Origin of the sequence: Streptomyces sp. LaBMicrA B280, assembly GCF_049222185.1 — a bacterium.
GTDB classification, from domain to species: Bacteria; Actinomycetota; Actinomycetes; order Streptomycetales; family Streptomycetaceae; genus Streptomyces; species Streptomyces murinus.
This window is the reverse complement of record NZ_JBMJCT010000016.1, coordinates 1-112,305: the sequence shown is the minus strand read 5'-3', so window position 1 is coordinate 112,305 and position 112,305 is coordinate 1. Positions and strand designations below refer to the sequence as shown.

Below are 112,305 nucleotides of genomic sequence, written 5' to 3'. Positions count from 1 at the left end.
ACACCGGTCACACCATCGGACGCACCCCACCCCACGCTCCGGTGGCGGCGCCCATGACCCGGTGTGAGCCTGGCGCCATGACGATTCAGCCAGCCAAACTCAGCGATCCGGCCGTCCGGGCCTTCGTCAACGCCGTCAACGCCCATGATCGCGAGGGCTTCCTGGCGCTGCTCGCGCCCGACGCGACCATGTCCGACGACGGTTCCGACCGCGATCTCGCCGACTGGATCGACCGGGAGATCTTCTCGTCCCACGGTCATATGGACGTCGACAACGAGTCCCGCGGCGGTCGCGCCCTGGTCGCCCGCTACAGCAACGACACGTGGGGCGAGATGAACACCAGATGGAGCTTCACCGTCGACGAGGACGGACGGATCTCGCGCTTCGAGACCGGTCAGGCGTGAGGCTGCTCACGTCGGCCGCGTCACGTTATCCGGTCAGATTTTCATAACGTGGCAAATTCCCTGGCCGTCACCACCCTTCGGTGCCGAATCCGCTGCTCGGCGCGGTGTACCGTCCCGGGGTGCGCGAATCCACCCGGCTCAGCCGGCGTGCCGTCCTCGGGCTGACGGCCGCCGCCCTTCCCACGTCCGCCGTCCTCCCCCTGGCCGCGGCCGCCCCTGCCCTCGCCGCGCCCCCGGCCACCGCCATCGGCGGCGAACGGCTGGCCCGCGGCGGGCTCCAGGTGGACGGCGCGGCCGCGGTGCCCACCAAGCTGCTCACCGCCCGCGCCTGGCTGGTCGCCGACGCTACGACCGGTGAGGTGCTCGCCTCCTTCAACGCCCACCAGCGCCTCGCGCCCGCGTCCACGCTGAAGATGCTGTTCGCGGACACCGTGCTGAAGAAGTTCGACCGCACCGAGAAGTACACGGTCAAGGACTCCGACATCTCCGACGTCCCGGCCGGCTCCAGCCTCGTCGGGATCAAGGCGGGCATCACCTACACCGTCGAGCAGCTGTGGCAGGGCGTGTTCCTGCGCTCCGGCAACGACGCCGTGCACGTCCTCGCGCACATGAACGGCGGTATCGCGAAGACCGTCGCCGAGATGCAGGCCAGGGCGCAGGACCTGCAGGCCCTCGACACCCATGTGGTCAGCCCCGACGGCTTCGACCACCCCGGCCAGCTGTCCTCGGCGTACGACCTCACGCTCTTCGCCCGGCACGGCCTGGCGGACCCCGACTTCCGGGGCTACTGCGGCACCCGTACCGCGAACTTCCCGGCGGGCGGCAAGAAGACCTTCCAGATCCAGAACACCGACCGTCTGCTCACCGGGGCGTGGGGCCTGAAGACGTACGACGGCCTGATCGGTGTGAAGAACGGTTACACCAGCCACGCCGGCAACACCTTCACCGGCGCCGCCACCCGCGACGGCCGCACCCTGCTGGTCACGGTCATGCACCCGGCCACCGGCAGCAACGCCGTCTACGAGCAGACCGCCGCCCTCCTCGACTGGGGCTTCACCCGCGGCCGTACGGCCCGGCCGGTGGGCGCGCTGGTCAAGCCGCTCAGCGAGGGCGGCGCGGCCGCGTCCCCGGCGCCCGCGCACGCGGGCGCGCAGGGGGGCGGCCGGCGGCTTTCTGCTGCGGCGCCGCCGCCGGGCCGTCGAGGCCCGGGAGGCGGTCGGTGGCCACCGGCCCCCCGCGCCCCGTGCGGCGGAGCCGGATCCCCAGGAGCCCCCCGCCTCAACGGATCAGTCGGGCGGCGGCCGGCACCGGCGCTGACGTCGTACGGCGGTCGTCCCGCCGCCGGTGAGATGGCCGGTGCGGTGGGACGACCGCCGTATCCCCCCTCGCGATGGTCTCGGAATACGTGTGCCCAAGTGTGAAGCTCTTGTGGAGAAGAGTTGACCACGGGGGATCAACCGGCCGCAATACCCGGGGTGTTGGAATTCCAACGGAACGTATGTGCGTACGGGCGGCGGGAGTTGGGGATCAGCCGCGCCCGATGTACGGCATCGCGGTCGCCAGCACCGTCGCGAACTGCACGTTCGCCTCCAGCGGCAGCTCCGCCATGTGCCGTACGGTGCGCGCCACTTCGGCCACGTCCATCATCGGCTCGGGCGCCGTCTCGCCGTTCGCCTGGAGCACGCCGGTGCTCATCCGCCGCGTCATCTCCGTCGCCGCGTTGCCGATGTCGATCTGCCCGACCGCGATCCGGTACGGACGCCCGTCCAGGGAGAGGGACTTGGTGAGGCCGGTCAGCGCGTGCTTGGTCGCGGTGTAGGCGGCCGAGTGCGGGCGGGGCGCGTGCGCGGAGATCGAGCCGTTGTTGATGATCCGGCCGCCCCGCGGGGTCTGCTCCTTCATCGTCCGGTACGCCGCCTGCGCGCACAGGAACGCCCCGTTGAGGTTGGTGTCCACCACGTGCCGCCAGGCGTCGTAGGGGAGTTCCTCGACCGGGACCCCGCCGGGCCCGAAGGTGCCCGCGTTGTTGAACAGCAGGTCCAGCCGACCGAACCGGTCCACGGTCGCCCCGAACAGCGCCGCCACCTCCTCGGGCCGCGCCACGTCGGTGCGTACGGCGATCGAGGGCGCCCCGGGCGCGAGTGCCGCCGTCTCCTCCAGCGTCTCGACGTGCCGTCCGGCCAGCGCCACCGACCAGCCGGTGCGCAGCAGCTCCACGGCGACCGCCCGGCCGATCCCGGAACCGGCGCCGGTCACCACCGCGATCTTCGATTGCGTGTCAGTCATGGCACGGAGCGTAGGCGGCCTGATCGTCGCTCGTATGTTCCTCGGCAGTTTGTCTGAGCTGGGAACATGGGAGTCGCGTTTCAGTGGAAGTTTCAAGCAAGGCGTCCCGGCCAGGGGCGCCTCGACCCAGGAGGGGACCCATGCCCGAGCACGCGGCGGCACCGACACCGCGGACGGACCAGGACGACGACCGTGACGACCGTGACGACCGTACGGAGAACACCACCGCGTCCCCGGCCGCCCGCCGCACCGGCCTCCTCGTCACCCTCGTCCTCGGCGGCCTCACCGCGACGCCCCCGCTCGCCATGGACATGTACCTCCCGTCCCTGCCGGAGGTCACCCGGTCCCTGCACGCGCCCGCCGCCACCGTCCAGCTCACCCTCACCGCGTGCCTGCTGGGCATGGCCCTCGGGCAGCTGGTCGTCGGACCGATGAGCGACCGCTGGGGCCGGCGCCGCCCGCTGCTGATCGGCCTCGCCGTGAACCTCGTCGCGACCGCCCTGTGCGCCCTCGCCCCGAACGTCGAGACGCTGGTCGCCTTCCGGCTGGTCCAGGGCCTCGCGGGCGCGGCCGGCATCGTCATCGCGCGAGCCGTCGTACGCGACCTCTACGACGGTGTCGCCATGGCCCGCTTCTTCTCCACCCTGATGCTGATCTCCGGGGTCGCGCCGGTCGTGGCGCCGCTGATCGGCGGGCAGATCCTGCGGGTGACCGACTGGCGCGGGGTGTTCCTGGTGCTCACCGTGATCGGGGCGCTGCTCGGCGCGCTGGTCTTTCTGCGGCTGCCCGAGACGCTGCCGCCGACGGACCGGCACGGCGGGGGAGTGGGGCACGCCCTGCGCTCCATGCGCGCGCTCCTCGCCGACCTCCCCTTCACCGGCTACATGCTGGCCGGCGGCTTCGCCTTCGCCGCGCTGTTCGCCTACATATCCGCCTCCCCCTTCGTCATCCAGGAGATCTACGGCGCCTCCCCGCAGACCTTCAGCCTGCTGTTCGGGCTCAACTCGGTCGGTCTGGTGATCGCCGGGCAGATCAACGGCAAGGTGCTGGTCGGCCGGGTCAGCCTGGACAAGGTGCTGGGCGCCGGGCTCGCGGTGATCACGCTCGCCGCGACCGCGCTGCTGCTGATGTCCACCGGCGTCTTCGGCGAGGTGGGGCTCGCGCCCATCGCCGCCGCGCTGTTCGTCCTGATGTCCGCGATGGGCCTGGCCATGCCCAACGCCCAGACCCTCGCCCTGCTGCGCACCAAGCACGCCGCCGGGTCCGCGTCCGCGCTGCTCGGCACCTCCTCCTTCCTCGTCGGCGCGGTCGCCTCGCCGCTCGTCGGGATCGCCGGTGAGCACACCGCCGTCCCGATGGCCGTCGTCCAACTGGCGGCCGCACTGGTCGCGGGTGCCTGCTTCGTGGGAATGTGCCGTCCCTGGAACACGCGGGAGAACGCCCGTGCGGGGTCGGAAGGAGACGAGAGCTGAGCGCACCGAGACTGCGCGCCGACACACCGGAGCGGGCCGGGCTGGCCCCCGACGCGCTCGGACACCTGGTCGCCGGGGTGCACGCCCTCACCGCCGGGCCGCGCCCCTGGGCGTCCGGCGCGGTCGCGGTGGCCGGGCGCGGGCCCGTGATCGCCGTGGCCGAGGCGGCGGGCTGGGCCGTCCGCTACTCCTCCTACGACCCCCGCACCGACACCGGCGTCGAGCTGCCGCCCGGGGACCGGGTGCCGGTCGCCGTCGACACCCCCTTCGACCTGGCGTCCCTGACCAAGCTGTTCACCTCGGTCGCGGCCGTGCAGCAGATCGAGCGCGGCACGCTGGACATGGACACCCAAGTGGGCCACTGTCTGCCGGAGTTCCGGACCCTGTCCGAACACCGGGTCACGGTACGGCAGTTGCTCACCCACACCTCCGGGCTGCGCCCCGAACTCCCGTTGTACGACTGCCCGGACCGCGCCGCCAGGCTGACGATGCTGCGCGCCGAGGCGCCGTCGGGTCCGCCCGGCACCTACCGCTACTCGGACCTGAATATGCTGCTCCTCCAGTTCGTCCTGGAGCGCGTCACCGGCCGGACCCTCGACGTCCTCGTGCGCAACGGCATCACCCGGCCGCTCGGCATGACCGCGACGGGGTTCGGGCCCTGCCCGGGGGCGGCGGCCACCGAGGACCAGTGGCGGCCCTGGGCCAAGGCCGACCGGGGGATGCTGCGGGGCGTCGTGCACGACGAGAACGCCTGGGCGCTCGGCGGTATCGCGGGGCACGCGGGCCTCTTCTCCACCGCCCGCGACCTCGCCGTCTTCTGCCGCACCCTGCTCACCGGCGGCTCGTACGGCCCCGCCCGCATCCTCGCCCCCGACTTCACCGACCTCCTCCTCACCCCGCCCGGCCTCGGCTTCGCCCTCGACCAGCCCTGGTTCATGGGCGCCCTCTGCGGCCGCGGCGCCGCCGGGCACACCGGCTTCACGGGCACGTCCCTGGTCCTCGACCGGGCGACGGACACGTTCCTGGTCCTCCTGGCCAACACGGTCCACCCCCGCCGCCGCCCGCCGGACAGCACCCCGAGGGCGACGATCGCGACGTGGCTGGCGCGGGCGGTGGTGTGAGGGGACGGGTGACGCCGGTCCGGGAGCGGGGCGGTACAGGTTCGGGTGCCGGGTGCCGGGTGGCAGTGGTCGGGGGTCCGGGAGGCGAGAGATGCCGGTCTGGGTGCCGGGCGGTACAGGTCCGGGTGCCGGGCGGCGGCGGTCCAGACGCCCGGTGACAGCGGTCTGGCCGCCGGGCGATACCGGTCCGGGTGCTGGGCGGCGGCGGTCCAAGCGCCGGGTGGCAGCGGTCTGGGCGCCCGGTCCGGCTGCCGGGTGGCAGCGGTCCCGATGCCGGGTGATGCCGGTCTGGGACCGAGCGATACCGGTCCAGGCGCCGAGTGACAGTGGTCGGGGTGCCGGGCGGCGGCGGTCCAGACGCCCGGTGACAGCGGTCTGGCCGCCGGACGGTACCGGTCCGGAAGCCGGGCGGTACCGGTTCGGGCGCCGGGTGACAGCGGTCCGGGTGCCGGGCGGCGGCGGTCCAGACGCCCGGTGGCAGCGGTCTGGCCGCCGGGCGACACCGGTCCGAAGCCGGGCGATACCGGTCCAGGCGCCGAGTGACAGTGGTCGGGGTGCCGGGCGGCGGTGGTCCGGGGGCCCGGGGGTGGCCGGTCCGGCGGGGGCCGTCGTGCGCCATAGAATCTCCAGGTGACCGCCCCCGTACCACCGGCCGAAGTACTTCGCCGGAGCCTCGCCGAGATGCTCGACGGGCTGCCGCCCAGTCAGGCCGTCGGCGCCGTCGAGCGGCTCATCGCCGCCTATCGCGGCGACACCCCGACCCACGCGCCGATCCTCCGTGATCGCGCCGATGTCGCCGCGTACGCCGCCTACCGGATGCCGGCCACCTTCGAGGCCGTGCGCTCGGCTCTCGGGGCGTTCGCCGATGCCGTGCCCGGATGGGTCCCCGGCAGCCATGTGGACGTCGGTGGCGGCACCGGCGCCGCGACCTGGGCGGTCACCGACACCTGGGCCGGTACCCGCCCGGTGACCGTTCTCGACTGGGCCGAGCCCGCGCTCGCCCTCGGCCGGGAGCTGGCCGCCGCCAACCCCGCCCTGGCCGGCGCCCGCTGGCAGCGGGCCCGCATCGGCTCCGGGCTCGACCTGGCACCCACCGACCTGCTCACGGTGTCGTACGTCCTCAACGAGCTGGCCGAGCCCGACCGCACCGCGCTCGTCGACGCCGCCGCGGCCGCCGCGCGGTCCGTGGTGATCGTGGAGGCAGGCACGCCCGCCGGGTACGCCCGGGTCATCGAGGCCCGCGACCGGCTGATCCGCGCCGGGTTCGAGATCGCCGCGCCCTGCCCGCACAGCGCCGCCTGCCCGATCGCCCCCGGCACCGACTGGTGCCACTTCTCCGCCCGCGTCCCCCGCTCCTCCCTGCACCGCAGGGTCAAGGGCGGCTCCCTGGCCTACGAGGACGAGAAGTTCTCCTACGTCGCCGCCACCCGCCTGCCCGTCCGGCCCGCCCCCGCCCGCGTCGTCCGCCGCCCCCAGATCCGCAAGGGCCAGGTCCTGCTCGACCTGTGCGAGGCGGACGAGGAGCTGCGCCGTACGACGGTCACCAAGCGCCACGGCGACCTGTACAAGGCGGCCCGCGACACGGACTGGGGCTCCGCCTGGCCCCCGGAACCGGCGCTGTGAGCTACGTCTCGCCCGATTCCCCCCGTATCCACCCGCCGCCCCCCGAAGCGCACGAGGGTGGGACCATGAGGCATGCTGTCCGCACACCAGCGAGGCGAGGGGATTGATGAGCGGCACGTTCGGCGGCCAAAGCGGCCGACAGGGCAAACTCTCCCAGTGGCTGCGTGGACGCCGCCCGAAGGAAGCCGCCGCCGACGACGGACGTGAGGCTCTGCTGCTCGCCGCCGCCGAGGCCGGGCTTCCGCTCGCGCCGGCCGCCTACCCCGCGCCCGGTTACCGATGTTCCTGCGACCGCGTGGGCTGTCCCACCCCGGCCCGGCACCCCGTGTCGTTCGCCTGGCAGACGCAGTCCACGATCGACCGCCCCCAGATCGAGCGCTGGGCCCGGCACCAGCCGGAGGCCAACTTCATCACCGCGACCGGCATGGTCCATGACGTCCTGGACGTGCCCGCGCAGGCCGGCCGGGAGGCGCTGGACCGGCTGCTCGCGCAGGGCGTCGAGGTGGGGCCGGTCGCCGAGAGCGACGACGGCCGGATGCTGTTCTTCACCCTCACCCGGGGCACCCCCGAGGACGAGGACGAATGGTGGCCCTGCGAGCTGGACTGCCACCCCGAGACGATGGCCGAGCACCCCGGTCTGCGCTGGCACTGCCGGGGCTCCTACGTCCTCGTACCCCCGGCCCGGCTGCCCGGCGACGACGACCGGCAGGTCCGCTGGCTGCGCGGCCCGGAGCATCCGCTGCCCGAGCCCCTGACCCTGCTGGAATCCCTCACCGACGCCTGCGCCCGGCACGCCGCCAAAGACTCCGCCCCCGACCTGGGACGGCCCTGGCCGTTGCACAACTGAGGTCCCGGGGCCAAGGCCCTACTCGCCCTTCGCCCCCGTCACCCCGGTCACCTTCGCCACGATCGACACCGCCCCCTTGCCCGCCGGGTCGAGCGCGGCCTGCCCGGCCACCGACTCCAGCGTGAGGGACTGGTGGATCTCGCCCGTCGTGAGGGCCTCTACGGCCTTGCTGGGCGTCGGCACCGAGGTGTTCGCGGCGGCCGTCTCCTTCTCGTAGTGGTGCGTGGTGAAGAAGACCAGCGCGCCGCCGTCCGCCGTGCGCAGCGCCAGCGGGGCGTAGTCGCCACGGGTCAGCGGCTGGTCGATGTACTGGCGCACCAGCCCCGGCTTACGGGTCTGGCCCTGGCGGTAGGCGCGCAACTGGCTGGTGTTCGGCCCGTCGGCGAACGCCTTGCCGCCCTTTTTCAGGTAGTTGACGTACGAGCGGCTCAAGTCGTCCGGTGCCACGGCCAGTTGAGCCGAGGAAGCAGGCACCGCCTCGCCCCACCCGTCCTTGTCCTTCTTGAACCGCGGCACGGCGCCCGGCGCCGCCAGCGTCAGATACGCCACCCGCCACCGCTCACCCAGATCCGCCCGGGTGAACACCAGCAACCAGCGGTAGTTCCCGGCCTTGTTGCCCCGCGCGTCCGCGAGGAACCAGCGGGGCCAGCCCGCCTTCTTCGGGATCGTGATCCGCACGTCCGACAGCTTCAGCGGTACGTGACTCGCGTTGCCGGACGGGCTGTTGACGTGCCCCGCCTTCAGCCGGGCGGCGTCGATGTCGGCGAGCGGCCCGGTCACATAGGGCGCGTCGAGCGAACTGTCGTACGCCTGGTCGGCCTTGTTGTACGCGTCGGTGAAAGCGGCCACCGCCTTCGTGGCCTCCGCCCGGGTGGCGCCGGGCAGCACCGTACGCTCCCCGTGCACCACCACGCATCCGCTCGCCGTGCAGGACAAGGCGGTCAGTGCGGCCGCTATCAGTGCGTTCCGGTCACGCCGGCGAAGCCGTCGAGGGCTGCGTTCCCTGGTCATCGGGTTCCTTCACCTTCCCCTTCCCGGAGGCGAACCCTACCGGGGCGAGGAACACCGTGAGCACCGGGACCAAGTACAGGGCCCAGACCGTGACCTGGACGACCGTCGGGTCCGGCTGGAAGTTGAACACGCCCTTCAGGAGCGTGCCGTACCAGCTGTCCGGCTCGACGGTGTCGCTGATGTCGAAGGCCAGGTGGGTGAGGCCGGGGACCCAGTCGGCCTCCTGGAGATCGTGGAAGCCGTACGCCAGCACGCCCGCCGCGACCACGACCAGCATGCCGCCGGTCCAGGTGAAGAACTTCGCCAGGTTGATGCGCAGCGCGCCCCGGTAGAACAGCCAGCCCAGCACCACCGCCGTGGCGAGGCCGAGGGCGACGCCGATCAGCGGGCGCGGGGTGCCGTCCCCGGCCGCGTGCACCGAGGCCCACACGAACAGCGCGGTCTCCAGGCCCTCCCGGCCGACCGCGAGGAACGCCGTGGCGACCAGCGCGCCGGTGCCCATCGCGAGCGCCGCGTCCAGCTTGCCGTGCAGCTCGGACTTCAGATGCCGGGCGGTGCGCCGCATCCAGAACACCATCCAGGTCACCAGGCCCACCGCGAGGATCGACAGCGAGCCGCCGAGCGCCTCCTGCGCCTGGAACGTCATCTCCTGGGAGCCGAATTCGAGCGCGCAGCCGAAGCCGAGCGCCAGCGCGATGGCGACGGCGATGCCGGTCCAGATGGGCCGCAGGGCGTCCCGGCGGCCGGTCTTGACCAGATACGCGATCAGGATGCAGACGACGAGCGACGCCTCAAGACCTTCCCGCAGGCCGATCAGGTAGTTGGAGAACACGGGCTACGCCTCCTTCGAGAACAGTGAACGGCCCCACCAGTCAGCGGCGTCCCGGACACCCGGCGGGACGGCGAAGACCGCGGAACCCACGTGCTGGATGTACTCGTTGAGCGCGTCGTGCGCGGACAGCTTGCGCTGGAGCGGGATGAAGCCGCGGCGCACATCGCGCTGGTAGGCCAGGAAGAACAGGCCCGCGTCCAGCCGGCCGAGGCCGTCGGTGCCGTCGGTGAAGGAGTAGCCGCGGCGCAGGATGGTGATCCCGGAGTTGGCGTCCGGGTGCGCGAGCCGTACGTGCGCGGTGGGCTTCATCGCCTTCAGGAACGGCGCGTCGTGCTCACCCGCCCTGCCGACCGGGGCGCCCTCGCGCTTGTCCCGCCCGAACACGTCCTCCTGCTCCTGGAGCGAGGTACGGTCCCAGGTCTCGATGTTCATCCGGATGCGCCGGGCGACCAGGTACGAGCCGCCGCTCATCCAGTGCGGGCCGTCCCCGTCGCCGACCCACACATGCTTCTTCAGCCGGTCCGTCTCGGTGCCCGCGATGTTGCGGGTGCCGTCCTTGAAGCCGAACAGATTGCGCGGGGTCTGCGCGTCGGGGGTGGTCGAGGAGGTCTTGCCGAAGCCGAGCTGGGACCAGCGCACGGCGACCTTGCCGAAGCCGATGCGGGCGAGGTTGCGGATCGCGTGCACGGCGACCTGGGGGTCGTCCGCGCACGCCTGGACGCACAGATCGCCGCCGGTGCGGTTCTTCTCCAGGTTGTCGCCGGGGAACTCGGGCAGGTCGACGAGGGCTTCGGGCCGCTGCTCGCGCAGCCCGAACCGGTCGAACAGGGAGGGGCCGAAGCCGATGGTCAGGGTCAGCCGGCAGGGGGTGAGGCCCAGCGCCTCGCCGGTGTCGTCCGGCGGGGCCTCGGGAAGCCCGCCGTAGGCGCCCTCGCCGACCGGCTTGCCCCCGGTCATCCGGCGGGCCGCGGCCGTCCAGTCCTTCAGCAGCTGGACGAACTCCTCGCGGTCGTCGGTCTTCACATCGAACGCGGCGAAGTGCAGCCGGTCCTGCACGGGCGTCGCGATGCCCGCCTGGTGGGCGCCGTGGAACTCCACCGCGCCCCCGGCCGCGTCCGCCGTGTCGGACCCCGCGTCGGCCAGCGCCACCGCGCCCCCGGCCGCCACGGCCCCGAGCGCGATCCCGGCCCCGCCCCAGCCGATCAGCGCCCGGCGCGAGGGGCGGCGGCTCTCCTCAACCTCGGTCATCTGCCCGGCCCTTGCTTACTTCACGACCGCGGCGGCGAGCTTCGACAGCGGCTCGGCGAGCGCGTTCACCGCGTCCGACAGCTCCTTGCGCTGGGTCTCGGTGACCTTGTCGTAGGAGACGAAGTCGTACGACGCCTTGTCCGAGCGGTAGCCGTCCAGCACCTTGTCCAGCGCGGCGAACTGCTTGTCCAGCTCCTTGGTGAGCGCCGGGTCGTTCTTGACGGCGACCGGCTTGAGCAGCTCGTACGACTTCTGCGCGCCCTCGACGTTGCCCTTGAAGTCGGCCAGGTCGGTGTGCGAGTAGCGGTCCTCCTCGCCGGTGACCTTGCCGGTGGCGACCTCGTCCAGCAGCTCCTTGGCGCCGTTGGCCATGGACGTCGGGGTGATCTCGGCCTGGCCGACCCGGTGCTGCCAGTCCTTGAGGTCGCTCACCAGCTGCAGGGCGAGGGTCTTCTCCTCGGCGCCGATCTTCTTGTCGGCCCACAGCGCCTTCTCCAGGCGGTGCCAGCCGGTCCACTTCTGGCCCTTCTCCAGGCCGTCGGCGCGGGTGTCGGTCTTCGGGTCGATGTCACCGAAGGACTCCGCGACCGGCTCGGTGCGCTCCCAGCCCAGACGGGAGGGGGCGTAGGCCTTCTTGGCGGCGTCGAGGTCGCCCGCCTTGATCGCGTCGGCGAACTTCTGGGCGAGCGGCACGGTGGCGTCGGCCTGGTCCTGTGCGTACTGCCGGTACTCGGCGACCGCCTGGTCCAGCTTCGGGTCCCGCTTCGCCGCCGCCGAGCCACCGGTGACGGTGAGCTTCTGCCGGACGCCGTGGCCCTTCATGCCGGGGCGGCAGGCTATCTCGTACGACCCCGCCTTCACCTCGGCGGTCAGCGTGTACTTGGTGCCCGGGCCGATGTTCTCCTTCTCGGAGACGATCCGGTCGTCCGGGAACAGGATCTCCACCTCGGTGGCCTTGGCGCCCTTGTTCTCTATCTTCAGGGTGACCTGGCCGGCCGGGACCGACGTGGCGGAGGTGTCGCACGTCGAGTCCGCGGCGGTGACCTGGATGGCGTCGCCGTCCTTGGCCTCGCTCTTGGCGGTGCAGGCCGAAAGGGCGGTCAGTGCGGCCGCGGTGACGGCGGCGATGACGGTCGGACGGACGGCACGCATGCGGACTCCCTGACGATCCAGTGTGGTGAGGCTGCCCTAACTTACCTGAGGCTTACCCTCCTCATACCCTCGGGTGGCGTGATCCGGCTCTCAGGGCGTGCGCCTCGGGCCCACGACGACGCCCGTGCCACGGGGATGCTCGTACACCTCCACCGGGTGCTCGTACACCTCGGACAGCAGCGGCTCGGTGAACACCTCGGCCGGTGGCCCCGCCGCCGCGACCCGGCCGCCGCGCAGCACGACCACCCGGTGCGCGTAGGCCGCCGCGAGCGCCAGATCGTGCAGCACGACCACCACCGCGTCACCGGCCCGCGCCCGCTCCCGGCACAGCCGCAGCACCGCCTCCTGATGCTTGAGGTCGAGCGCGGCGGTCGGCTCGTCGAGCAGCAGCAGCGGGGCGCGCTGGGCCAGCACCCGGGCCAGCGACTCGCTGGGCCAGCAACCGGGCCAGCGCGACCGGGCCCGCTCGCCGCCGCTGAGCGCGCCGAACGGCCGCCCGGCCAGGCCGGTGACCTCGGTCGCCGCCATCGCCTCCGCGACGGCGAGGTCGTCCTCGGCGGGCGAGGCCGCGTGCGGCGCCCGGCCCATCCGCACGACCTCCGCCACGCTGAACGGGAAGGCCAGCGCCGCCGACTGCGGCAACACCGCCCGGCGCAGCGCGAGTTCGGCCGCCGTCCACGCGTCGACGGGGCGGCCGTGCAGTCGTACGACACCCCCGGCGGCCGGGACGTCCCCCGCGAGCGCGCCCAACAGGGTCGACTTTCCGGCCCCGTTGGGCCCGACCAGCGCCAGCACCTCACCGGCCCGGGCGTCCACGTCGACCCCCTTGAGTACCGGCCCCGCGCCCAGCCGTACCTGAAGGCCCTCGGTCTCGGCGAGCACCTCACCGGGGGCGGCGGGAGCGGGCGGGGCGGGAAGGCGGCGCAGCCGGATCCGGGCCCGGTCGAACAGCGCGCTCATGCCCAACCCCCCTGCCTGCGCCGGGTCCTGCGCAGCAGCAGGAAGAAGAACGGGCTGCCGATCAGGGCGGTCAGCACACCGAGGGGCAGTTCGGCCGGGGCGGCGGCGGTGCGCGCGACCAGATCGGCGCCGAGCAGCACCAGCGCGCCGAGCAGGGCGCTGCCCGGCACCAGGAAGCGATGGCCGGGACCCGCCATCATCCGCAGCAGATGCGGGACGACCAGGCCGACGAAGCCGATGATCCCCGCGACACTGACCGCCGCCGCCGTCAACAGCGCGATCACCAGGACCAGGACCAGGCGCAGCCGCTCCACGTCCACGCCCAGGTGCCGGGCCGGGCGTTCGCCGAGCGCCAGCAGGTCCAGCCGGCGCGCGTACAGCGGCGCGACGCCGAGGCCGAGCAGCGCGCAGGGCAGCACCGCGAGCACCTTCGGCCAGGTCGCCTGGGACAGCGAGCCGAGCTGCCAGAAGGTGATCTGGTTCACGGCGGCGGTGTCCGCGAAGAACAGGAAAAGACCGATCAGCGCGCCCCCGAAGGCGTTCACCGCGATCCCGGTGAGGATCAGCGTCACCACCTCGGTACGGCCGCCGGAGCGGGACATGGCGTAGACGAGCAGCACCGTGCCGAGACCGGAGCCGAACGCGAGGACCGGCACGGTCCACATCCCGAGGAAGTCCAGGCCGAACGCGATCGCGGCGACCGCGCCCACCGCCGCGCCCGAGGAGACGCCGATGACGCCCGGTTCGGCGAGCGGATTGCCGAACACACCCTGCATCAGCGCCCCCGCGCAGCCCAGCGAGGCGCCGACCAGCAGCGCCAGCACGATCCGCGGGAACCGCACGTTCCACAGCACCGACTCGGCGACCTGGTCCAGTGCCGTCCCGCCCAGGTGCGCCCGGTGCAGCACCGAGCCGATTACGTCGGCGACCGGGATCGGGTAGGCGCCGAGGCCCGCGGCCAGCGGCACCAGGACCAGCAGGGCGAGGACCAGGGCGGCGGTCAGCAGCCAGGCGGTGCCGCGCCGGGCGGGGGCCGGGGCGGGCGCCGTACGCCCGGCCGGTTTGTCGAGCACGGTCACTTGTCCCCGCCCCCGTAGAGCTGGCGCACCACGGAGGACAGCACCTGGTCGGTGCGCGGCCCGTAGTTCAGCAGCACCCCGTCCTCGACGGAGACGACCCTGCGGTGCATTCCGGCCGGCGTCTCGGCGACTCCCGGGATCTTCACCAGTCCGTCGACACCGCCCACGGACTGAAGTCCCTTGGTCATCACCAGGATCGCGTCCGGCGCGGCCTTGGCCAGCGCCTCGGCGGTGATGGCGGTGAAGTCCTTGGTCAGCCCGGACGCGGCCCCGGCGTCCACCGCTCCGGCGGCTTCCAGCAGCGAGGTCGCGCCCGAGTTCCTGCCGCCGATGAGATAGACGGAGGCCGAGCCGCGCAGATAGAGGAACGCGACCCGGGGCTTGTCCTTGTGCGCCGGAACCTCCTTGCGCACGGCGGCGATCCGCGCCTGCGAACGCCGGGCCAGCTCCTTGCCCGCGCCCGGGACGCCCAGCGCGCGGGCCACCGTCTCGATGCGCGGGCCCACATCGGACAGGCCCTTGGCCGGGGCGACGACGAGCACCGGGACCCCGGCCGCGCGGATCTGGTCGACGGCCTCGGCGGGGCCGGACGTCGTCTCGGCGATGACCAGATCGGGCTTGAGGGAGAGCACGCTCTCGGCGGAGACGTCGTGGTTGCGGGTGACGACCGGGAGCTTCGCCGCCTGCTGGAAGGTGGCGGTGATGTCCCGCGCCACGACCCGCCCGCCCAGCCCGAGGGTGAACACGATCTCGCTGAGGCTGCCGGACAGCGGTACGATCCGGCGCGCCTCGCGCACGGTCACCTGCCGCCCGTCGGCCGAGTCGACCGTGACCGGCAGCCGTGGCACCGGAGTGTCCTTCAGCGGCTCCACCCGGTCGGCCGCGGCGGCCGCCGGGGCCCGCGCGGCGGCCTTCGGGGAGCCTCCGCATCCGGTGGCGCCCGCGAGGAGTACGGCCAAGGACACCAGTGTCCCCGCCAGTTGTGTGCGGAACCGTCTCACGGCCTCGTCCCGTTCCCTTCGGTCGGCTTCTTGATCCCCCCAGGGGAGTTTAGGTTAGCCTTACCTTAGTTCGCTACCGGCCGTCGTTTCCGGAGGATTCCCATGCCCGCGCGCCTTCGTGCCCTGGTCACCGTGGTGTGCACGGCCGTCCTGGGAGCCCTGCTGCTCCCGGCCGGTGCCGCGCACGCCACGAGCCGTACCGTGCAAGGGGGACGGCTCGACTGGGGAGTGAAATCCTCCTTCCAGAGCTATGTCACCGGGCCCATCGCGCACGGCGGTTACTCCCTCACCGGGGGCGCCGGCACCGTGGGCAGCAGCCAGTTCCGCTTCCCCTCGGCGACCGGCACCTACGACGGCGACACCGGGAGACTCGGCACCTCCTTCGCCGGCGGGGTCCGCTTCGTCGGCCACCGGGCGAGCGACGGCGGCTACCAGCTCGACCTCACCCTCGCCCGCCCCACCGTCCGGATCTCCGGTGCCACCGGCACGCTCTACCTGGACGTCACCGGCAAGGCGAAGGGCACCGGGGCGGTCACGACGTCCCATCAGGTGCCGTTCGCCTCCCTCTCCCTGCGCGGCGTCGACATGCGCGGCGCGGGCGGCCAGGTCGTCCTGAACAACGTGCCCGCCACCCTCACCGCCCAGGGCGCCACGTCCTTCGCCGGGTACTACACCGCCGGGACCGCGCTGGACCCGGTGAGCCTCGCGGTCGACGTCGAGCCCGCCGCCTCACCCTCGCCCACCCCGTCCAAGACCGCCGGGCACAAGAAGCCCGCCGCGCCCGGCGCCCTCGTGGACGGCGCCGTCGACTGGGGCGTGCGCCGCACCTTCCGCGAGTACGTCACCGGCGACATCGCCCAGGGCGCGTGGAAGCTCACCGACGGCGCCCGCGACGGCGGTGCCCTCTTCCGCTTCACCGGTGGTCAAGGCACCTACGCCAAGGGAGAGTTGACGGCCCGCTTCCGGGGCGCGCTCCGCTTCACCGGCAAGCACGGTCTCGACCTCCGCTTCAGCGCGGTCCAGGTCGCCGTCCACGACGCCAAGGGCACCCTCTACGCCGATGTCACCACGGCGGACGCCACCCGCAAGAAGGTCCCGCTCGTGACCTTCACCGCCAAGGACCTCACCCCGGTGAAGGGCCTCGCCGAGCTGACGGAGGCCCCGGCGAAGCTCACCGCCGAGGGCGCCGAGGCCTTCGGCGGGATGTACCGGCCCGGCACCGCGATGGACCCCGTGTCCCTCGCCGTCGTCCTCGACGCCAAGGCCGAACTGCCCGCCCTGCCCGACCCGGGCCACATCACCGCCGCCCCGTCCTCGCCCGCGCCCGCCGCCGCGGCCCCGGCCCGTACGAAGGCCGCCACCGCGGACGACGGCACCCCCGTCCTGCCCCTCACCCTCGGCGCCGCGGCCGGTGCGCTGCTGCTCGCCGCGGCCGGTGTCTACGCCCTGCGCAGGCACCGCGCCCGCCGCGCCGCCGACGACAACTGACCCCCGCCCACCCCCCTTCCAAGGAGACGGAAACCAGCCATGCCCGCCATCACCCCCAGACGACTCGCCCTCACCGCCGCCGTCGCCGTCACCCTCGGCTGCGGCACCCTCACCGCGACCGCCGCCTCGGCCGCTGACGTCCCCCTGACCGGCTACCAGCTGACCTGGGGCATCAAGCAGTCGTACCGCTCCTACGTCACCGGCTTCGCCCAGGGCACCTTCACCGCCACCGACGGCGCCTCCCAGGCCGCGGACAACGGCGTCTTCACCTTCACCGACGGCAAGGGGACCTACGACAGCGCCAAGCACACCGTGCACCTGGCCTTCCAGGGCACCCTCACCATCAAGTCCACGCTGCACGGCTTCACCCGGGAGATCTCCGACGTCCAGTACGACAGCGCCACCGGCGCCCTCACCGCCGACCTGGTCTCCGACGGCGGCGCCAAGCAGCAGGACGTACCGCTCGCCCAGGTCGCGGCGCCGACCGGCCCGGACATGAGCGGCCTCGCGACGACGCTCACCACCGAGGCGGGCGGCTTCCTCGGCAGCTCCTCCTACGCGGGCGCGGCCGGCGACCCGCTGACGGTGGCCGCGCCGAAGCAGACCCCGGAGCCGGAACCGACGAAGACCACGAGCCCGTCCCCGGAGCCCACGAAGACCACGAGCCCGTCCCCGCAGCCGACGAGGACCACGACCCCGAAGCCCACCGGATCCCCCTCCAAGAGTCCGAGCCCGTCCGCCTCGACGGCTCCCGCCAAGGGCGCCATAGCCGACGGCACGCTCGGCTGGGGCGTCAAGGAGACCTTCCGCACCTACGTCGTCAGCGGCCCGGCCCAGGGGAAGATCACCACCTCGGGCGGCGCCGAGCAGGCGTCCGGCAACGGCGCGTTCACCTTCCCGGGCGCCACCGGCAGCTACGACACCAAGGCCGGCACCCTCTCCGCCGCCTTCAAGGGCGCGGTGAACTTCAAGGGCCATGAGAGCGACGGCACATACGGCCTCGACCTCACCCTCAGCGATCTGCACGCCAGGCTGAACCACGGCACCGGCACGCTGACCGCCGATGTCACCAGCCTCGGCAAGAAGTCCGAGGACGTGGTGCTGGCCGACCTGAAGGCCAAGTCCACCGGGCTCACCGCGAAGAACGACGTCATCACCGTGAACGGCGTCACCGCCACCCTCACCGACGCGGGCGCCAAGGCGTTCAGCGGCTACTACACCAAGGGCACCGCGCTCGACCCGGTCGCCCTGTCCGTGGCCCTGACCGACGACGCCGACCTGCCCTCCGGCGACGGCGCCACGGGCACGGCCGGGGGCACCGGCGGCTCCGGTACGGCGGGCGGCGCGGGCACGGCGGGCGGCTCCGGCACCTGGGCGCGGCGGCCGCGGTCGCCGTCGCGGCGGGCGCGGGCGTGGTGATCGCGGTCCGCAGGCGGCGCCCGGCGAGCGCCGAGGCGTAAGAACCGAGGCGTAAGAACCGAGGCGTAAGAACCTCAGTACAAGAGCCGAGGCACAAGACCGACGGCCCGGTCCTGGACGCTCAGGACCGGGCCGTCTCGTACCCTCGGGACATCTCAGCGAAGCGCGCAGGGAACCGCTGGGGCCGGGGCGCCTGGTGCGCGAGTGGCCCGGCGGGAGCCTCGGCCTGTACTGCGGCGGAGGCCGGCACGGCGTCGTACCGCTGCGGCGGCAGACCATGGAGCAGGGGTACGGCGACCTCCGCGCTCGCGGCGCGCGCGGTGTTTCAATTCCCCGGTGACTGACTACGACGTACTGCGCGTCTTCTGCGCACCGCACGGCGGCTACGGCAATGAGCTGGGCGTCGTCCGCGACGGCTCCACGCTGCCCGAGCCCGCCGACCGGCAGGCGCTCGCCGCCAAACTCGGCTTCAGCGAGACCGTGTTCGTGGACGACCCCGAGCGCGGCGTCATCGACATCTACACGCCCTCCACGCGGCTGCGGTTCGCCGGATACCCGTGCGTCGGCGCCGCCTGGCTGCTGGACGTGCCCGAACTCGTGGTCCCGGCCGGGACGGTGGGCGCCCGCCAGGACGGCGAGTTCTGCTGGATCGAGGCCCGCCCGGAGTGGGCCGCGCCGCGCACCCTGCGCCGGTACGCCACCCCCGCCGAGGTCGACGCGCTCCCCGTGCCCCCGCCGGGCGAGTGGCGGTACGCCTGGGCCTGGGAGGACGAGGCCGCGGGCCGGATCCGCGCCCGGGGCTTCCCCGGCCGCGGCGACGGCATCGAGGAGGACGAGGCCACCGGCGCCGCCGCGCTCCAGCTCACCGGCCGCCTCGACCGCGCCCTCAACATCACCCAGGGCAAGGGCTCCCAGCTCCTCACCGCGCCGCAGCCGGCGGGCTGGGTGGAGCTGGGCGGCCGGGTGTTCCTGGAGCGCTGACGTCCGGCCCGGTCCCCGGACCACGGTGAGCGTTCCGCCGCAGGGCGGTGGCGCCACCCCGTACGTCGGTTCGAGAAGATGTCCGCATGGCAGAAATCAATCTTGCAGCCCAGGCGGAACAGCGTCTTGCGGCAGGCGATCCGGCCGCGGCCCTCTCCCTCTACCTCCAGGTGTGGAACCGTCCGGACGACGAGGTCGCGGACCGGATCGACGACCTCGTCCTCGCATGGGGCGACACCGGCACCGCGCTGGAGATCATGGAGGCCGCGGCCACCGCGGGCAACGCCGGGGCCTACGAGGCCATGTCCGCCCTGCTCGTCGAACTCGACCGGCCCGAGGAGGCGTTGACCGCCCTCCAGAAGGCGGCGGACCGCGGCCGCGACGTCACCCTGCGGATCGCCTCGGTCCTGGCCGACGAACTCGGCGACCGGGAACGCGCCGAGACGTACTACCGGCAGGCGCTGACCGACGACGACCCCCAGGCGCTCAACGACTACGGCGCCTTCCTCAGCGAGGACGACGACCGCCTCGACGAGGCCGCCGACCTGCTGCGCCGGGCGATCGGCCAGGGCGACGACATGGCGGCCGGCAACCTCGGCCGGCTCCTGGTCGACGAGGAGAAGTACGAGGAGGCCCTGCCCTGGCTGCGGCGGGCGCTGGAGCACGGGTACCGCTCGGTGCTGCCCGTCCTCGGCGAGGCCGAACACGCCCTCGGCGAGACCGAGGCGGCCGGCGCCCACCTGCGGGCGGCCGTCGGCGAGCGGATCCCCGAGTCCCACTTCCCCTACGCGCTGTACCTGGCCGAAACCGGCTCCCCCCGGGAGGCCATCGCCCACTACGAGGCCGCCGCCGAGGAGGACGGGGAGATCAACGCCTATCTGAACCTCGCCCTCCTGCACGAGGAGCTGGAGCAGTGGGAAGCGGCCGACCGCCGCTACCGGGACGCGATGGAGCACCGGGACGAGGTCGCCTTCGTCTCCTACGCGCAGTACCTCGCGGAGCGGGGCCGGTCCGGCGAGATCGCCGCGCTGCTCGCCCCGGCGGCCGAACTGGGCCTGGACGCCGAGGACATGACGGAGCTGCGGGAACTCGCCGCGGGGAACGGACCGGGCGGCCACTGACCGCCGGGCGGCCGGGCGCTCACGCCGAGAGCGGGAACTCCTCGCCCAGGGCCCGGAAGACGTCCGTGTTCAGGGCGAACGCCCGCTTGCACTCGGCCGTGACGCGCTGCTTCTCCAGATCGTCCGCCCGTATCCCGTCCAGCAGTTCCCGGTACTCGCGCTTGAAGGCGGCCGGGTTGGAGATCTCCTCGAAGACGTAGAAGCGCACCCCGGCGCCCTTCCTGGCGAAGCCCCAGGTCTTCTCCGCCCGGTCGCGGATGATCTGACCGCCCGACAGGTCGCCCAGGTAGCGGGTGTAGTGGTGGGCGACGTAGCCGCCGGGCCACTCCTCGGCGCACTCGCGCACCCGGTCGGCGTACGCCCGGGTCGCGGGCAGGGCGTCCAGGCCCGCCCGCCAGTCGGGACCCCGCAGATGCGCCAGGTCCTGCTCCAGGGCGGCCAGCCGCAGCAGTTCCGGCCGGATGAAGGGACCGGCCACCGGGTCACCGGCCAGCCGCTCGGCCGCGCTCTCCAGTGCCTCGTAGACGAACCACAGCTGTTCGGTGTAGCGGGCGTAGGCGTCCACGCCGAGCCGGCCGCCGAGCAGATCGCTCATGAAGGTCGAGGTCTCCGCCTCCGTGTGCTGTTCGTGGGACGCGGTGCGGATGAGGCACGAGAAAGAGTCCATGACACACATCCTCTAAGGTAAGCCTTACCTAAGTCAATGGCCTTACCGACCTTATGTCGGTAACTTTCCCGACAGGGTGTCGGTAAAATCGTACAAGAGAAAACCCGCCCTCGCAGGGGCGGGTTCTCCTCGAAGCGGGCGGTGGTCAGGGCAGGGTCAGGATGTCCGCGCCGTCGTCCGTGACCACCAGCGTGTGCTCGAACTGCGCGGTGCGCCTGCGGTCCTTCGTCACGACCGTCCAGCCGTCTTCCCACATGTCGTACTCGTGGGTGCCCAGGGTCAGCATCGGCTCGATGGTGAAGGTCATGCCCGGCTGCATCACCGTGGTCGCGTGCGGGCTGTCGTAGTGCGGGATGATCAGCCCGGAGTGGAACGACGAGTTGATGCCGTGCCCGGTGAAGTCCCGCACCACGCCGTAGCCGAACCGCTTGGCGTACGACTCGATGACCCGGCCGATGATGTTGATCTGGCGGCCCGGCTTGACCGCCTTGATCGCCCGGCCGAGGGCCTCCCGGGTGCGCTCCACCAGCAGCCGCGACTCCTCGTCCACGTCCCCGACCAGGTACGTGGCGTTGTTGTCGCCGTGCACCCCGCCGATGTACGCGGTCACGTCCAGGTTGACGATGTCGCCGTCCTGGAGGACCGTCGAGTCCGGGATGCCGTGGCAGATGACCTCGTTGACCGAGGTGCACAGGGACTTGGGGAAGCCGCGGTAGCCGAGCGTGGACGGGTAGGCGCCGTGGTCGCACATGTACTCATGGGCCACCTTGTCCAACTGGTCCGTGGTGACCCCGGGCGCGATGATCTTCGCGGCCTCCTCCATCGCCTGGGCGGCGATCCGCCCGGCGACCCGCATCGCCTCGACGGTCTCCGGGGTCTGCACCTCGGGCCCGGTGTACGGCGTCGGCGCGGGCTTGCCGACGTACTCGGGGCGACGGATGTTCCCCGGGACGGAGCGAATGGGGGACTGTTCCCCTGGTACGAGCAGCGACTGGCCAGACATGCCGGCGAGTCTATCCAGCGGACATGAGGGAACATGTCGTTGGTCGGTGAGAGGAGCAGTCCATGGCCCTGTTCAAGAAGCGAACCGTGGGCAAGCCGGGTGAGTGGTACTACTGCCTGGAGCACAAGAAGGTCGAGGAGGGGCCGGACTGTCCGGGCAAGGACCGGTTCGGGCCGTACGCCTCCCCGCAAGAGGCCCAGCACGCGATGGAGTTGGCGGCCGAGCGGAATCTGGAGTGGGAGAACGATCCGCGGTGGCACGACGCCTCCAAGGCGGACTCCCCGGACGCCGACGAGGACTGATCACGCCTTCGCGGGGGCGGCCTCGGCGCGGCGCTCCCGCATCCGTACCGCGTGCGCGTTCGTCCGCGCGTCGTACGTCATGAGGCCGGGCAGGCACAGCGCGAGCAGGCCCACCGCGCCCGCGCAGGCCAGCCCGCCGCAGGCGATGGACGTGCGCAGGCCCGTCCACGCGGCGAGGCCGCCCGCGCGGACCTGGCCCAGCTGGGGGCCCACCGAATAGGACAGCAGTTCGATCCCGGCGAGCCGGCCGCGCAGCTCGTCGGGGATCGTCTGGTTCCACATGGCGGACCGGAAGATGCCGCTGACCATGTCGAACCCGCCGCCGACGGTGAGCAGGAGCAGCACCAGCCAGACCTGCCGGGTCAGCCCCGCCGCCGCGATCGACAGGCCCCAGCCGGCCGCCGCCAGCACCACCATCAGGCCGTGCCGGTGCACCCGTGAGGCCCAGCCGCTGGTCAGGCTCACCAGCAGGGCCCCCGCCGGGATGCTCGCGTACATCAGCCCGAGCGCCCAGTCGGCGTCCAGTGCGTCGGCGAGGAACGGCAGCACCGCGAGCGGCATCGCCAGGGCCATCGCCGCGAGGTCCACGACATACGTGCCGAGGAGTTCCTTGCGGCTCCACGCGTACCGGGCGCCCTCCGCGATCGCCCGCAGCGAGGGCCTCGCGGCCTCGTGGGCGGCGGGGGAGGCCGCGATCCGCACGATGTACGCCAGCGAGACGGCGAAGGTCAGCACATCGACGGCGTACGCCCAGCCCAGGCCCGCGTACGCCACCACCACACCGGCGAGCGCCGGGCCCGCGACGCCGCCCACGGTCCAGCGCAGCGAGTTCAGGGACGCGGCGGCGGGCATGTCGTCATGCGCGACGATCCTCGGCCACAGCGAGTCCAGGGCCGGGCGCTGCACCGCGCCGAGCGCGGAGGAGAGCGCGGCGACGGCGTACAGGGGCCAGACGGCGGGGCCCGGGAGCAGGGCGTTGAGCAGCAGCAGCGCGCTGAGCAGCCCCTGCCCGGCCTCCGTCCACAGAATCAGGCGCCGCTTGTCCAGCGCGTCGGCCAGCGCGCCGCCGTACAGCCCGCACACGATCAGCGGCAGCAGCTCCACCGCGCCGATCGCCCCGACGGCCGCCGTGGACTCCGTCAGGTCCTTCAACTGCACGGGCAGCGCGACCAGGGTCAGAAAACTGCCGAAGTTGCTGATCAGTCCCGACTTCCACAGCCGCCGGAAGTCGACGGAGGCCCGCCAGGGAGCGAGATCGGGAAGCAGCGCGGAAGTCACCTGGGCATGCTCGGCCGAGGGGGGCGCGGGGGCAACTGCTTTTCCGGCGACTGCTTTTCCTGCGAGCATGGGCACCGCACGGAAGGCAGGGAAGCATGCGCGAAGTACCCACCAAGGAGATCCCGGCTCTGCTGCTGCGCATGATCCCGGAATCCGCCGAGCCCATCGCCGAGCTGTACGACCGGCCCGCCGAAAGAGCCGTGGCGATGGAGGACGCGTGGACGCGGTTGTACCGGCTGCTGGCCGACTGCTTCACCACACCCGTGCTGATGCCGCAGCTGGAGAGCGGGCGCCCGGACGCGGAGCTGCTGACCCGGTGCTGGGACTTCGTGGAACGCGTCGTGGACCACTCCTCGGAACTCGTTCGCGGCGCCGTCCACTTCGAGGTGCTCGAACAGCTCCTGAACGCCGAGGGGCTGGTGGAGGCCGCCTGGCCCCGCATGAAGGACAGCACACGGGCCCGCACCCTGGAAATGCTGGACTGCTACGGCGTCCGCCTGCGGGGCGTCAACCGTCGCTAGGCCCGGGACCCGGTCTTGCACGATGTCCGCCTGGTCGTCGGCCGTCCGGACGTAGAGTCGCCCCATGACCTCTACCGACAGCGCACAGAAGGCCCCCGCCAAGGATCCCTGGGACCTGCCCGATGTCTCCGGGTACGTCGTCGGCGTGCTCGGCGGCACCGGACCGCAGGGCAAGGGACTCGCCTACCGGCTCGCCAGGGCCGGGCAGAAGGTGATCATCGGGTCCCGGTCCGCCGACCGCGCACAGGCCGCCGCGGACGAACTCGGCCATGGCGTCGAGGGCGCCGACAACGCCGAGGCCGCGCGCCGCAGCGACATCGTGATCGTCGCCGTACCGTGGGACGGGCACGGCGACACGCTGAAGTCGCTCGCCGCCGACCTGGCGGGCAAGCTCGTCGTGGACTGCGTCAACCCGCTCGGCTTCGACAAGAAGGGCGCCTACGCGCTCACGCCCGAGGAGGGCAGCGCCGCCGAGCAGGCCGCCGCGCTGCTGCCGGACTCCCGGGTCGCCGCCGCCTTCCACCATCTGTCGGCCGTCCTGCTCCAGGACCCGGAGATCGAGCGGATCGACACCGACGTCATGGTGCTCGGCGAGGAGCGCGCCGACGTGGAGATCGTGCAGGCGCTCGCCGGGCGCATCCCCGGCATGCGCGGCGTCTTCGCGGGCCGGCTGCGCAACGCCCACCAGGTCGAGTCGCTGGTCGCCAACCTGATCTCGGTCAACCGCCGCTACAAGGCGCACGCGGGACTCCGGCTCACCGACGTGTGAGCCGTCCCTCGGCGAGCCGGGGCCGACCTTCCTCTGAGCCGGCCATGGCCATGGGGGACACTGTTCGCCGTAGCAGTGTCCCCCGACAGGAGCCACCCGTCATGCCCCGCATCGCCCTCTACACCCTCGTCGTCTGCGTCCTCTCGCTGGCCGCGGCCGTGGTCTCCTTCGTACAGGGCAGCTGGCTGGGGATCGTCTGGGTGCTGCTGGCGGGCCTGTCGTCCAACATGACCTGGTACTACGTCAGGCGCGCCCGCGCCGCCGCACAGGAGGAGCCGGTCACGAACTGACCGTGCACACCTCCGGCGTCCCGTTCCAGAAGCGGTAGAGCCAGTACCCGCAGTCCGAGTAGGCCGAGTCCACCCCGAGCCCGCGCAGGATGTCGTGGATCAGGCCGAAGAAGGCGATGTTCAGCGACGGGATCCACAGCAGCGCGAACACGATCAGCAGCCCGAACATCGGGAACGCCTCCACCTGCCGCTTCACGCCGTGCGGCAGCCACGGCTCCAGCACGCCGTATCCGTCCAGGCCCGGCACCGGCAGCAGGTTCAGCAGCGCCGCCGTCACCTGGAGCAGCGCGAGGAACGCCAGCGCGAAGCGGAACTCCATCGGCACCCCGTCGAGCGCGTGCAGCCAGAACGGCGCCGTGCACACCACCGCGAACAGCGCGTTCGTCAGCGGGCCGGCCGCCGAGATCAGGCTCAGCCGCCCCCGGCCCCGGATCCGGCCCCGCTCGATGAACACCGCGCCGCCCGGCAGGCCGATCCCGCCCATGATCACGAACAGCACGGGCAGCACGATGCTCAGCAGCGCGTGCGTGTACTTCAGCGGATTCAGCGTGAGATAGCCCTTCGCGCCGATCGTGATGTCGCCGCTGTGCAGGGCGGTGCGCGCGTGCGCGTACTCGTGCAGGCACAGGGAGACGACCCAGGCGGCGGTCACGAACAGGAACACCGCGATGCCCGGCCGCTCCGCGTACCCGGTCCAGGTGGCCCAGCCGGCCACCGCGGCGACGGCCAGGATCCCGATGAACACCGGGCTGATCCTCCGGTCGCCGGGACGTCGGGTGGTGGCGGTGGTCATGAGCGGCTCCTGTGCTGGGCGGAGGAACTGGGCGGAGGAACTGGGCGGACGGGCGGGCCGGACGGGCGGATCGGCGCGCGGGACGCCCCCGGCCGACACGCGGAAAACGTCTCGCACGGGCCTTCCGGTTCCTGGAGAGTGGGTGAATGCCACGGAAGAGTGTGCGCTACGGGGACCGGCGGCGGGGGTGTCGCGGGGCGCCGTCCGCGGGGGCCGCAGGGCCGGAGACAGGGCCCGCGCCGGGCCTCGTCCCGCGTCCGCCGGGGCGCCGCCTCGAACCGCTCGCCGGGTCCGTGACAATGGAGTCCGACCGCGGTCGCCCGAGGCGGTTCGAGGAGACCGGCCCCGGCGCCGCGGACGGCCCGCGCCGGATCCGTCGTACCGTGGGCGTCCTCGTCACCCTGGACCTCACCGGGAGCGCCCGCCGCCTCCGGTGACCACCCCCTGACCGCTTCCCGAGCCTCCGGAGACAATGGACCCCGTGCGCTATCGCCTTCTCGGCCCCACTCAGGCGCTCCGCCCCGACGGTACGGCCGTCCCGGTCGGCGGAGCGCGGCTGCGCGCGCTGCTCAGCGTGCTGGCGCTGCGGGCCGGACGGACCGTGCCCGTGGGCGTGCTGGTGGACGAGGTGTGGGGCGCGGAGCCGCCCGCCGACGCCGCCCTGACCTTCTACTGGCCGGTGCTGGGCCGCCAGGTGCGGGTGCGCGGGCCGGTCGCGGTGGCGCCCGAGGAGGAGAGCCAGGCGGATCTGCACGCCCGCTCCACGGGTGCCCTCGCGGTGCGCTCCAGGCGCTCGTGGGCCGGCTGCGGCGCGCGCTCGGCGCGGACGCCGTGGCCTCCGCCGACGGCGGGTACCGGCTCGCCGCCTCCGCCGACGACCTCGACCTCACCCGCTTCGACCGGCTGACCGGCGACGGCCTCACCGCCCTCGCCGAGGGCGATCCCGCCAAGGCCGCCGGTCTGCTGGACGACGCCCTCGCGCTGTGGCACGGCCGGCCCCTCGCCGACCTGCCCGACCGCACCGCCGAGGCCGCCCGCTGGGAGACCCGGCGCCTGGACGCGCAGCGCGCCCGGCACACCGCCGCGCTCGCCCTCGGTCAGGCCGAGGGCGCCCTGCCCGAACTGACCGCCCTGTGCGACGCCCACCCGCTGGACGAACCCCTCCAGGCGCTGCGGCTGCGCGCCCTGCGCGACCTCGGCCGCCCGGCCCAGGCACTCGCCGGGTACGAGGACGTACGACGGCTCCTCGCCGACCGGCTGGGCTCCGACCCCGGCGCCGAACTGCGGGCGCTGCACGCGGAGTTGCTGGGCGCGGACGGCGGGTCCGGGCGTGATTCCGGGGCGGCGCGGGGCCGTTGGGGCCGGGGTGCCGGACCCGGCGACGGTGATGGTGACGGTGCGCGGGGCGGCGTGGGCGGCATGGCCGGTGGCCGGGGCGGCGATGTCGTCCAGGGTCTCCACCCCGACCGACGTACCCCCGACGCCCGGCCCCACACGTCCCACGGACCCCACAGCTCCCACGGCTCCCACGGCTCCCACGGCTCCCACGGCTCCCACAGCTCCCACAGCTCCCACGGCCCCCACAGCCCCCACGGGTCCGACCGGCCCCACGCCTCCGACCGGCCCGCCCAGGGCAACCTCCCCGCCCGCCTCACCTCCTTCGTCGGCCGTGAAGCCGACCTCGCCGCCCTGGGCGCCGACCTGGAGACCGCCCGCCTCGTCACCCTGCTCGGGCCCGGCGGCGCGGGCAAGACCCGGCTCTCCCAGGAGGCCGCCGAGGCGGTACGGCACTGGGCGCGCGACGGCGTGTGGCTCGCCGAACTCGCGCCCGTGGACGACCCCGAGGCCGTACCCCAGGCCGTGCTCACCGCGATCGGCGCCCGCGAGACCGTGCTGCACGGCGCCGGCGCCGAGAGCATCCGCGCGGTGGTCGACGGGCACGACCCGCTGGACCGGCTGGTGGAGCACTGCGCCCGGCGCCGGATGCTGATCGTCCTCGACAACTGCGAGCACGTCATCGAGGCCGCCGCCCACCTCGCCGAACGGCTGCTGGCCCGCTGCCCCGAGCTGACCGTCCTCGCCACCAGCCGCGAACCCCTCGGCGTACCGGGGGAGTTGGTGCGCCCGGTGGAGCCGCTGCCCGAACCCGTCGCGCTGCGGCTGTTCGCCGAGCGCGGCGCGGCGGCACGGCCCGGGTTCCGGGTCGCGGACGACCCGGAGGCGTGCGCCGAGATCTGCCGCCGCCTCGACGGACTGCCCCTCGCCATCGAACTGGCCGCGGCCCGGCTGCGGATGCTCACCCCCCGGCAGATCGCGGACCGCCTCGACGACCGGTTCCGGCTGCTCACCTCCGGCAGCCGCACCGTGCTGCCCCGCCAGCAGACCCTGCGCGCCGTCGTGGACTGGTCCTGGGACCTGCTGGACGCCGACGAACGCGAGGTGCTCGCCCGGCTGTCCGTCTTCGCGGGCGGCTGCGATCTGGCCGCCGCCGAGGCCGTGTGCGGTTCCGTCGCCCTGGACGCCCTCGGCTCCCTGGTCGACAAGTCCCTGGTGGTGGCCGCCCCTTCGGCCGACGGCACCATGCGCTACCGGCTCCTTGAGACCGTCGCCGAGTACGCCGCCGAGCGGCTCGCGGAGACCGGCCACCGCACCGAGGCCGAGCGCGCCCATCTGACGTACTACCGCGAACTCGCCCGCACCACCGACGCGTTGCTGCGCGGCCCCGGCCAGCGCGCCGCCATCGAACGCTTCCAGGCGGAGTACGAGAACGTGCGCACCGCCCTCCGGCACGCCGTCGCCGCCCGCGACGAGCAGGAGGGGCTGTGCCTGGTGCTGTCCCTGGTGTGGTTCTGGCAGATGCGGGACCAGCGTCTGGAGACCCGCACCTGGTGCCGTGAGGTCATGGCGCTCGGCCCGGACCCCTTCGCCGAACCGCCGCGCCGCGCCGAACCGGTGTGGCAGCGCTGCAACGACAACCCGCCGCCCTACACCGGCGAGGTCCTCCTGGAGGCCCGGCGCGGCATCCACCTCGCCCATCTCGCCTGCATGGACACCGAGTTGGATGCCTGGCAGACCCCCGCGGCGCAGGCCAAGCTGCGCGCCGTGGCCCAGGTCTACGAGGAGGGCATGCCGCAGACCTGCCGCTCGCCCGGCATGGTGTGGTTCTTCGCGGTGATGCTCACGGGCGGGGCGGAGCGGATACGGACCATCGCCGACGCCAACGTGGAGACCTGCCGCACCACCCCCGGCTTCGAGTGGGAGCTGGCCGGCTCCCTCCAGATGCGCGCCAACTTCCTCGCCAACCGCACCGCCTGGGCCGGTGACGCCACCCGCGACGCCGACGAGGCGCTCGCCATCTACCGCCGCCTCGGCGACGACTGGGGCACCGCCGAGGCGCTGTCCGCCCGCGGCGAGTCCCATGAGCGCAAGGGCCTGTACACCGAGGCCGCCGCCGACTACCGCGCCGCCATCGAGCACGCCGAACGCCTCGGCGCCCGCGCCCAGACGGCCGTGCTCGGCGCCCGCCTCGGCAGCGTGCTCATGGAGTCGGGCGAGGTGGAGGAGGGCGAGCGGATGCTGCGGGAGGTGGTGGAGAGTCAGGACGCCATGCACACCGAGGCGATGCCCGCCGCGCGGCTCTTCCTGGCCTGCTGGCTGGGCCTGACCGAACGCACCGCCGAGGCCCGAGAGCAACTCCAGCTGCTGCGCGAGGAGTTCAGGATCGCGAACTTCGTCGTCTTCGACGCGCTGCTGCTCTGCCAGGAGGCATGGGTGGACGCGGCGGACGACCGCAACGAGGAGGCGCTGGAGAAGGTCCGCACGGCACTCGGGCACACCACCGACCCGCTCGCCGAAGCCGTCATCCCCCAACTTCCCTCCACCGCCCTCACCGTGGGCGCCATGGCGCTCGCCCGCATCGACTCCGGCGCCCGCGCCGCCGACGCCGCCCGGGTACTGGCCGCCGCCGACCACCTGCTGCCGGTCGGCCATGTCCCCTCCGGCGTGGAGCGGCGGGGCCGCGGCATCACCGAGGCCCGGATTCGCGAGGCGCTGGACGAGGAGTCGTACGAGCGGGCGTACGCCGAAGGCGGTGGCCTCTCCCTCGTGGAGGCCACCGCCCTGGTGTGACGTACGGCGTGAACGTCAGCTCTTCGTACGGAACTTGTGGATCGCGACCGGCGCTATCACCGCGGTGATCGCCACCGACCAGCCCACGGTCACCCAGAGATCGTGTGTCACCGGGCCGCCGATCATCAGCCCCCGGGCCGCGTCCGCGAGCGTGGACAGCGGGTTGTAGTCGGTGAAGGCCTGGAGCCAGCCCGGCATCGACGCGGTCGGCGCGAAGATCGAGGAGCCGAACTGCAGCGGGAACAGCACCAGGAAGCCGACGCCCTGCACGGACTGCGCGCTCTTGAGGATCACGCCGAGGGTGAGGAACACCCACATGATCGAGGAGGCGAACAGCGCCGACAGGCCCACCGTGGCGAACAGACCGGGCCAGTTGGTGATGTGGAAGCCGACCAGCACGGCGACGACCATCAGGATGGCGGTCGCGAACAGCATCCGGCCCAGCTCCACCGCGATCTTCGCGAACAGCACCGAGCCGCGCCCGATCGGCAGCGACCGGAACCGGTCCATCACCCCGCTGTTGAAGTCCTGGCTGAAGCCGGTGCCGACGCCCTGGGACAGGGTCATGCTCATCATCGCGAGCATGCCCGGGATCACGTACTGGACATATCTCTCCTGGCCGCCGCCGAGCGCCTGCCCGATCGAGCCGCCGAAGACGTACACGAACAGCAGCGTGAAGACGATCGGCATCAGCAGCGCGTCGAACATGGACTCCGGGTCCTGCCGGATCCACAGCAGATTGCGCCGGATGAGCGCGCCGGTGTGCCGCAGGTGCCCGCGCAGCGGGATCCGGACGTCGTCGGCGGTGGCGGCGATGGGGGTGGTGACGGCGCTCATACGGCGACCTCCTGGCGGGCGTCGGCGGGCTTGGCGTCCTGGGTGTCACCGGCGCGGTGGCCGGTGAGGGAGAGGAACACCTCGTCCAGGCTGGGCAGTTCGGTGGTGATGGAGGAGAGGGTGATACCGCGCGCGGTGACCGCGCCGACCACGGCGGTCAGCTGCTCGTCGCTGAGGATCGGCACCAGCAGGGTGCCGGTCTCGCTGTCCACGGTGGTGGCCGCGAGGCCGGTGATGCCCAGCTCGTCCAGCATCGAGGCGAGGGGGCGCAGCTCCAGCGGGTTCACCGGGCGCACCCGCAGGGTGCGGCCGCCGACCCGGGCCTTCAGCTCCTCGATGCCACCGGTCGCGATCACCTTGCCGCGGTCCACCACGGTCAGCTCCGAGGCGAGCTGCTCGGCCTCCTCCATGTACTGGGTGGTGAGCAGCACGGTCACGCCCTCGCCGACCATCGTCTGGACCTCCTCCCACACCTCGTTGCGGGTACGGGGGTCGAGACCGGTCGTCGGCTCGTCCAGGTACAGCACGGCCGGGCGGCCGATCATCGAGGCGGCCAGGTCCAGCCGGCGGCGCATACCGCCGGAGTACGTGCTGGCGGGGCGCTTGGCGGCCTCCGTCAGGGAGAACCGCTCCAGCAGCTCGTCCGCGCGGGTGCGGGCGTCCTTGCGGGACAGGTCCAGCAGCCGCCCGATCATGTACAGGTTCTCCCAGCCCGGGAGCTTCTCGTCCACGGAGGCGTACTGGCCGGTCAGGCCTATCACCTTCCGCAGCTGCCGGGGCTGTCGTACGACGTCGTACCCGGCCACCGTCGCCGCTCCGGCGTCCGGGGTGATCAGGGTCGACAGGATCCGCACCAGGGTGGTCTTGCCCGCGCCGTTCGGCCCGAGCACGCCCATCACGGTGCCCTCGCGCACATCCAGGTCGACGCCGTCCAGCGCCTTGGTCTCGCCGTAGTGCTTGACCAGTCCCCGCACAGTCACGGCGTTGCGTCCGCCGCCGGGGTTCTCATCGATTCGCGTCATGCCCTTGACAGTGCCAGGCCCCACCGACAAACCACCGACAGCGCCCCGACAGCGCGCCGACAGCCCCTCTCCGGGCGGTGGCGGGTGGTGTTGAATCGGCCCCATGAGCGAGAACGAGCGCACGGCGAGCCGTACGGCGGTGCTGGTCTGCCAGAGGCGGGCGGCCGCGGACGGCAGGGCGGCGGTGGGCCGGTTCGCCGACCCGGTGGCGGTGCGGCTGCTGCGCGCCGAGGAGCGCATACGGGTGGACGAGGTGCGCGCGGGGACCCCGCCCAAGGGCTGGCAGGCGCGCACGGCGTACGAGAGTGTGCGGGCGTGCGCCGAGGTGGTGGTGCCCCGGACGGTCGCGATCGACGAGGCACTGCGCGCCCGCCCGACCGGCCAGCTGGTGATCCTCGGCGCCGGTCTGGACACCCGCGCCTGGCGGCTGGCGGAGCTGGCCAGAACAGATGTCTGGGAGGTCGACCACCCCGCCTCCCAGCGCGACAAGCGCGCCCGGCTCGCCGGGGCCGAGCCCGCGCCGGTGGCCATCGCCCGTTCCGTACGGTTGACCCCGGTCGACTTCGCCGTCGACGATCTCGGCGCGGCCCTGGACGCCGCGGGACACGACCCCGCGGCGCCGACGACCTGGCTGTGGGAGGGCGTCGTCCCCTATCTGACCCGCGACCAGGTCCGCGCCACCCTGACCGCCCTCGCCGCCCGCACGGCCCCCGGCAGCACCCTGGTCGTCAACTACCAGACCCCCTCCCCGAAAGCCACCGTCGGCCGGCTGCTGGCCCGCCTCCTCGGCAACTCCGCCACCACCGGCGAACCCTGGCTCTCCCTCTGGAAACCCGCTCGAATGGCCGCCCTGCTCCAGGAGTTCGGCCTCCATGTGACCTCCGACGACGACCTCCTCACCCTCGCCCGCTCGCTCGGCGCCCCGGCCCGCAACCGGACGTCCCTGGACTCGGGCCGGGTCGCGGTCGCGGAGCACCGCTGACATACGGCCGGGAACGGGGGCAGCCCCGCTGACGGGGGAAGATCAGCGGGGCTGCCGGTGGTGCCGCGGTGGTCCGGGGGTCAGTGGACGGAGTGCTCCGCCGCCGGGAACACGCTGCCGACCACGTCCTCGGCGAAGGACTTCGCCGCGGAGCCCATCACCGCACGCAGATCGGCGTACTTCTTGACGAACTTCGGGACGCGCCCGGAGGTCAGGCCCAGCATGTCCGTCCAGACCAGGACCTGCGCGTCGGTGTCGGGACCCGCGCCGATGCCGACCGTGGGGATCTGGAGCGAGCGCGTCACCTCGGCGGCGAGCTCGGCCGGGACCAGTTCGAGGACGACCGCGAAGGCGCCCGCGTCCTGGACCGCCTTGGCGTCCTGGAGCATCCGCGCGGCCGCCTCCTCGCCGCGCCCCTGCACCCGGTAGCCCATCGCGTTGACGGACTGCGGGGTCAGCCCGATGTGGGCCATGACCGGGATGCCGGCCTCGACCAGCAGCCGGATCTGTTCGTGCGAGCGCTGGCCGCCCTCCAGCTTGACCGCGCCGACCCCGGCCTCCTTGACCAGCCGGGTGGCCGAGCGCAGCGCCTGCGTCGCGCCCTCCTGGTACGTGCCGAAGGGCAGGTCGGCGACGATCAGGGAGCGGCTGGTGCCCCGTACGACCGCCGACGAGAGCATCGTCATCTCGTCGAGGGTGACGGGCACCGTGGTGTCGTAACCGAGGTGACAGTTGCCCGCCGAGTCGCCGACCAGCAGGACCGGGATGCCGGCCTCGTCGAAGACGGACGCGGTCATCGCGTCGTAGGCGGTGAGCATGGGCCACTTCTCGCCGCGTTCCTTGGCGAGAGCGATGTCGCGGACCGTGATGCGGCGAGTGCCCTTACCCCCGTACAGCGCCTTGCTGCCGTCGGAGGGCGTGTTCTGGGCAGCCGAAAGCTGCGTCATGGCAACGGCTCCTTCAAGTCATCTCGAGGCGCCCTGACGGCGTCCCCGGATCCCCTCCATGGTGGCACCTCGTGCCAACCAGGGCCAGGGGGGTCCCGGTGATCCTCCCGGGGGCCGAACCCACCGCTCCACTTCGGGCAATGCCATGCCCTCGAACACGCAAGGTCTTGGCAAATAAATTCCGATACGAGACGGTTCCGTATCGGAATGCCTCTACGCTCGAACACATGACAACTTCCGTCCCTGCCTCCCGCATACCGGAGGCGGTGCACCGCCGCCGTTGGGCGATCCTCGGCGTGTTGATGTTGAGCCTGCTCATCGTGGTGCTCGACAACTCGATCCTGAACGTCGCCATCAAGACCATCTCCACCCCGGCCCCCGTCGGCCTGGGCGCCACTCAGAGCCAGATCGAGTGGGCGATCAACGCGTACACCCTCGTCTTCGCGGGCCTGCTGTTCACCTCGGGCCTGATCGGTGACCGCCTCGGCCGCAAGAAGGTGCTGCTGGGCGGCATCGCCGTCTTCGGCATCGGCTCCGCCCTCGCCGCCGAATCCGGCTCCCCGGGCCAGCTGATCGCCTACCGCGCGCTGATGGCCCTCGGCGCCGCGTTCGTCATGCCGGCCACGCTGGCCGTCCTGATGAACGTCTTCGAGCGCGAGGAGCAGCCGAAGGCCATCGGCATCTGGGCGGGCGGCGTCGGCCTCGCCATCGCCATCGGCCCGATCACCGGCGGCGCCCTCCTCGACCACTTCTGGTGGGGCTCGGTCTTCTTCATCAACGTGCCGATCGTGATCATCGCGCTCGTGCTGATGGTCTGGCTCGTCCCCGACTCCCGCGACCCGCGCCCGGGCCGTCTGGACCCGATCGGCGTCGTGCTGTCCGTCGTCGGCCTCGTCCTGCTGGTCTACGGCATCATCAAGGGCGGCCAGGTGGCCGACTTCACCGACCCGACGGTGCTGGCCACGATCGGCGCGGGCGTCGTCGTACTCGCCGCGTTCGTGGTCTTCGAGAAGCGCAGCGACCACCCCTCGCTGGACGTGAGCTACTTCAAGAACAAGGTGTTCTCCAGCGCCATGGCCGCCATCGCGCTGGTCTTCTTCGCGCTGATGGGCGTCACCTTCTTCTCGGTCTTCTACACCCAGAGCGTGCGGGGCTACTCGCCGCTCCAGTCCGGCCTGCTGATGCTGCCGCTGGCCGCCGCGCAGATGATCTTCGCGCCGCGGGCCCGCCTGGTGGTCCAGCGGTTCGGCAACAAGGCCACGACGACCGCCGGCCTGGTGGTCATCGCCGGCACCCTGGCGGCCTTCGCCACCTTCGACGCCGACACGCCGATCTGGCTGCTGGAGGTCATCTTCTTCCTGATGGGCACCGGCATGGCGCACATCATGACGCCGACCTCCGTCGTCATCATGCAGGCGCTGCCCCGCGAGAAGGCCGGTTCCGCCTCCGCGCTGAGCAACACCTTCCGCCAGGTCGGCGGCGCCCTCGGCATCGCCGTCCTCGGCTCGGTGCTCGCCACCGCCTACCGCAACGGCATCGAGGACAAGCTCACCGTGCTGCCCGCCGGGCTGCGCGACCAGGCGGGCGACTCCATCGAGGCCACCCTCGGCATCGCCCAGAAGCTCGGCCCGCAGGGCAAGCTCCTGGTCGGCCCGGCCGACGACGCCTTCCTGCACGCCATGCACGTCACCGCCTTCTGGGGCGCGGGCGTGGCGCTGATCGGCGCCGTGATCACGGCCCTGTACCTGCCGGGCCGGACGCGGGCGGACGAGCAGGAGAACGAGGAAGAGGAACTGGTCGCCGCCCTGGACTGAGGCACGCTGGCCTGAGGGCCAGGGAGCGGGGCACCGGCCCCGCGCCCGGCCCGGTGCGCCGACCGGACGGACGGCGCGCCGGGCCCGCGGCCATGAACGGTTCGACGGCGGCTCGACGACGGTGCGACAGCGGTTCGACGGCGGCTCGACGGCGGCTCCACGGGGGGAGGAGGCGGCTGCGGGAGAATTGCCGCAGCACAGTGAGAGGACGGATCGACGTGAGCTTTGCCGACAACCGGTCCTGCCCGGCCGGACCCGCTCGGGGACGGCCCCGCAGCGAGGCCGCGGAACAGGCCATCCTGGAGGGCGTGATGCAGCTCCTGGAGGACGGCGTACCCCTCGCCGAACTCTCCATCGAGCGCATCGCCCGCACCGCCGGGGTCGGCAAGGCCACCATCTACCGCCGCTGGAGCGGCAAGGAAGAGCTGTTCGTCGACGTCCTGCGCACCGCCGAACCGCCCGACCCCGAGCTCCCCGGCACCTCCATGCGCGCCGACCTGATCGTCATCCTGGAGTCCCTGCGCCAACGCGGCCTGGTCAGCCGCTCGTCGGCGATCCTGCACAACGTGTACGCGCAGATGAAGTCCAGCCCCCGCATCTGGGCCGCCTACCACGCGGGCGTCATCGCCCCCCGGCGCCTCCTCATGCTCGACGTGCTGCGGCGCGGCCAGCGCGACGGCGAGCTGCGCTCCGACATCGACCTCGACCTGGCCAACGACATGTTCGTCGGCGCCATGCTGGTACGCACCCTCATGCGCCCCGACGGGGATCTGCCCGAGGGACTGGCGGAACACCTCGTGGACATCACCCTGGAAGGGCTACGACCCGTCAGCTCCACAGTCCTGTAGCGCTGATGTGCATGTTTTGTCACAGACCACCCGCATCGCACCGCTGACCGGAACTCCCCGCGCCACCCGTTCGTCATCGTCTTCCGTACGGCCGTCATGGGACGGCGAGAACGGAGCCGATCATCCCCTAGGGTCGGAAGCAGGGGGCGAACGGTGTGCACGGCGGGCAGTGAGGCAGACGGCATGGCGCAGCAGGCATACATGACGGAGACGGCGGACGGCGGCTCGGGGCCCGAGCGACCGGGATCCCGGGTCCGACGCCTGCTGCACCGGATGATCGCCCCCTGGCGCAACGACTCCGGCATCTGGCGCCGGGGCGCCGTCCTCGCCGCGCTCGCGCTGCTGCTGGCGCTGGTGATGCTGCTGCACGCGCACGTGCCCAACACCGTGGGCAACCTCGGCAGCCTCACCGAGACGTTCCTGCCCTGGCTGGGCGTGTTCGTGCCGGTCCTGCTGCTGCTCGGCCTGTGGCGCAAGTCGGCGATCACCCTCATCGCCGTACTGCTGCCGGCGATCGTCTGGCTCAACCTCTTCGGCGGACTGCTCACCGACAAGTCGGGCGGCGGCGGCGAGCTGATGGTGGCCACGCACAACGTCAACGCCGACAACCCCGACCCGGTCGGCACCGCCCGCGCGGTGGCCGGCTCCGGCGCCGACATCCTCGCGCTGGAGGAGATCCCCGCGTCCAAGGTGTCGGTCTACGAGCAGGCGCTCGCGCCGACGTACAAGTACCACGCGGTCGAGGGCACCGTCGGGCTGTGGAGCAAGTACCCGATGACCGGCGTGCGGGCCGTGGACATCAAGCTCGGCTGGAAGCGGGCGATGCGCGCGACCGTGACCACGCCCGAGGGACCGGTCGCGGTGTACGTCGCCCACATGCCCTCGGTACGGGTGAAGCTGAAGGCCGGCTTCACCGCCCGGCAGCGGGACACCAGCGCCGACGCGCTCGGCGAGGCCGTGGCCGACGAGACCCTGAGCCGGGTCGTCCTCCTCGGCGACCTCAACGGCACGATGAACGACCGCTCGCTCAACGGCGTCACCTCCCAGCTGCGCTCCACCCAGGGCGCGGCGGGCAGCGGCTTCGGGTTCAGCTGGCCGGCCGCGTTCCCGATGGCGCGGATCGACCAGATCATGGTCAAGGGCGTCGAGCCGGAGAGCAGCTGGACCCTGCCGCGCACGGGCAGCGACCACCTCCCGGTGGCGGCCCGTGTGAACCTGGACACGCCCTCGTAACCCGGTGGAATAGCGGGCCTGGGAGACTTTGTTCCGTACCTGAACTTTGACACGTCCCCGGTACGACTCGTACCCGGTACGACGCGCCCCTGATGCGACGCGTCCCCGGTACGACACCCTCCCTACGCTCCCGAAAGGCACAGGCTTCTCCATGCCCCTGGCCCTGCTCGCGCTGGCCGTCGGCGCCTTCGGTATCGGAACGACCGAATTCGTGATGATGGGACTGCTCCCCGACGTCGCGTCCGACCTGCACATCTCCATACCCTCGGCCGGGCACCTGGTCTCGGCCTACGCGCTGGGCGTCGTCATCGGCGCCCCGCTGCTGGCCGCCGCCACGGCCCGGATGTCCCGCCGTACGGTCCTGATCGCCCTGATGGCCCTGTTCGTCGTGGGCAACGCCCTGTCGGCGTTCGCCCCCGGCAACGGCTCCCTGCTCGCCGCGCGCTTCCTCAGCGGGCTGCCGCACGGGGCGTTCTTCGGGGTGGGCGCGGTGGTGGCGACCGGCATGGTCCCGCCGGAGCGCAAGGCACGCTCGGTGTCCCTGATGTTTCTCGGCCTGACGGTCGCCAACATCGCGGGCGTCCCGGCGGCCACGCTGATGGGCCAGCACCTGGGCTGGCGGGCCACCTTCCTCGGCGTGAGCGCGATCGGCCTCGCCGCGATCGCCTCCCTGGCCCTTCTGATCCCGCACGACCACACCCACGCCTCCGCGACCGGCCTGCGCGGCGAACTGGCCGCGCTGCGCTCCCTGCCGGTGTGGCTCGCGCTCGGTACGACCGTGGCGGGTTTCGGCGCCCTGTTCGCGGCGTACAGCTACGTGACGCCGATGCTGACGGACGCGGCGGGTTACGCGGAGACGAGCGTCACCCTCCTGCTGGCCCTGTTCGGCGTCGGCGCGACCGCCGGAAACCTCCTGGGCGGCCGCCTGGCCGACCACTCGCTCCGCGGCACCCTGTTCGGCGGCCTGACCTCCCTCGCCGTGGTCCTGGCCCTGTTCCCGCTCCTGATGCGGGCGGAATGGAGCGCGGCGCTGGCGGTCACCCTGCTGGGCATGGCCGCGTTCGTCACCGGCTCCCCGCTCCAGCTGATGGTGATGGAAAAGGCCTCGGCCGCCCCCTCCCTGGCCTCCTCCGCCAACCAGGCGGCCTTCAACCTGGCCAACGCGGGCGGCGCCTGGGTGGGCGGCATCGCCCTGGCCGCGGGCTACGGCACGACCTCCCCGGCCCTCGCGGGCGCGGCGCTCGCGGTGCTGGGGGTGGGCGTGGCGTTCGCGGCGTACACGGTGGACCGCCGCCGTACGGTCCCCTCGGCCGGCCGGGTCGTCACCTCGCACCTGTGCCTGCCGGAGGACTCGGAGGCCCTGCGCTCCTGAGCCTGGTGACCGTCGTGACCGTGGTGACCGTCGTGACCTTGTGCGACGATGCGGCTACCCCGCCGACCACGAGGTGCGCCATGACCTGGAAGCCCACGGACCGCGACCTCTCCCGCCTGGTCCGGCGGGGAGAACACGAGGCGGCCGCCGATCCGACGGCGACGGAACTCCACCGGCGCCTCCGGGACCGGGACAACCTGGAACTGGACCACGACCACCGGGCCCGCTCCGACCGCTCCGCGATCCTCGGGGCGCTGGCCGGTCTGGTCCTGCTGGCCGTCTTCGTCGTCGGCTCGCTCCTCACGCATCACGGATAGCGGCCGAGGGCGACGCTCGCCGTAGCCCCAAGGGGCGGTTCCCTTTGGGGCGTTGCCCTTAAGGACAATTCCCTGCCGTCCGGTCCTCTCCTACGCTTCATGACGGCAACACGGACAACTCGTGCGAAGAGGGGACTTCCGCGTGACCATCCGGACCGCGATACGCAGGACCACGACGCTCGCTCTGTTCAGCTCCGTCATCCTCGGCGGCCTCGCCGGAACCAGCGTCGCCGCACCGGCCTCCGCGACCGCGGCCGTCCCGGCGTGCAAGGGCGGGTTCAAGCACGCCGTCTCCGACGTCAGGTTCGCCCGCATGCCCAACGGCCGGCTCACCTGGAGCTTCAGGCTGACCGCGACGGCGAAGAAGAAACTCGGCTCGCTGGTCAACGTCTCGATGCCGCAGGCATTCGTCTCCGGCTACGAGATCAACCCGCCCTACGGCCCCCACACCAAACCGAGTTCCTACGACTTCCACTCCAGCGTCAAGGGCTACCAGCGCAAGGGCAAGAAGTGGAAGGGCCGCAACTTCACCATCAAGACCAATGACGAGATCAGCTTCTTCTGGCTGATCAAGAGCATCAGCCACCCGAAGTCCGGCGCCTACCGCACGATCACGTGCAAGGTACCCTCGGCCTGATCTCACGCACGGGGACCAAAGGGGAGATGAGCCGCGTGAAGACCGTTCCCGTTCTGGGCGGACGCCATGAGCTGATCATCGACGGCTTCGCCGCCACCACCGCACACATGGAACTTCGCTACCGTCTCAGGCCCCCTCTCCCGCAGAGCGAACCCGACGAGAACGGCGAGTACGTCTTCCTCTCCCTGGAAGCGGTCGACGATGTCGGCAACGAGTACCTCGACTCGGGAGGAGCCTTCGGTCCCTCAGCCGACGGCAGCGCCACCGAAGGCTCCCTTTCCGTGCAACCCGGACCGTACGCGGACGCGCGCTCGGCCACCCTGCGCCTCACCCTCTTCGACGGCACCCACGAGGAGACGCACTCCTTCACCTTCCCGCTCGGCCCTGCCGCCGGATGACCACGGGCGGTCCCTCAAGGGGCCGCCGCGATCGGCCTGCCGGCCGCGCCCCCGCCCTCCACCTCACCGAAGTCGGCAGCCCCCCGCCCCCGCACCACCTCACACCAGACCGTCTTACCCCCCGGCCCACGCTCCACGCCCCACCGCTCCGCCAACAACGAAGCGCACGCACAAGGGAGTTCCGTCCCCGACGTGCTCGACGACGTTCGTCAGCGGCTTCCGGTACGGCCGTCAGCTGCGGCTCGACCGCCCTCATTCCTCGCCCGCCGTCTTCTTCAGCACGGCGGCGAGCGCCCGCGCCGTGGCCATGTTGCAGTTCCCCAGCGTGACGAGCCCCTGCGTGTGCCCGTACTTCCCCGCGAAGCTCGGCAGATGGACGGTCAGGGAGGGCAACTTGATGTCGTGCAGGGCGAGGGCGGCGCGGAGTTCTTCCACGCAGAGGACGACGTCGTAGGGGGTGGTGGGGGAGTGGTCGGACATGGGGTATCCAGCCTTCTGTGCGTTGTGTGACAAACGCCTCACAGAGTGTCGTCGTGATCGCTACGGTGGAAGACGTTTCGCGTTCACAACGCGATCAGCGGAATGGGATACGGCGGTGGGCGTGTGGTTCGGCGCAAGGAAATCGACGGTTCGTCGAGCGTGCCCTGCTTCTACGGCAAGGAGCTGCGGTACAAGCGGGAGGAGGCGGGGCTGTCACTGGAGGCGTTCCTCGAAGGCAGCTACTACGGCAAGTCCTACCTCAGCGACATCGAGCGCGGTGGACGGAGGATGCCCGTCGCGCTGGCTCGGCACGCGGACCAGAAGCTGGGGACGGACGGGTTCTTCGAGCGGAACTGCAAGGACGTGCAGAGGGCCGGCAAGGACGGTCACGCCGAGTACTTCGTGGATGTGCTCGAGCTGGAGAAGCAGGCGGTGGAGATCGAGGAGTGGGAACCGCTGCTGATCCCGGGGCCGCTTCAACTGGAGCCGTACATGCGGGCCTTGATGCTCGCCGCGTATCCCAGGGAGTCCGAGGAGGTGCTGGCGGCCAGGGTGGCCGCCCGGCGGTCTCGGGCCTGGCTCTTCGAGGACAAGGACTCACCGGAGAGCTGGGTGGTGCTGCACGAGTCCGTGCTCTGGCAGCCCTTCCTGCCGCCCGACGAGATGGCCGAGCAACTGGCCCATGTGGTGGAGGTGATGCGCAAGCGCCGGGCGTTCCCGCAGCTCGTGCCCCAGAAGTCGGGCCCCCACCCCTTCATGATGGCCATGTCCAGATTCCTGGCTTTCAACGATGCCCCTCCGGTCATGTACACCGAGGGGATGTACCACGGGCAGTTGATCGACGAGCCAGGACTCGTGAGGCAATACTCAAAGGCATACGGTCGCCTGAGGGCCGCCGCACTGGACCCTGAGACGTCTCTGCGACTGATCGAGCGAGCAGCTGAGGACTACCGAAATGGCAAGCGGCCCCGACCACTTGAGTGACACCCTCTGGCGCAAGTCGAGCTACTCCGAGGCGAGCAGCGGCAACTGCGTCGAGGTCGCCGACAACGTGCCCGGCGTCATCCCGGTCCGCGACTCCAAGCTCCCCGACGGCCCCACCCTCCTCCTCACGGCCACCGCCTGGGCCCCGTTCATTGGCTCACTCAAGTAGAACCGGATCACCCCCGTCGTCAGCAACGGGCAGGCGCATTCACCCCGTTCCGGCGTAACCGTGCCCGGCCTGCGAGCCCGATCTCGCGCGGCGGCCGGTTCTGATGGGGAATCATCTAGGTATGGCTACTGACAGCTTTCTTCCCCCCTCCGGCACCCGGGATTTCCTCGCCGCTGAGTCGGACGTCCGCGAGCGGGCGTTCGCCACGGTCCGAGAGGTGTTCGGGCGGTTCGGATTCCAGCCGCTCCAGACGCCCGCCTTCGAGCGGCTGGAGGTGCTGACGGGTAAGTACGGAGACGAGGGCGACAAGCTGGTTTTCAAGATCCTCCGCCGGGGTGAGCACGAGGCCACCGGTGAGGCGGATCTGGCGCTGCGATACGACCACACCGTTCCGCTCGCCCAGTAGTGGCGGCCTACGGCAGTCAGCTGCCGACGCCGTACAAGCGGTACGCGCTGGCGCCGGTATGGCGGGCGGACCGGCCAGGGAAGGGCCGTTTCCGTGAGTTCGTCCAGTGCGACCTGGACGTCGTCGGAACGACTTCTCCGCTGGCCGACGCCGAGGTGGTCTCGGCTCTGTACGAGTCGCTCGACGCACTGGGCGTCCCGGAGTTCCGGTTCCTCGTCAACTCGCGTAAGGCTCTCGCGGGCCTGTTGGAGGTCTACGGGGTTCCGGGCGATGCCGGGGGCGGGGTGCTGATCACGCTCGACAAGCTCGACAAACTCGCCCCCACGGTGGTCGTCCGTGAGCTGGTGGACGGCCGAGGTCTGCCCCAAGCAACGGCCGAGGGCCTGGTGGACGACCTGACGGCGCCGGACGCCACGGAGCGGATCCGGAAGGAGCTGGAGGGCAGCGCGACGGGCCAGGAGGGACTGGCCGAGGTTGATCGGCTGCTTGCGCTGGTCGCGGGGATCATCCCGCCAGAGCGCATCGTGTTCGCCCCGAACCTGGTGCGCGGCCTGGATTACTACACCGGCGTGATCTACGAGGTGACCGCCCCGGGCATGCCCGGCTCGATCGCCTCGGGCGGCCGGTATGACGGGCTGATCGGACGGATGTCCGGCAGCGACGTGCCCGCCTGTGGGGGCTCCCTGGGCATTGAACGCATCCTGCCGCTGCTGCCCTCGGCCGGTGAGCAGTCTGCCCCGGTCCTGGACGTCGCCGTGACTGTACTTGGTGACGACCTGGCCGACGAGGCGTTCCGGATGGCTGCCGCGATCCGCCGCGCGGGACTTCGTACGGGGGTCTACATGGGGGACCAGCGGCAAACTGGCCCGTCAGCTGAAGTGGGCTGCCGACCAGGGCGCCCGGTTCTGTCTGATCTACGGCGAGCGGGAGTGGGAAGCCGGAGAGGTCATCGTCCGGAACATGGCTTCGGGCGAGCAGACGACGCACCCTGTCGATCGGGTGGCGGAGCACTTCGCCTGATGGCAGACGAGGCGGTGCCTATTCGTCCAGGTACAAGATGGCCGTGATCGTCTTCTTGCAGACGTCACAGTGCATCGGTGCCTCGATCGACGCCAGGTCGCACTCGATGGTGGTCAGACGGTCGATGACACCCGTCTTCCGCTCCTTGGCCCAAGCGGCTTCCCACCGCTCGGTGTTGGCGATCAGAGCGGCGACGTAGCCCGTCGTCATCTGGTAGAAACCGCGAACGCCGTGCGTCTTCATGTATCGCCAGTTGAACCTCAGCGACTCGACCACGACCGGATACGGATGGAGCCCGACGACGCGTCCCCAGTTCTCGGCGACATCCTCGATGTCCAGCCGGCCGGCCTTCTCGTCCAGGTGCTCCCACTCGCCCGATACGTCGTAGTCGGACAGCACCTGCGACAGCAGCCGCTCCGAGTGCCGCAGGTTGTCCTTCTTCGCGGTGAACGCCGCCTCCACGGCGAACAGGTTGCCCGCCGTGTCCTCCTTACGTGCGGTCCCGATGGCGTGCTTGAGTTCGGTGGACAACGACGACTCGCTGCACAGGCTGTCCCCGAAGCTCAGCCACGGGTCCGGAAACCCGCGCTCCGCCGTCACGGCGAAGATCCGATCGCCTTGCTGACCCATGAAAGGTGCCTCCAGCTTTCGTTCACGCCCCGGTCGCGCGGTCGCAACCGTCGGCGTTGTTCCTGGTGAGTCACCACGTCCTGCTTCAGTGCGATGTGTGGTGGACCAATCGCAGAGTGTCGTTCGGGTCTCCGTCGAGGAAGAGGCTTCATGTCCACGGCGCCAACAGCGGAATCGGTGGCGAGTTACGGCGGTGGACGCGTGAGGCGGCGATCTTGAGCCGTGCCGGAGTGGAGCTTCACCCTCCTCGTCAACCAGCCTCTCACCGCCGAGCAGGCCGATGCCTTCGATCACTGCGATGCGTTCGCGGACGGGGCCGTCTCCTACACGCTGGGTCCCGAGAACCCCGGAGACCACGCGCGCGTCCCGGACTCCAGCGCGCTCGAAGAACTGTCCTGCGACATCGACGCCCCGACCCTCCTGGACGCCGTCGCCCAGGTGGCCCGCGCCGTCCGTCTCGTTCCTGGGCTGCGGGCGGTCGGTGTCCGGTACGACGACATCGTGACCCTGGAGGAGGCCGCCCAGCGCTGCGGACGGGAACTGTCCCGGCGGCGCGAGGAGTTCACCGGCTTCCCGGACCCGGAACCCGGTACCGGCGGCACGGAGTTCTACTCCTGGCGCAAGATCGCCGAATGGCTGGCCCGCGTCGGCGACGACGTACCCGAGACGCCCCCCGACCTCATCGTCGCCGACCGCGCCCTGCGCCTGGCCGACGCCCTCGAAGACGCCGACGTACCTCCGGGCACACTCCGCGCCCTGGGTCTCCCCGCCACCCGAGTCTCACCCTCCCCGCCTCGGGGGGTTTGACAGGATTTCGTAAAGCCGTCGTACGGGACCCAACCCGACCCCCCACCCCGCCCATCTGAAGAACCAGCGAGGCGCAATCCGGCGCTTTCGGAAGGAAACGGGTCTCTCCAGACCAGGGAGGCCCGGGGGAGGGAAGCATATGAACGGGACGAAGAAGGCGCGGGGTGTTCGCGCGGTCGTGATCGGCGCACTGGGGCTCGCCTCGGTGACGCTGGCCGCCGTACCGGCGTTCGCCAAGGGGGACGTGGCGGTCACCGTGCCGCGCACGGCGCACGTCGGCAAGACGTTCACCATCAAGGCGGACGGCGACGACGACATCGCCGGCTATCTGCACCAGCTGTGCCTGGAGGAGCGCACCGGCAAGCAGACCTGGCACCAGGAGAACTGCACCACCCCGGCCAAGGGCGACGCCCGCCTCACCACCCACGGCTCGGCCGCCCACCGCGGCGACCTGCAACTCCGCGCCGTCCTCTACGGCCTGAAGAACAAGCACGACCACCACCCCGTGCACCTGCACACCTCCAGCGTGGCCACGGTCCACATCCGCTGAGCCCCACCGGACCGGCGCCCGCCTCCCTCCGAGGCGGGCACCGGCACCGGGCCGAGGTCAAGGCGATCGGTCAGACCCCGGTCGGCGTCACCGCCGGGCGCGCCTCACGGGCTCCCGTCGCGCTCGCCCCGCGATGCCGTCGCTCGATGCCCTGCGCCCAATACGTCCCCCCGACCATGAGCACCGCGCCCGACGCGGCCCACAGGGTGAACCGTTCGCCGCCGAGAGCGATCCCGATGGCGACGGCCCAGATCGGCTCCGTGCCCAGGAGCAGGCTGGCCCGGGTCGCGGAGGTGCCCTGGACCGCCCAGGTCTGGGCGAGGAAGGCGAACACGCTGCAGAACAGGGCGAGATAGCCGAGCTGAGCCCAGGTGGCGGCGCCGCTGTGGGCCAGGGCGGGCAGGGAGGGGACGGCGGCCGGGAGGAGGACGGCGGAGCCGAGCGCGGTCTGTACGGTCGTCAGGTGCAGGGGGTCGATACGGCGGCCCGTCGTGAGGCGTCCGACGAGCGTGACGTGAGCCGCCCGGACCACGGCGGCGGCCAGTATCAGCGCGTCGCCGAGCCGCGGGGCGTGCAGCCCGTTGCCCGCGGTGAGGAGCCCGACGGCCAGCACGCAGAGGCCGGCGGCGAGGAAGAAGGTCCGGGGGAGCCGACGGCCGCCGCCCCGGTCCAGCAGCGGTGTCAGCACGATCGTCAGGCTGATGATCAGCCCGGCGTTCGCGGCGCTGGTGTGCGCCACCCCGTACGTCTCCAGCACGAGCACCGCCGCCTGGGTGACCCCCAGCAGCGACCCGACGCGGAACTCCGCCCGGGTCCAGGAGCGGCGGGACCGGAGGGTGACCAGCGCCAGGCAGGCCGGCGCGGAGATCGCGTACCGGGCGAACAGGACCGCCAGGACCGGCAGCGCGGCGGTGGCCGTCTTGGCCGCGAGGTAGCTGGAGCCCCAGACCAGCGCGACCAGCAGAAGTACCGCATCGGTACGGCGGGTGGCGTTCATGCCCCCACGCTGCCCCAGCAGGACGTTGAAGGCCATGACCAACTTCTACAACGAAGGTGTAGCGCACCTACACTGTGTACCTACACTGTCACCGTGGACGAACGGCAGCTGCGGATCCTGCGCGAACTCGGCGACCTGGGCAGCGTCACCGCCGTCGCCGAGGCGCTGCATGTGACGCCCTCCGCGATCTCGCAGCAGCTGCGGCTGCTCCAGCGCTCGATCCCGGTCCCGCTCACCGAACGCGCGGGCCGTCGTGTCGTACTGACCGACGCCGGACATGCCCTGGCCGCGGCCGCCATCGAGGTCGAGTCCGCCCTGGCCAGGGCCCGGCACGCCGTCATCGACTTCGCCGAGCACCCCGCCGGTGTCGTGTCGGTGGCCGCGTTCCACAGCGCCGCCTCCGCGTTCTTCCCGCTCCTGCTGCGCGGCCTCACCGGACCGGAACACCCCCGCCTCGCGCTCGCCGACGAGGACGTCGCCCAGGACCGCTTCCCCGCACTCACCCGCGACCACGACCTGGTGCTCGCCCACCGCCTCGACCACGCCCCGCCCTGGCCGCGCACCGTCACCTCGGCCACGCTGCTGCGCGAGCCCCTCGACGTGGCCCTGCCGGTGGGCCACCCGCTGGCCGACAGGCCGCGGCTCTCGCCCCGTGATGTGGCGGACGAGCCGTGGATCACGGTCCACGACGGCTTCCCGCTGATGGCCACCATCGAGGCCATCGCCGCCTTCGCCGATCGCGCGCTCGACATCGTCCACCGGATCAATGAGTTCACCGTGGTCGCCGAGGTGGTGGCCGCGGGCGGCGGAGTCGCGCTGATGCCCCGCTGGACCGCCCGCCCGCACCCCGGCATCGTCCTCAGACCGCTGAGCGGAGTGCACGCCCGGCGCCGTATCGACGTACTCCACCGGCCCGAGCGCACCGCCCGCAAGGCCGTACGGACCGTCCTCGCCGAACTGCGCACCACCGCCGCACGGATCCAGGGCCGGGACACCGCCGAGACCTGAGACGCGTCACCCGGCCGCGTGCGGTGCGCTCTCCTCGGCCACCCACCTCAGATACGCCTCGGAACCCCCGGTCACCGGCAGCGTGATCCACTCGGGGACCTCGTAGCCGTGGTGCTCGGCGACCCAGGCCGCCAGCTCCGGCAGCCGGTCCGCGGTCGTCTTGTACGAGATCCGCCACTCCCGAGCGGTCTCAACGGCCCCTTGCCACCGGTACACCGCGGTGAACGGCGGATCGATGTGGGCGCAGGCCGCCAGCCGGTGCTCCACCGCGCCCCGGGCGAGCGCCCCCGCGCGTTCCTCGTCGTCGATGGTCGTCTGCGCGATCACGATCTCGGTCATACGACTGCCTTTCCGGGTCGGGGAATTGGACCCTATCCGCCCTCACGACGGGGCCGCTCCGTCCCCGTCCCCGTCGCCCGCGTCGCGCAGATCCCGGAAGAACGCCCGGATGTCGCCCACGAGCAGCTCCGGCTGCTCCATCGCCGCGAAGTGGCCGCCCCGGTCGAACTCCGTCCAGCGGACGATGCGGTCGGTGCGCTCGGCGACATGGCGCAGCGCGATGAAGTTCTCCCGGGGGAAGGAGGCGAACGCGGTGGGTCCAGGACGGCTCCGGCGGGCGGCCCCGGTAGTCGGCGTGGGCGCGCTCGTAGTAGATGCGGGCGGCGGAGGTGGCGGTGTTGGTCAGCCAGTACAGCATCACGTTCGTCAGCAGATGATCGCGGCCGACGGCGTCCTCCGGGCGGTCGGCGGAGTCCGTCCACTCCTTGAACTTCTCGACGATCCATGCGAGTTGGCCGACGGGCGAGTCGGAGAGCCCGTAGCCGAGGGTGCCCGGGCGGGTCGACTGGATGTCCGCGTAGCCCTGCTGCTCACGGCTCCAGGCCCGCATCCGCTCCCAGGACGCCCGGGTGCGCTCCCGCTCCGCCGGGGAGAGCGCGGCGAGTTCCTCCGGCGTCGGCTCGGCCGTGGCGCCGGCGCCGGGCAGCAGGTTCAGATGGACGCCGATGACCTGGTCCGGGCGGACCCGGCCCAGCTCCCGGGAGACGGCCGCGCCCCAGTCACCGCCCTGAGCGCCGTAACGGCCGTACCCCAGACGGGACATCAGCTCGGCGAACGCGGCAGCGACCCTGCGGTACTCCCAGCCCTTCTCGCGGGTGGGTCCCGAGAAGCCGAAGCCGGGGATGCTCGGCAGGACCAGATGAAAGGCGTCCGCGGGGTCGGCGCCGTGCGCCCGGGGGTCGGTGAGCGGGCCTGCGATCCGCTCGAACTCGACGATGGAGCCGGGCCAGCCGTGCGTGATGATCAGCGGGGTGGCGTCCGGTTCCGGGGAGCGGATGTGCGCGAAGTGGAGGTGGGCGCCGTCGACGGTGGTCGTGAACTGCGGCCACCGGTTCAGCCGGGCCTCCGCCGCCCGCCAGTCGTAGGCGTGCCGCCAGTAGTGCGCGAGTTCGCGCAGATAGTCACCCGGGACGCCGTACTCCCAGCCCGCGCCCGGCAGTTCGTCCGGCCAGCGGGTACGGTCCAGGCGGCGCCTCAGGTCCTCCAGCTCGTCGTCCGGGACCGCGATGCGGAACGGTCGGATGCTGTCCTGCGGGGGAGTCGTCATGGTGGTGCAGCCTAGGTGTCCGGCCCCGTCCGCACCGGGAGGCACCGCCCGCACCGGGAGGCACCGCCCGCACCGGGAGGCCCCGTGCGCGAGGGCGACGCGGGAACTGAACCCCGGGCCCCCGGCCTATCCCGGAGCGTTTTCCGGAACGTTCCGGAACGCGAAAGGGACGCGAGGCCGGTGATGGCCCCACGTCCCCTTCTTCAGAAGCTCAGTTCAGCTCGGTGGAGCCGTTCAGTGCTTCTTGCTGCTCTTCTTGGCGTACGACGCGACATAGCCGTTCGCCGGGGAGCCCACGCCCGTCACGTCGTCGTAGCCCTTGGTCGCGGACAGGGAGCTGTCCTTGCCCAGGGTGCGGACGGAGTAGAGCAGGCCGCCGGTGGCGTCGATGCTGTTGGCGTAGTCCACGCGGACGACACCCAGGCCGTGGCCCGTGGGGTTGTCCGTGACGTCGTGGTAGACGCCCTTCTTGCCGAACTTCGCGTAGATCGACGGGTTGGCGAAACCGATCGCCTTGCCGCCGCGCGCCTGCTCGGCGAGTGCCTGGACCGCCGCGATGGTCGGCGCGGCCAGCGAGGTGCCGCCGATGCGGTACTCGCTGTACTGCTGCGACCCGTCGGGGAAGGTCTGCGTCTGGCCCACCAGGAACCCGGTGTTCGGGTCGGCGATGGCCGCGATGTCCGGGACGACGCGGTTGCCGGAGGCGTTGTTCGCCTTGGCGAGCGAGTCCGGGACGACGCCCTTCTGGTAGTACGGCTCGGCGACCGTGCTGCTGGTGCCGCCGCCCGCGCCCGAGGTGAAGGCGCCGGGGAAGTTGGTCCAGCTCTTGCCGTCGGCCGACAGGCTCGACTTCGTGGTGCCCCAGCCGGTCTCCCACAGGTACTTGTCGCCCTTGCCGACCGCGAGGGAGGTGCCGCCGACGGCGGTCACCCAGGCGGAGTTGGCCGGGGTGTCGACCTGCTTGGTGCCGGTGTTGGCGACCTGGTCGCCGTCGTCACCGGAGGAGAAGTAGAAGCCGATGCCCTGCACCGCGCCCAGCTGGAAGACCTGGTCGTAGGCGGCCGCGAGGTCCGGCGTCTGGTTGGCCTCGACGTCGCCCCACGAGTTGGAGACGATGTCGGCCAGGTGGTTGTCGACCACCTTGCTCAGCGAGTCGAGCAGGTCGTCGTCGTAGCAGGACGCCGCACCGACGTAGGTGACATCGGCGTCCGGCGCGACCGCGTGCACGGCCTCGACGTCGAGGGTCTCCTCGCCGTACCAGCCCGACGCCTTGCACTCGTCGGTCCGGGTGAAGTTGGCCGGCAGCGACTGGTGCAGCTGACCGGTCTTCCAGGCCTTGTCGCCGTTCTTCTGCGCGTACTTGCCGGCGTCGTAGGCGATGGTCGGCGAGGCGTAGGCGTCGGTGATGGCGACGCGGACACCCTTGCCGGTGTACTTGCCGGCGCCGTAGACCGAGCGCAGCTGCTTGCCGGTGTAACCCTTGACGGCGTAGGGCAGCTTGGTGCCGTACGCGTCCGGCAGCGTGCTCGCGGTCTTCGAGCCGTAGTACGACGAGAACGGACCGGCGTTCTTGAACACCGCGTCCGGGGGCGGCAGCGTGTCGTCGTGGTCGGCCTTGTGCGGGGCGCTGTCCAGACCGGTGACGGTCAGGACGGTGCCCTTGAGGCCGGCCGGGACGGAGGCCGCCTGCGCCGGGGCGCGGTAGGTCTTCGAGCCCTTGGCGTAGTTGTGCAGCTGGGTGCCGAACGCCTTCTCGGCGGAGGCGACGTCACCGGAGACGGCGACGTAGTGCTGCGTGACCTCGGTGACCTTCAGACCGGCCGACGTCAGCCAGGACTTGACGGCGGCGACCTGGGCCTTGGTGGCGCCGAAGCGGGCCTGGGCCTGCTTGGGCGACAGGTACTTGCCGTAGTACGGCGAGCTGGGGTCGGACACGGCCTTGGCGTAGGCCGCGAGGCCCGCCGAGTCCTGGCCGGCCAGGTACACCCGGGCCTTGACCTGGGAGCCGTTGTCGGTCGAGCCCTTGTCCGCCTTGGCCGTGGCCCACAGCGGCTTGGTGCCCTTCAGAGCGTTGCGGGCGGGGCTGTCCGCGGCGTGGGCCGCGGGTATGCCCAGCGCCAGCGCGCCGGCGATCATGGGCAGCGCGGCTGCCATGCTCACGGCGCGCGTGCGGTTGGATCTCATAGAACCCCCTGCGATGCGTTGCGCATGCACGTAGTAGGTAGGTACACGCGGTTCCGCGCCGGCCGGCGGCGGTGGTGAACAGCCGGCGAATGGATCACACGATGGGGGCAACTCTGACCGATGAACCGTTCATGCCAGGTAAATGGGACGGAAAGAGAAGCTCAAGTAACCGTCACCTAGGGGGATTTGAGCGGTTTTTCCTTACAGCTGTGTTACGAAGGGACTTGTTCCCTGGTCAGGAGAGCGGCTTGGTTCCGCGCTCCTTGAGCATCCCGGCCATCACCTGGAGCTCCGACTGCTGCGCGTCCACCATGCCCTGGGCCAGCCGTTTCTCCACGCCCACCGTGCACTTGGCCACGCAGCCCTCGGCCATGTGGATGCCGCCCTTGTGATGGTTCGTCATCAGCTGGAGATAGAAGACCTCGGCCTGCTTGCCGTTCAGGGTCGCGAGCTTCTTCATCTGCGTATTCGTGGCCATACCGGGCATCAGCGAGCCGTCCTTGGCCGTGACCATGCCGCCCATGCCCATCCAGGTCATCGGCGGGTCCGCGGACACCTTCGGCAGCCCCCACAGATCCAGCCAACCCAGCAGCATCCCGCGCTGGTTGGCCTGCGTCTGCGCGATGTCGTAGGCGAGCCGCCGTACGTCCTCGTTCTTCGTGTGGTCGCGGACGATGTACGACATCTCGACGGCCTGCTGGTGATGCACGGCCATGTCCCGGGCGAAACCCGCGTCCGCCGAGTCCGCGGTCGGCGTCCGCCGCGCCGCCTCGCCGTCACCGGATCCGGCGCCCGGGCCCGAGCCCGAGTCGGCGACCGCGTACGTGACGGCACCGGCCGCGACGAGCACCGCCGCCGCGGCCCCCGCCGCCCAGCCGATGGCGCGCCGGCTCACTTCATCACCCCGCCGGTGCACGAGGCACCCGGCTCGGGCGTCTGCGGCCCCTGCACGAAGTCCGCGAAGAACTTGTTCACTTCGGGATCGCTCGCGCTCTTCACGACCACCTGGTGCCCCCACGCCGACAGCATCAGCGGCGCGGCCTGGTTCTCGTACGGGCTCATCAGCGAGTACGGCGTCTTCTTCACCTTCGCCGAGAGCGCCTCGATGTCGGCCTTCGCCGCCTTGGGGGTGTACGTCACCCACACCGCGCCGTGCTCCAGCGAGTGCACCGCGTTCTCGTCGTGCAACTGCTGCGTGTAGACGTCGCCGTTGCAGTCCGCCCACACCGGGTTGTGGTTGCCGCCCACCGGCGGATGCATCGGATACGACACCGGGGTCGTCACATGGGTCCGCGACAGCGTGCCCTTCCAGGTGCGCACCCCGTCCTTCCCGGTCGTGAAGTGCCCGGAGTCCCCGGAGCTCTTGCTGTTCACATCCCCGGTGTCCTTGCCGTTGTCGCCGCTCGCGGCCGTGTCCTTCTTGCCGGACCCGGACTTCGAGTCCGCGAGGACGACCCCGCCCACGACGAGCCCGGCGACGACGACCACGGACGCGGCGATGACGAGCGTCCGGTTCCGGCGCGCGCGCGAACGCTCCGCGCGCCGCATCTCCTCGATGCGCGCCTTGCGCGCCGCGCTGTTGCTGTTGTTGGCGGAACCCATGAGGCGATGTCCTTCTGGGGGAGCGGGCGGACGGGGGTGGAGCCCGCTGATCGTAATGGGGGAGTGGGGGGCCGCCGTAGAGCGAGCACGGCAAAAGGGTTAAATTTGCACCCGGGATGCGTATTATTTACGCTCGCGCTATGAGGCTGCTGCGTTCCACCGACCTCGCCCTGCGCATCCTGATGCGCCTCGCCGTATCCACCGCGGACACGCCCGCGACCCGCAAGGTCGCCGAGGACATGGGCGTGCCCTATACGCATGCCGCGAAGGTCGTCGCCGAACTCCAGCACCTGGGCCTGGTCGACGCCCGCCGCGGCCGCGGCGGCGGCCTGGCGCTCACCGAACGGGGTCGTACCGCCTCCGTCGGCGCGATCGTGCGCACCTTCGAGGGCGACGACGAGGTGGTGGAGTGCGAGGGCGCCACCCCCTGCCCGCTGCGCTCGGACTGCCGGCTGCGCGGGGCGCTGCGCCGGGCCCAGGAGGCGTTCTACGGCTTCCTGGACCCGATCACCCTGGACCAGATCGTCAGGGACCCCACGGGCCCGGTCCTGCTGGGCATCTCGCTGCGCCCCGCCGAGCCGCCTCGCTCCTGAGCCGCTCGGGGCGTCAGGCGGCGAGCCACAGATCGGGCCCGAAGACCTCGTAGTGGATGTCGGCCGGCGCCACGCCCCGCTCGATCAGCTGGCCGCGCACGGCGCGCATGAACGGCAGCGGCCCGCAGAGGTAGGCGCAGGTGCCGGGCGCGATGTCGATCCCGGACAGGTCGACCAGACCGGTGCGGCTGCCGGGCACGGCGTCCCGCTCGTAGAAGAAGCTGACGTCCGAGTCCGCGAGCTTGTCCGCGTACGCCCGGTGAGCGACGCGCAGGGCGTGGTCCGCGGGGGAGCGGTCGCCGTGCACGACGGTGACCGGCGCCTCGTGCCCGTCGGCCGCGAGCGCGGCCAGCATGGCGACCATCGGGGTCACACCGATGCCCGCGGAGGCGAGCAGCAGGGGCCGCCCGGCGACACCGTCGAGCACCAGATCGCCGTACGGCTCCGACAGTTCGAGGACGTCACCCACCCGTACGCGCGCGTGCAGCTGACCGGACACCTCCCCGTCCGGCGTCGCGCCCCCGTGCACCCGCTTGACGCTGAACTGCCGTACGTCCTCGCCCGGCGCCCCGGACAGGCTGTACTGCCGTATCTGCCGCGCCCCGTCGGCCAGCTTCACCCCCACGGAGACGTACTGCCCCGCCCGGAAGCCGCGTACGGGGGACCCGTCGACGGGCCGCACCCGGAAGGAGACGACATCGGCGGTCTCCTCTTCCCTCCCCACGACCTCCCACTCCCGGAACTCCTGGCCGCCGCTCTCCTCGTACAGCCGCTTCTCGATGGCGATGAGGGCGTTGGCCATCAGCCAGTAGACCTCGGTCCAGGCGGCGGCGACCTCGGGGGTGACGGCCTCGCCGAGGATCTCCGCGATGGCGGCGAAGAGGTTTTCGTGCACGACCGGGTACTGCTCCGGTACGACGCCCAGCGAGGCGTGTTTGTGGGCGATGCGGCTCAGCATCGCGTCCGGCCGCTGGTCCGGGTGCTCGACCAGGTGCCCGGCGAACGCGGCGATGGAGCCCGCGAGGGCCGACTTCTGGGCGCCGGAGGCCTGGTTGCCGCGGTTGAACAGGTCCCGCAGCAGCTCGGGGTGGGCGTCGAAGAGCCGGGCGTAGAAGCGCTCGGTGATCTGCTCGATGGCGGCCCCCACGGCGGGGAGGGTGGCGCGGACGGTGGCGGCGGACTTCTCGGACAGCATCGCGGACTCCTGGCGATCTCGACTGATCGAACGCTATTTAAATATGCATCGAAGATGCAAATTTAAAGAAGGTGTCCTGCCTCACGTCACCCCACCCCACCTCACTCCACCTCCCCTCACCCCGCCCGGCCGTTACGGATGCCGCCGCCGACAGGCAAGATGGGCGGCAGGGCAGTACACCTGCCGTAAGAGAGGCGTTCAGAAGGTGGACGTCGGGGCGATCAAGGTCCGCAACACGGATGAAACGGTGTTGTGGTGGGATGCTCCTGACCAGCAAGGATGGGGAATCGGAAGATGGACAAGCAGCAGGAGTTCGTGCTCCGTACCTTGGAGGAGCGCGACATCCGGTTCGTACGCCTGTGGTTCACGGACGTGCTGGGCTTCCTCAAGTCCGTCGCCGTGGCCCCCGCCGAGCTGGAGCAGGCCTTCGACGAGGGCATCGGCTTCGACGGCTCCGCCATCGAGGGCTTCGCCCGCGTCTACGAGTCCGACATGATCGCCAAGCCGGATCCGTCGACCTTCCAGATGCTGCCGTGGCGCGCGGAGACCCCCGGCACGGCCCGGATGTTCTGCGACATCCTGATGCCGGACGGCTCCCCGTCCTTCGCCGACCCGCGCTACGTCCTCAAGCGCGCGCTGGCCCGCACCTCCGACCTGGGCTTCACCTTCTACACCCACCCGGAGATCGAGTTCTTCCTGCTGAAGGACCGCCCGCTGGACGGCACGCGCCCGACGCCGGCCGACAACTCGGGCTACTTCGACCACACGCCGACCAGCGTGGGCATGGACTTCCGCCGCCAGGCGATCACGATGCTGGAGTCGATGGGCATCTCGGTGGAGTTCTCCCACCACGAGGGCGCCCCGGGCCAGCAGGAGATCGACCTGCGCTACGCCGACGCCCTCTCGACGGCCGACAACATCATGACCTTCCGCCTGGTCATGAAGCAGGTCGCGCTGGAACAGGGCGTCCAGGCCACGTTCATGCCGAAGCCCTTCTCCGAGCACCCGGGCAGCGGCATGCACACCCACCTCTCGCTCTTCGAGGGCGACCGCAACGCGTTCTACGAGTCCGGCGCGGAGTACCAGCTCTCCAAGGTGGGCCGCTCCTTCATCGCGGGCCTGCTCAAGCACGCCGCCGAGGCCGCCGCCGTCACCAACCAGTGGGTCAACTCCTACAAGCGCATCTGGGGCGGCTCCGAGCGCACGGCGGGGGCGGGCGGCGAGGCCCCCTCCTACATCTGCTGGGGCCACAACAACCGCAGCGCCCTGGTCCGCGTCCCGATGTACAAGCCCGGCAAGACCGGCTCGGCCCGCGTCGAGGTCCGCTCCCTGGACTCCGGCGCCAACCCCTACCTGGCCTACGCCGTCCTCCTCGCCGCCGGCCTGAAGGGCATCGAGGAGGGCTACGAGCTCCCGCCGGGCGCCGAGGACGACGTCTGGGCCCTCTCGGACGCCGAGCGCCGCGCGATGGGCATCGAACCCCTCCCGCAGAACCTCGGCGAGGCCCTGACCCTGATGGAACGCAGCGACCTGGTCGCCGAGACCCTGGGCGAACACGTCTTCGACTTCTTCCTCCGCAACAAGCGCCAGGAATGGGAGGAGTACCGCAGCGAGGTCACCGCGTTCGAACTGCGCAAGAACCTGCCGGTGCTGTAACCGGCGGACGGGCTCTGCGCCCGCAGCGACGCCCCGGGGCCGACGGACACGACCCGCCGGCCCCACCGGTGCTCACTCATCCGGATCGGGCCAAGTCGCCACCAGGGCCCGCAGATCCGGAAAACGGGGTCCGGAGACGTACCCTCCCTCCGTTGAGCCAGCACACCCCCTCAAGATCGCCTTCTCCCGTGTCGAACAGGCAGCACACCCCGCCGCTGGCGGCGGTGAGGTCGCTGAACAGCTCCCTGACCCGGGCCGACCACGCGAACATGCGGCTCATTGCCGACGTCGCCGCCCTCGGTCAGACGTCCGTGCGCCCGTGACACCACGTACTCGCGCACCACGTCATCGACACCGAACATCAAAGACGTGTCGAGATCGAGCGTGCCGCGCACGGAGCAGTCGACCGGTTCGCTCTTGAAGTCCGACGTGAACGGGAGGGTGAGCCGGTCACCACCGGGCAGCGTGACCTCCGGCGGCGGCACGCGATGGTCCGGCGGCGCCGGCTCCGCCAGATCGCCCAGCGCCCTGGCGACGTCACGAGGACGCAGATACATGTCATAGCCGTAGTTCAGCCCCACGCACATCCCCCCTTGCCGAGGCGACCGGCCGCCCCCGACCGAAAACCACCGGCCCCCCCAGTCTTCCCCCTGCCAGAATCAGGCGCACGCCTATTCGATCTCGGGGGAGCTTGGTGAAGGACGCGACGGAACTGATCAAGGCCCTCACCGGCCTGGCCTGGCCACTGATGGCCGGCGTCGCGCTGTGGCGCCTCTTCCCCCTGATCAAGGAGATAGTCCGGTCCCGGGGTTTCACGATCAAGGTGGGCGAGGCCGAGCTGTCGGTGCAGGAGGTCTCGGAGAACCTGATCCGCACCACCGCCGACCTCCAGGGCCGCCTGGCCTCCGTGCGCGCACCGGCGGCCACCCGCGTCCTGGACTCAGTGCTCTGGGTGGACGACCGCCCCGAGAACAACGCCACCGAGGTGGCCCAACTCCGCGCCCTGGGCGTCGAAGTCACCCTGGCGAAGTCCACCGACGAGGCCCTGCGCGCCCTCGCCCGCCCCCACCACCCCTTCGACGCCGTGATCTCGGACATGAGCCGCAGGGAACGGACCCGCACCAACCGCACCGCCGGCCTCGACCTGATCCGTGAACTGCGCGCCCAGGACGACCCGATCCCGGTCTTCGTCTACGCCACCGCCCGCGCCCTCGCCCTGCGCGAGGAGATCACGAACGCGGGCAGCACCGGAGTGGCCGGCTCCTCCACCGAACTCTTCGAACTCCTCCGGGGCATAGGGGAGTTCCCGGCCCAGCGCACCTGACCGGAGGCCCATCGGGCCCGCAGTCGCCCACGGCGGGGAGGGGACACGGCGGGTGGTGTCCGCCCGCAGCGGCCGGCGAAAACCCGTCGCACCTCTGAACCCCCTGAACGCCGGACCGAGGACGGACACCACCCGCCGGGGCACCGACTCACCGCCTCCCCCAGGCGCGACAAAAGCCACGACGGCGCCGAGGGGGCCGCCGCAGGCATCCGGCGACGGCGAGCCAGCCGCAGGCGGCCGACCGCGACGGCGCTGAAGGGGGCCGCCGCAGGCATCCCGACGGCGAGGCAGCCGCAGGCGGCCGACCACAACGACGCTGAGGTGCCGCCGCAGGCATCCGGCATGGCGAGCCAGCCGCAGGCGGCCGACCACAACGACGCTGAGGTGCCGCCGCAGGCACCCGGCGACGGCGAGCCAGCCGCAGGCGGCCGATCACGACGGCCGCTGAGGGGGCCGCCGCAGGCACCCGCACCACCACGGCGAGCCACCCCACAGCCACCCGACCCGGCACAGCCCGCCGCAGGCGACTACGCTCCCTCCAGGACCAGAGCTGACCCCGAGGGGAGCCCCACAGATGACGCCGGGCCGCAGAAGCAGCACCTTCACGCGCCTGCTCCGACACGGCTTCACCGACGCCACCGCCGCCGAGCGCCTCCTCGACACCCCCGAACTCTCCCCGGTCCGCGACGACCCCTTCCTCCTCGAAGCCCTGGGCGCCACCGCCGACCCCGACCTCGCCCTGCACGGCCTCGTCCGCCTCCTGGAAGCCCAGCCCGCCCCGAACTCCCACCGCGAACTCCTCGACACCCTCATCGCGGCCAAACCCCTGCGCGACCGCCTCCTGGGCGTCCTCGGCGCCTCCGCCGCCCTCGCCGACCACCTCGCCCGCCACCCCACCGACTGGCAGGCCCTGGTCACGTACGAGCCCCAGGACCTCCACCCCGGCGTCACCGAGTTCGAACGCGGCCTGGACGGCGCCACCGACCCCGTCGCCCTCCGCGTCGCCTACCGCCGCTGCCTCCTCTCCATCGCCGCCCGCGACGTCTGCGGCACCACCGACGTCACCGAGACCGCCGCCGAACTCGCCGACCTCGCCACCGCCACCCTCCGCGCCGCCCTGACCATGGCCGAGGCCGCCGCCCCCGAGGACGCCGCCGCCTGCCGCCTCTCGGTGATCGGCATGGGCAAGTGCGGCGGCCACGAACTGAACTACGTCTCCGACGTGGACGTGATCTTCGTGGCGGAGGCCACCGAGGGCACCGACGAGACCAAGGCCCTGCGCGCGGCCACCAGCCTCGCCTCACACCTGATGCGGATCTGCTCCGAGACCACCGTCGAGGGCTCCATCTGGCCGGTCGACGCCAACCTCCGCCCCGAGGGCCGCAACGGCCCCCTCGTCCGCACCCTCTCCTCCCACCTCGCCTACTACCAACGCTGGGCGAAGACCTGGGAGTTCCAGGCCCTCCTCAAGGCCCGCCCGGTCGCCGGCGACGAGGACCTGGGCCAGGAGTACCTGGCCGCGCTGCACCCCCTGGTCTGGCAGGCCGCCGACCGCGACAACTTCGTGGCGGACGTGCAGAAGATGCGCCGCCGCGTGGTCGACAACATCCCCGCGGCCGAAGTGGACCGGGAACTCAAGCTGGGCCCCGGCGGCCTGCGGGACGTCGAATTCGCCGTACAGCTCCTCCAGTTGGTCCACGGCCGCACCGACCCCACGCTGCGCAGCGGCACCACCCTGGACGCCCTGGAGGCCCTCGCCGCCGGCGGCTACGTGGGCCGGGAGGACGCCGCCCGCCTGGACGAGGCGTACCGCTTCCTGCGCGAGATGGAACACCGCATCCAGCTCTTCCGGCTGCGCCGCACCCACCTCGTCCCCACCGCCGAGGAGGACCTGCGCCGCCTCGGCCGCTCCCTCGGCCTGCGCGCCAACCCCGTCACCGAGCTGAACCGCGAGTGGAAGCGGCACGCCGGCGTCGTACGACGGCTGCACGAGAAGCTGTTCTACCGCCCGCTCCTGGACGCCGTCGCCCAGCTCGCCCCCGGCGAGGCCCGCCTGCGCCCCGAGGCCGCCCGGGAACGCCTGGTGGCCCTCGGCTACGCCGACCCCGCCGCCGCCCTGCGCCACCTGGAGGCCCTGGCCTCGGGCGTCACCCGCAAGGCCGCGATCCAGCGCACCCTGCTCCCCGTCCTCCTGGGCTGGTTCGCCGACTCCGCCGACCCGGACGCCGGTCTGCTGAACTTCCGCAAGGTCTCCGACGCCCTCGGCAAGACCCCCTGGTACCTGCGCCTGCTCCGCGACGAGGGCGCCGCCGCCGAGAACCTGGCCCGCGTCCTGTCGGCGGGACGGCTGGCGCCCGACCTCCTGATGCGCGCCCCCGAAGCCGTCGCCCTGCTCGGCGACGGCGACGGCGCGGCGAGGGGCCTGACCCCCCGCAGCCGCGCCGCGCTGGAACAGGAGATCCTGGCCGCCGTCGGCCGGGCGGAGAACGGCGAGCAGGGCGTCACCGCCGCCCGCGGCGTCCGCCGCCGCGAGCTGTTCCGCACCGCCGCCGCCGACATCGTCGCCTCCTACGGCACCGAGACCACCCCCGTGCAGGCCGACCAGGGCGCCCTGGTCGACCTCGTCGGCGGCGGCGTCTCCGACCTCACCGCGGCCACCCTCGCGGGCACGCTGCGCGCGGTGGTGCGGGCCGGCTGGGGCGATCTGCTGCCCACCCGGTTCGCGATCATCGGCATGGGCCGGTTCGGCGGCCACGAACTGGGCTACGGCTCCGACGCGGACGTCCTGTTCGTGCACGAACCGCAAGAGGGCGTGGACGAGCAGGAGGCCGCCGCCGCCGCGAACAAGGTCGTCGCCGAGATGCGCCGGCTCCTCCAGCTGCCCAGCGCCGACCCGCCGCTGCTGATCGACGCCGACCTGCGCCCGGAGGGCAAGTCGGGCCCGCTGGTGCGCACGCTGAAGTCGTACGCGGCGTACTACCGCCGCTGGTCCCTGGTGTGGGAGTCACAGGCGCTGCTGCGGGCGGAGCCGTTCGCGGGCGACGCCGACCTGGGCCGCCGCTTCGTGGAGCTGATCGACCCGCTGCGCTACCCGGCGCGCGGCCTGACCGAGGACTCCGTGCGCGAGATCCGCCGGCTGAAGGCCCGCATGGAGTCGGAACGGCTGCCCCGCGGCGCCGACCCCCGGCTGCACACCAAACTGGGCCCCGGCGGCCTGTCGGACGTGGAGTGGACGGTCCAGCTGCTCCAGCTGCGGCACGCCCATGAGATCCCCGGGCTGCGGACGACCCGCACCCGGGCCGCGCTGGGGGCCGCGCGGGAGGCGGGCCTGCTGGGCGAGGAGGAGGCGGCGACCCTGGACGAGGCGTGGGTGCTGGCCACCCGGGTCCGCAACGCGGTGATGCTGGTGCGCGGCCGGGCCGGGGACACCTTCCCGACCCAGCCCCGCGAGCTGGCCGCGGTGGGCCGCTACCTGGGCTACGGCGAGGGGCACGTCGGCGACATGCTGGACGCGTACGGCCGTACGACGCGCAAGGCGCGCGCCGTCATGGAAGAACTGTTCTACGACGACGAGGCGTAACCGGGCTGACGGCCCGCGCTCCCGCGCACTCCCCGGGGCAGGCCGTACGGCCCCGTCCCGTACCAGACCCGCGCCACCCCGAACCCGAACGAGAGGCAGAGAACGCCGCCCACCGCGTCCAGCCAGAAGTGGTTGGCCGTGGAGACGATGACCACCAGCGTGGTCACCGGGTACAGCAGCCCCAGCACCCGCGCCCACGGCACCGACGCCAGCGCGAAGATCGTCAGCCCGCACCACAGCGACCAGCCGATGTGCATGGACGGCATCGCCGCGTACTGGTTGGACATGTGCTTGAGGTCCCCGGAGGCCATCGAGCCCCAGGTGTGGTGCACCATCACGGTGTCCACGAACCGCCCGCCCCGCATCAGGCGGGGCGGGGCGAGCGGGAACAGGTAGTACCCCGCCAACGCGCCTCCCGTGGTGGCGAAGAGCGCGAGCCGCGCGGCCGCGTACCGGCCCGGGTGCCACCGGTACAGCCACACCAGGACGCCGAGCGTCAGGACGAAGTGCAGTGTGGCGTAGTAGTAGTTCATGCCGATGATCAGCCAAGTCACCGTGTTCACGGCGTGGTTGACGGACCGTTCGACATCGATGCCCAGCGTGTGCTCGGTGCGCCAGATCCAGTCCGCGTTGCGCAGCGCCTCGGCCTTCTGCTCGGGCACCGCGTTGCGGATCAGCGAGTACAGCCAGTAACTCACCGCGATCAGAAGGATCTCGAACCGGAGCCGGGGTCTGCGCGGCCGCCGCAACCGGCCCAGCAGGCCGCTCGCGCCGCCGCCGGCCCTGCCCGTGTCGGCCCGGGGACCGGCCGCCTCTTCGCGACCTTCCCACTGCGTCACGGTCGAGTCACTCATAGGCATCAAGTCTGCCAGAAAAGGCTCCGGAGCCCGATCATCCCAAGGCCGGGTCCACCCCGCATCTTCTGCGGCCCGCGCAGGAGTTCTACGACGTGCGCAGCAGATGCGGCGCCGAGGCCGTGGACCCGCGCACCACCAGCTCCGGCATGAACACGAACTCGCTGTGCGGCGCGGGCGTACCGCCGATCTCCTCCAGCAGGGTGCGCACCGCCGCCTGCCCCATCGCCGGGACCGGCTTGCGGATGGTGGTGAGCGGCGGGTCGGTGAAGGCGATCAGCGGGGAGTCGTCGAAACCGACCACGGACACGTCCCGCGGCACCTCCAGACCCCGCTGCCGGGCGGCCCGTATGGCGCCGAGGGCCATCATGTCGCTGGCGCAGACCACCGCGGTGCAGTCCCGGTCGATCAGCGCCGTCGCGGCGGCCTGACCGCCCTCCAGGGTGTACAGCGAGTGCTGCACCAGCTCGGTCTCCACCACCTCGGCGCCGAGCCCCAACTGGTCCTGCATCGCCCGCACGAAGCCCTCGATCTTGCGCTGCACGGGCACGAACCGCTTCGGTCCGAGCGCGAGCCCGATCCGGGTGTGGCCGAGCGAGACGAGGTGGGTCACCGCGAGCGTCATCGCGGCGCGGTCGTCGGGGGAGATGAACGGCGCCTGCACCCGCGAGGAGAACCCGTCCACCAGCACGAACGGCACGCCCTGCGCCCGCAGCCGCTCATAGCGCTGCATGTCGGCGGTGGTGTCGGCGTGCAGCCCGGAGACGTAGATGATGCCCGCGACCCCGCGGTCCACCAGCATCTCGGTCAGCTCGTCCTCGGTGGAGCCGCCCGGGGTCTGGGTGGCGAGCACCGGGGTGTAGCCCTGGCGGGTCAGCGCCTGGCCGATGACCTGCGCCAGGGCAGGGAATATCGGGTTCTCCAGCTCCGGCGTGATGAGCCCGACCAGGCCCTCGCTGCGCTGCCGCAGCCGCACCGGCCGTTCATAGCCGAGCACGTCGAGTGCGGCGAGCACGGACTGGCGGGTGGTGGCGGCGACGCCCGGCTTCCCGTTGAGGACCCGGCTGACGGTCGCTTCGCTCACCCCCGCCTGCGCTGCGATGTCGGCAAGCCGTGTGGTCACGCCACTGGACTGTACCGGTCGTCTCTCGCCTTGCACACCGCTCGGGCGCCGGGTGCGCCCGGTCGTACGACCCCCTGCGGGTTGCTGCCTCATTGCGCTCCCTTTGAGTTCGTCGTGGCAAGAGCTTGCAGAGTCTTGCACAAGTTCCCGTGCGCCGCTGAGCGGTAACGACGGGGTAACCATCGTGTTCCCTTGCACTTTTTTTCTGCAAGGTCTTTCGCAACGCTTACATCGCTGTTACGTTCCCTGACGCCCGGCGGCCGCAACGGCGCAGTCGGCATCACACGGGCTTAACCCTCAAGGAGAACTCATGCGGCGTGGCATAGCGGCCTCCGCGCTGGTGGCGTCCCTCGCCCTCGCGGCGACGGCCTGCGGCGGCGGGAGCAGCGACGGCAAGTCGGACGGACCGGTGACCATCACCTGGTGGGACACCTCCAACGCCACGAACGAGGCGCCGACGTACAAGACCCTTGTGCAGAAGTTCGAAGCCGCGAACAAGAACATCAAGGTCAAGTACGTCAACGTCCCGTTCGACCAGGCGCAGAACAAGTTCGACACCGCCGCGGGTGCCTCCGGCGCCCCGGACGTGCTGCGCTCCGAGGTCGGCTGGACCCCCGCCTTCGCCAAGAAGGGCTACTTCCTGCCGCTGGACGGCACCGAGGCCCTCGCCGACAAGGCCAAGTTCGAGCCGAACCTGATCAAGCAGGCGCAGTACCAGGGCAAGACCTACGGCGTGCCGCTGGTCACCGACACCCTGGCCCTGGTCTACAACAAGGACCTGTTCAAGAAGGCCGGCATCACCGCGCCGCCCAAGACCTGGGACGAGCTGAAGTCCGACGCGGCCAAGGTCAAGGACAAGACCGGCCAGGACGGCTACTGGGGCTCCACCGCGGGCTACTACGGCCAGCCGTTCCTGTACGGCGAGGGCACCGACACCGTCGACGTCGCCGCCAAGAAGGTCACCGTCGACTCGCCGGCCGCCAAGAAGGCGTACGCGACCTGGCTGAGCCTGTTCTCCGGCAAGGGTCTGCACAAGGCCGACACCACCGCGGACGCCTACGCCCACATCATGGACGCGTTCTCCAACGGCAAGGTCGCCGCGATCATCCAGGGCCCCTGGGAGAACACGAACATCTACAAGGGCAGCGCCTTCAAGGACAAGACCAACCTGGGTGTCGCGGTCGTCCCGGCCGGCTCCACCGGCAAGGCGGAGGCCCCGACCGGCGGTCACAACCTCGCGGTCTACGCCGGTTCCGACAAGGCGCACCAGGCGGCGGCCCTGAAGTTCGTCAACTTCATGACGTCGGCCTCCTCCCAGGAGACCATCGCCCTGGGGAACGCCACCCTGCCGACGCGTACGGACGCCTACACCGCCAAGGTGACGGCCGACCCGGGCACCGCCGGCTTCCAGCGCGTGCTGTCCGCCGCCCAGCCCCGCCCCTCGCTGCCCGAGTACGGCTCGCTGTGGGCGCCGCTCGACACCGAGCTGCCGAAGATCGCCAGCGGCAAGGAGTCGCTGGACCAGGGCCTGAGCAACGCCGGTGCCGCCATCGGCAAGCTGGTCCCCGACTTCAGCAAGTAAGCCCGGACGGCCGTCGGCTGCCTCACCCACGAGGAGGCAGCCGGCGGCCCCCGCCCTGTGCCCGGCCATCCTTGAACCATTTGAAGGTGTCGAACCATGACAGTCGCCATCGACCGCGCGACCGGCAAGAGCCGCGGTGACCGCGCGCCTCGGCCAGGGCTGGGGCAGCGCATGAAGAACAGTCTGCAGAAATACTGGTACGCCTACGCGATGATCGCCCCGGTGGTCATCGTGCTCGCCGTGCTCGTCGGCTACCCGCTCGTGCGCGGCTTCTACATCACGCTGACCGACGCCAACAGCCTCAACTCGGCGCGCACCATCGGCGTCAACCACATCGCCGCGACCTACAAGTTCGTCGGTCTGGACAACTACAAGAACATCCTGTTCGGCCCGTTGTCCTACGACCGCTTCTGGTCCCATGTGATCTGGACGATCGTGTGGACGGTCGCCTGTGTCACCCTGCACTACACCTTCGGCCTCGGCCTCGCGATGATGCTGAACCAGAAGCTGCGCGGCCGCACCGTCTACCGGGTGCTGCTCGTCCTGCCGTGGGCCGTGCCCACCTTCGTCACCGTCTTCTCCTGGCGGATCATGCTCGCCGACTCCGGCGCGATCAACCAGATCCTGCACGCGCTGCACCTGCCGCAGCCGCAGTGGCTGGAGGACACCTTCTGGCAGCGCTTCGCCGCGATCATGGTCAACACCTGGTGCGGTGTGCCGTTCATGATGCTCTCGCTGCTCGGCGGCCTGCAGTCCATCGACACCACCCTGTACGAGGCGGCGAAGATGGACGGCGCCAACTCCTGGCAGCGCTTTAGGCACGTCACCCTGCCCGGGCTGCGCTCGGTCAGCTCCACGGTGATCCTGCTCGGCGTCATCTGGACCTTCAACCAGTTCGCCATCATCTTCCTGCTGTTCGGCCCGACCAGCGCCCCGGACGCCCAGATCCTCGTCACCTGGGCCTACTACCTGGGCTTCGGCCAGCAGCCGCGCGACTTCGCGCAGTCCGCCGCCTACGGCGTACTGCTGCTGTCGATCGTCACCGTCTTCACCTCCTTCTACTTCCGCTGGCTGAAGCGCAATGACCAGCTCGCCGTCTGACGCCGCAGGAGCCGCCGCCATGAGCACCACCACCCTCGAGAAGCGGGCCGACGCACCGGCCCCCGCCGCGAAGCCCGCCGGGCGCAGCCGCCGACCGGGCGAGCGCGGCCCCCTCGGCACCGTCCTGCTGCACGCCGCCCTCATGGTCGCGAGCCTCGTCGCCCTGGCCCCGGTGGCCTGGCTGGTCTACCTCTCGCTCGGCCCGGACAAGAACGACTATCTGCACCCGGGCGGCATCGCCGGGAAGATGAGCTTCGTCAACTACGGCTTCGTGCTCCAGCACACGGAGTTCCTCAGCTGGTTCAAGTCCACGATGATCGTGGCCCTCGGCACCACCGTCGTCGGTGTGCTGCTCGCCGCGACCACCGGCTACGCCGTCTCCCGGATGCGCTTTCCCGGACACAAGCAGCTGATGTGGGTCCTGCTGCTCACCCAGGCGTTCCCGATCGCCGTCCTGATCGTGCCGATGTACCAGATCTTCAGCGACCTGGGCCTCATCGACTCCTACTGGGCGCTGATCCTCGTCAACTGCACCACCGCGGTGCCGTACAGCGCCTGGCTGCTCAAGGGCTACTTCGACACGATCCCGATCGAGATCGACGAGGCCGGCCGGGTGGACGGACTCACCCCGTTCGGCACCTTCTTCCGGCTGATCCTGCCGCTGGCCCGGCCGGGCCTGGCCGTCGCCGCGTTCTACAACTTCATCACCGCGGTCGCCGAGGTGGCCTTCGCGACCACCTTCATGCTGGACGACTCCAAGTACACCTTCTCCGTCGGCCTGCAGACCTTCGTCAGCGAGCACGACGCCGAGTGGAACTACATGGCCGCCACCGCGGTGCTGATCGCGATACCCGTCTCGCTGTTTTTCTACCTGGTGCAGAAGAACCTCGTCACCGGTCTCACCTCCGGCGGCACCAAGGGCTGACGCCCTCGGCACACAAGAGGCTCCCGCGTGCCTGACACGCGGGTAGGCGGCCGCGGTGTCCCTCCGACCCCGCTGACATCGCGGCCGCCTCGCATCCGTTCCCCCGGCCCGCCTCCGCCGCCGAGCTTCACGGTCCGCGTCCCCACGCGCCCATGACCCGAATTCCGTTACCACCAAGGAAGCCATGAGCCAGCAGCACACCGCCGCCCCGGCCACCGACTCCGCCACCGCCACCGTCGCAGGCCACCGCCGCGACTGGTGGCGGGAGGCGGTCATCTACCAGGTCTACCCGCGCAGCTTCGCCGACAGCAACGGCGACGGCATGGGCGACCTGGAGGGCGTACGCTCCCGTCTGCCGTACCTGCGCGACCTCGGCGTCGACGCGGTGTGGCTCAGCCCCTTCTACGCCTCCCCGCAGGCCGACGCCGGTTACGACGTCGCCGACTACCGCGCGGTCGACCCGATGTTCGGCACCCTGCTGGACGCCGACGCGCTGATCCGCGAGGCCCACGGACTCGGCCTGCGCATCATCGTGGACCTGGTGCCCAACCACTCCTCCGACCAGCACGAGTGGTTCAAGCGCGCCCTCGCCGAGGGCCCCGGCTCCCCGCTGCGGGAGCGCTACCACTTCCGCCCCGGCAAGGGCGCGGCGGGCGAACTGCCGCCCAACGACTGGGAGTCCATCTTCGGCGGTCCGGCCTGGACCCGGGTCACCGAGCCCGACGGGACGCCCGGCGAGTGGTACCTGCACCTCTTCGCCCCCGAGCAGCCCGACCTCAACTGGGAACACCCGGCGGTCGGCGACGAGTTCCGCTCCATCCTGCGCTTCTGGCTGGACATGGGCGTGGACGGCTTCCGCATCGACGTGGCGCACGGCCTGGTCAAGGCCGAGGGCCTGCCCGACCTCGGCTCCGGCGAGCAGCTGAAGCTGCTGGGCAACGATGTCATGCCGTTCTTCGACCAGGACGGCGTGCACGCCATCTACCGGCAGTGGCGCACGATCCTCGACGAGTACGCCGGTGAGCGGATCTTCGTCGCCGAGGCATGGACGCCGACCGTCGAGCGCACCGCCAACTACGTCCGCCCGGACGAGCTGCACCAGGCGTTCAACTTCCAGTACCTGTCGACGGCGTGGGACGCGGCCGAGCTGCGGGCGGTCATCGACGGCACGCTGGAGGCGATGCGCCCGGTCGGCGCCCCGGCCACCTGGGTGCTGTCCAACCACGACGTCACCCGGCACGCCACCCGCTTCGCCAACCCGGCGGGGCTCGGCACCCAGATCCGCACGGCGGGCGACCGCGAACTCGGCCTGCGCCGGGCCCGTGCCGCGACCCTGCTGATGCTGGCGCTGCCCGGCTCCGCCTACCTCTACCAGGGCGAGGAGCTGGGCCTCCCGGACGTCGTGGACCTGCCCGACGAGGTGCGCCAGGACCCGGCGTACTTCCGCGGCGCGGGCCAGGACGGCTTCCGCGACGGCTGCCGGGTGCCGATCCCGTGGACCCGCACGGGGTCGTCGTACGGCTTCGGCGACGGCGGCAGCTGGCTCCCGCAGCCGGCGAGCTGGGGCGAGCTGAGCGTGGAGGCGCAGACCGGGACGGCGGGCTCCACCCTGGAGCTGTACCGCGCCGCCCTCGCCGCCCGCCGCGCCCAGCCCGACCTGGGCGCCGGGAAGACGCTGGAGTGGCTGCGCGCCCCGGAGGGCGTCCTGGCCTTCCGCCGGGGCGAGTTCGTGTGCGTCGCCAACACCACGGGCGAGTCGGTGACCACCCCGGCGTACGGCCGGGTGCTGCTGGCGAGCGGTGAGGTGGCCGAGACCGGCGGCGAGGCGAAGGTGCCCGCCGACACCACGGTGTGGTGGACCGCGGCGGTCTGACGCCCCGTGTGAAATTTCTTGCATCAACTTCTCTACGGCCCGCTGCCTTTTCCGGCAGCGGGCCTTTAACATCTGCGTCACCGCAAGGTTTCTGAAACTTTGCAGCAAGCACCTTCAAGGACGAAGGAACCCCCGCATGGTACGCAAGACGCTCTCCGGGGCGGTCGCCCTCGCCGCCGCCGCCCTTGTCATGACCCCGACGACAGCGAACGCCTCCCCGCCCGGCACCAAGGACGTCACCGCCGTCCTGTTCGAGTGGAACTACGCCTCGGTGGCCCGCGAGTGCACCAGCACGCTGGGCCCCGCGGGCTACGGCTTCGTGCAGGTCTCGCCGCCCGAGGAGCACATACAGGGCTCCCAGTGGTGGACCTCGTACCAGCCCGTGTCGTACAAGATCGCGGGCCGGCTCGGCGACCGGACCACCTTCAAGAACATGATCTCCACCTGCCACGCGGCCGGGGTGAAGGTCGTGGTGGACACCGTCATCAACCACATGACCGCAGGCAGCGGCACCGGCACCGGCGGCACGCAGTACACCAAGTACAACTACCCGGGCGTGTACTCGGACTCCGACTTCCACACCTGCCGGACCGAGATCAACAACTACCAGGACCGCTCGAACGTCCAGAACTGCGAACTGTCGGGCCTGGCCGACCTGGACACCGGCGCGGAGCACGTCCGCGCGACCATCGCCGGGTACATGAACGACCTGCTCTCGCTCGGCGCCGACGGCTTCCGCATCGACGCCGCCAAGCACATCGCCGCCGCCGACCTGGCGAACATCAAGAGCCGGCTGACCAACCCGGGCGTCTACTGGAAGCAGGAGGTCATCTACGGCGCGGGCGAGGCCGTCCAGCCCACCGAGTACACGGGCAACGGGGACGTCCAGGAATTCCGCTACGGCTACGACCTCAAGCGCGTCTTCAACAGCGAGAAACTCGCCTACCTGAACAACTTCGGCGAGGGCTGGGGCTATCTCCCCAGCAACGTGGCCGGTGTCTTCGTGGACAACCACGACACCGAGCGCAACGGCGCCACCCTGAACTACAAGGACGGCGCCAACTACACGCTGGCCAACGTCTTCATGCTGGCCTGGCCCTACGGCTCCCCGGACATCAACTCCGGCTACGAGTGGAGCGACGCGGACGCGGGCCCGCCCGACAACGGCCAGGTCAACGCCTGCTGGCAGGACGGCTGGAAGTGCCAGCACGCCTGGCCGGAGATCAAGTCCATGGTCGCCTTCCGCAACACCACCCACGGCCAGGCGGTCTCCAACTGGTGGGACGACGGCGACAATCTGATCGCCTTCGGCCGCGGCAACAAGGGCTATGTGGTCATCAACCACGAGGGCGCGACGGCCAGTCGCTCCTTCCAGACCTCACTGCCCGCCGGTACCTACTGCAACGTGCAGAACAACACCACGGTGACGGTCAACAGCACCGGCTGGTTCACGGCCTCGGTCGCCCCGAACACCGCGCTGGCGATCTACGCCGGCAAGTCCTCCTGCTGAACGAGGAGTCGGCCCGCACCGCGCCCCCGCGGCGGTGCGGGCCGCGGCATTTGAAATTCCTTGCCGATGCTTTCACGGCTCTTGCTGCAACCCTTTCGCGAAGGATACGGTCACGCGGGCGCCCGGCCTCGAAGCCGAGCCGCGGCGTGGGGTCGGACCCGAACGAGCCGCCATCGCAAGGAGTTCATGCCTGTGATACCGAGATGGCCGACGCCCGCACGGCGTCGCACCACCCACCGCAGGAGAGCCGCGGCCCTCGCCGTCGCCGCGCTCACGGCCGCACTCGTGCAGCCACTGGCCGCGCCCGCCGCGCAGGCCGCCACCCCGCCCCCGCCCCCGTCCGACTCGGCCCTTGCGGCCCAGCCGGCCCGGCACGGCGACACCCATGAGCAGTTCTACTTCGTCCTGCCGGACCGGTTCGCCAACGGCGACAAGGCCAACGACCGGGGCGGGCTCACCGGTTCGCGCATGACGACCGGCTACGACCCCACCGACGAGGGCTTCTTCCAGGGCGGCGACCTCAAGGGCATCACCCGGAAGCTGGACTACATCAAGGGGCTCGGCACCACCGCCCTGTGGCTCGCGCCGATCTTCAAGAACATCCCGGTGCAGGGGAGCGGTGCCAACGCCTCGGCGGGCTACCACGGTTACTGGATCACCGACTTCACCCAGGTCGACCCGCACTTCGGCACCAACCAGGACCTGAAGAACCTCATCGCCACGGCGCACGCCAAGGGCATGAAGGTCTTCTTCGACGTCATCACCAACCACACCGCCGACGTGGTGACGGACAAGGAGAACTCCTCCGACTACCGCGCCAAGGGCGCCTACCCGTACCTCACCAAGGACGGCAGGCCCTTCGACGACGCCGACTACGCGGACGGGACCAGGAAGTTCCCGGCCGTCTCCGACGCCTCCTTCCCGTACACCCCGCAGGTCACCGCCGAGTCCAAGGTCCCGGCCTGGCTCAACGACCCGACGATGTACCACAACCGGGGCGACTCCACCTTCGCCGGAGAGTCCGGCACCTACGGCGACTTCGACGGCCTGGACGACCTGTGGACCGAGCGTCCCGAGGTCGTGCACGGCATGGAGCGGATCTACGAGCGGTGGGTGAAGGACTTCGCCGTCGACGGATTCCGCATCGACACCGCCAAGAACGTCGACCTGGACTTCTGGACCCAGTGGGCCACCGCGCTCGACCGTTACGCGGCGGCGCACGGCCGGAAGAACTTCTTCATGTTCGGCGAGACGTACGACACCGACACCTCGGTGACCGCCCCGTACGTCACCCAGGGCCGCCTCGACGCCACCCTCGACTTCCCCTTCCAGGGAGCGGCCCGCGGCTACGCCTCCCAGGGCGCGAGCGCGCGGAAACTGTCGGGCGTCCTCGGCGACGACTACAAGTACACGACCGACCGGGCCAACGCCTACGAACAGGTCACCTTCCTCGGCAACCACGACATGGGCCGCATCGGGTACTTCCTGAAGCAGGACAACCCGAACGCCTCGGACGCCGAGCTGCTGAAGAAGGACGAGCTGGCGAACGAGGTGATGTTCCTCAGCCGCGGCAACCCGGTCGTCTACTACGGCGACGAACAGGGCTTCACCGGCGACGGCGGCGACAAGGCGGCCCGCCAGACCATGTTCGCCTCCCAGGTGCCCGGCTACCTCGCCGACGACGAGATCGGCACCGACCGCACCCACGCCAGCGACTCCTACGACACGAAGGCGCCGCTGTACCGGCAGATCGCCGGACTCTCCGCCCTGCGCAAGGCCAACCCGGCCCTGACCGACGGCGTGCAGAGCGAGCGGTACGCGGCCGACGGCGCCGGGATCTACGCCTTCACCCGCACCGACGCCCGAAGCGGCCAGGAGTACATCGTCGCGTTCAACAACGCGAGCGAGGCCAGGTCGGCCACCTTCGCCACCGGTTCGGCGGACATGTCCTACCGGGGCGTCTACGGCGCGACGGGCAGCGTCAGCTCCGACGGCGACCGCGAGGTCGGCGTCACCGTCCCGGCCGAGTCCGCCGTCGTCTACAAGGCGACCGGCACGCTCGACAAGCCCGCGAGCAGGCCGACGCTCACCCTGAACGCCCCGGCCGCCGGTGCCACCGGCACCGTGACGCTCGGCGCCGACGTCGACGGCGGCCGGCTGAACCGGGTGGTCTTCGCCGCCCAGGTCGGCGACGGAAAGTGGCAGGTCCTCGGCTCCGCCGACCACGCCCCCTACCAGGTCACCCAGACCCTCGGCGGCAAGGTCCCGGCCGGTACCGCGCTGCGCTACAAGGCCGTCGTGATCGACAGCGCGGGACACACCGCGAGCGCCACGGCGCGGAGCACCACCGGCGCCGTACCCGCGCCCGCCCCGCCCACCGCCTCCTCGCGCGACTACGTGATCGTCCACTACCAGCGCGCCGACGGCGACTACGCCGACTGGGGCCTGTACGCCTGGGGCGACATCGCCGACGGCGAGTCCACCACCTGGCCGGCCGGGCACCCCTTCACCGGCCGGGACGCCTGGGGCGCCTTCGCCTACGTCAAGGTGAAGCCGGGCGCCTCGAACGTGGGCTTCCTCGTCGTGGACAAGAACGGGAACAAGGACACCGACTCCGACCGGAGCATCGACGTCACCAGGACCGGTGAGGTCTGGGTGAAGCAGGGCGACGCCGGCGTCCAGACCCAGCGGCCCTCGTCGTACCCCGCGCCGGACACCACCAAGGCGGTCATCCACTACCACCGCGCCGACGGCGACTACGACGGCTGGGGGCTGCACGTCTGGACGGGCGCCGCGAACCCCACCGACTGGTCGGCCCCGCTGAAGCCGGTGAAGACTGATGCCTATGGCGCCGTCTTCGAGGTCCCGCTCGCCGCGGGTGCCACCAGCCTCAGCTACATCATCCACAACGGCGACGAGAAGGACCTCGCCACCGACCAGTCCCTCGACCTCGGATCCGACGGCTACGAGGTGTGGCTGTTGAACGGCCAGGACAAGCATCTGCTGCCGGGGCCCGCGGGCAGCGCCGCCGCCCTCGACCTGACCACCGCCAAGGCGGTCTGGATCGACCGGGACACCGTCGCCTGGGACGGCGCCGACGGCGCCGCCTCCACCCAGCTGGTCTACTCCCACGACGGCTCCATCACCGCCAAGGACGGGGCCCTGACCAGCGACGACGAGCGCTGGCTGCGACTGGGGAAGACCGTCCTCACCGACGCCCAGAAAGCCAAGTTCCCCTATCTGAAGGACTACACGGCCTGGTCGGTGGACCCGCGTGACCGCGGCCGGGTGCGCGAGGCGCTCACCGGTCAGCTGGTCGCCTCCCAGCGCGCCGCGAACGGCGCCGTGCTGGCCGCGACCGGCGTACAGACCGCGGGCGTCCTGGACGACCTCTACCCGGCCGCCACCAAGGCGCGGCTCGGCCCGGTCTTCCACGGCGGCAGGCCCACCCTCTCCGTGTGGGCGCCGACCGCCCAGAGCGTCGCCCTGGAGATCGGCGGCGCGGTCAGGCCCATGCGGCGCGACGACACCACCGGCGTCTGGTCGGTCACCGGGCCCGCGTCCTGGAAGGGCAAGAGCTACCGGTACGTGGTCAAGGTGTGGGCGCCCAGCGTCCGGCAACTGGTCACCAACAAGGTCACCGACCCCTACTCGGTCGCCCTCACCGCGAACTCCGAGCGCAGCGTCGTGGCCGACCTGGACGACAGGTCCCTCGCCCCGAGCGGCTGGTCCACCCTGCGCAAGCCCAAGGCCGTGCCGCTGCGGGACGCGCAGATCCAGGAGCTGCACGTCCGGGACTTCTCGGTCGCGGACAAGACCGTCCCGGCGAAGGACCGGGGCACCTACCTCGCCTTCACCGACCAGGACAGCGACGGCTCCAAGCACCTGAGGGAGCTGGCGAGGTCCGGGACGTCGTACGTGCATCTGCTGCCCGCCTTCGACTTCGCCACCGTGCCCGAGAAGAAGGCCGACCAGCAGAGCCCCGACTGCGATCTCGCCGCCTACCCGGCCGACTCCGACCAGCAGCAGGCGTGCGTGGCGAAGAGCGCCGCGCAGGACGCCTACAACTGGGGCTACGACCCGTACCACTTCACCGTCCCCGAGGGCTCCTACGCCACCGACCCGGACGGCACCGCGCGCACCCGGCAGTTCCGGCGGATGGTGCAGGGGATCAACCAGGACGGCCTGCGGGTCGTGATGGACGTCGTCTACAACCACACCTCGGCCAGCGGCCAGGCGGACACCTCCGTCCTGGACAAGATCGTGCCCGGCTACTACCAGCGGCTGCTCGCCGACGGCTCGGTGGCGAACTCCACCTGCTGCTCCAACACCGCGCCGGAGAACGCGATGATGGGCAAGCTGGTGGTGGACTCGATCGTCACCTGGGCCAAGGAGTACAAGGTCGACGGGTTCCGCTTCGACCTCATGGGCCACCACCCGAAGGCCAACATCCTCGCGGTCAGGAAGGCCCTCGACGCGCTCACCCTGAAGAAGGACGGCGTCGACGGAAAGAAGATCATCCTGTACGGCGAGGGCTGGAACTTCGGGGAGGTCGCCGACAACGCCCGCTTCGTGCAGGCCACGCAGGCGAACATGGCCGGCACCGGCATCGCCACCTTCTCCGACCGGGCCCGCGACGCGGTGCGCGGCGGGAGCCCCTTCGACTCCGACCCCGGCGTCCAGGGCTTCGCCTCCGGTCTGTACACCGACCCCAACGGCTCGGCGGCGAACGGTACACCGGCCGAGCAGAAGGCCCGGCTGCTGCACTACCAGGACCTGATCAAGGTCGGGCTGACCGGCAACCTCGCCAAGTACCGCTTCACCGACACCGACGGCAAGGAGGTCACCGGCGCCGAGGTCGACTACAACGGCGCGCCCGCCGGATACGCGGACGCGCCCGGCGACGCCCTCGCCTATGTCGACGCGCACGACAACGAATCCCTGTTCGACGCGCTCGCCTACAAGCTGCCCCAGGGCACCTCGGCCGCCGACCGGGCCCGGATGCAGGTCCTCGCGATGGCCACGGCCACCCTCTCGCAGGGCCCGTCCCTCTCACAGGCGGGCACCGATCTGCTGCGCTCGAAGTCGCTGGACCGCAACTCCTTCGACAGCGGCGACTGGTTCAACGCCATCCACTGGAACTGCGCCGACGGCAACGGCTTCGGCCGGGGCCTGCCCATGGCGGCCGACAACCAGGACAAGTGGCCGTACGCCGAACCGCTGCTGACCTCGGTCAAGGTCGGCTGCCCGCAGATCGAGGGCAGTTCGGCCGCCTACCAGGATCTGCTGAGGATCCGTACGGCGGAGAAGGCGTTCTCGCTCGACACGGCGGGCCGGGTGCAGAGCGAGCTGTCCTTCCCGCTGTCCGGCAAGGACGAGACCCCGGGCGTGATCACCATGACCCTCGGTGACCTGGTCGTCGTCTTCAACGCCACCCCGCAGGAGCAGCGGCAGACGGTCTCCGCGCTGGCCGGGACCGGATACCGGCTGCACCCGGCGCAGGCGTCCGGCGCGGACCCGGTGGTGAAGACCTCCGGCTACGCGGCGGCCACCGGCACCTTCACGGTGCCGGCCAGGACCGTGGCGGTCTTCACCCGCTCCTAGCGCGCTCCGGCGCGCTCTACGAAGCCAGGGAGGTGAGCCGGCCGATGAGCTCCGCGAAGGGGCCGTCGGCCGGTTCGTCCTTGAGGATGGCGCGCAGCACGTCCGCCATGCCCTCGTCCGAGGTCGCGCTCACCGCGACCAGGGCGGCGAAGTCGTGCACCAGCTGGAGTTCCAGTTCCTCGCGCGGGATGCGGCGGCCGTCCAGCCAGATCAGCGCGGTGGACTCGGCGAGCGAGATCCAGGAGCGGATGACCAGCTCCAGGCGCGGGGGCGCCTTCGCGATCCCGAGATGGGAGAGCATCTGCTCGTAGGCGGACTGCCGTACGTCGTCGATCAGCGCGTTGGTGGTCGAGACGTGCTCCTTCTCCCGGGAGCCGGTCGCGGACACCGCCGGGCCGCCGCGCATCAGGGCCGAGAAACCGGGGCCGTACTCGTCCACATGGGCGAAGAAGCGGTGCATCACATGCAGCAGCCGGGCGCCGAGGGGGCCCTCGTGCGGCTCGGTGAAGCGGGCCTTCAGCTCCTCCGAGGCGCGCCGCAACGCGGCCTCGTACAGGCTGAGTTTGCCCGGGAAGTAGTGGTACACCAGCGGCCGCGAGATGCCCGCGGCCGCCGCTATGTCGTCGATGGAGACCTCGTCGGGCGAGCGGCGGCTGAACAGGTCGAGAGCGACGCTGATCAGCTGCTGCCGTCGCTCCTCGACACCCATCCTGCGGCGCACCCCGGTAGTCATACGAACACCTTACCGAGCGGATCCGGCCGCCAACGGTTCGGACCCGGACCGGTGTTCACCTCATTCCGTCACAGATCGAGCACGAGGCGTTCGCTCCGGGCCCGGGACACACAGATCAGCATCGAGTCGTGGCGCTCCGCGTCCGTGAGCAGCTCGTCCCGGTGCTCCACCTCGCCCTCCAGCACCCGCTGCTGGCAGGTCCCGCAGAAACCCTGCTCACAGGAGTAGACGGTGCCCGGCAGCTCCCGGCGCACGGCGGCCAGCACCGTGGAGTCGGCCGGCACGCTCACCGTGCGCCCGCTGCGCCGCAGTTCCACCTCGAACGCGGTGTTCCCGTCCGTCGAGGCGCGCGGCGCGAACCGCTCCAGATGCAGCGCGGCCCCCTCCGGCACCCGCTCCGCGACCGCCTCCATCAGCCCCTCGGGACCGCAGCAGTACACCGCCGTGCCCGGCGCCACCGCCGCGAACAGGGCGTCCAGGTCCGGCCGCCCGTCCTCGTCCTCCGCGACGAGCGTCAGCCGGTCCCCGGCCAGCTCCCGCACCTCGTCCAGGAAGGGCATCGAGGCGCGGGTGCGCCCGCAGTACAGCAGCCGCCAGTCGGCACCCTCCTCCAGCGCGCGCAGCATCGGCAGCACCGGGGTGACGCCGATCCCGCCGACGACGAAGACGTACGACCGCGCCTCGGTGAGCGGGAACCGGTTGCGCGGCCCGCGCACCTCCAGCTCCATGCCCTCGGCCAGCTGCTCGTGCACCTCCCGCGAACCGCCCCGCCCGTCCTCGACCAGCCGGGTGGCGACCGTGTAAGCGGAGGTGTCCTCGGGGTCCCCGCACAGCGAGTACTGCCGCACCAGACCCGAGGGCAGCACCAGGTCCAGATGCGCGCCCGGCGCCCAGCGCGGCAACTCCTCGCCCTCCAGGCGCAGTCGTACGACACCGTCGGCGATCGTCTCGTGCGCGGTGAGCAGCAGCCGCAGCGCCCGGGAGCGCGGCCGCCCGGAGACCGGTGTCTCCAGCGCGGGCATCGGCCACAGCGGCGAGACCTGGACGCGGCGGCGCAGCGCGCTCCGGGTGAGCAGGGCGGCGCCCGCGAGCAGGGCGACCGTGAGCGGCTTCGGCATCAGGCGGGACCCTTCGAGGAGCGCTCCGCCTGCTCGGCGGCGAGCGCGGCCGGGGAGGCGGACAGATAGGCGACGGCCTGGGCGGTGGAGAACTCGTGCGAGGGGTGGTAGTCCCGGCCGAGATAGCGCGGGATGGAGCGCAGCATGGCGCCGGTGCCGGGCAGGACGCCCTCGCGGCCGCGGTCGTAGAAGTCCTTGAAGGACGCCCTGGACGCCTCGGGGCCGGTCAGCGTCGGGTCGTTCGCCATGAAGAAGCGGACCCCGCGCTGCCACAGGAAGAGCAGGGCCGAGAACGCGCTCGCCCAGGTGCGGGCCCGGCGCCGGTAGCTGCCGTCCAGGTGGGTGAACAGGTCGAAGGCGACCGAGCGGTGCTCGACCTCCTCCGCGCCGTGCCAGCGCAGCAGGTCCAGCATGGTGGGGTCGGCGCCGCGCCGGTCCAGCTCGGCCGCGCCGAGCACCCAGTCGCCGAGGAACGCGGTGTAGTGCTCGATCGCGGCGATGAGCGCCACCCGTTCAAGGAGCCACCAGCGGCGCGCCCGGCCCGGCGGCAGGGTGCGGTCACCGAGCAGCTTCTCGAAGAACCAGTCGACCTGCGCGGTGTACGGCGTCGGGTCCAGGCCCTGCTCGCGCAGATGCGGCAGCACCTCGTCATGGGACTGGGAGTGCATGGCCTCCTGTCCGATGAACCCGATGACGTCCTCGCGCAGCCGGTCGTCCTTGATCAGCGGCAGCGCCTGCTTGTACACCTGCACGAACCAGCGCTCACCGGCGGGCAGCAGCAGGTGCAGCACATTGATGGTGTGCGTGGTGAACGGATCCCCGGGCACCCAGTGCAGCGGTGTGTCCTCCCACGAGAAGGACACATTGCGGGCCTTGAGCGCGACGCGCTCGGACTCCACCGGCCGGGCCTGCGTATGAGACATGGCGTCAATGTACTGACGGGTAGGCGCTCTGAGAAGGGTTCCGGCGCGGCTTGTTTACGCAGATGTCAATAACATTCGTACGCGCGGGTCCTAGTGCAGCCCGTCGATCACCTTGCCGCCCGCCAGCGTGCCCTTCAGCTGAGCCTGTGCACCCTTGGTGGCCTTGGAGATCAGCAGCGAGCCCGGCGCCGACGCGGTGATCCCGCCGCTCGCGTGGATCGCCACCGTGTCCGGGGAGCCCGCGGCCAGCAGATACCAGTGCCCGCCCCCGGACTTCCACAGCACCCCGGCCAGCACATGCGGATCGCGCGGGCCGCACGCCGCGGTGTCGGTGCCCTTCGCCGTGACGGCTCCGTAGCGGGAGCCGGGGACGCGGAACTGGGCCAGCGCCGCGGTGCCGTCACCGCGCCAGGTCTCGGCGCGGGTGCAGACCCATTGACCGGCCCCGCTGCCGTCGGGCAGCGGCTGCTCCGCGTAGTCCCAGGCGTTGACGCTGCGCACGCCCGAGGAGCGCTCGGTGGCCAGCGAGCAGGCGAACGGCGCCCACGCCCTCAGCCCCTCGGGACCGGCGGCCCCGCCCGTCGCGCCGGGGCGGCCCGCGGTGAGGTGGGCCGGGACCAGCTCGCCGAGGTCGGTGGCGAGCTGGGTGCCGGGTCCGCCGGAGACCTGGAGCACGGTCCAGGAGGTGCAGTTGCCGGTGGCCAGGGCGGGGCTGGTCAGCGGGGCGGTGACGCCGTCGGTGACCGTGAGCGGGGTGGGCGCCGCGGCGGGTTTCAGCAGATCGCGGGTGGCCGCCTTCTTCACCCAGGGGGCCAGCAGGTACTGCACATTGCCGTCGGCGCGGCCGAGGACCAGGGCGCTCGCCTCGGCGCCGGTCGCGCCGTCCACCCGGGCGAAGTCCAGGGCGGCGCCCTGGGTGCCGTCGGTCGGTTCCGCGTAGCGGGCGATGCGCAGACCGTCGTAGAGGATCACCACCCGGGCGGCGTCGACCTGCCCCGCGTACAGCAGTTGGGGCGGGCCCGCGGGGCCGCCGGTCTGGGTGCCGGGGGTGGCCGAGACCCGGACGTTCTGCCCGGGCCTGGCCCAGACCGCGAGGGCGCGGCGCAGCAGGTCCTTGTCGCCGGTGAGCGGGCCGCGCGCGGGCCAGGCCGAGAAGTCGGTGCGGGCCGCGGAGCGCCAGGCGGTGGGGGAGACCCGGGTCAGCTTGCCCGGGTCGAGGGCGGCCTGGGCGGCCGGGTTCTCGGCGTAGACGGGGGCGGCGGCGCCGTCCGGGCCCCAGCCGGAGTGCGGCAGCGCGAGCAGCGCCCCGCACACCGCGAGGGCGGCCGCGGCGCCGAGGGCGGCCCGGGTGTGCTGGCGGCGGCGCAGCAGATCGGTGGGCCGGGCCTGGAGGGTGCAGGGGTCGAACTCGGGGGAGGAGAGCAGGCCCGGCTGGGCGGGCACGCTGTTCGCCATGGCGAGGGCGCCGCCCGGGTCGTCCACCCCGGCCGCGTCGAGGATCTTGCGGATCTCCTGGTCCGGCAGCCGGTCCAGGCCGCGCAGCACATAGGCGGCGCGGGCCGGCGCGGACAGCTTCGACAGCCGCTGGTCCAGGGCGAGTTCGTCGGCGCCGCCGGAGCGCGGGAGCAGCCGCAGGCCGAGGACGCGGGGGAGCAGCGGGGGCAGGGCGCGGTGCGGGCGGGCGGCGGCGAGGCTCTTCCGATCTGGGGATCTCCGGCGCATCGCCCGGCAGCGTCGTCTCCCGCAGCCCGAGCGGCTCCAGGACCCGCTCGCGCAGATAGGCGTAGCCGGGGTCGCTCTCCCGGGCCGCCGCGTCACCGGGACCCCGGTGGGCGTGGCCACGGCCCGAGGGCTGGGCCGGGATCCGGTCGGCCTGCTTGCGGCCCCGGGGTAGCGCGCGCTGGGTGAGGGCGTGTGCGGTCAGCACCCGGCGGCCGCGGCCGAGGCCCGGCGGCAGCACCAGATAGGCGAGCCGGACCAGCCGTGGATAGTGCTCGACGAGCGTGGCCTCGGCCCGCTCGACGTCGGCCGGTCCGGAGGCGGCGGCGGGGGCGTGACGGTGGGCTACATCCTGTGACTGCACGTCCGGAAGAACGAGCGAGCCCTTGGTTGGTCACCGTCAAGCGGCGCGTCGATGCGTCCGGGGCGGCGGATCCGGGCCGGTTCGGGCCTCCGGGGCGAGGTGCCCGGGCCTCGCGGTGGACGCGTCCGGGCTGCGGGAAGCGGAGCGTTCGGGCTGCGGGAAGCGGTGCGTCCGGGTGGCCAGGTCTGGTGCGGGCGTGAGCCGGGCGTCGGCACGTTCCCGCCGTCGGAGCCGGTGCGCTCGCGGGCCTGGCGCCGGTGCGTTCACGCGGCCGGACGCCGACGGGTGCGCGGCGCCGGCACCGGCCCTCTCACGCCTCCGGCTCGACCAGGGCGCGCGCGTAGTTGGCCATCGACCGCTGGTAGCGCGGCAGATGGGCGGCCAGCGCCTCGATCACCAGGGACAGGCCCTCGCGGTCGCGGCCCAGGCTGGAGAGGCACAGCGCGAGACAGGCGCGCACCGCGTCGTCCAACTCGTCGCCCGGCCCGTCCAGTTCGGGCGTGAGCAGCTTCACCCCCTCCTCCGGCTGCCCGATGTTGCGCAGCGAACTCGCCAGCTGGATCCGGGTCCGCCGCCCCCGGTAGCCGTCGAGGCCGCGCGCCAGCGCCTCCCGGTACAGCGGCACGGCCCGGTCCGAGAGCCCGGTCGAGTCGAAGGCGCAGGCCCGCTCGAAGGGGCCCCGCGGGCTGTCCTCGGGCAGTTCGGCGACGAGGCCGTCGATCAGGGCGCGGAACTGGGCCGCGCGCTCCTCGGGGTACTCGTCGCGGGCGAAGGCGGCCCAAGCGGCGTCCACCCGGTCTTCCCAGTCCTGGTTCACCGCGTCACCCTCGCACACCCGTGCCCCCGGGGTCACCGGATTTGAGCCGGTCCTCAGCGGGGCCCGCGAGCCGGTCCTCAGCGGGGCCCGCCGTCGAGATACGCCAGCACCGCGAGCACGCGCCGGTTGTCGTCGTCCGACACCTCCAGGCCGAGCTTGCCGAAGATGTTGGAGGTGTGCTTGGCCACCGCCCGCTCGGTGACCACCAGTTGGGCCGCGATGCCCGCGTTCGACCGGCCCTGCGCCATCAGCTCCAGCACCTCGCGCTCGCGCGGGGTGAGCCGCGCGAGCGGCCGGTCGTCGGCCGAACTCCGGGCCAGCAGCTGCTGGATGACCTGGGGGTCCATCGCCGTACCTCCCGCCGCGACCCGCCGTACGGCGTCCACGAACTGCTCCGCGTCGAACACCCGGTCCTTGAGCAGATACCCGATCCCGCCGTCGCCGTCGGCGAGCAGCTCCCGCGCGTACAGCTGCTCCACGTGCTGGGAGAGGACCAGTACCGGCAGCCCCGGCCGGGCCCGCCGGGCGGCCAGGGCGCACTGGAGGCCCTCGTCGGTGTGCGTGGGCGGCAGCCGTACGTCGACCACCGCCACGTCCGGCTTCAACTCGGCCAGCGCACGCGTCAGTTCGGGCCCGGACTCGACCGCCGCCGCGATGTCGAAGCCGTACGCCTCCAGCAGCCGGACCAGTCCGTCGCGCAGCAGGAACAGGTCTTCGGCTAGGACAACACGCACGGGATCTCCAGGGTCACCATGGTGGGACCGCCCGCGGGAGAGCTGACGGCCAGGACGCCGTCGAATGTACCGAGCCGCTTCTCGATCCCGGCGAGCCCGGAGCCGGACCCGACCGAGGCGCCGCCCCTGCCGTTGTCGGTGACCGTGATCCGCAGCCGGCCGTCGGTGTGGTGCAGATCCACCCAGAGCCGGTCGGCGCCCGCGTGCTTGGCCGCGTTGGTGAGCACCTCGCTGACCGCGAAGTAGGCGGCCGACTCCACCGGCGCGTCCGCCCGGCCCGGCAGCTCCACCGTGACCTCGGCGGGCAGCGGCAGCCGCAGCGCCAACGCCCGTACCGCGTCGCCGAGTCCGCGTTCGGCGAGCACCGGCGGATGGATGCCGCGGACCAGGTCGCGCAGCTCCTCCAGGGCGTCCACCGAGTTGCGCCGGGCCTGCGCGAGCAGCCGCCTGGCCTGCTCCGGGTCCTTGTCGAGCAGCATCTCGATGGTGCCGAGGTCCATGCCCATGGCGACGAGCCGGGCCTGGGCGCCGTCGTGCAGATCCCGTTCGATGCGGCGCAGTTCGGCGGCGGAGGTGTCCACCGCGTCCCGCCGGGTCTCGGTCAACACCCGTACCCGCTCGACGAGTTCGCCCTCGCTGTTGTCGAGCACCGCCCGGACGAGCCGGAAGTGCGCGGTCAGCAGGCCCGGGGTGAACCGCAGGGCGGCGCGCAGGATCACCAGGGCGAGGACGGCCGCGCCGATGGCGGTGGCCTCCCCGGTGACCGGGACGAACGCGTACCAGTACGTGCCGCCCTGGGTGTACGCCCGCCACAGCCCGAGGGGCAGCAGCAGCCCCTGGACCGGGTAGAACAGCAGCAGGGCCGGGAGCAGCGCGCTGACGAAGCCCGCCGTGAAGTCCACCGGCAGCCAGCGCACGTCCCGCCAGGTCTGGGGGTCGCCCAGCATGGTGAAGGTGCGCGTCCACGGATTGGTGCCGCGCGGGATCGGCCGGTACGCCGCCCGGATCCGCACCCCGCACCACTCGGCCGCCAGCCTCCGGCGCACATCCGCCAGCGCCCGGACTCCCGTCAGCACGAGGGGAGTCGTGAGCAGTCCGATGCCGAGCGGGATGAAGGCGAGGGACACCAGGGTCAGCACCAGGAACGCGATGCCGAAGGGCATCGTGATCAGGGCCAGCATCAGTCCCTGTACGGCGGCCAGCAGGGACCGGCGGGCCCTGTCGCGCATGTTGTCGCTGTTCATACGGTGAGTCTCGCCGACCCGCCGACGGGGGTCACTGGCCCGAGGCCCCCTCTTGGGGGGTGGTGCCAGGTACACCATCGGCTTCGGGGGTGCCCTCGCGCAGCGCGGCCAGCACCTTCGCCTCCACCTCCGGGTCGACGCCCGGGGCGCCGCGGTCGGACCGCCGGGGCGGGGTGCCGCCGATCGAGGTCAGCCACCGCCAGGTGTCCGCGACGGTCTCCGCCACCGGGCGGCACGTCAGCCCGGTGGCGAGCGCCGGGGACACATCGGCCCGGTGGACGGCGTCGTACATCTCCCCGCCCGGCGGTACCCACACCGGCAGCTCGGTCCACGGCTCGATCCCGGCGTCCAGAACCGTCCGCGGGTCGGCCCAGCACAGCTCGGCGGCGGCGCCGGTGGCGGCGAGGCACGCGTCGAGGAACGCGCCCATGGTGGTGTGCCCCGGCGGGCTCACCAGGTCGTACGGCCCGCTCAACTGCCGCTCCAGCGCGCCGAGAAGCCAGTTCGCGAGGTCGCGGGCGTCGATGTACTGGAGGGGCAGCCCGCGCGGACCGGGCGCGAGGACGGGACCCCCGCGGGCGATCCGGGTCAGCCACCAGGGCAGCCGGCCCACGTTCTCGTACGGTCCGAGGATCAGCCCCGCCCGCACCAGCAGCGAGCCGTCCGCGCCGAAGGACTCCAGCGCGGCCAGCTCACCGCCCCGCTTGTCCAGGGCGTACTCGCGCTGCTCGGCGTCCGCCGCCGCGCCCTCGACCAGCGGGGCGTCCGCCCTGGCCCCGGCCGGCCAGGGCCAGGCGTACACCGAGCAGCTGGAGATGTACGCGTACCGTCCGACGCGGTCGCGCAGCAGCCGTGCCGTCTCCCGCACCGCGCGGGGCGCCGCCGACCAGGTGTCCACCACCGCGTCCCAGTCGCCCTCGGCGAGCGCGGCCAGGCCGCCGGGCGCGGTGCGGTCACCGCGCGACACCGTTGCCCCGGGCGGTGTCCGGTGGCGTCCACGGTTGAAGACGGTCACCTCCCAGCCGCGCCCGAGGGCCGCCTCGACCACCGCCCGCCCCACGAACTCCGTTCCGCCCAGCACCAGAAGCCTCATGCGGGCAGCCTGCCCGGTCGGGGGCCGGTCGGCACGGGACTCCGCCGAGGGCGGAACCGGGGGGTCAACGCCCGGTCGGCGGAATGTACTTGTAGCCGACCCGGCGCACGGTCTGGATGGTCCGGCGGTGCTCGGCGCCCAGCTTGCGGCGCAGCCGGGCGACATGGACGTCGACGGTGCGGCCGTCGCCGACATGGCCGTACCCCCACACCGTGGTGACCAGCTGGTCGCGGGTGTGCACCCGGTGCGGATGGGCCACCAGGTGTGCGAGCAGCTCGAACTCCAGGTAGGTCAGGTCGAGTTCACGGCCCTCGATGAAGGCGGTGCGGCGCCCGGAGTCGATCCGGACCAGCGGCTGGGGGGCCGCCCGGCCCGGGGCGGCGGTCTGTGCCACCGGCTCCGTCCGCACCGCGGGCCCCGCCTGCTCCGGCACCGCGACGGGCAGGAACGGCGGCTGCTGGTCGGCGGGGACCAGCACCAGATAGCCGACCATCGGCGGGCGGCCGGGCAGCACGGGCAGGGTGTGCTGCGGGGCGGGCAGCCAGGTGGCGCCCGGCGGCAGGAAGTCCGCGACGTCGACCACCTCGTCCCGGTCGACGGCGCGCAGCCGGTGCCGGGCGGGGGCGTTCAGCGGGGCCGCGGAGGGGGCCGGGGAGACGGCGGAGACGGGGGAGACGGAACGAGTGGTCGCCATGAGAGGTCAGCTCTTTCGCGCGAGAGGTTCGTCGGGAGGGACGGCGGCCGCGATTCGTGGTCGGGGCGCGCCGGGACGTACGTCGTTCCGCGCTGGCCGAAGGCCGGGGTTACGGCTTCACAGGGCCCGCGCGGATATCGCGCGACAACACACCCGGTCGAAGTCGTGATGCTGGCGGGAGGGCCAGAAGGGCTCGAGGTCATGGCGACCCGTCGCGGTGATCTTCTGGAAGCTGGCCATGCGCTTATTGAAGCAGAGGCGCGCGCCGGGCACGAGAGTCCTCTCACAGGTTGGACGTGTCATTGGCGTGAAGTCTGCGTTGCGAGGGCCCCGGGGGCCGGAGTCAAGCCCCTGATCAGCGGGTTGTGGGTGCGAAGACGGCCGAATCGGTGTCTCACTATGCGGACAGTTGGAGGGGTACGAGGGGCCGGTCGGGGCCTCCGGGGCGCACCCGGGCATACGACAGGGGCGCCCGCCGCGAACGGCGAGCGCCCCTGCCCGGGTCTCCGGGTGGGTCAGACCTGGCCGGCCTTCTCCAGCGCCGTGCAGCAGGTGTCCACCATCAGGCGGGTCACCAGGTACGGGTCGACGTTGGCGTTCGGACGGCGGTCCTCGATGTAGCCCTTGCCGTCCACCTCGACCTGCCAGGGGATGCGCACCGAGGCACCGCGGTCGGAGACGCCGTAGGTGAACTCGTCCCACGGGGCGGTCTCGTGCAGACCGGTCAGCCGCTCGTCGATGCCGGCGCCGTAGTTCTTGACGTGGTCCAGCGGCTTGGAACCCTCGCCCAGCGACTCGCACGCGGTGATGATCGCGTCGTAGCCCTCGCGCATCGCCTTGGTGGAGAAGTTGGTGTGCGCGCCCGCGCCGTTCCAGTCGCCCTTGACCGGCTTGGGGTCGAGGGTCGCGGAGATCTTGAAGTCCTCGGCGGTGCGGTACAGCAGCCAGCGGGCCACCCACAGCTGGTCGGAGACCTCCAGCGGGGCGAGCGGGCCGACCTGGAACTCCCACTGGCCCGGCATGACCTCGGCGTTGATGCCGGAGATACCGAGACCGGCCTTCAGACAGTTGTCGAGGTGCGCCTCGACGACGTCGCGGCCGAAGATCTCGTCGGCGCCGACACCGCAGTAGTAGCCGCCCTGGGGGGCCGGGAAGCCGCCCTCGGGGAAGCCCAGCGGGCGGGTGCCGTCGAAGAAGGTGTATTCCTGCTCGATGCCGAAGACCGGCTCCTGCGCCGCGAACCGCGCGGAGACCTCGGCCAGTTCGGCGCGGGTGTTGGAGGCGTGCGGCGTCATGTCCGTGTTCAGGACCTCGCACAGCACCAGCACGTCGTCGCCGCCGCGGATCGGGTCCGGGCAGGTGAAGACCGGCTTGAGCACGCGGTCCGAGGCGTGGCCCTCGGCCTGGTTGGTGGAGGAGCCGTCGAAGCCCCACAGCGGCAGCGTGTCGAGACCGGCCGGGCCACCCGTGATGATCTTCGTCTTGGAACGGAGCTTGGCCGTCGGCGCGGTGCCGTCGATCCAGATGTACTCGGCCTTGAAGGTCACGGGGGGACACATCCTTCGGGGTGGTTCGGGCGCACTTGCGGGTGCCGGTGCGGCGCCGCGCGCCGTCTGTCGATCTGTCCGGAACCCTGCCAACAGGCCGTTTCCCGACCATTGCCCTTATGTGAACCCCGTGTTACCTGGGGGTTTTGTGCCCCGGATCACGTAGGGGGTTCGGCCGACCGGGTGAAACCGGCCGGCCGCGACCCCTGCGTCCCGTCAGCCGTACACCAGCAGGTAGTCGCAGGTGCTGGTGCCGTCGTAGAGGGACGTGTCGCTGTTGAGGACGTAGAAGGAACCGGCGAAGACCCCGGCGGCCGTCATCTTCGGGACCACGATGAGGGTCTGGTCCGCCATGTTCAGCGAGTTGGGGACCACCACGTTCCGGTACAGCAGCGTGAACAGGTTCTGCTGGAGGTCCGGGAGCCTGAGGATGCGGTAGACGCGGTCCCCCGAGCCCATGGGCCCCGAGACGGGCGCCTGGCTGGCGGGCGCGGCCCACTGGGAGGGCTGGGTGGCCATACGGCCCTGGGCCTCGAGTTCCTGGAGCCGCCGCTGCGTGCTCGGCCTGATCCCGGCCATGTGGATATGCAGCTGCTGGTAGCGGCGCGCGTGCTGCGAATTGATTCCCAGGCCGATGTTCGCGTACTGCACCGGAACGCTTCCCCCGTGCCGCGCGTTCTCCCAGGCTTCGTGCCAGTAGTTCGCCGCCGAGTCCATGTGGATGAACGGGCATTCGATGCCCGTGATCCGGCACGAGGGGAGGAGGAGATAGTTGTGCGTGTTCTCCGGGCTTCCGTGCAGCACGACGTAGTTCGGGGTCATCTTCAGGCAGTCGGGCTTGCCCTGCGGGGGCGGCGGGGTGATGCCCTGCGTGCAGTACTTGACGTCGTTCCACAGCAGGTCGTTGTCGCTGGGCATGCCGCACAGGGGCTGGAGCTGAGCGGGCGGACAGGGGTTCGCCCCGCCGGGCGGCGGGGTGGCGGAGCACGACGGGGTGGGCGTGGGCCCGCCGTGCGCCGTGTCCGCGGCGGCGGTCGTACCCGTCATGACCCCGGCGCCGGTCAGCAGTGCCGCGCCGCCGACGGCGCCCGAGAGCGCGACGAAGCGGCGCCGGGGGAATTCATCCGTGTTCTTCTGGTCGCTCATGCGCGTGATCTCCGATGGTGATGACTTCCGCTTCGGTTTCCGCCCCTCACCGATCCGTTCACGGAACAGGGGCCGGGGAATCGGATTTCCCCTCGGATGAACCGGTCGGTGTGGCGCGTTCCGCCATTGAGGGGCGTTCTGCCTCATCACCCTCGGCAGCGCGGCGCCGAGGTGGAACGGGCGGGCCGGGGCGGTCGTGCGGATTGCTCACCCGGTCCCGCGACACCCCCTCACCCGGACGTCGCCCCGTGCCCGATCGCCTCCCGTACCGCCTCCTCGGTCCGGGCCACCAGGGCCGTGCCGTCGTCCGCCGTGATGATGGGCCGCTGGATCAGCTTCGGGTGTTCGGACAGGGCCCGGATCCAGCGGTCACGGGAAGCCTCGTCCCGGGGCCAGTCCTTGAGCCCCAGTTCCTTCGCGGCCGGCTCCTGGGTGCGGGTGATGTCCCACGGCTCCAGACCGAGGCGCCCGAGTACGGCCCTGATCTCGTCCTCGCTCGGCACGTCCTCCAGATAGCGCCGCACGGTGTACCCGACCCCCTCGGCGTCGAGCAGGCTGAGCGCGCTGCGGCACTTCGAACAGGCCGGGTTGATCCAGATCTCCATGGCCCCACGGTACGCGAAAACCCGTTCGCCACCCCTGTCCCGGAAGCCCCGAAAGCCCTTGTGGCCAGGGCCTTTTGTCAGTGGTCCGCCGTAGAATAGAAGCAGTGTTCGAGGGTGTCGCCGGGCTCGCCGGCCGGTGCCCTGATCGCGTCTGGAGGATGCCCGTGCCCGCTGCCGCTCTCAAGCCGAAGCCGTCGCCGACCCAGTCCACCGCCCAGCACCCCGTGCTCTTCGACTCGCCGTACGAGCCCGCCACGAAGCGGCCCCTGCCGGCCGGGCGCCCCCGGGAGTGGTACGTCTCGCACAACCGGCGGCTGAAGGCCATGCGCCTGGCCATCGCCCTGCTCGACTCCGGTGTCTATCTGCCGGACCAGGCGCGCGACGACACCATCCGGGGCACCGCCGAGACGATCGGCATGCGCCCGCCGTCCGACACCACGTGCCGCATGGTGCGGGCGTTCATGCGCTACAGCCGCTGACCCGCCGCGGCGCCGGGCGGCATGCCGACGGCACTGCCCGGCGCCGTCGGCGACCGCCGTCCGCCCTCGGGACGGCCGCGGAACCACAGGCCCAACTGGTGCTCGGCGTCCGGGAGTTCGAGCCGGAAGGATCACAGGCCGGGGGCGCCCCACACCGGGAACCAGCGGGAGAGGTCCTGCTCGATCCGCAGATCATCGGCGAGTACGGACCGCACCTGGAGCTCCAGCGCGTTGTCCCGGCGCTCACCGCCCCCGGCCAGCGGGGCGAAGGGGTAGAAGGTGCCCCGCTTGTAGAGGTAGACGAGCGCGAGGGCGCGCCCCGCGTCGTCGGCGAAGCCGGCCAGCGAGCACAGCAGCTGCGGGCCGAAGCCGTTGAGCTCGAGGGAGCTGTTCACCGCGTGCAGATCGTTGACCAGCTGCGGCAGCTGGTCGGGGGAGCGGCGGGAGACCAGCCATGAGTAGCCGTAGTCGTCCCGGCGCAGCTCCACCGGTGATCCGGCCCGCTCCGCGTCCGCGTCCAGCAGCGCCTGCACCTCCCGGTGGGTCTGCTCGAAGGCCGCGCCCTCCACGGTCGCGAAGCACACCGCGCCCCGCCCGGTCGGCACGAAGCCCATCGCGGCCTGGAGCGTGACGGCGGCCGAGGGCAGCGCGAAGAGCTGATCGAGATCGGGGGCGACGGGCTTGGTGCGCCCCAGCAGGATGTCCAGCAACCCCAACGCTCAGCCCGCCTTCTGTTGTGATGTACCGGATCCCGGTCCGCTCATGCCCGGTCGGCCTCCGGCGGTACGGTCGTCTCGCCCAGCTCCGCCGAGATCCGGCCCAGCTGGTCCAGCCGCTGCTGGAGCGTCGGGTGGGTGGAGAAGAACCGCTCGATGCCGGGCTCCTTGCCGGTCGCCGGGGTGAAGTAGAAGGCGTTGAACGCCTGGGCCGTGCGCAGGTCCTTGGTCGGGATGCGGGCGATGTCCCCGGTGACCTTGGTGAGCGCCGAGGCCAGCGCCGAGGGGCGCCCGGTCAGCTGCGCGGCGGCGCGGTCGGCGGCCAGCTCCCGGTACCGCGACAGCGCCCTGATCAGCAGGAAGCTGATCGCGTACACGGCCGCCGAGACGCCCATCACGCCCGCGAAGACGACGGCGGTGTTCTGGTCCCTGCGGCCCCCGCCGAAGATCTGCGAGTAGAAGGCGAACCGCACGAGCAGGCCCGCGACCACGCCGAGGAAGGAGGCGATGGTGATCACGGCGACGTCCTTGTGCGCCACGTGCGACAGCTCGTGCGCCAGCACGCCCTCCAGCTCGCCGGGCTCCAGCCGGCGCAGCAGCCCGGTGGTCACACAGACCACGGCGTGATCGGGATTGCGCCCCGTCGCGAACGCGTTCGGCATGTCCATCTCGGACACGGCGACCGTCGGTTTCGGCATGTCCGCCATCGCGCACAGCCGGTCCACCACCGCGTGCAGCTCGGGATACTCCTCGCGCTCCACGACCCGCCCGTGCATGGCGAACATCGCGATCCGGTCGGAGAACCAGAACTGGGCCACGAACATCGCGCCCATCAGGACGACGACCAGCAGCCAGGACTTCAGCAGTACGAGCAGCGCGGCGATGAAGGCCACGTACAGCAGTCCGAGCAGGAACATCGTGACCGTCATCCGCACGGTCAGTCGCCGGTCGCTCCTAAAGCGGCTCCGCATCTTGCATCACCCCGCAGTCGGGCACCTTCGTCCCGCTGTCCAGTGTGCACCTGCGGCACGGTATGGCGAGGGGGCCGACAGGCCCCGCTCGCCGATCGGCGGCCTACGTGACTCTCGGTAGCCGATCAGTAACCGTTCCTTATCTGAGCGTACCCCAGCAGCACGATCACCGCGGCCACACAGCCGAGGACCACCGCGGTCGACACCCAGGACGAGCGGCGCGACCCCCTGAGCTCCGGGTCGGCGCGGAAGGGGGCCGGGTCCGGCGGGTTCTCCTTCCAGCGGGCGGCGAGCATCCGGGCGCGGGCGGAAGGCTCCTTGTGCTGAGCGGAGTTCGCCCAACCATGATCGAACTCCCGCTCCCAGTCGTCCTGTTCAGACATTCCCCGTTCAACCTCTCTCGTCCGGACAGCTGCGGGTCCACGATCCCGTGGGGCCCCCGGAGATAGGAAGCACGAGCGGTACGAAAGGTTGCACAGGGGCTCTGAGCTGCCCGTTTACGCCCGATTCGCGTCCGGATGCCGGGTGCTGATCCGGCCGCTAGCATTTTCAGCAGAGCCGCGCCGCAGGGTGCGCCGGACGTGCGCCATCCCCGTCGACCAGGGGAACGTCAGCCCTGCTTCCTGAATCCAGGCGGCATCACCCACGACCGCGTCCCGCCGAAACCGCGGGTGCGGCCATCTTCCGGTGCCCGCAACGGCGTCGGGGGAATGGAAGGAGGGCAGTTCGATGAATGCACAGCGCGCGAGGCGTCTCGCCGCGGTGTCCGCCGTCGGCGTTCTGCTGGCGGGCGGAGCCACCGTGGCCACCGCGAGCACCGCGTCGGCGTCGACCCAGACCCACGTCTCCACCAACCGCGGCTGTTACGGCCGTAACTGCTTCGGCTTCAACAACTTCAACCGCGGCTTCAACCGCGGCGGCTTCTTCGGCTTCAACAACGGCTTCGGCTACGGCTACAACTCCCCCGTGGTGGTGGTCGTGGTGCCCTGACGCACCCAGGCTGTGACATACGTCCGGGGCCGCTTCCCACCGAGGAGGCGGCCCCGCGCATCCGTATTTTCCGGTACTTCAGTCGGCGTCATTCCTGTGGGGCGTCCTGGTCGTCGGTGTTCGCCCCGCTGCGCAGCTCGTTCCGTACCCGTCGCCAGGCGCGGATGATCTGTGGCAGTTTCGTCAATATCTCTCCTATCTGTGCTAGGAGAAGAGTGAGGCAACCAAAAAAGGCGAGGATGGCCAGGGTGAGGTCGTCCCACTTCACAGGATTACCTCCGATTCCTGCTTCAAGGCACCCCGCGGTCCGGTCAAGCGCAATACTTCACTTCCTCATCGAGGCTCGTCATGGTCGCTCCGTGAGCCGGACGCGTCGAGTGGATCGCTAGCCGAGCAGCGCTTGGCGGCAGATCCAGTCGAGGGCGTCAGTTCCCAGCCGGTCGGGAGCCTCGAGCAGTGATGCCTCCACTGCCGCGAGGTCGGCCAGTGCCTTGGGCGCGCCCGACCGGTCCAGCGTGGCCAGCCGCTCCATCACTGTGGTGACGGCGCCGGGCCAGCCCGGCATACCGAAGTGGGTGGCAGCCTTGACCGCGGCCGAGGTGGCCCTGTGGAGCAGCCCTGCGCGCCAGCCCTGTTCACGCATCACTTCCATGGTGAACCAGACCCGGTTTTCGACGTGTTGGACGAACTCCTCCATCGGTTGGACCGTTGCCCGCAGTGTGAAACGTGAACCACCGGCCCAGGGGAGGTCCAGATCCGAGGCGACGGCAACGAACGCGAACAGCGCCTCGGGCCCTTCGTGCTGTGCCGCCAGCAGAGCCGCATGGGCCCTGCGGTAGAGATCGACGCTCTGTGCGAAGATCTCCCCGTCGGTGGGGCCGTCGTCGGCCGCGTGGATCTCGTCCAGCGGCCCCTCGCGCCAGGCATCGGTGACGAGGCCGACCGCCGCCGCACTCGTCAGGATGCCCAGGTCGTCCGCTTCGATGCCGAAGTGCGCCAGAACCACGGGGGCTTGTTCCTCGATGTCCGGCAGCGGGGCGCGTCTCTCTTCGGTCGCGCCGTTCTTCCCCAGGAGAGCCGCGAGCCGGGGCGACAGGGGTTCGGGCTCCGGCTTCTCCACGGTGATGCCGTGCTCGGCCAGGTCGTCGAAGATGCTGTCCGGTCCGCAATCGATGTGCGACGAGTCATGGCGCCCCGAGCAGTCCTCCGGGCATTCGAACTCCTCGCACATCTCGGGCTCGTCAGGCTGCGCCTCATTGATCAGGTGATAGGCAAGCCGCTCGGCCACCGCCTCACGCGCCGCGATCAGGGAAAGATTGAGCCGGAAAGCCTCCTCCCTCAGCTCCGATCCGCCATCGTCCACAGAGGCGGGCGGTTCCGGTGTGTCCGGTATCCAGTTGAACGCCGATTCCAACGAGACCAGAAGCCAGGCGACCTGCTGCGCCTCGGTCTCCGCCCCCCGGGCCAGTTCTGCCACGGCCTCCGCGGCGCGCCGAACCCTGTCGAGCCGGGCGAGATGGCGTTCGCACACCGGCAACCAGGCCGCCTGCTCCGCCCGAACCTGCTCGGCTCTCCGGGTGAGCGAGGTGTCGCGGGCCCGTCGCGCTTGTCTGACCAATCGGGTCAGACAAGGGTGGCATCCGAACAGTCCCGACGTCGGCGTCGGTCCGAGCGGTATGGCGGCGAGGTCCTCACCGAACGGCTCGTCGCATACGCAGCAATCCAGAGCCCCCACCTGGCGAGAGGTGGGAATGCTGGGCAACGCGGCGCGGATCGTGTCACGGGCGTAGGGCGGGATGTGCATGCGTGGTGACTCCTTGAGTGGTCGGCGCTTCACCGGCGCCTTCTCCATGCTCACCTCACCGATTGGCCGCGAGTCACGGTTTGGCGCCCCGAATGGTGAACTTGACGAAAGCTGACTCGGCTCCGGCCGACGGCTTCTGAGTCATCGGCGAACTTGACAACCCGGACACGGAGGAACGTACGTGGCTGCTTCCAGCGCCCCACCCCAACCAGAAGGCGCGCGCAAGGACTTGGTCGAAGCTCTACAAGAACTGCATCGTGCAGCAGGCCGGTTGAGCTTCCGGAAGGTGAGCACGCTCATCCGGGGCCGCGACGACAGGCTCTCGGACGCCAGCCACGAGAGCGTCAGATCCGCCGTCCAGGGAATACGAGTGCCGCGGTGGCAGACCGTGCACGACATCGTCAGGGCCCTGGCCGGGCAGTGCAGTCCGCCCCGGGACGAGGATCTCGAGACCGCCAGGTTCCTCCCGCTGTGGCGTGCCGTCGACGAGGGGGAGTCGGGGGCGCTGAAGTCCTTCCAGGAGCTCGTCAACGGAGGCTGGGGAGGTGAGGACGGCAAGTGGACGCCGGAGATGGTCATGGGCATCCTGGTGAATCCGTTCAGCGCCATCGAGATTCACCCCTCGCTCGCCGCCCCGCACGAGCCGCTGATACCCGAAGACCACTGGGTGCAGGCGATGATGCGGTTCATCGAGGAGCAGGGAGCCGAACACGCGCTCAGGGTCTTGCTGCACACGCTGAAGGGCGACTACATAGGCGCGGCGGAAGGCTCGCCGTACGGCTACAGCAACCCCGATCGGGAGGCCATGGAGGCGTACGCGGCTTTCCGCTACGGCTGCCAGGAGATACTCCGGCGGCTGAGTCACGAACCGAATCTCCTCGCGGAGTCGATCCGTGCCATGCGTGCCGACGAGACGATGGACCGGGACGACCGGGCGGAGATGCTGGAGAACGAGTCGGACGTGAGTCTGATGCACGAGGTGATGATCGTGACCCCGGACACCTGGGACGAGGTTTCGGAGGAGGCGCATCACATGGTCTTCGGCTACCTGATCAAACAGATCAGCCCGGTCGGCCCGCTCGGGCTGCCCGATTCCGAGCGCTTCCAGATCACGTGGCGCATCCCTGAGCCGACCGCGGAGTAGTACCGCTCGTTTCGTGCGCGGGGCCCGCATGACGAAGGCTGCCACCCGCGCGGGTGGCAGCCTTCGTCATGCGGCGATCGAGGCTTACACGTCGAAGTACAGCTCGAACTCGTGCGGGTGCGGGCGCAGCTGCAGTGGGGCGATTTCCTGGGTGCGCTTGAGGTCGATCCAGGTCTCGATCAGGTCGGACGTGAAGACGTCGCCCTGGAGGAGGAACTCGTGGTCGGACTCCAGGCGGTCGAGGACGGCGCCGAGGGAGGTCGGGACCTGGGCGACGCCCGCGTGCTCCTCGGGGGCCAGCTCGTAGAGGTCCTTGTCGATCGGCTCGGCCGGCTCGATCTTGTTCTTGATGCCGTCCAGGCCCGCGAGGAGCAGGGCCGAGAAGGCGAGGTACGGGTTGCCGGAGGAGTCGGGCGCGCGGAACTCGACGCGCTTGGCCTTCGGGTTGGAGCCGGTGATCGGGATACGCATCGCGGCGGAGCGGTTGCGCTGCGAGTACACCAGGTTGATCGGCGCCTCGAAGCCCGGCACCAGTCGGTGGTACGAGTTCACCGTCGGGTTGGTGAAGGCCAGCAGCGACGGGGCGTGCTTGAGGATGCCGCCGATGTAGTAGCGGGCGGTGTCGGACAGGCCCGCGTACCCGGCCTCGTCGTAGAACAGCGGGTCGCCGTTGCTCCACAGCGACTGGTGGACGTGCATGCCCGAGCCGTTGTCACCGAAGATCGGCTTCGGCATGAAGGTCGCGGTCTTGCCGTTGCGCCAGGCCACGTTCTTCACGATGTACTTGAAGAGCTGGAGGTCGTCGGCGGCGGCGAGCAGCGTGTTGAACTTGTAGTTGATCTCCGCCTGGCCGGCCGTGCCCACCTCGTGGTGCTGGCGCTCCACCTTCAGGCCGGAGTTCTCCAGCTCCAGGGAGATCTCGGCGCGCAGGTCGGCGAAGTGGTCCACCGGCGCGACCGGGAAGTAGCCGCCCTTGTAGCGGACCTTGTAGCCGCGGTTGTTCTCCACCGCACCGGTGTTCCAGGCGCCCGCCTCGGAGTCGATGTGGTAGAAGGACTCGTTCGCGCTGGTCTGGAAGCGCACGGAGTCGAACACGTAGAACTCGGCCTCGGGGCCGAAGAACGCGGTGTCCGCGATGCCGGTCGAGGCGAGGTAGGCCTCGGCCTTGCGGGCCACGTTGCGCGGGTCACGGGAGTACTGCTCGCCCGTGATCGGGTCGTGGATGAAGAAGTTGATGTTGACCGTCTTGTCCCGGCGGAACGGGTCGACACGGGCCGTGGACAGATCGGCCCGCAGCGCCATGTCGGACTCGTGGATGGCCTGGAAACCGCGGATCGAGGATCCGTCGAAGGCCAGCTCCTCGTCCGGGTCGAACGCCTCCGCGGGCACGGTGAAGTGCTGCATGATGCCCGGCAGGTCGCAGAACCGGACGTCGATGAACTTGACGTCCTCGTCCGCGATGAACTTCTTGGCCTCGTCGGCGTTCTGGAACATCCAGCTCCTCCTACTCCCGACCGTCCTCGCCGGGGTGGTAGATCGTTCGTGCGGCCAGTGCGGTGGCACACGCTCGTCCTGACCCTAGGGACGGGTGATTTCTCCGGCGTGACCCGATTGTTTCGCAGAAGTTAACCGGCCACTCCTCAACCGTAGCGCCGGGACACCCCGGCGTCCCCCGGTCATATGGGGACGCAGTACCGTGGTCGGGTGGACAACAGGCAGGCAATCGGATCGTGGCTCTCCGGCCCTCGCGCGGCCATGGAAGACGCCGGCGCGGACTTCGGTTACCGGGGTGAACAGCTGGGCCTCCCCGAGGAGGGCCCCAACTCGCTGGCCCGGCCGGGCAGGCGGCTCGGGGCCATCGCGGTCGACTGGGCGCTGTGCCTGCTGATCGCATACAGCTTGATCACGCATGGCTACGACCAGGGCACCGGCAACTGGGCGCTCGGCGTCTTCTTCGTCATGAGCGCCCTGCTGGTCGGCACCATCGGCTTCACCCCGGGCAAGCGACTGTTCGGCATCCGGGTCGTGGCCCTGGAGACCGGCACCGTCAACCCGCTGCGCTCCCTGGTCCGCACCGCCCTGCTGTGCCTCGCCATCCCGGCCCTGGTCTGGGACCGCGACGGCCGCGGTCTGCACGACCGGCTGGCGAAGACGGTCGAGGTCCGCGTCTGAGCCCTTACGGGGGCGAGCGGTACGACGATGGGGGCGCCCGGTGTGACACCGGGCGCCCCCATCGTCGTACTACGAGTCGTGCCGCGAGTCGGACCCGCGTCGCGGGCCTAGCGGCCGCTCTTGCCGCCCTTCGGCATCCGCATGCCCTTGGGCATCGGACCCTTCGGCACCGGCATGTTGCTCATCAGGTCGCCGAGCGCGCGCAGCCGGTCGTTGGTGGTGGTCACCTGGGGGCCGGTCAGCACCCGCGGAAGCTTCAGCATGGTGGTGCGCAGCTTCTTCAGCTCGACCTGGCCGTCGCCGGTGCCCACGATGATGTCGTGCACCGGCACATCGGCGACGATGCGGTTCATCTTCTTCTTCTCGGCGGCCAGCAGGCTCTTCACCCGGTTCGGGTTGCCCTCGGCGACCAGCACGATGCCGGCCTTGCCGACCGCGCGGTGCACCACGTCCTGGCTGCGGTTCATCGCCACCGCGGGGGTGGTGGTCCAGCCCCGGCCGACGTTGTCCAGCACCGCTGCCGCGGCGCCCGGCTGGCCCTCCATCTGCCCGAAGGCGGCCCGCTCGGCCCGGCGGCCGAACACGACCGCGGCCCCCAGCAGGCCGACCAGCAGACCGAAGATGCCCAGGTACACCGGGTGGCCCAGCAAGAAGCCGATCACGAGGAACACCGCGAGCGTGCCGAGACCGACCGCCGCGAGCACAAGGCCGATCTTGGTGTCGACCTTGCGGGTCATCTTGTATGTGAGGGCGATCTGCTTCAGTCGCCCGGCATTCGCGGCGTCCGCCGCGGTTTCCTTCCTCGCCATGGCACGAAGTCTACGTGGCCCCGGGAGCGCGGACGACGGCAGTGCCCGGGAGGGGCGACGGTGCTAGGAGCCGTCCGCGGACCGCTCGTAGAAGCGCTGTGCCTCCACCCGGTCCTTGGCCCGGCGGCGGTCCTCCAGGACCGAGGTCCAGGCGTTGCGGCGGGCGGTGCGCTGGCCGCCGCTCATCAGCAGCGACTCGACGGCGCGGAGGGCGTCGGTGAGGGAGGGGATGGCGGTGGCGCGTACCGGCGGGGCCTGCATGGTCGAGATACCCCCTGCGAGCGGGTGGTGTACGAGGCGTGATTCGAGGGTCACTGATCGGTGTTACCAGGGCGTGTCCGAGCGGTCAAACACCAATGAAGCCTTGATATGGGACCCACAAACCCTGACGCGGCCCTGACGGGCGCCCCCATCAGGGAGGACGGTCAGGACCGCGTCGAACCGGCCGCTACTGGCCGGTAATCACTTGTGCGCGAATTCACACGCCCAAAAGGCGCGGGTGCTCACCCGCCGGGCTCACACCGCCTGGCCGGCGACGTAGCTCCCGCGCTTCTCGATCGCCATCTGGTACAGCCGGCCGGCGCGGTACGAGGAGCGCACCAGCGGGCCGGACATCACACCGGAGAAGCCGAGCTCCTCGGCCTCCTCCTTCAGCTCCACGAACTCCTGCGGCTTCACCCAGCGCTCGACGGGGTGGTGGCGCACGGAGGGGCGCAGGTACTGCGTGATGGTGATCAGCTCGCAGCCGGCCTCGTGCAGCTGCCGGAGCGCCTCGCTGACCTCCTCACGGGTCTCGCCCATGCCGAGGATCAGGTTGGACTTGGTGACCAGGCCGAAGTCACGGGCGTCCGTGATGACCTTCAGGGACCGCTCGTAGCGGAAGCCGGGGCGGATCCGCTTGAAGATCCGGGGCACCGTCTCGACGTTGTGCGCGAAGACCTCGGGGCGGGACTCGAAGACCTCGGCCAGCTGCTCGGGGACCGCGTTGAAGTCCGGGGCGAGCAGTTCGACCTTCGTACGGCCGTCCGCGCGCTCCGCGGTCTGCTGGTGGATCTGGCGCACGGTCTCGGCGTACAGCCAGGCGCCGCCGTCCGCCAGGTCGTCGCGTGCGACACCGGTGATGGTGGCGTAGTTGAGGTCCATCGTGACCACGGACTCGCCGACCCGGCGGGGCTCGTCGCGGTCCAGGGCCTCGGGCTTGCCCGTGTCGATCTGGCAGAAGTCGCAGCGACGGGTGCACTGGTCGCCGCCGATGAGGAAGGTGGCCTCGCGGTCCTCCCAGCACTCATAGATGTTCGGGCAGCCGGCTTCCTGGCACACCGTGTGCAGGCCCTCGCTCTTCACGAGGTTCTGCATCTTGGTGTACTCGGGGCCCATTTTCGCCCGGGTCTTGATCCACTCGGGCTTGCGCTCGATGGGGGTCTGGCTGTTGCGGACCTCCAGGCGCAGCAATTTGCGTCCGTCGGGTGCGACTGCGGACACGACCGGCTCCCTCAGCTTTGATTCTTCGGCGTCCCCCAGGGTACGCCCGTGTTCTGCACGCCCTGGCGACGAGATCAACCTCATGACCGCAGGGCGCATTCCCGTTCGGGGGATCGTCAGGCGGACGCCTTCTCGATCGGCCGGGGCCTCAGGTCGGCGCCCTCCAGGACCTCCCGCAGATGCTTCTCGGCCACCGGTACGACCTCCTCCACCGTGATGTCCCGGCCCAGCTCGCTCGCCAGGGAGGCCACGCCCGCGTCGCGGATGCCGCAGGGGATGATGCGGTCGAACCACTTCATGTCGGGGCAGACGTTGAACGAAAAGCCGTGCATGGTGACGCCCTTGGCGACCCGGATGCCGATCTGGGCGATCTTGCGGTCCTCGCGGCGCTGGCCGGCGTTGGAGGGGGCGTACTCGGGGCCGTTGAGACGGGGGTCGAACTCCTCGTCGGTCAGCCGGGGGTCGAAGTCGAGGGAGAGGCCGCCGATCGCGGGCCGCCGCTCGACGGGGTCGCCGAGCACCCAGACGCCGCTGCGCCCCTCGACGCGGGTGGTCTCCAGGCCGAACTCCGCGCAGGTGCGGATCAGGGCCTCTTCGAGGCGCCGTACATGCGCCACCACGTCCACCGGGCGCGGCAGCTTCTGGATCGGGTAGCCCACCAGCTGGCCGGGACCGTGCCAGGTGATCTTGCCGCCGCGGTCCACGTCGATCACCGGAGTGCCGTCCAGCGGCCGCTCGCTGTCCTCCGTGCGCCGGCCCGCCGTGTAGACCGGGGGGTGCTCCAGGAGCAGCAGGGTGTCCGGGATCTCATCGGCGAACCGGGCGGCGTGCACCCGGCGCTGCTCGTCCCATGCCTCCTGGTAGTCGACGGCCTCCGCGCCGAACCCCATACGGACGAACCGCAATTCACTCACGGCAAGCGCCTCCCTAGCGATGTCAGGCACGTAACGCGCCCACGTCACTGTACGTCCGTCCGTGAGCCGTCAGCCCTGCGGGCAATCCTCACACGATCGGATGAATGAAAGCTGAAGTATCCGAGCGGGTGCTCACTCTCCGCTACATTCGCGCCGTCCATGAGGCCAAAAGGGCTGCTCACAGGCAATCCCGGCACTAAAGACGCCCGGAGGCAGGAGACCGCACCACAGATGACGGACCGACCCGCGCAGCGCACCCCCAACCGCCAGCTCGCCGCGCTCATCGCAGAGGCGGGGTTCTCCAACGCGGGTCTGGCCCGGCGCGTCGACCAGCTCGGCCTGGAACACGGGCTGGATCTCAGATACGACAAGACCTCCGTCACCCGCTGGCTGCGCGGTCAGCAGCCGAGAGGTACGACGCCCGCGCTGATCGCCGAGGTGTTCACCCGCCGGCTCGGGCGCCGGCTCTCCGCCCAGGATCTCGGCCTGGACGCGTGTGCGCCGGTGTACGCCGGGCTGGAGTTCGCGGCCACCCCGGAGGAGGCCGTGGACATCGTCAGCGGGCTGTGGCGCAAGGACTCCGGCAGCCATGCCGAGCTGCGCAAGATCGCGTTCACCCCGGCGGGGCTCGTGGTGCCCAGCCGGGACTGGCTGATCGGCAAGCCCGACGACCGGGTGGCCCGGGAACCGGCGCCCCGGGTGCCCGCACAGGGGCGGCCGGGCGTGCTGCGGACCCCGGTCGGACGGCCCCGGGCGCGCGGCCCCCTGGAGCGGATCCCCGGGCACCGGGTCGGCGCGGGCGACATCGCCGCGCTGCGCTCGGTGGGCGAGCTGTTCCGCACCCTGGACGACCGGTTCGGCGGCGGGCACGCGCGGCAGGCGCTGGTGCGGTACCTGGAGCACGAGTGCGAGCCGATGCTGCGCGGGAGCTACGACGAGAGCACTGGGCGCCGGCTGTTCTCGGCCGCCGCGGACCTGACCCGGCTCGCGGGCTGGACGTCGTACGACATCGCCGCGCACGGGCTGGCCCAGCGGTACTTCGTGCAGGCGCTGCGGCTCGCGCAGGCGGCGGGGGACCGGCCGTACGGCTCCTTCGTGCTGGTCACGATGAGCAGGCAGGCGGTGTATCTCGGGCACGGCAGGGAGGCGGTGCAGCTCGCGCGGGTCGCCCAGCAGGGGATCGGCACCGGGGGACCGCCGGCCGTGCAGTCGCTGCTGCACGCGGCGGAGGCACGGGCGCACGGGGTGCTGGGGGAGGTGCGGGCGTGCACGGCGGCGCTGGTGCGGGCCGAGCGGGCGCTGGAGGCGGCCCGGCCCGGGGACGAAGTGCCGTACTGGGCGCGGTTCTTCGACGAGGCACAGCTCGCGGACGAGCTGGGGCACTGCCACCGCGACCTCCAGCAGTTCCGGGCGGCCGCACAACACGCGGAGCGTTCGCTTCAATTGCGCGCCCCCGCGTACGCCCGCAGCCGGCTGTTCTGCCGGGTCGTCCTCGCCACGGCCCGCCTCGGCCTCGGCGAGCTCGACCAGGCGTGCGCGCTGGCCACGGAGGCCGCGGCCCAGGCCGCCGAGATGCGCAGCGCCCGCGCCATCGAGTACATCCGCGACTTCGAACGCCGCCTGGAGCCCTACAAGGACGCGGCCCCGGCGCGGACGTACCACGAGAAGGTGGCGGCCCTGAACTGACGCCGCGCCCGGCCGACTTGGCCGGGAGCGGGCGCGGTTCCGCCGGGTCACGCCGTCGTGGTGGCCCGGCGGCGCGGGGTCAGGCCGCCTTGGGCAGGGTCGGGGCCGGGTCGGCCGCGTGCAGGGAGCCGGTGGTGCCCAGGTCCGAGAGGATGGACCTGGCGGCGCGGTGCGCGGAGTGGAGGGCGCCCTGGAGGGTGCTGGTGCCGCGGTGGTCGCCGCAGACGTAGAGGCCGGCCAGGAGGCGCACCGGGCGGCGGAGGTCGTGCGGGGGGCGCATGACCGGGACCGCCTCCGGGGTGTGATGCACGGCCAGCGTCTCCCAGCGGCGCGTGGACATGCCGTACAGCCGGGAGAGATGGATGCGGACCGCGGTGTCCACGCCCTGCGGCGGGGTGCCCAGCACCGTCGAGGAGATCAGCACCCGCCCGCCCGGCGCCCGGCTCGGGTCCACGTTGCTGAGCACCGACGTGTGCGCCACCGGGCCGCCCCGGTCCGCGTCCAGCAGCAGCGACGCCCCGGTGGCGAACGCCGCCGCCGGCTCGTCCGTCGTGTGGTGGACCACCGTCACCGGGTGGAACTCCGGCACCCTGAGCCCCGGCAGCAGCTCCGCCGCCGAGCGCGCGTCGGTCGCCAGCAGCACCGCGCGGCAGCGGATCTGCCCGTGCTCCGCCGTGGTCACCGAGGTCGTGGACACCGAGGTGACCCGCACCCCGGTGTGCACCGTGCCCCGCGGCAGCGCCCGCGCCAGCACCTCCGGCAGCATGTCCGCGCCGCCCTCCGGCACACACAGCCGCCCGCCCGCGAACGCCCGCAGCGCGAGGTCCGCACACCTGCTGGACGTCGTCAGCTCCGGGTCGCACAGCAGCGCGGCGAGCAGCGGCCGCAGGAACCCCTGGACCGTGCGGGCCGGGACCCCCCGGGCCGCGAGGGCCTGGGCCGCGGGCAGCTCCGGGCGGGCGAGCAGCCGTTCGACCGGCATCGCGGCGATCCGGCTCAGCGCCGCGCCGAGGCGCGCCTGGTCCACGCCTGGTCCATCGCGCCGCCCACCGGCGCGCCACCGCCCCTTCCGGGCGGCGCCGCCGCCCCCCTGGGGGCGCTCGCCAGGGCGCGCACCGCATGGAGTGCGCCCCTTGCGCCTCCTCCGTTCGCCGGGGCGCCCGCCCGATGGGTGCGCCCGTCGCGGTGCAGCAGCACGCCCGGCGCGAAGGACCGCAGGACCAGGGAGTCCAGCCCCGGCGTCAGCCGGAGCTCGGGATACGCCGTGGACAGCAGCTGTCCGATCCGGTCGAGCCGGAAACCGTCGACCTTCTCCGTCGCCATGCGGCCGCCGACATAAGAGGCGGCCTCCAGGACTGCGGTCGTTACTCCTGCGCTGGTGAGCCGGTGGGCCGCCGAGAGTCCGGCGATTCCGGCCCCCACGATGACGACGTCCACCTGGTTCGCGGGCTCAAGCACGAGGCCCCTCCTGTGGTTGCGCTGAGCGGTCGGTGGAGACGTTGTGCCCCCAACCGGCTTCAGGGATACCCGAGTTCGGGTCGAGTATCAGCGCCGTGATCGGTCGTAAGGAGTCGCGCATGGACAGGGCACGGTCGCATAGAGGTCGCATACGGTCACATCCGTTCCGCGCGCCGCACGACGCCCTTGCGCGCCACCCCGAAGCGCCCGCGCGCGCCCGGAGCGCGGACAGGAGGGTCGCTGGGCCGCCCGGAGCGCGGACAAGGAAACCCCGTAGGCCGCCCGGGGGCCGCACACTTAGGGTGACCACCATGCCCGAGCCGCACATACGCCCCGCCACGCCCGCCGACGAGGAACCCCTCGCCCACCTCGACCGGGCCACCTGGTCCACATTGCACGCGGTCATGCCCCGCCCCGAGCCGCCGTACCCGCCGCTCTTCGACGAGCGCCACCGCCCGGCCGACTTCCTCGTCGCCGAACTGGCCGGCCGTGTCGTCGGCTATGTCCGTCTCGCCCAGATGATCCCGCTGCCCGCCCACGCGCACATCCTCACGATCCAGGGCTTCGTGGTCGCCGAGGAGGCCCGCGGCCGGGGTCTGGGCCGGGCGCTGATCCGGGCCGCCGTGGCCGAGGCCCGCGCACGCGGCGCCCGCCGGCTGAACCTGCGGGTGCTCGGCCACAACACCCCGGCCAGGAAGCTCTACGAGGCCGAGGGCTTCACCGTGGAGGGCGTCAGCCCGGAAGAGTTCTTCCTCGACGGCGCCTACGTCGACGACATCTCCATGGGCCGCGCCCTGTAAGCGGACCGGGCGGACCTGGCGGCCAGGGTGGCCAGGAGGGTCAGGGCGGCCACGCTCAGCCCACCAGCGCGCCCGTGTCCACCGCCGCCGTCGCCGTGGCCGCCCGCCGGGCGTCCGCCGCCACCTCGGACGCCGTCAGCACGTACCCCGTCTCGGCGTCCGAGGTGGAGCGCGCGAACACCACCCCGAACACCCGGCCGTCCGTCGTCAGCAGCGGCCCGCCGGAGTTGCCCGGCCGGACCGTGGAGCGGATCGAGTAGATCTCCCGGGTGACCGCGCCGTCGCTGTAGATGTTCTGCCCGGTCGCCCGCACCAGGTTCCCCACGGTCGCCGCCTGGAGATTCAGGCTGCCGTCCTGCGGATAGCCCGCCACCACCGCCGAGTCCCCGCGCGAGGCACCGGTGTCGAAGCGCAGCACCGGAGCGTTCAGCCCCGGCACGTACAGCACCGCCACATCGCGGTCGGGGTCGAAGAGCACCACCCGCGCCGGATACACCGGGCCGACCCCGCCCACCCGCACGCTCGGCCGGGCGATGCCCGCCACCACATGCGCGTTGGTCATCACCCGCCCCGGCGCGAACACGAACCCGCTGCCCTCCCGGCCCTCGCTGCCCGAGACCCCCTCGATCTTGACCGTGCTCGCCTTGGCGGCGTTCGTCGCGGCCGCCGTGACGCTGTCTCCGGTGGGGCGCGGCACCTGCGCCGTCGACTCGTTCTCGAACGGATTGAAGACCTGCGGGAAGCCCGCGTCGGTGAGCGCCGAGGTGGCCCGGGAGAACCAGGCGGGCGTGGTCTCCGGCATCGTCCGCTGGACGGCGCCGAGCAGCGAGGAGTCCCGGATCGCCGAGGTCAGCGCGGGGGAGGGGGCCGCGCTGAGCACGCTCGCCGCCACCCAGGCCACGATCAGCACCGCGACCGCGTTGGCCGCCGCGCCCCCGACGCCGTCCACCACCCGCAGCGGGCCCTTGTCCAGGCCCCCGCGCAGCCGCAGCGCGAGCCGGCCCGCCAGCTCATGGCCCAGCGCGGCGGGCACCAGCACGGTCAGCACCGCGAGCACCGTCGCCGTGGCCGTGCCCCGCGCCACCTGGCCGGTCACCCACGGCAGCGCCCATACGCCGACGACCGCGCCGCCGACGAACCCGGCCAGCGAGACACACCCGGCCACCAGGCCGCGCCGGTAACCGGACGCGGCGTACAGGAGGATCACCAGCACCAGCAGCAGGTCGAGCAGGTCCACGGAGCCGCCTCTCTCTCCGGACCCCTCACACGGGCGGGTCGGGCCCGCTGAAGGGTCACAGGTACATGATCGGGCGCCGCGGGCGAACCGGCCACGTGTGCCTGTATCCGCAGAAACGTCCCGGACCGGGACGTCGGTTCCGCCAGGTGGCACAGCGCACATCGCGGGCAGGGGTGAGCGGTCCGAGAGTGGGACCATGTCCGTCGTCCGAAGAGCCAGGGGGACCCGCGGCTCGCTCACCGCACGACCGCCGCGCCCGCCCCGGCCGAGTCGGCTCCCCGGCCCGCTGCTGGTGCTGCTGGGCTCCCTGCCCGGTCTGATGGCCGTCCTCGCGCTCGCCCTGTACGCGCGCGGCGTGGAGCGGCCCGCCGCCCTCGATCTGCGCTCCGCCGCGCCCGGCACCGGGAGCACCCACCTCGCCGGGCGGCCCCTGATCGTGCCGCGCTCCGCCTGGCTGGCCGGCGCCCCCGCCGGGCACAGCCAGCCGCCGCCGCGCTACGACGACAAGGTGATCGCCGTCTTCGTGCACCACACCGACTCGTCCAACGCCTACAAGTGCGCCGACACCCCCGAGATCATCCGCCGTCTGTACGCCGGGCAGACCGGCGCCCGGCGGTGGGACGACATCGGCTACAACTTCCTCGTCGACCGCTGCGGCACGATCTACGAGGGCCGGGCGGGCGGCGCCGACCGGGCCGTCACCGGCGCCCACGCACAGGGCTTCAACCACCGCACCGCCGGGATCGCCGCGATCGGCACCTTCACCGCGGGCGTGCCGGTGCCGCGCGCCATGACGGACGCCATCGCGGCCCTCGCCGCCTGGAAACTGGGCCCGGCCGACATCGATCCGCGCGGGCGGGTGCGGCTGGTCTCCAGCAACGGGCACAGCCGCTTCCGCGCGGGCACCGCCGTCACGCTGCCCGCCGTCTCCGGCCACAACGACGGCTTCATGACCAACTGCCCGGGCGCCGCCCTCACCGCCCGCCTGCCCGAGATCAGGGAGACCGCGGCCCGCCTCCAGGGCCGGGCCCCCACCACGCCGACACCGCGCGCCACGCGCACCCCGTCCGCCCCTCTCAGCCCCCTCAGTCCCTGAAGCGCTCCCAGAGCCTCGGATAGAGCTCGGCGAGCAGCGCCTCATCCTCCAGGTCGACCGGGGTGCCCGCCGGTTCCGCGGGCGCGGGCGGGATCCCGAGGTCGGCCGCCACGGTGCCGGTGAGCTGCTCGTACGCCTCGTCGGCCGCGTACCCCAGCTCCTCCGCGTCGCCGTCGACCTCCTCGTCGAAGTCGCCCAGCAGCCCGGCCAGCGCGTCCGGGTCGTGCAGGGCGCCCTCGAACACCTCCCGGCCCTGGCCGATCAGCCAGCACCGGAAGAAGTCGAACGCGTCGTCGCCCGCACCGTCCAGGAGCACCCAGGCCGCGCCCCACAGGTCCCAGCGGTAGGCCCGGTTGTAGCGGGCCTCGAAGTGACGGGCGAAGTCCAGGACCCGCTCCGGGTCCAGTTGGGTGAGCCGGTCCACCAGCAGCTCGGCCTGGTCCTCGGGATCGCCCCCGGCGGCCTCGCGCGTGCTGTCGACCAGCTCCCAGAACTCCGTCTCGTCCATCACCGCTCCAGCATCGGGCCTTCGCCGATGGGGCGCACGCGGGAGTACGGCGGCCGCGTCACCCCGTTCCGTACAGCGCGGCGAGCCGCGCCGCGTCCCGCACGAAGCGCGCCCGCAGGCTCTCCGGCGCCAGCACCTCCACCTCGGGGCCGAGCCCGGTCAGCTGGGCGTACGCGACCTCCTCCGACTCCACCGGCAGCGTCACCGTCACCCACCCCGCCCCGTCCGGCTCCCCGGCACCGGCCAGCCCCTCCCGGGCGGCCGGGGCGTCGACGGCGCCCGGCAGTCCGCGCACCCCCTCGGGGGAGAGCCGTACGACGGCCTCGGCGCGCAGCAGCGAGCGCGCGAACCGCTCGGCCTGCGCGGACCAGTGGGCGGGCAGGTCGAAGTCCTCGTCCCGGTGGAAGCGGGTGTCCGCCGCGTCGACCGAGGTGAACCGGTCGACGCGGTAGGTGCGGAAGGCCCCCGGATCCGGCACCCGGGCGCACAGATACCAGGCGCCCGCCTTCAGCACGAGTCCGTACGGCTCCAGCAGCCGCGCCACCTCGCCGTCCCCGCGCCGGTAGCGGGCCGTGACGCACCGGTCGTCCCACACCGCCGAGGCCAGCGCGGGCAGCAGCGCGGGCGTCTCGGGCGCGCGGAACCAGCCCGGCGCGTCCAGATGGAAACGCTGGGCCGCGGCCCGGGGAGCGTCCTGGAGGGAGGGCAGCAGCGCCGCCGCCACCTTCAGCCGGGCCGCCGACGCCGTGTCCGCGAGCCCCATCTCCCGCAGCGCCCCCGGCACCCCGCTGAGGAACAGCGCCTCCGCCTCGTCGCGTCCCAGCCCCGTCAGCCGCGTCCGGTACCCCCCGACCAGCCGGTATCCGCCGGCCCTGCCCCGGTCCGCGTACACCGGCACCCCCGCCTCCGACAGGGCCTGCGCGTCCCGGGTCACCGTCCGCTCCGACACCTCAAGCTCCCGCGCCAGCTCACCGGCGGTCATGGCCGCCCGCGCCTGGAGGAGCAGGACCATCTTGATGAGCCGGGCCGCACGCATGGCCCCATGATGCCGGGAGGCACTGACAAAGAAGGGGTACGGCGAGCAGCCGTACCCCTTCTCGGAACCGCGGTGACTACAGCCCGTACTTCTCCCGGGCCTCCTTCACCGCCGTCGCCTTGACCTCGCCGCGCTTGGCGAGCTGGGCGAGGGCGGCGACCACGATGGACTCGGCGTCCACACCGAAGTGGCGGCGGGCGGCCGGACGGGTGTCCGAGATGCCGAAGCCGTCGGTGCCGAGCGAGGACCAGTCCTGGTCGACCCACTGCGCGATCTGGTCCGGGACCTGGCGCATGTAGTCGGAGACCGCGAGGACCGGGCCCTCGGCGCCCTGGAGCGCCCGGCGGACGAACGGCACCCGCTCCTCGCCGCGCAGCAGGGCCGCGTCGGCCTCCAGCGCGTCGCGCCGCAGCTCGGTCCAGGACGTCGCCGACCAGACATCGGCCGCGACACCCCACTCCTCGGCCAGCAGGCGCTGCGCCTGAAGCGTCCAGTGGATCGCCGTACCGGAACCCAGCAGCTGGATGCGCGGGGCGTTGGCCGGGACGGTCACGCCCGCGGACTCCGCGGTGTTGAAGCGGTACAGGCCCTTGACGATGCCCTCGTCGACACCGGCGACACCGGGCTTCGCGGGCTGCGGCAGCGGCTCGTTGTAGACGGTGAGGTAGTAGAAGACGTTCTGGTCCTCGCCCGGCTTCGCCTCGCCGTACATCCGGCGCAGACCCTCGCGGACGATCACCGCGACCTCGTAGGCGAACGCGGGGTCGTACGACAGCGCGGCCGGGTTGGTCGCGGCGATCACCGGCGAGTGGCCGTCGGCGTGCTGGAGGCCCTCGCCCGTCAGGGTCGTACGGCCGGCCGTGGCGCCGACGAGGAAGCCGCGGCCGAGCTGGTCGCCGAGCTGCCACATCTGGTCGGCGGTGCGCTGCCAGCCGAACATCGAGTAGAAGATGTAGAACGGGATCATCGCCTCGCCGTGCGTCGCGTACGCGGTGGACGCGGCGATGAAGTCGGCCATCGAACCGGCCTCGGTGATCCCCTCGTTGAGGATCTGGCCGTTCTTGGCCTCCTTGTAGTACATCAGCTGGTCGCGGTCGACCGGCTCGTACGTCTGGCCCTTGGGGGAGTAGATCCCGAGCGACGGGAAGAGCGACTCCATGCCGAAGGTGCGCGCCTCGTCCGGGACGATCGGCACCCACCGCTTGCCGGTCTCCTTGTCGCGGACCAGGTCCTTGACGAGGCGGACGAAGGCCATGGTGGTCGCCACGTTCTGCGACCCGGAGCCCTTGTCGAAGGAGGCGAACGCCTTCTCGGCCGGGGCGGGCAGCGGGGCGAGCGGGTGCGTACGGCGGGCCGGGGCCGGGCCGCCGAGGGCCGCGCGGCGCTCCTGGAGGTAGCGGACCTCGGGGGAGTCGGCGCCCGGGTGGCCGTAGGGCACCACGCCGTCGGCGAAGTCGCTGTCCTTGATCGGCAGGCCGAGCAGGTCCCGCATCGTCTTGAACTCGTCCACCGTCAGCTTCTTCATCTGGTGGTTGGCGTTCTTCGACGCGAAGCCCTCGCCCAGGGTGTGGCCCTTGACCGTCTGGGCCAGGATCACGGTCGGCGCGCCCTTGTGCTCGACGGCCGCCTTGTACGCGGCGTAGACCTTGCGCGCCTCGTGACCGCCGCGGGAGAGGTGGAAGCACTCCAGGATCTTGTCGTCCGAGAGCAGCTTCGCCATCTCCGCCAGCGCCGGGTCGGCGCCGAAGAAGTCCTGGCGGATGTAGGCGGCGTCGCGGGTCTGGTACGTCTGCACCTGCGCGTCCGGCACCTGGCGCAGCCGGCGGACCAGCGCGCCCGTGGTGTCGAGCGCGAACAGCTCGTCCCAGGCGGTGCCCCACAGCGTCTTGACGACGTTCCAGCCGGCGCCGCGGAACTGGGCCTCCAGCTCCTGCACGATCTTGAAGTTGGCGCGGACCGGGCCGTCCAGGCGCTGCAGGTTGCAGTTGATGACGAAGGTCAGGTTGTCGAGACCCTCGCGGGAGGCGAGTGCGAGGGCCGCCGTGGACTCCGGCTCGTCCATCTCGCCGTCGCCGAGGAACGCCCATACGTGCGAGGACGAGACGTCCTTGATGCCGCGGTTGGTCAGGTAGCGGTTGAAGCGCGCCTGGTAGATCGCCGACAGCGGGCCGAGGCCCATGGAGACGGTCGGGAACTCCCACAGCCAGGGCAGCCGCCGCGGGTGCGGGTACGACGGCAGACCGTCGCCGCCCGCCTCCTGGCGGAAGTTGTCCAGCTGCGCCTCGCTCAGACGGCCGTCCAGGAAGGCGCGGGCGTAGATGCCGGGGGAGGCGTGGCCCTGGATGTACAGCTGGTCGCCGGACCCGGCGGCTTCCCCGGTGTCCTTGCCCTTGAAGAAGTGGTTGAAGCCGGTCTCGTAGAGCCAGGCTGCGGAGGCGAAGGTGGCGATGTGGCCGCCGACGCCGTGCTTGCTGCCCCGGGTGACCATCGCGGCCGCGTTCCAGCGGTTCCAGGCGGTGATCCGGGCCTCCAGCTCCGGGTCACCGGGCAGGCCCGGCTCCGCGGAGGTGGGGATGGTGTTGACGTAGTCCGTCTCCAGCAGCTTCGGCAGCGTGATGCCGCCCGCCTCGGCGCGCTCCAGCGTGCGCCGCATCAGGTACGCGGCGCGATGCGGGCCTGCCTCCCTGGCCACGGCGTCCAGGGAGGCCTGCCATTCGGCGGTCTCCTCAGGGTCGCGGTCCGGGAGCTGGTCGAGCTCGCTCGGCTGGATGGCGTGGGGGTCGGTCATGTCGCCGCCTTCCTCAGTCGAAGGGGGTTCCCTCATCGGTAAGGGTTCGGGGGTGCCCTTGGTCTTTGGCAGGACAGGGCAGAGGACCTCGGGTGGAAGTCCGTCGGTGACTGTAACTCCCTGATCGATGATCGATCAAAGGGTTGAGCGGGAAAACCTCTTGATTCCAAGAAAGTCGGCACCCGGTGCCTTGGAACTGGGCACCCGGTGCCGTATTTGATCAGGGATTTCCCAGGTGAGCGGGGGTGTGCTCGGGTGCGGCCGCGTCAGTCGGGCATCAGCCGGACGTCAGATCAGGCGCGGGGGGCGCAGCCGAGGACGTGCGCCTTCGCCAGCTCCGCGATCCGCGGGTCCCGGCGCTTGAACGCCTGCACCAGTTCCTCGTGCTCCTCGGCGTACGACTGCTGCACCGTGCCCAGCCAGCGGATCGACAGGGCGGTGAAGACCTCGATGCCGAGGCCCTCCCAGGTGTGCAGCAGCACCGAGTTGTCGGCGGCGCGCACGAGTTCGCGGTGGAAGCCGACGGTGTGCCGCACCTGCGCGGTGCCGTCGGCGGCGCGGTCGGCCTCGTACAGGGCCAGCACATGGGGTTCCAGGGCCGAGCAGTCCAGTGCGAGGCGGTCGGCGGCCAGCTCGGCGGCGATGGCCTCCAGGCCGGCCCTGACCGGGTAGCTCTCCTCCAGGTCGGCCGCGGTGAGATTGCGGACCCGGACGCCCTTGTTCGGCGCGGACTCGATCAGCCGCAGCGTCTCCAGCTCCCGCAGCGCCTCGCGCACCGGGGTCTGGCTGACCTCCAGCTCGGTGGCGATACGGCGCTCCACGATGCGCTCGCCCGGCTGCCAGCGCCCGCTGACGATGCCCTCCACGATGTGCTCGCGGATCTGTTCGCGCAGCGAGTGGACTACGGGCGCGGTCATGAGGGCTCCTCCCGGGGGCTGACATCTAGACAATACGGCGGCTTCGCTCGGCGGGAGTGTGCGCGGGGGGCGCTTCGGCGCAGGTGAGACGAGGCTTACACGGGAGGCATGGCGACAAACACGAACACCCCGCCCGGAACGTTCCGGACGGGGTGTCGTACCGCTTGATCAGGCCAAAAGCCTCGATCGGGGTCAGAGGCCGAGCTCGACCTCGAACTCGCCCGCTTCCAGGATCGCCTTGACCGCCGTCAGGTAACGGGCCGCGTCGGCGCCGTCGACCAGGCGGTGGTCGTAGGAGAGGGTCAGGTAGGTCATGTCGCGGACGCCGATGACCGTGCCCTCCTCGGTCTCGATGACGGCCGGACGCTTGACCGTGGCACCGATACCGAGGATCGCGACCTGGCCCGGCGGCACGATGATCGTGTCGAACAGGGCACCGCGCGAACCGGTGTTGGAGATGGTGAAGGTCCCGCCGGACAGCTCGTCCGGGGTGATCTTGTTGGCACGGACCTTGCCCGCCAGCTCCGCCGTGGCCTTGGCGATGCCCGCGATGTTGAGGTCGCCGGCGTGCTTGATGACCGGGGTCATCAGGCCCTTCTCGGAGTCCACCGCGATACCGACGTTCTCGGTGTCGAAGTAGGTGATCGTGCCCTCGGCCTCGTTGATCTTGGCGTTGATGACCGGGTGGGCCTTCAGCGCCTGCGCGGCGGCCTTGACGAAGAACGGCATCGGGGAGAGCTTGACGCCCTCGCGGGCCGCGAAGGAGTCCTTCGCCTGGCCGCGCAGCCGCATCAGCCGCGTCACGTCGACCTCGACGACCGACGACAGCTGGGCCTGCTCGTGCAGCGCCTTGACCATGTTGTCGCCGATGACCTTGCGGATGCGCGGCATCTTGACGGTCTGGCCGCGCAGCGGGGAGGCCTCCAGCGCCGGGGCCTTCTTGGCGGCCGGGGCGGCCGCGGCGGCCGGAGCCGGAGCGGCGGCGGGCGCCTTCG

The 112,305-nt window shown here is 71.6% G+C and carries 100 protein-coding genes and 4 pseudogenes; 49 read left to right on the top strand and 55 right to left on the bottom strand.

The annotated features are described in order from the left end of the window. Window positions 1-77 precede the first annotated feature (77 nt). On the top strand, window positions 78-404 hold the full coding sequence (locus tag ACLF5H_RS16615) for a nuclear transport factor 2 family protein (protein WP_361671414.1): 327 nt from the start codon (window positions 78-80) through the stop codon (window positions 402-404). Window positions 405-523: 119 nt separating this feature from the next. Continuing rightward, window positions 524-1,825: a D-alanyl-D-alanine carboxypeptidase family protein gene (locus tag ACLF5H_RS16610; RefSeq protein WP_421676843.1), complete on the top strand. Its 1,302-nt coding sequence runs from the start codon at window positions 524-526 to the stop codon at window positions 1,823-1,825. 106 nt (window positions 1,826-1,931) lie between these two features. On the opposite strand, the gene ACLF5H_RS16605 is transcribed toward ACLF5H_RS16610, so the two are convergent. After that, entirely contained in the window at window positions 1,932-2,690 is a 759-nt protein-coding gene (locus ACLF5H_RS16605) for an SDR family oxidoreductase (protein WP_421676842.1), read from the bottom strand. A gap of 140 nt (window positions 2,691-2,830) precedes the next feature. On the opposite strand from ACLF5H_RS16605, the gene ACLF5H_RS16600 reads away from it, so the two are divergent. The 4 genes from ACLF5H_RS16600 (at window position 2,831) to ACLF5H_RS16585 (ending at window position 7,753) form a co-directional block, all read left to right on the top strand. After that, window positions 2,831-4,162, top strand: a complete 1,332-nt coding sequence (locus ACLF5H_RS16600) for a multidrug effflux MFS transporter (protein WP_421676841.1) — start codon at window positions 2,831-2,833, stop codon at window positions 4,160-4,162. Continuing rightward, a complete protein-coding gene (locus ACLF5H_RS16595) occupies window positions 4,102-5,283 on the top strand; it encodes a serine hydrolase domain-containing protein (protein ID WP_421676840.1) in 1,182 nt (393 codons plus the stop codon). Before ACLF5H_RS16600 ends, ACLF5H_RS16595 begins: the two co-directional genes overlap by 61 nt. A gap of 630 nt (window positions 5,284-5,913) precedes the next feature. Next, the gene (locus ACLF5H_RS16590) at window positions 5,914-6,906 is read left to right on the top strand and encodes a small ribosomal subunit Rsm22 family protein (RefSeq protein WP_421676839.1); all 993 of its coding nucleotides are present in this window, start codon (window positions 5,914-5,916) and stop codon (window positions 6,904-6,906) included. Window positions 6,907-7,012: 106 nt separating this feature from the next. Then, window positions 7,013-7,753 carry a bifunctional DNA primase/polymerase gene (locus ACLF5H_RS16585; RefSeq protein ID WP_421676838.1) on the top strand — a complete coding sequence of 247 codons (741 nt, stop codon included), beginning with the start codon at window positions 7,013-7,015 and terminating at the stop codon, window positions 7,751-7,753. Between the two features lie 18 nt (window positions 7,754-7,771). Here the strand turns inward: ACLF5H_RS16585 and ACLF5H_RS16580 are convergent, their stop codons facing one another. The 7 genes from ACLF5H_RS16580 to ACLF5H_RS16550 all read right to left on the bottom strand — a co-directional run bounded on the left by ACLF5H_RS16580 (window position 7,772) and on the right by ACLF5H_RS16550 (window position 15,036). Next, window positions 7,772-8,764, bottom strand: coding sequence for a hypothetical protein (locus ACLF5H_RS16580; RefSeq protein ID WP_421676837.1), 993 nt, complete (start codon window positions 8,762-8,764; stop codon window positions 7,772-7,774). Next, window positions 8,724-9,596, bottom strand: coding sequence for an iron uptake transporter permease EfeU (gene efeU, locus ACLF5H_RS16575; protein WP_421676836.1), 873 nt, complete (start codon window positions 9,594-9,596; stop codon window positions 8,724-8,726). The genes ACLF5H_RS16580 and efeU overlap by 41 nt, the downstream gene beginning before the upstream one ends. A gap of 3 nt (window positions 9,597-9,599) precedes the next feature. Then, complete coding sequence (gene efeB, locus ACLF5H_RS16570; protein ID WP_421676835.1) at window positions 9,600-10,844, bottom strand: iron uptake transporter deferrochelatase/peroxidase subunit; 1,245 nt, start codon at window positions 10,842-10,844, stop codon at window positions 9,600-9,602. Window positions 10,845-10,859: 15 nt separating this feature from the next. After that, complete coding sequence (gene efeO / locus ACLF5H_RS16565; RefSeq protein WP_421676834.1) at window positions 10,860-11,996, bottom strand: iron uptake system protein EfeO; 1,137 nt, start codon at window positions 11,994-11,996, stop codon at window positions 10,860-10,862. Window positions 11,997-12,086: 90 nt separating this feature from the next. After that, window positions 12,087-12,956: a heme ABC transporter ATP-binding protein gene (locus ACLF5H_RS16560; protein WP_421676833.1), complete on the bottom strand. Its 870-nt coding sequence runs from the start codon at window positions 12,954-12,956 to the stop codon at window positions 12,087-12,089. Beyond that, entirely contained in the window at window positions 12,953-14,035 is a 1,083-nt protein-coding gene (locus ACLF5H_RS16555) for a FecCD family ABC transporter permease (protein WP_421676832.1), read from the bottom strand. Before ACLF5H_RS16555 ends, ACLF5H_RS16560 begins: the two co-directional genes overlap by 4 nt. After that, window positions 14,032-15,036 (bottom strand): heme/hemin ABC transporter substrate-binding protein, encoded by a 1,005-nt coding sequence (locus ACLF5H_RS16550; protein WP_421676831.1) that lies wholly within the window; start codon window positions 15,034-15,036, stop codon window positions 14,032-14,034. The genes ACLF5H_RS16555 and ACLF5H_RS16550 overlap by 4 nt, the downstream gene beginning before the upstream one ends. 102 nt (window positions 15,037-15,138) lie before the next feature. Here ACLF5H_RS16550 and ACLF5H_RS16545 point away from each other — a divergent pair, with 102 nt between their 5' ends. From ACLF5H_RS16545 to ACLF5H_RS16530, 4 genes are all read left to right on the top strand, one after another. Continuing rightward, window positions 15,139-16,524 (top strand): HtaA domain-containing protein, encoded by a 1,386-nt coding sequence (locus tag ACLF5H_RS16545; protein ID WP_421676830.1) that lies wholly within the window; start codon window positions 15,139-15,141, stop codon window positions 16,522-16,524. Between the two features lie 39 nt (window positions 16,525-16,563). Then, window positions 16,564-17,943, top strand: coding sequence for an HtaA domain-containing protein (locus tag ACLF5H_RS16540; RefSeq protein ID WP_421676829.1), 1,380 nt, complete (start codon window positions 16,564-16,566; stop codon window positions 17,941-17,943). 336 nt (window positions 17,944-18,279) lie between these two features. Next, a complete protein-coding gene (locus tag ACLF5H_RS16535; RefSeq protein ID WP_421676828.1) occupies window positions 18,280-18,924 on the top strand; it encodes a PhzF family phenazine biosynthesis protein in 645 nt (214 codons plus the stop codon). 86 nt (window positions 18,925-19,010) lie between these two features. Beyond that, window positions 19,011-20,045, top strand: coding sequence for a tetratricopeptide repeat protein (locus tag ACLF5H_RS16530; protein WP_421676827.1), 1,035 nt, complete (start codon window positions 19,011-19,013; stop codon window positions 20,043-20,045). A gap of 19 nt (window positions 20,046-20,064) precedes the next feature. On the opposite strand, the gene ACLF5H_RS16525 is transcribed toward ACLF5H_RS16530, so the two are convergent. Continuing rightward, window positions 20,065-20,712 (bottom strand): heme oxygenase (biliverdin-producing), encoded by a 648-nt coding sequence (locus ACLF5H_RS16525; RefSeq protein ID WP_421676826.1) that lies wholly within the window; start codon window positions 20,710-20,712, stop codon window positions 20,065-20,067. Window positions 20,713-20,857: 145 nt separating this feature from the next. After that, window positions 20,858-21,715: a type I methionyl aminopeptidase gene (gene map, locus ACLF5H_RS16520; RefSeq protein ID WP_366603729.1), complete on the bottom strand. Its 858-nt coding sequence runs from the start codon at window positions 21,713-21,715 to the stop codon at window positions 20,858-20,860. Between the two features lie 62 nt (window positions 21,716-21,777). Here map and ACLF5H_RS16515 point away from each other — a divergent pair, with 62 nt between their 5' ends. Then, window positions 21,778-22,017, top strand: a complete 240-nt coding sequence (locus ACLF5H_RS16515) for a hypothetical protein (protein WP_421676825.1) — start codon at window positions 21,778-21,780, stop codon at window positions 22,015-22,017. On the opposite strand, the gene ACLF5H_RS16510 is transcribed toward ACLF5H_RS16515, so the two are convergent. Beyond that, window positions 22,018-23,364: an MFS transporter gene (locus ACLF5H_RS16510; RefSeq protein WP_421676866.1), complete on the bottom strand. Its 1,347-nt coding sequence runs from the start codon at window positions 23,362-23,364 to the stop codon at window positions 22,018-22,020. It lies immediately after the preceding gene. A 26-nt stretch (window positions 23,365-23,390) separates the two neighbouring features. On the opposite strand from ACLF5H_RS16510, the gene ACLF5H_RS16505 reads away from it, so the two are divergent. From ACLF5H_RS16505 to ACLF5H_RS16495, 3 genes are all read left to right on the top strand, one after another. After that, window positions 23,391-23,816, top strand: a complete 426-nt coding sequence (locus tag ACLF5H_RS16505; RefSeq protein ID WP_421676824.1) for a hypothetical protein — start codon at window positions 23,391-23,393, stop codon at window positions 23,814-23,816. A gap of 64 nt (window positions 23,817-23,880) precedes the next feature. Then, window positions 23,881-24,585, top strand: coding sequence for an NADPH-dependent F420 reductase (gene npdG / locus ACLF5H_RS16500; protein WP_421676823.1), 705 nt, complete (start codon window positions 23,881-23,883; stop codon window positions 24,583-24,585). A gap of 50 nt (window positions 24,586-24,635) precedes the next feature. Beyond that, window positions 24,636-24,875: a hypothetical protein gene (locus ACLF5H_RS16495; protein WP_421676865.1), complete on the top strand. Its 240-nt coding sequence runs from the start codon at window positions 24,636-24,638 to the stop codon at window positions 24,873-24,875. Here the strand turns inward: ACLF5H_RS16495 and ACLF5H_RS16490 are convergent. Beyond that, window positions 24,865-25,668 carry a site-2 protease family protein gene (locus ACLF5H_RS16490; protein ID WP_421676822.1) on the bottom strand — a complete coding sequence of 268 codons (804 nt, stop codon included), beginning with the start codon at window positions 25,666-25,668 and terminating at the stop codon, window positions 24,865-24,867. The genes ACLF5H_RS16495 and ACLF5H_RS16490 overlap by 11 nt on opposite strands. 299 nt (window positions 25,669-25,967) lie before the next feature. Between ACLF5H_RS16490 and ACLF5H_RS16485 the strand changes: the two genes are divergently transcribed. The 3 genes and pseudogenes from ACLF5H_RS16485 to ACLF5H_RS16475 all read left to right on the top strand — a co-directional run bounded on the left by ACLF5H_RS16485 (window position 25,968) and on the right by ACLF5H_RS16475 (window position 29,796). Continuing rightward, the gene (locus ACLF5H_RS16485) at window positions 25,968-26,105 is read left to right on the top strand and encodes a hypothetical protein (protein WP_421676821.1); all 138 of its coding nucleotides are present in this window, start codon (window positions 25,968-25,970) and stop codon (window positions 26,103-26,105) included. Between the two features lie 35 nt (window positions 26,106-26,140). Next, window positions 26,141-26,329, top strand: a pseudogene (locus tag ACLF5H_RS16480) (AfsR/SARP family transcriptional regulator); the annotation flags it as partial. A gap of 134 nt (window positions 26,330-26,463) precedes the next feature. Beyond that, window positions 26,464-29,796: an AfsR/SARP family transcriptional regulator gene (locus tag ACLF5H_RS16475; protein ID WP_421676820.1), complete on the top strand. Its 3,333-nt coding sequence runs from the start codon at window positions 26,464-26,466 to the stop codon at window positions 29,794-29,796. 15 nt (window positions 29,797-29,811) lie between these two features. On the opposite strand, the gene ACLF5H_RS16470 is transcribed toward ACLF5H_RS16475, so the two are convergent. Beyond that, window positions 29,812-30,633 carry an ABC transporter permease gene (locus tag ACLF5H_RS16470; protein WP_421676819.1) on the bottom strand — a complete coding sequence of 274 codons (822 nt, stop codon included), beginning with the start codon at window positions 30,631-30,633 and terminating at the stop codon, window positions 29,812-29,814. Beyond that, complete coding sequence (locus ACLF5H_RS16465; RefSeq protein WP_421676818.1) at window positions 30,630-31,655, bottom strand: ATP-binding cassette domain-containing protein; 1,026 nt, start codon at window positions 31,653-31,655, stop codon at window positions 30,630-30,632. The genes ACLF5H_RS16470 and ACLF5H_RS16465 overlap by 4 nt, the downstream gene beginning before the upstream one ends. A gap of 103 nt (window positions 31,656-31,758) precedes the next feature. On the opposite strand from ACLF5H_RS16465, the gene ACLF5H_RS16460 reads away from it, so the two are divergent. Beyond that, complete coding sequence (locus ACLF5H_RS16460; protein WP_421676817.1) at window positions 31,759-32,637, top strand: class I SAM-dependent methyltransferase; 879 nt, start codon at window positions 31,759-31,761, stop codon at window positions 32,635-32,637. An 80-nt stretch (window positions 32,638-32,717) separates the two neighbouring features. Here the strand turns inward: ACLF5H_RS16460 and panB are convergent, their stop codons facing one another. Continuing rightward, entirely contained in the window at window positions 32,718-33,584 is an 867-nt protein-coding gene (gene panB / locus ACLF5H_RS16455; protein ID WP_421676816.1) for a 3-methyl-2-oxobutanoate hydroxymethyltransferase, read from the bottom strand. 227 nt (window positions 33,585-33,811) lie between these two features. Between panB and ACLF5H_RS16450 the strand changes: the two genes are divergently transcribed. From ACLF5H_RS16450 to ACLF5H_RS16420, 7 genes are all read left to right on the top strand, one after another. After that, the gene (locus ACLF5H_RS16450; RefSeq protein WP_421676815.1) at window positions 33,812-35,398 is read left to right on the top strand and encodes an MFS transporter; all 1,587 of its coding nucleotides are present in this window, start codon (window positions 33,812-33,814) and stop codon (window positions 35,396-35,398) included. 218 nt (window positions 35,399-35,616) lie between these two features. Beyond that, a complete protein-coding gene (locus ACLF5H_RS16445; protein ID WP_421676814.1) occupies window positions 35,617-36,246 on the top strand; it encodes a TetR/AcrR family transcriptional regulator in 630 nt (209 codons plus the stop codon). Between the two features lie 273 nt (window positions 36,247-36,519). Further along, window positions 36,520-37,479, top strand: a complete 960-nt coding sequence (locus ACLF5H_RS16440) for an endonuclease/exonuclease/phosphatase family protein (RefSeq protein WP_421676864.1) — start codon at window positions 36,520-36,522, stop codon at window positions 37,477-37,479. A 151-nt stretch (window positions 37,480-37,630) separates the two neighbouring features. Next, complete coding sequence (locus ACLF5H_RS16435) at window positions 37,631-38,851, top strand: MFS transporter (protein ID WP_421676813.1); 1,221 nt, start codon at window positions 37,631-37,633, stop codon at window positions 38,849-38,851. Window positions 38,852-38,931: 80 nt separating this feature from the next. Continuing rightward, a complete protein-coding gene (locus ACLF5H_RS16430; RefSeq protein WP_421676812.1) occupies window positions 38,932-39,168 on the top strand; it encodes a hypothetical protein in 237 nt (78 codons plus the stop codon). 142 nt (window positions 39,169-39,310) lie between these two features. After that, complete coding sequence (locus ACLF5H_RS16425) at window positions 39,311-39,805, top strand: hypothetical protein (RefSeq protein ID WP_232987594.1); 495 nt, start codon at window positions 39,311-39,313, stop codon at window positions 39,803-39,805. Between the two features lie 35 nt (window positions 39,806-39,840). Continuing rightward, entirely contained in the window at window positions 39,841-40,203 is a 363-nt protein-coding gene (locus tag ACLF5H_RS16420; protein WP_232987593.1) for a hypothetical protein, read from the top strand. 252 nt (window positions 40,204-40,455) lie between these two features. Here ACLF5H_RS16420 and ACLF5H_RS16415 read toward each other — a convergent pair whose 3' ends face one another. After that, a complete protein-coding gene (locus ACLF5H_RS16415) occupies window positions 40,456-40,683 on the bottom strand; it encodes a hypothetical protein (RefSeq protein WP_086811133.1) in 228 nt (75 codons plus the stop codon). 123 nt (window positions 40,684-40,806) lie between these two features. Between ACLF5H_RS16415 and ACLF5H_RS16410 the strand changes: the two genes are divergently transcribed. The 4 genes from ACLF5H_RS16410 to ACLF5H_RS16395 all read left to right on the top strand — a co-directional run bounded on the left by ACLF5H_RS16410 (window position 40,807) and on the right by ACLF5H_RS16395 (window position 43,309). Next, window positions 40,807-41,667: a helix-turn-helix domain-containing protein gene (locus ACLF5H_RS16410; protein ID WP_421676811.1), complete on the top strand. Its 861-nt coding sequence runs from the start codon at window positions 40,807-40,809 to the stop codon at window positions 41,665-41,667. Continuing rightward, a complete protein-coding gene (locus ACLF5H_RS16405) occupies window positions 41,639-41,836 on the top strand; it encodes a DUF397 domain-containing protein (protein WP_421676810.1) in 198 nt (65 codons plus the stop codon). The genes ACLF5H_RS16410 and ACLF5H_RS16405 overlap by 29 nt, the downstream gene beginning before the upstream one ends. Before the next feature lie 121 nt (window positions 41,837-41,957). After that, window positions 41,958-42,242, top strand: a complete 285-nt coding sequence (locus ACLF5H_RS16400) for an ATP phosphoribosyltransferase regulatory subunit (protein ID WP_421676809.1) — start codon at window positions 41,958-41,960, stop codon at window positions 42,240-42,242. After that, window positions 42,242-43,309, top strand: coding sequence for an ATP phosphoribosyltransferase regulatory subunit (locus ACLF5H_RS16395; RefSeq protein WP_421676808.1), 1,068 nt, complete (start codon window positions 42,242-42,244; stop codon window positions 43,307-43,309). The genes ACLF5H_RS16400 and ACLF5H_RS16395 overlap by 1 nt, the downstream gene beginning before the upstream one ends. Here ACLF5H_RS16395 and ACLF5H_RS16390 read toward each other — a convergent pair. Beyond that, complete coding sequence (locus ACLF5H_RS16390; protein WP_421676807.1) at window positions 43,281-43,892, bottom strand: hypothetical protein; 612 nt, start codon at window positions 43,890-43,892, stop codon at window positions 43,281-43,283. The genes ACLF5H_RS16395 and ACLF5H_RS16390 overlap by 29 nt on opposite strands. Window positions 43,893-44,114: 222 nt before the next feature. Between ACLF5H_RS16390 and ACLF5H_RS16385 the strand changes: the two genes are divergently transcribed. Beyond that, a complete protein-coding gene (locus tag ACLF5H_RS16385) occupies window positions 44,115-44,699 on the top strand; it encodes a hypothetical protein (RefSeq protein ID WP_421676806.1) in 585 nt (194 codons plus the stop codon). A 139-nt stretch (window positions 44,700-44,838) separates the two neighbouring features. Then, the gene (locus tag ACLF5H_RS16380) at window positions 44,839-45,249 is read left to right on the top strand and encodes a hypothetical protein (RefSeq protein ID WP_421676805.1); all 411 of its coding nucleotides are present in this window, start codon (window positions 44,839-44,841) and stop codon (window positions 45,247-45,249) included. Between the two features lie 70 nt (window positions 45,250-45,319). Here the strand turns inward: ACLF5H_RS16380 and ACLF5H_RS16375 are convergent, their stop codons facing one another. Continuing rightward, the gene (locus ACLF5H_RS16375; protein WP_421676863.1) at window positions 45,320-46,246 is read right to left on the bottom strand and encodes a DMT family transporter; all 927 of its coding nucleotides are present in this window, start codon (window positions 46,244-46,246) and stop codon (window positions 45,320-45,322) included. 93 nt (window positions 46,247-46,339) lie between these two features. On the opposite strand from ACLF5H_RS16375, the gene ACLF5H_RS16370 reads away from it, so the two are divergent. Further along, window positions 46,340-47,254, top strand: a complete 915-nt coding sequence (locus ACLF5H_RS16370) for a LysR family transcriptional regulator (RefSeq protein ID WP_421676804.1) — start codon at window positions 46,340-46,342, stop codon at window positions 47,252-47,254. A 6-nt stretch (window positions 47,255-47,260) separates the two neighbouring features. Here the strand turns inward: ACLF5H_RS16370 and cutA are convergent, their stop codons facing one another. The 5 genes and pseudogenes from cutA to ACLF5H_RS16345 form a co-directional block, all read right to left on the bottom strand. Next, complete coding sequence (gene cutA, locus ACLF5H_RS16365; RefSeq protein ID WP_421676803.1) at window positions 47,261-47,593, bottom strand: divalent-cation tolerance protein CutA; 333 nt, start codon at window positions 47,591-47,593, stop codon at window positions 47,261-47,263. Window positions 47,594-47,635: 42 nt separating this feature from the next. Next, window positions 47,636-48,860: pseudogene (locus ACLF5H_RS16360) on the bottom strand (epoxide hydrolase family protein). 234 nt (window positions 48,861-49,094) lie between these two features. After that, on the bottom strand, window positions 49,095-51,044 hold the full coding sequence (locus tag ACLF5H_RS16355) for a S53 family peptidase (RefSeq protein WP_421676802.1): 1,950 nt from the start codon (window positions 51,042-51,044) through the stop codon (window positions 49,095-49,097). Between the two features lie 235 nt (window positions 51,045-51,279). After that, complete coding sequence (locus ACLF5H_RS16350; RefSeq protein WP_421676801.1) at window positions 51,280-51,939, bottom strand: DUF305 domain-containing protein; 660 nt, start codon at window positions 51,937-51,939, stop codon at window positions 51,280-51,282. Then, the gene (locus ACLF5H_RS16345; protein WP_421676800.1) at window positions 51,936-52,646 is read right to left on the bottom strand and encodes a DUF3105 domain-containing protein; all 711 of its coding nucleotides are present in this window, start codon (window positions 52,644-52,646) and stop codon (window positions 51,936-51,938) included. Before ACLF5H_RS16345 ends, ACLF5H_RS16350 begins: the two co-directional genes overlap by 4 nt. 140 nt (window positions 52,647-52,786) lie before the next feature. On the opposite strand from ACLF5H_RS16345, the gene ACLF5H_RS16340 reads away from it, so the two are divergent. Further along, window positions 52,787-53,239, top strand: a complete 453-nt coding sequence (locus ACLF5H_RS16340; protein ID WP_421676799.1) for an RrF2 family transcriptional regulator — start codon at window positions 52,787-52,789, stop codon at window positions 53,237-53,239. A gap of 13 nt (window positions 53,240-53,252) precedes the next feature. On the opposite strand, the gene ACLF5H_RS16335 is transcribed toward ACLF5H_RS16340, so the two are convergent. Continuing rightward, complete coding sequence (locus ACLF5H_RS16335) at window positions 53,253-54,434, bottom strand: globin domain-containing protein (RefSeq protein WP_421676798.1); 1,182 nt, start codon at window positions 54,432-54,434, stop codon at window positions 53,253-53,255. A gap of 294 nt (window positions 54,435-54,728) precedes the next feature. On the opposite strand from ACLF5H_RS16335, the gene ACLF5H_RS16330 reads away from it, so the two are divergent. Continuing rightward, window positions 54,729-56,090 carry a glutamine synthetase family protein gene (locus tag ACLF5H_RS16330; RefSeq protein ID WP_037656358.1) on the top strand — a complete coding sequence of 454 codons (1,362 nt, stop codon included), beginning with the start codon at window positions 54,729-54,731 and terminating at the stop codon, window positions 56,088-56,090. Window positions 56,091-56,260: 170 nt separating this feature from the next. Here the strand turns inward: ACLF5H_RS16330 and ACLF5H_RS16325 are convergent, their stop codons facing one another. Next, window positions 56,261-56,671, bottom strand: coding sequence for a hypothetical protein (locus tag ACLF5H_RS16325; RefSeq protein WP_421676797.1), 411 nt, complete (start codon window positions 56,669-56,671; stop codon window positions 56,261-56,263). 113 nt (window positions 56,672-56,784) lie between these two features. Between ACLF5H_RS16325 and ACLF5H_RS16320 the strand changes: the two genes are divergently transcribed. Further along, the gene (locus tag ACLF5H_RS16320; protein WP_421676796.1) at window positions 56,785-57,414 is read left to right on the top strand and encodes a response regulator; all 630 of its coding nucleotides are present in this window, start codon (window positions 56,785-56,787) and stop codon (window positions 57,412-57,414) included. 574 nt (window positions 57,415-57,988) lie between these two features. Next, a complete protein-coding gene (locus ACLF5H_RS16315) occupies window positions 57,989-60,994 on the top strand; it encodes a bifunctional [glutamine synthetase] adenylyltransferase/[glutamine synthetase]-adenylyl-L-tyrosine phosphorylase (RefSeq protein ID WP_421676795.1) in 3,006 nt (1,001 codons plus the stop codon). Here ACLF5H_RS16315 and ACLF5H_RS16310 read toward each other — a convergent pair. Both ACLF5H_RS16310 and ACLF5H_RS16305 read right to left on the bottom strand, forming a co-directional pair. After that, complete coding sequence (locus ACLF5H_RS16310) at window positions 60,976-61,848, bottom strand: phosphatase PAP2 family protein (RefSeq protein WP_421676794.1); 873 nt, start codon at window positions 61,846-61,848, stop codon at window positions 60,976-60,978. The genes ACLF5H_RS16315 and ACLF5H_RS16310 overlap by 19 nt on opposite strands. Before the next feature lie 88 nt (window positions 61,849-61,936). After that, a complete protein-coding gene (locus ACLF5H_RS16305) occupies window positions 61,937-62,971 on the bottom strand; it encodes a LacI family DNA-binding transcriptional regulator (protein ID WP_421676793.1) in 1,035 nt (344 codons plus the stop codon). A 310-nt stretch (window positions 62,972-63,281) separates the two neighbouring features. Here ACLF5H_RS16305 and ACLF5H_RS16300 point away from each other — a divergent pair, with 310 nt between their 5' ends. The 6 genes from ACLF5H_RS16300 (at window position 63,282) to pulA (ending at window position 75,566) form a co-directional block, all read left to right on the top strand. After that, the gene (locus tag ACLF5H_RS16300; protein ID WP_421676792.1) at window positions 63,282-64,553 is read left to right on the top strand and encodes an extracellular solute-binding protein; all 1,272 of its coding nucleotides are present in this window, start codon (window positions 63,282-63,284) and stop codon (window positions 64,551-64,553) included. A gap of 96 nt (window positions 64,554-64,649) precedes the next feature. Beyond that, on the top strand, window positions 64,650-65,654 hold the full coding sequence (locus ACLF5H_RS16295; RefSeq protein WP_421676791.1) for a carbohydrate ABC transporter permease: 1,005 nt from the start codon (window positions 64,650-64,652) through the stop codon (window positions 65,652-65,654). Window positions 65,655-65,673: 19 nt separating this feature from the next. Beyond that, a complete protein-coding gene (locus ACLF5H_RS16290) occupies window positions 65,674-66,579 on the top strand; it encodes a sugar ABC transporter permease (protein ID WP_421676790.1) in 906 nt (301 codons plus the stop codon). A 184-nt stretch (window positions 66,580-66,763) separates the two neighbouring features. Then, on the top strand, window positions 66,764-68,452 hold the full coding sequence (locus ACLF5H_RS16285; RefSeq protein WP_421676789.1) for a glycoside hydrolase family 13 protein: 1,689 nt from the start codon (window positions 66,764-66,766) through the stop codon (window positions 68,450-68,452). A 136-nt stretch (window positions 68,453-68,588) separates the two neighbouring features. Then, the gene (locus ACLF5H_RS16280; RefSeq protein ID WP_421676788.1) at window positions 68,589-69,962 is read left to right on the top strand and encodes an alpha-amylase; all 1,374 of its coding nucleotides are present in this window, start codon (window positions 68,589-68,591) and stop codon (window positions 69,960-69,962) included. 192 nt (window positions 69,963-70,154) lie between these two features. Then, a complete protein-coding gene (pulA, locus tag ACLF5H_RS16275) occupies window positions 70,155-75,566 on the top strand; it encodes a pullulanase-type alpha-1,6-glucosidase (RefSeq protein WP_421676862.1) in 5,412 nt (1,803 codons plus the stop codon). Window positions 75,567-75,582: 16 nt separating this feature from the next. On the opposite strand, the gene ACLF5H_RS16270 is transcribed toward pulA, so the two are convergent. The 12 genes and pseudogenes from ACLF5H_RS16270 to ACLF5H_RS16215 all read right to left on the bottom strand — a co-directional run bounded on the left by ACLF5H_RS16270 (window position 75,583) and on the right by ACLF5H_RS16215 (window position 88,303). After that, window positions 75,583-76,299: a TetR/AcrR family transcriptional regulator gene (locus ACLF5H_RS16270; protein WP_421676787.1), complete on the bottom strand. Its 717-nt coding sequence runs from the start codon at window positions 76,297-76,299 to the stop codon at window positions 75,583-75,585. 68 nt (window positions 76,300-76,367) lie between these two features. Then, a complete protein-coding gene (locus tag ACLF5H_RS16265; protein WP_421676786.1) occupies window positions 76,368-77,417 on the bottom strand; it encodes a PDR/VanB family oxidoreductase in 1,050 nt (349 codons plus the stop codon). Further along, a complete protein-coding gene (locus tag ACLF5H_RS16260; protein ID WP_421676785.1) occupies window positions 77,417-78,340 on the bottom strand; it encodes a metal-dependent hydrolase in 924 nt (307 codons plus the stop codon). The genes ACLF5H_RS16265 and ACLF5H_RS16260 overlap by 1 nt, the downstream gene beginning before the upstream one ends. A gap of 90 nt (window positions 78,341-78,430) precedes the next feature. Continuing rightward, a pseudogene (locus ACLF5H_RS16255) lies at window positions 78,431-80,423 on the bottom strand (hypothetical protein). 310 nt (window positions 80,424-80,733) lie between these two features. Beyond that, entirely contained in the window at window positions 80,734-81,240 is a 507-nt protein-coding gene (locus tag ACLF5H_RS16250; RefSeq protein ID WP_421676784.1) for a tetratricopeptide repeat protein, read from the bottom strand. Between the two features lie 77 nt (window positions 81,241-81,317). Then, window positions 81,318-81,974, bottom strand: a complete 657-nt coding sequence (locus ACLF5H_RS16245; RefSeq protein ID WP_421676783.1) for a LuxR C-terminal-related transcriptional regulator — start codon at window positions 81,972-81,974, stop codon at window positions 81,318-81,320. Continuing rightward, a complete protein-coding gene (locus ACLF5H_RS16240) occupies window positions 81,959-83,218 on the bottom strand; it encodes a sensor histidine kinase (RefSeq protein WP_421676782.1) in 1,260 nt (419 codons plus the stop codon). The genes ACLF5H_RS16245 and ACLF5H_RS16240 overlap by 16 nt, the downstream gene beginning before the upstream one ends. A 31-nt stretch (window positions 83,219-83,249) precedes the next feature. Beyond that, window positions 83,250-84,311 (bottom strand): NAD-dependent epimerase/dehydratase family protein, encoded by a 1,062-nt coding sequence (locus tag ACLF5H_RS16235; protein ID WP_421676781.1) that lies wholly within the window; start codon window positions 84,309-84,311, stop codon window positions 83,250-83,252. A gap of 64 nt (window positions 84,312-84,375) precedes the next feature. Continuing rightward, complete coding sequence (locus ACLF5H_RS16230) at window positions 84,376-85,005, bottom strand: winged helix-turn-helix domain-containing protein (RefSeq protein ID WP_421676780.1); 630 nt, start codon at window positions 85,003-85,005, stop codon at window positions 84,376-84,378. A 515-nt stretch (window positions 85,006-85,520) separates the two neighbouring features. After that, entirely contained in the window at window positions 85,521-86,552 is a 1,032-nt protein-coding gene (gene glnII / locus ACLF5H_RS16225) for a glutamine synthetase (RefSeq protein WP_421676779.1), read from the bottom strand. 216 nt (window positions 86,553-86,768) lie between these two features. Then, on the bottom strand, window positions 86,769-87,698 hold the full coding sequence (locus tag ACLF5H_RS16220; RefSeq protein WP_421676778.1) for a CDP-diacylglycerol diphosphatase: 930 nt from the start codon (window positions 87,696-87,698) through the stop codon (window positions 86,769-86,771). Between the two features lie 230 nt (window positions 87,699-87,928). Further along, window positions 87,929-88,303 carry an arsenate reductase family protein gene (locus ACLF5H_RS16215; RefSeq protein WP_421676777.1) on the bottom strand — a complete coding sequence of 125 codons (375 nt, stop codon included), beginning with the start codon at window positions 88,301-88,303 and terminating at the stop codon, window positions 87,929-87,931. A gap of 164 nt (window positions 88,304-88,467) precedes the next feature. Between ACLF5H_RS16215 and ACLF5H_RS16210 the strand changes: the two genes are divergently transcribed. Continuing rightward, complete coding sequence (locus ACLF5H_RS16210) at window positions 88,468-88,782, top strand: hypothetical protein (protein ID WP_421676776.1); 315 nt, start codon at window positions 88,468-88,470, stop codon at window positions 88,780-88,782. Window positions 88,783-88,913: 131 nt separating this feature from the next. Here ACLF5H_RS16210 and pspAB read toward each other — a convergent pair whose 3' ends face one another. The 3 genes from pspAB to ACLF5H_RS16195 all read right to left on the bottom strand — a co-directional run bounded on the left by pspAB (window position 88,914) and on the right by ACLF5H_RS16195 (window position 90,852). Beyond that, complete coding sequence (gene pspAB, locus ACLF5H_RS16205) at window positions 88,914-89,498, bottom strand: PspA-associated protein PspAB (protein WP_421676775.1); 585 nt, start codon at window positions 89,496-89,498, stop codon at window positions 88,914-88,916. 44 nt (window positions 89,499-89,542) lie between these two features. Next, a complete protein-coding gene (gene htpX / locus ACLF5H_RS16200) occupies window positions 89,543-90,469 on the bottom strand; it encodes a zinc metalloprotease HtpX (protein ID WP_421676774.1) in 927 nt (308 codons plus the stop codon). 125 nt (window positions 90,470-90,594) lie between these two features. Beyond that, on the bottom strand, window positions 90,595-90,852 hold the full coding sequence (locus ACLF5H_RS16195) for a hypothetical protein (protein ID WP_421676773.1): 258 nt from the start codon (window positions 90,850-90,852) through the stop codon (window positions 90,595-90,597). Between the two features lie 346 nt (window positions 90,853-91,198). Between ACLF5H_RS16195 and ACLF5H_RS16190 the strand changes: the two genes are divergently transcribed. Further along, complete coding sequence (locus tag ACLF5H_RS16190) at window positions 91,199-91,459, top strand: hypothetical protein (RefSeq protein WP_128789734.1); 261 nt, start codon at window positions 91,199-91,201, stop codon at window positions 91,457-91,459. A 385-nt stretch (window positions 91,460-91,844) separates the two neighbouring features. Here the strand turns inward: ACLF5H_RS16190 and ACLF5H_RS16185 are convergent, their stop codons facing one another. Next, entirely contained in the window at window positions 91,845-93,311 is a 1,467-nt protein-coding gene (locus ACLF5H_RS16185; RefSeq protein ID WP_421676772.1) for a hypothetical protein, read from the bottom strand. Window positions 93,312-93,444: 133 nt separating this feature from the next. On the opposite strand from ACLF5H_RS16185, the gene ACLF5H_RS16180 reads away from it, so the two are divergent. Next, a complete protein-coding gene (locus ACLF5H_RS16180) occupies window positions 93,445-94,407 on the top strand; it encodes a hypothetical protein (RefSeq protein WP_421676771.1) in 963 nt (320 codons plus the stop codon). 84 nt (window positions 94,408-94,491) lie between these two features. On the opposite strand, the gene glnA is transcribed toward ACLF5H_RS16180, so the two are convergent. After that, window positions 94,492-95,901: a type I glutamate--ammonia ligase gene (glnA, locus tag ACLF5H_RS16175; protein ID WP_037652883.1), complete on the bottom strand. Its 1,410-nt coding sequence runs from the start codon at window positions 95,899-95,901 to the stop codon at window positions 94,492-94,494. Between the two features lie 210 nt (window positions 95,902-96,111). On the opposite strand from glnA, the gene ACLF5H_RS16170 reads away from it, so the two are divergent. Beyond that, a complete protein-coding gene (locus tag ACLF5H_RS16170) occupies window positions 96,112-96,579 on the top strand; it encodes an RDD family protein (RefSeq protein WP_086807630.1) in 468 nt (155 codons plus the stop codon). Window positions 96,580-96,686: 107 nt separating this feature from the next. Here ACLF5H_RS16170 and ACLF5H_RS16165 read toward each other — a convergent pair whose 3' ends face one another. The 4 genes from ACLF5H_RS16165 to lipB form a co-directional block, all read right to left on the bottom strand. After that, window positions 96,687-97,388 (bottom strand): DUF4191 domain-containing protein, encoded by a 702-nt coding sequence (locus tag ACLF5H_RS16165; RefSeq protein ID WP_393952956.1) that lies wholly within the window; start codon window positions 97,386-97,388, stop codon window positions 96,687-96,689. A gap of 63 nt (window positions 97,389-97,451) precedes the next feature. After that, entirely contained in the window at window positions 97,452-97,649 is a 198-nt protein-coding gene (locus ACLF5H_RS16160) for a hypothetical protein (protein WP_421676770.1), read from the bottom strand. Between the two features lie 255 nt (window positions 97,650-97,904). Next, entirely contained in the window at window positions 97,905-98,870 is a 966-nt protein-coding gene (gene lipA, locus ACLF5H_RS16155) for a lipoyl synthase (protein WP_421676769.1), read from the bottom strand. A 116-nt stretch (window positions 98,871-98,986) separates the two neighbouring features. Further along, on the bottom strand, window positions 98,987-99,784 hold the full coding sequence (gene lipB / locus ACLF5H_RS16150) for a lipoyl(octanoyl) transferase LipB (protein WP_421676768.1): 798 nt from the start codon (window positions 99,782-99,784) through the stop codon (window positions 98,987-98,989). 231 nt (window positions 99,785-100,015) lie between these two features. On the opposite strand from lipB, the gene ACLF5H_RS16145 reads away from it, so the two are divergent. Then, the gene (locus ACLF5H_RS16145) at window positions 100,016-101,470 is read left to right on the top strand and encodes a regulator (RefSeq protein WP_421676767.1); all 1,455 of its coding nucleotides are present in this window, start codon (window positions 100,016-100,018) and stop codon (window positions 101,468-101,470) included. A gap of 79 nt (window positions 101,471-101,549) precedes the next feature. Here ACLF5H_RS16145 and ACLF5H_RS16140 read toward each other — a convergent pair. After that, window positions 101,550-102,928, bottom strand: a pseudogene (locus tag ACLF5H_RS16140) (NAD(P)/FAD-dependent oxidoreductase). Between the two features lie 311 nt (window positions 102,929-103,239). On the opposite strand from ACLF5H_RS16140, the gene ACLF5H_RS16135 reads away from it, so the two are divergent. Continuing rightward, entirely contained in the window at window positions 103,240-103,728 is a 489-nt protein-coding gene (locus ACLF5H_RS16135) for a GNAT family N-acetyltransferase (protein ID WP_421676766.1), read from the top strand. 55 nt (window positions 103,729-103,783) lie between these two features. Here ACLF5H_RS16135 and ACLF5H_RS16130 read toward each other — a convergent pair whose 3' ends face one another. Further along, complete coding sequence (locus tag ACLF5H_RS16130; RefSeq protein WP_421676765.1) at window positions 103,784-104,965, bottom strand: MarP family serine protease; 1,182 nt, start codon at window positions 104,963-104,965, stop codon at window positions 103,784-103,786. Window positions 104,966-105,161: 196 nt separating this feature from the next. Between ACLF5H_RS16130 and ACLF5H_RS16125 the strand changes: the two genes are divergently transcribed. Continuing rightward, window positions 105,162-106,061, top strand: coding sequence for a peptidoglycan recognition protein (locus tag ACLF5H_RS16125; RefSeq protein ID WP_421676764.1), 900 nt, complete (start codon window positions 105,162-105,164; stop codon window positions 106,059-106,061). On the opposite strand, the gene ACLF5H_RS16120 is transcribed toward ACLF5H_RS16125, so the two are convergent. The 5 genes from ACLF5H_RS16120 to ACLF5H_RS16100 form a co-directional block, all read right to left on the bottom strand. After that, a complete protein-coding gene (locus ACLF5H_RS16120) occupies window positions 106,051-106,569 on the bottom strand; it encodes a DUF4240 domain-containing protein (RefSeq protein WP_421676763.1) in 519 nt (172 codons plus the stop codon). The two genes, ACLF5H_RS16125 and ACLF5H_RS16120, sit on opposite strands and share 11 nt — an antisense overlap. A 58-nt stretch (window positions 106,570-106,627) precedes the next feature. Further along, window positions 106,628-107,605, bottom strand: coding sequence for a helix-turn-helix transcriptional regulator (locus ACLF5H_RS16115; RefSeq protein ID WP_421676762.1), 978 nt, complete (start codon window positions 107,603-107,605; stop codon window positions 106,628-106,630). 76 nt (window positions 107,606-107,681) lie between these two features. After that, a complete protein-coding gene (gene aceE / locus ACLF5H_RS16110; RefSeq protein ID WP_421676761.1) occupies window positions 107,682-110,393 on the bottom strand; it encodes a pyruvate dehydrogenase (acetyl-transferring), homodimeric type in 2,712 nt (903 codons plus the stop codon). A 293-nt stretch (window positions 110,394-110,686) separates the two neighbouring features. Beyond that, on the bottom strand, window positions 110,687-111,310 hold the full coding sequence (locus ACLF5H_RS16105) for a GntR family transcriptional regulator (protein ID WP_421676760.1): 624 nt from the start codon (window positions 111,308-111,310) through the stop codon (window positions 110,687-110,689). A gap of 192 nt (window positions 111,311-111,502) precedes the next feature. Next, on the bottom strand, window positions 111,503-112,305 hold an 803-nt coding region (locus ACLF5H_RS16100), incomplete at its 5' end, for a 2-oxo acid dehydrogenase subunit E2 (protein WP_421676759.1).

What these genes read in the sequence shown, in the direction of transcription:
- ACLF5H_RS16465 (WP_421676818.1), bottom strand. Translation starts at nt 31,655, where the DNA reads ATGACGCGAATCGATGAGAACCCCGGCGGCGGACGCAACGCCGTGACT.
- panB (WP_421676816.1), bottom strand. Translation starts at nt 33,584, where the DNA reads ATGACGCAGCTTTCGGCTGCCCAGAACACGCCCTCCGACGGCAGCAAG.
- ACLF5H_RS16470 (WP_421676819.1), bottom strand. Translation starts at nt 30,633, where the DNA reads ATGAGCGCCGTCACCACCCCCATCGCCGCCACCGCCGACGACGTCCGG.
- ACLF5H_RS16580 (WP_421676837.1), bottom strand. Translation starts at nt 8,764, where the DNA reads ATGACCAGGGAACGCAGCCCTCGACGGCTTCGCCGGCGTGACCGGAAC.
- glnA (WP_037652883.1), bottom strand. Translation starts at nt 95,901, where the DNA reads ATGTTCCAGAACGCCGACGAGGCCAAGAAGTTCATCGCGGACGAGGAC.
- ACLF5H_RS16300 (WP_421676792.1), top strand. Translation starts at nt 63,282, where the DNA reads ATGCGGCGTGGCATAGCGGCCTCCGCGCTGGTGGCGTCCCTCGCCCTC.
- ACLF5H_RS16215 (WP_421676777.1), bottom strand. Translation starts at nt 88,303, where the DNA reads ATGGAGATCTGGATCAACCCGGCCTGTTCGAAGTGCCGCAGCGCGCTC.
- ACLF5H_RS16270 (WP_421676787.1), bottom strand. Translation starts at nt 76,299, where the DNA reads ATGACTACCGGGGTGCGCCGCAGGATGGGTGTCGAGGAGCGACGGCAG.
- ACLF5H_RS16290 (WP_421676790.1), top strand. Translation starts at nt 65,674, where the DNA reads ATGAGCACCACCACCCTCGAGAAGCGGGCCGACGCACCGGCCCCCGCC.
- ACLF5H_RS16135 (WP_421676766.1), top strand. Translation starts at nt 103,240, where the DNA reads ATGCCCGAGCCGCACATACGCCCCGCCACGCCCGCCGACGAGGAACCC.
- ACLF5H_RS16615 (WP_361671414.1), top strand. Translation starts at nt 78, where the DNA reads ATGACGATTCAGCCAGCCAAACTCAGCGATCCGGCCGTCCGGGCCTTC.
- ACLF5H_RS16430 (WP_421676812.1), top strand. Translation starts at nt 38,932, where the DNA reads ATGACCTGGAAGCCCACGGACCGCGACCTCTCCCGCCTGGTCCGGCGG.
- ACLF5H_RS16285 (WP_421676789.1), top strand. Translation starts at nt 66,764, where the DNA reads ATGAGCCAGCAGCACACCGCCGCCCCGGCCACCGACTCCGCCACCGCC.
- ACLF5H_RS16380 (WP_421676805.1), top strand. Translation starts at nt 44,839, where the DNA reads ATGAACGGGACGAAGAAGGCGCGGGGTGTTCGCGCGGTCGTGATCGGC.
- ACLF5H_RS16195 (WP_421676773.1), bottom strand. Translation starts at nt 90,852, where the DNA reads ATGTCTGAACAGGACGACTGGGAGCGGGAGTTCGATCATGGTTGGGCG.
- ACLF5H_RS16460 (WP_421676817.1), top strand. Translation starts at nt 31,759, where the DNA reads ATGAGCGAGAACGAGCGCACGGCGAGCCGTACGGCGGTGCTGGTCTGC.
- ACLF5H_RS16515 (WP_421676825.1), top strand. Translation starts at nt 21,778, where the DNA reads ATGGCCCTGTTCAAGAAGCGAACCGTGGGCAAGCCGGGTGAGTGGTAC.
- htpX (WP_421676774.1), bottom strand. Translation starts at nt 90,469, where the DNA reads ATGCGGAGCCGCTTTAGGAGCGACCGGCGACTGACCGTGCGGATGACG.
- ACLF5H_RS16585 (WP_421676838.1), top strand. Translation starts at nt 7,013, where the DNA reads ATGAGCGGCACGTTCGGCGGCCAAAGCGGCCGACAGGGCAAACTCTCC.
- ACLF5H_RS16295 (WP_421676791.1), top strand. Translation starts at nt 64,650, where the DNA reads ATGACAGTCGCCATCGACCGCGCGACCGGCAAGAGCCGCGGTGACCGC.
- ACLF5H_RS16260 (WP_421676785.1), bottom strand. Translation starts at nt 78,340, where the DNA reads ATGTCTCATACGCAGGCCCGGCCGGTGGAGTCCGAGCGCGTCGCGCTC.
- ACLF5H_RS16345 (WP_421676800.1), bottom strand. Translation starts at nt 52,646, where the DNA reads ATGGGTTCCGCCAACAACAGCAACAGCGCGGCGCGCAAGGCGCGCATC.
- ACLF5H_RS16145 (WP_421676767.1), top strand. Translation starts at nt 100,016, where the DNA reads ATGACGGACCGACCCGCGCAGCGCACCCCCAACCGCCAGCTCGCCGCG.
- ACLF5H_RS16525 (WP_421676826.1), bottom strand. Translation starts at nt 20,712, where the DNA reads ATGGACTCTTTCTCGTGCCTCATCCGCACCGCGTCCCACGAACAGCAC.
- ACLF5H_RS16355 (WP_421676802.1), bottom strand. Translation starts at nt 51,044, where the DNA reads ATGAGATCCAACCGCACGCGCGCCGTGAGCATGGCAGCCGCGCTGCCC.
- ACLF5H_RS16435 (WP_421676813.1), top strand. Translation starts at nt 37,631, where the DNA reads ATGCCCCTGGCCCTGCTCGCGCTGGCCGTCGGCGCCTTCGGTATCGGA.
- ACLF5H_RS16605 (WP_421676842.1), bottom strand. Translation starts at nt 2,690, where the DNA reads ATGACTGACACGCAATCGAAGATCGCGGTGGTGACCGGCGCCGGTTCC.
- ACLF5H_RS16560 (WP_421676833.1), bottom strand. Translation starts at nt 12,956, where the DNA reads ATGAGCGCGCTGTTCGACCGGGCCCGGATCCGGCTGCGCCGCCTTCCC.
- ACLF5H_RS16545 (WP_421676830.1), top strand. Translation starts at nt 15,139, where the DNA reads ATGCCCGCGCGCCTTCGTGCCCTGGTCACCGTGGTGTGCACGGCCGTC.
- npdG (WP_421676823.1), top strand. Translation starts at nt 23,881, where the DNA reads ATGACCTCTACCGACAGCGCACAGAAGGCCCCCGCCAAGGATCCCTGG.
- ACLF5H_RS16540 (WP_421676829.1), top strand. Translation starts at nt 16,564, where the DNA reads ATGCCCGCCATCACCCCCAGACGACTCGCCCTCACCGCCGCCGTCGCC.
- ACLF5H_RS16450 (WP_421676815.1), top strand. Translation starts at nt 33,812, where the DNA reads ATGACAACTTCCGTCCCTGCCTCCCGCATACCGGAGGCGGTGCACCGC.
- ACLF5H_RS16190 (WP_128789734.1), top strand. Translation starts at nt 91,199, where the DNA reads ATGAATGCACAGCGCGCGAGGCGTCTCGCCGCGGTGTCCGCCGTCGGC.
- ACLF5H_RS16185 (WP_421676772.1), bottom strand. Translation starts at nt 93,311, where the DNA reads ATGGAGAAGGCGCCGGTGAAGCGCCGACCACTCAAGGAGTCACCACGC.
- ACLF5H_RS16485 (WP_421676821.1), top strand. Translation starts at nt 25,968, where the DNA reads ATGGAGTCCGACCGCGGTCGCCCGAGGCGGTTCGAGGAGACCGGCCCC.
- ACLF5H_RS16265 (WP_421676786.1), bottom strand. Translation starts at nt 77,417, where the DNA reads ATGCCGAAGCCGCTCACGGTCGCCCTGCTCGCGGGCGCCGCCCTGCTC.
- ACLF5H_RS16510 (WP_421676866.1), bottom strand. Translation starts at nt 23,364, where the DNA reads ATGCTCGCAGGAAAAGCAGTCGCCGGAAAAGCAGTTGCCCCCGCGCCC.
- ACLF5H_RS16390 (WP_421676807.1), bottom strand. Translation starts at nt 43,892, where the DNA reads ATGGGTCAGCAAGGCGATCGGATCTTCGCCGTGACGGCGGAGCGCGGG.
- ACLF5H_RS16115 (WP_421676762.1), bottom strand. Translation starts at nt 107,605, where the DNA reads ATGCGTGCGGCCCGGCTCATCAAGATGGTCCTGCTCCTCCAGGCGCGG.
- ACLF5H_RS16165 (WP_393952956.1), bottom strand. Translation starts at nt 97,388, where the DNA reads ATGGCGAGGAAGGAAACCGCGGCGGACGCCGCGAATGCCGGGCGACTG.
- aceE (WP_421676761.1), bottom strand. Translation starts at nt 110,393, where the DNA reads ATGACCGACCCCCACGCCATCCAGCCGAGCGAGCTCGACCAGCTCCCG.
- efeB (WP_421676835.1), bottom strand. Translation starts at nt 10,844, where the DNA reads ATGACCGAGGTTGAGGAGAGCCGCCGCCCCTCGCGCCGGGCGCTGATC.
- cutA (WP_421676803.1), bottom strand. Translation starts at nt 47,593, where the DNA reads ATGACCGAGATCGTGATCGCGCAGACGACCATCGACGACGAGGAACGC.
- ACLF5H_RS16495 (WP_421676865.1), top strand. Translation starts at nt 24,636, where the DNA reads ATGGGGGACACTGTTCGCCGTAGCAGTGTCCCCCGACAGGAGCCACCC.
- ACLF5H_RS16105 (WP_421676760.1), bottom strand. Translation starts at nt 111,310, where the DNA reads ATGACCGCGCCCGTAGTCCACTCGCTGCGCGAACAGATCCGCGAGCAC.
- ACLF5H_RS16415 (WP_086811133.1), bottom strand. Translation starts at nt 40,683, where the DNA reads ATGTCCGACCACTCCCCCACCACCCCCTACGACGTCGTCCTCTGCGTG.
- ACLF5H_RS16220 (WP_421676778.1), bottom strand. Translation starts at nt 87,698, where the DNA reads ATGAGCGACCAGAAGAACACGGATGAATTCCCCCGGCGCCGCTTCGTC.
- ACLF5H_RS16330 (WP_037656358.1), top strand. Translation starts at nt 54,729, where the DNA reads ATGGACAAGCAGCAGGAGTTCGTGCTCCGTACCTTGGAGGAGCGCGAC.
- efeO (WP_421676834.1), bottom strand. Translation starts at nt 11,996, where the DNA reads ATGCGTGCCGTCCGTCCGACCGTCATCGCCGCCGTCACCGCGGCCGCA.
- ACLF5H_RS16340 (WP_421676799.1), top strand. Translation starts at nt 52,787, where the DNA reads ATGAGGCTGCTGCGTTCCACCGACCTCGCCCTGCGCATCCTGATGCGC.
- ACLF5H_RS16235 (WP_421676781.1), bottom strand. Translation starts at nt 84,311, where the DNA reads ATGAGGCTTCTGGTGCTGGGCGGAACGGAGTTCGTGGGGCGGGCGGTG.
- ACLF5H_RS16530 (WP_421676827.1), top strand. Translation starts at nt 19,011, where the DNA reads ATGGCAGAAATCAATCTTGCAGCCCAGGCGGAACAGCGTCTTGCGGCA.
- ACLF5H_RS16400 (WP_421676809.1), top strand. Translation starts at nt 41,958, where the DNA reads ATGGCTACTGACAGCTTTCTTCCCCCCTCCGGCACCCGGGATTTCCTC.
- ACLF5H_RS16505 (WP_421676824.1), top strand. Translation starts at nt 23,391, where the DNA reads ATGCGCGAAGTACCCACCAAGGAGATCCCGGCTCTGCTGCTGCGCATG.
- ACLF5H_RS16240 (WP_421676782.1), bottom strand. Translation starts at nt 83,218, where the DNA reads ATGAACAGCGACAACATGCGCGACAGGGCCCGCCGGTCCCTGCTGGCC.
- map (WP_366603729.1), bottom strand. Translation starts at nt 21,715, where the DNA reads ATGTCTGGCCAGTCGCTGCTCGTACCAGGGGAACAGTCCCCCATTCGC.
- ACLF5H_RS16375 (WP_421676863.1), bottom strand. Translation starts at nt 46,246, where the DNA reads ATGAACGCCACCCGCCGTACCGATGCGGTACTTCTGCTGGTCGCGCTG.
- ACLF5H_RS16230 (WP_421676780.1), bottom strand. Translation starts at nt 85,005, where the DNA reads ATGGCGACCACTCGTTCCGTCTCCCCCGTCTCCGCCGTCTCCCCGGCC.
- ACLF5H_RS16280 (WP_421676788.1), top strand. Translation starts at nt 68,589, where the DNA reads ATGGTACGCAAGACGCTCTCCGGGGCGGTCGCCCTCGCCGCCGCCGCC.
- ACLF5H_RS16440 (WP_421676864.1), top strand. Translation starts at nt 36,520, where the DNA reads ATGATCGCCCCCTGGCGCAACGACTCCGGCATCTGGCGCCGGGGCGCC.
- ACLF5H_RS16125 (WP_421676764.1), top strand. Translation starts at nt 105,162, where the DNA reads ATGTCCGTCGTCCGAAGAGCCAGGGGGACCCGCGGCTCGCTCACCGCA.
- ACLF5H_RS16120 (WP_421676763.1), bottom strand. Translation starts at nt 106,569, where the DNA reads ATGGACGAGACGGAGTTCTGGGAGCTGGTCGACAGCACGCGCGAGGCC.
- ACLF5H_RS16335 (WP_421676798.1), bottom strand. Translation starts at nt 54,434, where the DNA reads ATGCTGTCCGAGAAGTCCGCCGCCACCGTCCGCGCCACCCTCCCCGCC.
- ACLF5H_RS16160 (WP_421676770.1), bottom strand. Translation starts at nt 97,649, where the DNA reads ATGCAGGCCCCGCCGGTACGCGCCACCGCCATCCCCTCCCTCACCGAC.
- ACLF5H_RS16315 (WP_421676795.1), top strand. Translation starts at nt 57,989, where the DNA reads ATGACGCCGGGCCGCAGAAGCAGCACCTTCACGCGCCTGCTCCGACAC.
- ACLF5H_RS16600 (WP_421676841.1), top strand. Translation starts at nt 2,831, where the DNA reads ATGCCCGAGCACGCGGCGGCACCGACACCGCGGACGGACCAGGACGAC.
- ACLF5H_RS16405 (WP_421676810.1), top strand. Translation starts at nt 41,639, where the DNA reads ATGGCAAGCGGCCCCGACCACTTGAGTGACACCCTCTGGCGCAAGTCG.
- ACLF5H_RS16490 (WP_421676822.1), bottom strand. Translation starts at nt 25,668, where the DNA reads ATGACCACCGCCACCACCCGACGTCCCGGCGACCGGAGGATCAGCCCG.
- ACLF5H_RS16310 (WP_421676794.1), bottom strand. Translation starts at nt 61,848, where the DNA reads ATGAGTGACTCGACCGTGACGCAGTGGGAAGGTCGCGAAGAGGCGGCC.